This window comes from Rothia aerolata (assembly GCF_014635585.1).
Lineage (GTDB): Bacteria > Actinomycetota > Actinomycetes > Actinomycetales > Micrococcaceae > Rothia > Rothia aerolata.
Map to the genome: position 1 here is coordinate 287,292 of NZ_BMDC01000002.1, position 100,214 is coordinate 387,505.

General features: G+C 58.9%; 94 protein-coding genes (1 of these 94 only partly in view). 71 read left to right on the forward strand and 23 right to left on the reverse strand.

Going from position 1 to position 100,214, the window contains the following annotated elements; genetic code table 11:
* Positions 1–697: the 3' portion of a TSUP family transporter gene (locus tag IEV00_RS07490; protein WP_188359728.1), read on the forward strand. Its footprint begins 83 nt before the window's first position; only the last 697 of its 780 coding nucleotides appear in the window; its start codon lies beyond the left edge, outside the window; the stop codon is at positions 695–697.
* A 7-nt stretch (positions 698–704) separates the two neighbouring features.
* Here the strand turns inward: IEV00_RS07490 and IEV00_RS07495 are convergent, their stop codons facing one another.
* Positions 705–1,586, reverse strand: coding sequence for a hypothetical protein (locus tag IEV00_RS07495; protein ID WP_188359729.1), 882 nt, complete (start codon positions 1,584–1,586; stop codon positions 705–707).
* Between the two features lie 126 nt (positions 1,587–1,712).
* Between IEV00_RS07495 and rimP the strand changes: the two genes are divergently transcribed.
* The 9 genes from rimP (at position 1,713) to IEV00_RS07540 (ending at position 10,579) form a co-directional block, all read left to right on the forward strand.
* Positions 1,713–2,291, forward strand: a complete 579-nt coding sequence (rimP, locus tag IEV00_RS07500) for a ribosome maturation factor RimP (RefSeq protein WP_229723132.1) — start codon at positions 1,713–1,715, stop codon at positions 2,289–2,291.
* Between the two features lie 125 nt (positions 2,292–2,416).
* A complete protein-coding gene (nusA, locus tag IEV00_RS07505) occupies positions 2,417–3,442 on the forward strand; it encodes a transcription termination factor NusA (protein WP_188359731.1) in 1,026 nt (341 codons plus the stop codon).
* 141 nt (positions 3,443–3,583) lie between these two features.
* On the forward strand, positions 3,584–3,829 hold the full coding sequence (locus tag IEV00_RS07510) for a YlxR family protein (protein ID WP_268234172.1): 246 nt from the start codon (positions 3,584–3,586) through the stop codon (positions 3,827–3,829).
* Between the two features lie 256 nt (positions 3,830–4,085).
* Positions 4,086–6,962 carry a translation initiation factor IF-2 gene (infB, locus tag IEV00_RS07515; protein ID WP_188359732.1) on the forward strand — a complete coding sequence of 959 codons (2,877 nt, stop codon included), beginning with the start codon at positions 4,086–4,088 and terminating at the stop codon, positions 6,960–6,962.
* A gap of 254 nt (positions 6,963–7,216) precedes the next feature.
* A complete protein-coding gene (gene rbfA / locus IEV00_RS07520; RefSeq protein ID WP_188359733.1) occupies positions 7,217–7,657 on the forward strand; it encodes a 30S ribosome-binding factor RbfA in 441 nt (146 codons plus the stop codon).
* Positions 7,657–8,652, forward strand: coding sequence for a tRNA pseudouridine(55) synthase TruB (gene truB, locus IEV00_RS07525; protein ID WP_188359734.1), 996 nt, complete (start codon positions 7,657–7,659; stop codon positions 8,650–8,652). The genes rbfA and truB overlap by 1 nt, the downstream gene beginning before the upstream one ends.
* Entirely contained in the window at positions 8,649–9,023 is a 375-nt protein-coding gene (locus tag IEV00_RS07530) for a hypothetical protein (RefSeq protein ID WP_188359735.1), read from the forward strand. The genes truB and IEV00_RS07530 overlap by 4 nt, the downstream gene beginning before the upstream one ends.
* A 12-nt stretch (positions 9,024–9,035) precedes the next feature.
* Positions 9,036–9,449: a hypothetical protein gene (locus IEV00_RS07535; RefSeq protein ID WP_188359736.1), complete on the forward strand. Its 414-nt coding sequence runs from the start codon at positions 9,036–9,038 to the stop codon at positions 9,447–9,449.
* Positions 9,450–9,616: 167 nt separating this feature from the next.
* A complete protein-coding gene (locus IEV00_RS07540; protein WP_188359737.1) occupies positions 9,617–10,579 on the forward strand; it encodes a bifunctional riboflavin kinase/FAD synthetase in 963 nt (320 codons plus the stop codon).
* A 374-nt stretch (positions 10,580–10,953) separates the two neighbouring features.
* Here the strand turns inward: IEV00_RS07540 and IEV00_RS07545 are convergent, their stop codons facing one another.
* Genes IEV00_RS07545 through IEV00_RS07555 form a run of 3 tightly spaced genes read right to left on the reverse strand, consistent with a single transcriptional unit; the run spans position 10,954 to position 12,996 of the window.
* Positions 10,954–11,781 (reverse strand): aldo/keto reductase, encoded by an 828-nt coding sequence (locus IEV00_RS07545; protein WP_188359738.1) that lies wholly within the window; start codon positions 11,779–11,781, stop codon positions 10,954–10,956.
* A gap of 10 nt (positions 11,782–11,791) precedes the next feature.
* Complete coding sequence (gene mtnN / locus IEV00_RS07550; protein WP_229723133.1) at positions 11,792–12,529, reverse strand: 5'-methylthioadenosine/S-adenosylhomocysteine nucleosidase; 738 nt, start codon at positions 12,527–12,529, stop codon at positions 11,792–11,794.
* A complete protein-coding gene (locus tag IEV00_RS07555) occupies positions 12,529–12,996 on the reverse strand; it encodes an S-ribosylhomocysteine lyase (protein ID WP_188359739.1) in 468 nt (155 codons plus the stop codon). The genes mtnN and IEV00_RS07555 overlap by 1 nt, the downstream gene beginning before the upstream one ends.
* Positions 12,997–13,124: 128 nt before the next feature.
* Here IEV00_RS07555 and IEV00_RS07560 point away from each other — a divergent pair, with 128 nt between their 5' ends.
* The 5 genes from IEV00_RS07560 (at position 13,125) to IEV00_RS07580 (ending at position 19,350) form a co-directional block, all read left to right on the forward strand.
* The gene (locus IEV00_RS07560) at positions 13,125–13,427 is read left to right on the forward strand and encodes a hypothetical protein (protein ID WP_188359740.1); all 303 of its coding nucleotides are present in this window, start codon (positions 13,125–13,127) and stop codon (positions 13,425–13,427) included.
* 202 nt (positions 13,428–13,629) lie between these two features.
* Positions 13,630–15,009: an amino acid permease gene (locus tag IEV00_RS07565; protein WP_188359832.1), complete on the forward strand. Its 1,380-nt coding sequence runs from the start codon at positions 13,630–13,632 to the stop codon at positions 15,007–15,009.
* Between the two features lie 164 nt (positions 15,010–15,173).
* The gene (gene rpsO / locus IEV00_RS07570; protein ID WP_188359741.1) at positions 15,174–15,443 is read left to right on the forward strand and encodes a 30S ribosomal protein S15; all 270 of its coding nucleotides are present in this window, start codon (positions 15,174–15,176) and stop codon (positions 15,441–15,443) included.
* Between the two features lie 251 nt (positions 15,444–15,694).
* Positions 15,695–17,935, forward strand: coding sequence for a polyribonucleotide nucleotidyltransferase (locus IEV00_RS07575; RefSeq protein WP_188359742.1), 2,241 nt, complete (start codon positions 15,695–15,697; stop codon positions 17,933–17,935).
* An 83-nt stretch (positions 17,936–18,018) separates the two neighbouring features.
* Entirely contained in the window at positions 18,019–19,350 is a 1,332-nt protein-coding gene (locus IEV00_RS07580; RefSeq protein WP_188359743.1) for a M16 family metallopeptidase, read from the forward strand.
* Between the two features lie 194 nt (positions 19,351–19,544).
* Here the strand turns inward: IEV00_RS07580 and IEV00_RS07585 are convergent, their stop codons facing one another.
* Positions 19,545–21,590: an acyltransferase family protein gene (locus tag IEV00_RS07585; RefSeq protein WP_188359744.1), complete on the reverse strand. Its 2,046-nt coding sequence runs from the start codon at positions 21,588–21,590 to the stop codon at positions 19,545–19,547.
* Positions 21,591–21,757: 167 nt separating this feature from the next.
* Here IEV00_RS07585 and dapB point away from each other — a divergent pair, with 167 nt between their 5' ends.
* The 12 genes from dapB to IEV00_RS07645 all read left to right on the forward strand — a co-directional run bounded on the left by dapB (position 21,758) and on the right by IEV00_RS07645 (position 35,046).
* Positions 21,758–22,510, forward strand: a complete 753-nt coding sequence (gene dapB / locus IEV00_RS07590; protein WP_188359745.1) for a 4-hydroxy-tetrahydrodipicolinate reductase — start codon at positions 21,758–21,760, stop codon at positions 22,508–22,510.
* Between the two features lie 3 nt (positions 22,511–22,513).
* Positions 22,514–23,119: a hypothetical protein gene (locus tag IEV00_RS07595; protein ID WP_229723134.1), complete on the forward strand. Its 606-nt coding sequence runs from the start codon at positions 22,514–22,516 to the stop codon at positions 23,117–23,119.
* 64 nt (positions 23,120–23,183) lie between these two features.
* A complete protein-coding gene (gene dapA, locus IEV00_RS07600) occupies positions 23,184–24,119 on the forward strand; it encodes a 4-hydroxy-tetrahydrodipicolinate synthase (RefSeq protein ID WP_188359746.1) in 936 nt (311 codons plus the stop codon).
* A gap of 87 nt (positions 24,120–24,206) precedes the next feature.
* On the forward strand, positions 24,207–25,919 hold the full coding sequence (locus tag IEV00_RS07605) for a ribonuclease J (protein WP_188359747.1): 1,713 nt from the start codon (positions 24,207–24,209) through the stop codon (positions 25,917–25,919).
* A gap of 107 nt (positions 25,920–26,026) precedes the next feature.
* Positions 26,027–29,188: an FtsK/SpoIIIE family DNA translocase gene (locus tag IEV00_RS07610; protein ID WP_188359748.1), complete on the forward strand. Its 3,162-nt coding sequence runs from the start codon at positions 26,027–26,029 to the stop codon at positions 29,186–29,188.
* 29 nt (positions 29,189–29,217) lie between these two features.
* Positions 29,218–29,817 (forward strand): CDP-diacylglycerol--glycerol-3-phosphate 3-phosphatidyltransferase, encoded by a 600-nt coding sequence (gene pgsA / locus IEV00_RS07615; protein WP_188359749.1) that lies wholly within the window; start codon positions 29,218–29,220, stop codon positions 29,815–29,817.
* 91 nt (positions 29,818–29,908) lie between these two features.
* Positions 29,909–30,430, forward strand: a complete 522-nt coding sequence (locus tag IEV00_RS07620; RefSeq protein ID WP_188359750.1) for a CinA family protein — start codon at positions 29,909–29,911, stop codon at positions 30,428–30,430.
* Between the two features lie 250 nt (positions 30,431–30,680).
* Complete coding sequence (locus IEV00_RS07625) at positions 30,681–31,130, forward strand: helix-turn-helix domain-containing protein (RefSeq protein ID WP_188359751.1); 450 nt, start codon at positions 30,681–30,683, stop codon at positions 31,128–31,130.
* A gap of 83 nt (positions 31,131–31,213) precedes the next feature.
* Positions 31,214–31,435, forward strand: a complete 222-nt coding sequence (locus IEV00_RS07630; RefSeq protein ID WP_188359752.1) for a DUF3046 domain-containing protein — start codon at positions 31,214–31,216, stop codon at positions 31,433–31,435.
* A gap of 215 nt (positions 31,436–31,650) precedes the next feature.
* On the forward strand, positions 31,651–32,778 hold the full coding sequence (recA, locus tag IEV00_RS07635) for a recombinase RecA (RefSeq protein ID WP_188359753.1): 1,128 nt from the start codon (positions 31,651–31,653) through the stop codon (positions 32,776–32,778).
* Positions 32,779–33,009: 231 nt separating this feature from the next.
* Entirely contained in the window at positions 33,010–34,020 is a 1,011-nt protein-coding gene (locus tag IEV00_RS11150; RefSeq protein WP_229723135.1) for a regulatory protein RecX, read from the forward strand.
* A 9-nt stretch (positions 34,021–34,029) separates the two neighbouring features.
* Positions 34,030–35,046: a DNA glycosylase AlkZ-like family protein gene (locus tag IEV00_RS07645; protein WP_188359754.1), complete on the forward strand. Its 1,017-nt coding sequence runs from the start codon at positions 34,030–34,032 to the stop codon at positions 35,044–35,046.
* A gap of 105 nt (positions 35,047–35,151) precedes the next feature.
* Here IEV00_RS07645 and IEV00_RS07650 read toward each other — a convergent pair whose 3' ends face one another.
* The gene (locus tag IEV00_RS07650) at positions 35,152–36,228 is read right to left on the reverse strand and encodes a hypothetical protein (RefSeq protein ID WP_188359755.1); all 1,077 of its coding nucleotides are present in this window, start codon (positions 36,226–36,228) and stop codon (positions 35,152–35,154) included.
* Positions 36,229–36,268: 40 nt separating this feature from the next.
* Between IEV00_RS07650 and miaB the strand changes: the two genes are divergently transcribed.
* From miaB to dapF, 4 genes are all read left to right on the forward strand, one after another.
* The gene (miaB, locus tag IEV00_RS07655) at positions 36,269–37,774 is read left to right on the forward strand and encodes a tRNA (N6-isopentenyl adenosine(37)-C2)-methylthiotransferase MiaB (RefSeq protein ID WP_188359756.1); all 1,506 of its coding nucleotides are present in this window, start codon (positions 36,269–36,271) and stop codon (positions 37,772–37,774) included.
* Positions 37,771–38,727 carry a tRNA (adenosine(37)-N6)-dimethylallyltransferase MiaA gene (gene miaA, locus IEV00_RS07660; RefSeq protein ID WP_188359757.1) on the forward strand — a complete coding sequence of 319 codons (957 nt, stop codon included), beginning with the start codon at positions 37,771–37,773 and terminating at the stop codon, positions 38,725–38,727. Before miaB ends, miaA begins: the two co-directional genes overlap by 4 nt.
* On the forward strand, positions 38,717–39,319 hold the full coding sequence (gene fic, locus IEV00_RS07665; protein WP_188359758.1) for a protein adenylyltransferase Fic: 603 nt from the start codon (positions 38,717–38,719) through the stop codon (positions 39,317–39,319). Before miaA ends, fic begins: the two co-directional genes overlap by 11 nt.
* A gap of 112 nt (positions 39,320–39,431) precedes the next feature.
* A complete protein-coding gene (gene dapF, locus IEV00_RS07670) occupies positions 39,432–40,367 on the forward strand; it encodes a diaminopimelate epimerase (RefSeq protein WP_188359759.1) in 936 nt (311 codons plus the stop codon).
* Between the two features lie 5 nt (positions 40,368–40,372).
* Here dapF and IEV00_RS07675 read toward each other — a convergent pair whose 3' ends face one another.
* A complete protein-coding gene (locus IEV00_RS07675; RefSeq protein ID WP_188359760.1) occupies positions 40,373–40,990 on the reverse strand; it encodes a class I SAM-dependent methyltransferase in 618 nt (205 codons plus the stop codon).
* A 123-nt stretch (positions 40,991–41,113) separates the two neighbouring features.
* Between IEV00_RS07675 and hflX the strand changes: the two genes are divergently transcribed.
* A complete protein-coding gene (hflX, locus tag IEV00_RS07680; RefSeq protein ID WP_188359761.1) occupies positions 41,114–42,727 on the forward strand; it encodes a GTPase HflX in 1,614 nt (537 codons plus the stop codon).
* Positions 42,724–44,778, forward strand: a complete 2,055-nt coding sequence (locus tag IEV00_RS07685; RefSeq protein ID WP_188359762.1) for an ATP-dependent DNA helicase — start codon at positions 42,724–42,726, stop codon at positions 44,776–44,778. The genes hflX and IEV00_RS07685 overlap by 4 nt, the downstream gene beginning before the upstream one ends.
* Positions 44,779–44,834: 56 nt before the next feature.
* Here the strand turns inward: IEV00_RS07685 and lexA are convergent, their stop codons facing one another.
* A complete protein-coding gene (gene lexA, locus IEV00_RS07690) occupies positions 44,835–45,548 on the reverse strand; it encodes a transcriptional repressor LexA (protein WP_188359763.1) in 714 nt (237 codons plus the stop codon).
* A 266-nt stretch (positions 45,549–45,814) separates the two neighbouring features.
* Here lexA and IEV00_RS07695 point away from each other — a divergent pair, with 266 nt between their 5' ends.
* Genes IEV00_RS07695 through IEV00_RS07725 form a run of 7 tightly spaced genes read left to right on the forward strand, consistent with a single transcriptional unit; the run spans position 45,815 to position 50,605 of the window.
* Positions 45,815–46,228: a LysM peptidoglycan-binding domain-containing protein gene (locus IEV00_RS07695; protein ID WP_188359764.1), complete on the forward strand. Its 414-nt coding sequence runs from the start codon at positions 45,815–45,817 to the stop codon at positions 46,226–46,228.
* A 34-nt stretch (positions 46,229–46,262) separates the two neighbouring features.
* On the forward strand, positions 46,263–47,387 hold the full coding sequence (locus IEV00_RS07700) for a histidinol-phosphate transaminase (RefSeq protein ID WP_188359765.1): 1,125 nt from the start codon (positions 46,263–46,265) through the stop codon (positions 47,385–47,387).
* A gap of 2 nt (positions 47,388–47,389) precedes the next feature.
* Positions 47,390–48,040 (forward strand): imidazoleglycerol-phosphate dehydratase HisB, encoded by a 651-nt coding sequence (hisB, locus tag IEV00_RS07705; RefSeq protein WP_188359766.1) that lies wholly within the window; start codon positions 47,390–47,392, stop codon positions 48,038–48,040.
* Positions 48,041–48,757: an imidazole glycerol phosphate synthase subunit HisH gene (hisH, locus tag IEV00_RS07710; protein ID WP_188359767.1), complete on the forward strand. Its 717-nt coding sequence runs from the start codon at positions 48,041–48,043 to the stop codon at positions 48,755–48,757. It abuts the gene before it with no gap.
* A complete protein-coding gene (locus IEV00_RS07715) occupies positions 48,757–48,927 on the forward strand; it encodes a CG2302 family histidine operon protein (protein ID WP_188359768.1) in 171 nt (56 codons plus the stop codon). The genes hisH and IEV00_RS07715 overlap by 1 nt, the downstream gene beginning before the upstream one ends.
* Positions 48,928–48,950: 23 nt before the next feature.
* A complete protein-coding gene (gene priA / locus IEV00_RS07720; protein ID WP_188359769.1) occupies positions 48,951–49,685 on the forward strand; it encodes a bifunctional 1-(5-phosphoribosyl)-5-((5-phosphoribosylamino)methylideneamino)imidazole-4-carboxamide isomerase/phosphoribosylanthranilate isomerase PriA in 735 nt (244 codons plus the stop codon).
* Between the two features lie 14 nt (positions 49,686–49,699).
* Positions 49,700–50,605, forward strand: coding sequence for an SseB family protein (locus IEV00_RS07725; RefSeq protein WP_373868235.1), 906 nt, complete (start codon positions 49,700–49,702; stop codon positions 50,603–50,605).
* Positions 50,606–50,637: 32 nt separating this feature from the next.
* Here the strand turns inward: IEV00_RS07725 and IEV00_RS07730 are convergent, their stop codons facing one another.
* The gene (locus IEV00_RS07730) at positions 50,638–51,072 is read right to left on the reverse strand and encodes a DUF1844 domain-containing protein (protein ID WP_188359771.1); all 435 of its coding nucleotides are present in this window, start codon (positions 51,070–51,072) and stop codon (positions 50,638–50,640) included.
* A 361-nt stretch (positions 51,073–51,433) separates the two neighbouring features.
* On the opposite strand from IEV00_RS07730, the gene infC reads away from it, so the two are divergent.
* From infC to rplT, 3 genes are all read left to right on the forward strand, one after another.
* The gene (infC, locus tag IEV00_RS07735) at positions 51,434–52,048 is read left to right on the forward strand and encodes a translation initiation factor IF-3 (protein ID WP_229723147.1); all 615 of its coding nucleotides are present in this window, start codon (positions 51,434–51,436) and stop codon (positions 52,046–52,048) included.
* A 193-nt stretch (positions 52,049–52,241) separates the two neighbouring features.
* Positions 52,242–52,436, forward strand: a complete 195-nt coding sequence (rpmI, locus tag IEV00_RS07740) for a 50S ribosomal protein L35 (protein WP_168615440.1) — start codon at positions 52,242–52,244, stop codon at positions 52,434–52,436.
* 110 nt (positions 52,437–52,546) lie between these two features.
* On the forward strand, positions 52,547–52,930 hold the full coding sequence (rplT, locus tag IEV00_RS07745) for a 50S ribosomal protein L20 (RefSeq protein ID WP_135011424.1): 384 nt from the start codon (positions 52,547–52,549) through the stop codon (positions 52,928–52,930).
* Positions 52,931–53,086: 156 nt separating this feature from the next.
* Here rplT and IEV00_RS07750 read toward each other — a convergent pair whose 3' ends face one another.
* The 3 genes from IEV00_RS07750 to IEV00_RS07760 all read right to left on the reverse strand — a co-directional run bounded on the left by IEV00_RS07750 (position 53,087) and on the right by IEV00_RS07760 (position 54,695).
* Complete coding sequence (locus IEV00_RS07750) at positions 53,087–53,572, reverse strand: GNAT family N-acetyltransferase (RefSeq protein WP_188359772.1); 486 nt, start codon at positions 53,570–53,572, stop codon at positions 53,087–53,089.
* Between the two features lie 89 nt (positions 53,573–53,661).
* Positions 53,662–53,883, reverse strand: coding sequence for a type II toxin-antitoxin system prevent-host-death family antitoxin (locus IEV00_RS07755; RefSeq protein WP_188359773.1), 222 nt, complete (start codon positions 53,881–53,883; stop codon positions 53,662–53,664).
* A 146-nt stretch (positions 53,884–54,029) separates the two neighbouring features.
* The gene (locus tag IEV00_RS07760; protein ID WP_188359774.1) at positions 54,030–54,695 is read right to left on the reverse strand and encodes an NAD(P)H-dependent oxidoreductase; all 666 of its coding nucleotides are present in this window, start codon (positions 54,693–54,695) and stop codon (positions 54,030–54,032) included.
* Positions 54,696–54,877: 182 nt separating this feature from the next.
* Here IEV00_RS07760 and IEV00_RS07765 point away from each other — a divergent pair, with 182 nt between their 5' ends.
* From IEV00_RS07765 to IEV00_RS07775, 3 genes are all read left to right on the forward strand, one after another.
* Complete coding sequence (locus IEV00_RS07765; protein ID WP_188359775.1) at positions 54,878–56,455, forward strand: type I restriction-modification system subunit M; 1,578 nt, start codon at positions 54,878–54,880, stop codon at positions 56,453–56,455.
* The gene (locus IEV00_RS07770; RefSeq protein ID WP_188359776.1) at positions 56,448–57,677 is read left to right on the forward strand and encodes a restriction endonuclease subunit S; all 1,230 of its coding nucleotides are present in this window, start codon (positions 56,448–56,450) and stop codon (positions 57,675–57,677) included. Before IEV00_RS07765 ends, IEV00_RS07770 begins: the two co-directional genes overlap by 8 nt.
* Positions 57,678–57,786: 109 nt before the next feature.
* Positions 57,787–60,843, forward strand: a complete 3,057-nt coding sequence (locus IEV00_RS07775; RefSeq protein ID WP_188359777.1) for a type I restriction endonuclease subunit R — start codon at positions 57,787–57,789, stop codon at positions 60,841–60,843.
* A 146-nt stretch (positions 60,844–60,989) separates the two neighbouring features.
* On the opposite strand, the gene IEV00_RS07780 is transcribed toward IEV00_RS07775, so the two are convergent.
* The gene (locus IEV00_RS07780; RefSeq protein ID WP_188359778.1) at positions 60,990–61,475 is read right to left on the reverse strand and encodes a hypothetical protein; all 486 of its coding nucleotides are present in this window, start codon (positions 61,473–61,475) and stop codon (positions 60,990–60,992) included.
* A 39-nt stretch (positions 61,476–61,514) separates the two neighbouring features.
* Complete coding sequence (locus IEV00_RS07785) at positions 61,515–62,108, reverse strand: Panacea domain-containing protein (protein ID WP_188359779.1); 594 nt, start codon at positions 62,106–62,108, stop codon at positions 61,515–61,517.
* Between the two features lie 208 nt (positions 62,109–62,316).
* Between IEV00_RS07785 and IEV00_RS07790 the strand changes: the two genes are divergently transcribed.
* From IEV00_RS07790 to IEV00_RS07840, 11 genes are all read left to right on the forward strand, one after another.
* On the forward strand, positions 62,317–63,255 hold the full coding sequence (locus tag IEV00_RS07790) for a TrmH family RNA methyltransferase (protein WP_188359780.1): 939 nt from the start codon (positions 62,317–62,319) through the stop codon (positions 63,253–63,255).
* A 1-nt stretch (position 63,256) separates the two neighbouring features.
* Positions 63,257–63,700, forward strand: coding sequence for a (deoxy)nucleoside triphosphate pyrophosphohydrolase (locus tag IEV00_RS07795; RefSeq protein ID WP_188359781.1), 444 nt, complete (start codon positions 63,257–63,259; stop codon positions 63,698–63,700).
* Positions 63,701–63,816: 116 nt separating this feature from the next.
* Positions 63,817–64,683 carry an iron uptake transporter permease EfeU gene (gene efeU / locus IEV00_RS07800; protein WP_229723136.1) on the forward strand — a complete coding sequence of 289 codons (867 nt, stop codon included), beginning with the start codon at positions 63,817–63,819 and terminating at the stop codon, positions 64,681–64,683.
* Between the two features lie 24 nt (positions 64,684–64,707).
* The gene (gene efeO / locus IEV00_RS07805) at positions 64,708–65,886 is read left to right on the forward strand and encodes an iron uptake system protein EfeO (RefSeq protein ID WP_188359782.1); all 1,179 of its coding nucleotides are present in this window, start codon (positions 64,708–64,710) and stop codon (positions 65,884–65,886) included.
* Positions 65,887–65,888: 2 nt separating this feature from the next.
* The gene (gene efeB, locus IEV00_RS07810; RefSeq protein ID WP_188359783.1) at positions 65,889–67,172 is read left to right on the forward strand and encodes an iron uptake transporter deferrochelatase/peroxidase subunit; all 1,284 of its coding nucleotides are present in this window, start codon (positions 65,889–65,891) and stop codon (positions 67,170–67,172) included.
* Positions 67,173–67,298: 126 nt separating this feature from the next.
* A complete protein-coding gene (locus IEV00_RS07815) occupies positions 67,299–67,832 on the forward strand; it encodes a hypothetical protein (protein ID WP_188359784.1) in 534 nt (177 codons plus the stop codon).
* A 43-nt stretch (positions 67,833–67,875) separates the two neighbouring features.
* Positions 67,876–68,451 (forward strand): hypothetical protein, encoded by a 576-nt coding sequence (locus IEV00_RS07820; RefSeq protein WP_188359785.1) that lies wholly within the window; start codon positions 67,876–67,878, stop codon positions 68,449–68,451.
* Positions 68,452–68,544: 93 nt separating this feature from the next.
* Positions 68,545–68,778 carry a hypothetical protein gene (locus IEV00_RS07825; protein ID WP_188359786.1) on the forward strand — a complete coding sequence of 78 codons (234 nt, stop codon included), beginning with the start codon at positions 68,545–68,547 and terminating at the stop codon, positions 68,776–68,778.
* A gap of 136 nt (positions 68,779–68,914) precedes the next feature.
* Positions 68,915–70,042 carry a phenylalanine--tRNA ligase subunit alpha gene (gene pheS / locus IEV00_RS07830; RefSeq protein WP_188359787.1) on the forward strand — a complete coding sequence of 376 codons (1,128 nt, stop codon included), beginning with the start codon at positions 68,915–68,917 and terminating at the stop codon, positions 70,040–70,042.
* Positions 70,043–70,044: 2 nt separating this feature from the next.
* Entirely contained in the window at positions 70,045–72,597 is a 2,553-nt protein-coding gene (gene pheT, locus IEV00_RS07835) for a phenylalanine--tRNA ligase subunit beta (protein WP_188359788.1), read from the forward strand.
* Positions 72,598–72,727: 130 nt separating this feature from the next.
* On the forward strand, positions 72,728–73,381 hold the full coding sequence (locus IEV00_RS07840) for a hypothetical protein (protein ID WP_188359789.1): 654 nt from the start codon (positions 72,728–72,730) through the stop codon (positions 73,379–73,381).
* Between the two features lie 8 nt (positions 73,382–73,389).
* Here the strand turns inward: IEV00_RS07840 and dld are convergent, their stop codons facing one another.
* Complete coding sequence (gene dld, locus IEV00_RS07845; RefSeq protein WP_188359790.1) at positions 73,390–75,108, reverse strand: D-lactate dehydrogenase; 1,719 nt, start codon at positions 75,106–75,108, stop codon at positions 73,390–73,392.
* Positions 75,109–75,151: 43 nt separating this feature from the next.
* Positions 75,152–76,141 carry a quinone oxidoreductase family protein gene (locus IEV00_RS07850; RefSeq protein ID WP_188359791.1) on the reverse strand — a complete coding sequence of 330 codons (990 nt, stop codon included), beginning with the start codon at positions 76,139–76,141 and terminating at the stop codon, positions 75,152–75,154.
* Between the two features lie 154 nt (positions 76,142–76,295).
* Here IEV00_RS07850 and argC point away from each other — a divergent pair, with 154 nt between their 5' ends.
* The 6 genes from argC (at position 76,296) to IEV00_RS07880 (ending at position 82,408) form a co-directional block, all read left to right on the forward strand.
* A complete protein-coding gene (gene argC / locus IEV00_RS07855; protein ID WP_188359792.1) occupies positions 76,296–77,339 on the forward strand; it encodes an N-acetyl-gamma-glutamyl-phosphate reductase in 1,044 nt (347 codons plus the stop codon).
* A complete protein-coding gene (gene argJ, locus IEV00_RS07860; protein ID WP_188359793.1) occupies positions 77,339–78,550 on the forward strand; it encodes a bifunctional glutamate N-acetyltransferase/amino-acid acetyltransferase ArgJ in 1,212 nt (403 codons plus the stop codon). Before argC ends, argJ begins: the two co-directional genes overlap by 1 nt.
* A gap of 13 nt (positions 78,551–78,563) precedes the next feature.
* Entirely contained in the window at positions 78,564–79,607 is a 1,044-nt protein-coding gene (argB, locus tag IEV00_RS07865; protein WP_229723137.1) for an acetylglutamate kinase, read from the forward strand.
* On the forward strand, positions 79,558–80,856 hold the full coding sequence (locus IEV00_RS07870) for an acetylornithine transaminase (RefSeq protein ID WP_188359795.1): 1,299 nt from the start codon (positions 79,558–79,560) through the stop codon (positions 80,854–80,856). The genes argB and IEV00_RS07870 overlap by 50 nt, the downstream gene beginning before the upstream one ends.
* A gap of 107 nt (positions 80,857–80,963) precedes the next feature.
* Positions 80,964–81,926, forward strand: a complete 963-nt coding sequence (argF, locus tag IEV00_RS07875; RefSeq protein WP_188359796.1) for an ornithine carbamoyltransferase — start codon at positions 80,964–80,966, stop codon at positions 81,924–81,926.
* A gap of 2 nt (positions 81,927–81,928) precedes the next feature.
* Positions 81,929–82,408, forward strand: coding sequence for an arginine repressor (locus tag IEV00_RS07880; RefSeq protein ID WP_188359797.1), 480 nt, complete (start codon positions 81,929–81,931; stop codon positions 82,406–82,408).
* A 12-nt stretch (positions 82,409–82,420) separates the two neighbouring features.
* On the opposite strand, the gene IEV00_RS07885 is transcribed toward IEV00_RS07880, so the two are convergent.
* Positions 82,421–82,813, reverse strand: coding sequence for an ankyrin repeat domain-containing protein (locus IEV00_RS07885; protein ID WP_188359798.1), 393 nt, complete (start codon positions 82,811–82,813; stop codon positions 82,421–82,423).
* Between the two features lie 142 nt (positions 82,814–82,955).
* Here IEV00_RS07885 and IEV00_RS07890 point away from each other — a divergent pair, with 142 nt between their 5' ends.
* A complete protein-coding gene (locus IEV00_RS07890) occupies positions 82,956–84,452 on the forward strand; it encodes a long-chain-fatty-acid--CoA ligase (RefSeq protein ID WP_229723139.1) in 1,497 nt (498 codons plus the stop codon).
* A gap of 117 nt (positions 84,453–84,569) precedes the next feature.
* Here the strand turns inward: IEV00_RS07890 and IEV00_RS07895 are convergent, their stop codons facing one another.
* The 6 genes from IEV00_RS07895 to IEV00_RS07920 form a co-directional block, all read right to left on the reverse strand.
* Entirely contained in the window at positions 84,570–85,181 is a 612-nt protein-coding gene (locus IEV00_RS07895) for a hypothetical protein (RefSeq protein WP_188359799.1), read from the reverse strand.
* A gap of 367 nt (positions 85,182–85,548) precedes the next feature.
* Positions 85,549–86,796 (reverse strand): glycerate kinase family protein, encoded by a 1,248-nt coding sequence (locus tag IEV00_RS07900; RefSeq protein WP_188359800.1) that lies wholly within the window; start codon positions 86,794–86,796, stop codon positions 85,549–85,551.
* 97 nt (positions 86,797–86,893) lie between these two features.
* Complete coding sequence (locus IEV00_RS07905; RefSeq protein WP_188359801.1) at positions 86,894–88,384, reverse strand: SLC13 family permease; 1,491 nt, start codon at positions 88,382–88,384, stop codon at positions 86,894–86,896.
* Complete coding sequence (locus tag IEV00_RS07910) at positions 88,381–89,046, reverse strand: response regulator transcription factor (RefSeq protein WP_188359802.1); 666 nt, start codon at positions 89,044–89,046, stop codon at positions 88,381–88,383. Before IEV00_RS07910 ends, IEV00_RS07905 begins: the two co-directional genes overlap by 4 nt.
* Complete coding sequence (locus IEV00_RS07915; protein WP_188359803.1) at positions 89,043–90,551, reverse strand: sensor histidine kinase; 1,509 nt, start codon at positions 90,549–90,551, stop codon at positions 89,043–89,045. Before IEV00_RS07915 ends, IEV00_RS07910 begins: the two co-directional genes overlap by 4 nt.
* A complete protein-coding gene (locus IEV00_RS07920) occupies positions 90,544–90,960 on the reverse strand; it encodes a hypothetical protein (RefSeq protein ID WP_188359804.1) in 417 nt (138 codons plus the stop codon). Before IEV00_RS07920 ends, IEV00_RS07915 begins: the two co-directional genes overlap by 8 nt.
* A 174-nt stretch (positions 90,961–91,134) precedes the next feature.
* Between IEV00_RS07920 and IEV00_RS07925 the strand changes: the two genes are divergently transcribed.
* The 7 genes from IEV00_RS07925 (at position 91,135) to tyrS (ending at position 99,763) form a co-directional block, all read left to right on the forward strand.
* Complete coding sequence (locus IEV00_RS07925; protein WP_188359805.1) at positions 91,135–92,340, forward strand: argininosuccinate synthase; 1,206 nt, start codon at positions 91,135–91,137, stop codon at positions 92,338–92,340.
* 285 nt (positions 92,341–92,625) lie between these two features.
* Entirely contained in the window at positions 92,626–94,071 is a 1,446-nt protein-coding gene (gene argH / locus IEV00_RS07930) for an argininosuccinate lyase (protein WP_188359806.1), read from the forward strand.
* A gap of 107 nt (positions 94,072–94,178) precedes the next feature.
* On the forward strand, positions 94,179–94,733 hold the full coding sequence (locus IEV00_RS07935; RefSeq protein WP_188359807.1) for an adenine phosphoribosyltransferase: 555 nt from the start codon (positions 94,179–94,181) through the stop codon (positions 94,731–94,733).
* A 65-nt stretch (positions 94,734–94,798) separates the two neighbouring features.
* A complete protein-coding gene (gene ypfJ / locus IEV00_RS07940) occupies positions 94,799–95,737 on the forward strand; it encodes a KPN_02809 family neutral zinc metallopeptidase (protein WP_229723140.1) in 939 nt (312 codons plus the stop codon).
* A gap of 97 nt (positions 95,738–95,834) precedes the next feature.
* Positions 95,835–95,936, forward strand: coding sequence for a type II toxin-antitoxin system YoeB family toxin (locus tag IEV00_RS07945; protein WP_308936403.1), 102 nt, complete (start codon positions 95,835–95,837; stop codon positions 95,934–95,936).
* Between the two features lie 68 nt (positions 95,937–96,004).
* Entirely contained in the window at positions 96,005–98,311 is a 2,307-nt protein-coding gene (locus tag IEV00_RS07950; RefSeq protein WP_188359809.1) for a HelD family protein, read from the forward strand.
* Positions 98,312–98,458: 147 nt separating this feature from the next.
* Positions 98,459–99,763 (forward strand): tyrosine--tRNA ligase, encoded by a 1,305-nt coding sequence (gene tyrS, locus IEV00_RS07955; RefSeq protein ID WP_188359810.1) that lies wholly within the window; start codon positions 98,459–98,461, stop codon positions 99,761–99,763.
* The last annotated feature ends 451 nt before the right edge of the window (positions 99,764–100,214 follow it).

Below are 100,214 nucleotides of genomic sequence, written 5' to 3' on the forward strand. Positions count from 1 at the left end.
CGGCGGTGGCGGTCTCGTGCAGCTCCCCGCCGTCCTCATGATTCCCGGCCTCACCCCGGTTCAAGCCCTGGCGGTGAACAAGCTGGGTTCCTCCTGCGGCACCGCCGCCAGCGCCCTCACCTACTACCGGCGCACCACCAGCGATATCCGCACGGCCCTGCCCACCGCGGCGGTTGCACTGTGCGCCAGCTTCTGCGGGGCAATCGTGGCAACCCTGATACCGGCCTCCGCTTTCAAACCCATTATTCTCTTTGCCCTCATCGCGGTGCTGGCCTTTACCGTTCTCAAACCCGGGGCCGGCGAGCTGACCCGCATGAAGCACACCGGGCGCAAGCACACCGCAATCGCCCTTGCCATTGGCCTGGTGATTGGCTTCTATGACGGCGTTTTGGGGCCCGGCACCGGCTCCTTCCTCATGATTTCCATGATTACCCTGCTGGGCTACAACTTTCTGCTAGCCACCGCCCAAACCAAAATCGTGAACCTGGCAACCAACATTGGAGCCCTGATTTTCTTTGCCGTCTCGGGCAACGTCATCTGGGCCATTGGCCTGCTACTTGGGGCAGCCAACCTGGTGGGTGGCTACCTGGGCGCCCGCACCGCCATAGCCCGCGGTAACGGCTTTATCCGCATCATGATGATCTGCGTGGTATCAGCCCTGATTCTCAAGCTGGGCTTTGATATTTTCTTCGCCTAAGCCGCGCCTAACCCGCCGGTTTCTGGGAGGAGATACTTTCTACCAGCAGCTCCTTGAAGAGTTTGCTATCGACCGGTACCTGAGGGTCAGCCAACACAACCGCCGCGTTGACGGTCAGAGCATCACGGGCCCCTTCCAGTACCTGGCTCGGCTGCTGGGAACGGTCAATGCCGAAGTTGGGGGAGTTGGCTGGTAGTTGCCAGGTGCAGGCGATGGCATCGTCAAGCTGCCGGTTAGTCTCCTGCGCATCGGCTAGGGCAGCACCGCTCGCTTTCTTTTCCTTCTCGTCCAAGGAATCGGTGCTGGAACGCGCGTCAAAGACCTGCGCCGTATAGAGGTAGTAGTCACCCGTCTGGGCAAGAACCTGTACGCTTTCGGGAGCTTCACCCGCTGAATCGCTGGGCAGGCAGGCCGCTGGCTCCTGCTCCTCCTCTAACCAGCTGGGTACTTTCACCTCGGTACCGCGCGTCTGCTGATCGTAGATAACCAGCGACTCAATTGTGCCCACGGCCGCAGCCCGCGCGTCGTCCTGCCCCGAAGTCAGCAAATCCCGATAGATTTTCTGCGCCGTTACATCAATATCGCTCATGCCGGCTTCAACCGAGTCTAGGTTTACGTCCTCGGCGTAGGGGGTGCCCTCTCGCCCTAGCTCTCGGGCAGATTCGGGGTAGTCCTCAAGCAGGGAATCCACCAGACCTTCCAAGCCGCTATCGGGCCGGGCTCCATACTCAGCCGTGGCCTTGAGTAGGTAGAGCTCGTGGGTGACCCGCGCGGGGAAAGCCAGCTCTTCCCGCGTTTGCTGTTCTTGGGTCTGGGAATAAAAACCCAGTGCACCGAGACCGATAATCCCTACAGCCGCCACTGACGAAACCAGGCTAGAAGTTTTCATGAGCCCCTACTCCCCACCACGAATGAAAGACCAAAACAACGGCTCCCATTCTTTCACACAGACTCCCGCCCTGCCTGTAGGCTTAGAAGCAGAAGACCCGCTAACTTTGAGCCCAGAAAGATGAAAATGCCCAAAGAAGAAATGAACGCCCGCGAGCGTCGCGCGGCCGAGCGCCTGGCCCAAGGCGTAACCGCACCCAGCGAAAAGAAGAGCTTTCTCTCGGTTGAGGCTCTCAAGGCAGAACTGATTCCGGTGATTGAAGAGTTCGGTTGCGTGCTGGAATCCATAGCGGCCAAGGGCGCCGGAAACAACCGAACCCTCGAAATCGTGGTGGACTACCGCGAGGGAACCGACTTTCTGCCCCTGGATACCGTCGCCGAGATTTCTCAGGCGCTCTCGGCGAGGCTCGATGCGATTGATGACGGCGATGCGCCCTACATGCTGGAGGTGTCATCTCCCGGGGCAACCCGCCCTCTCGAAGAGGAGCGGCACTGGCACCGGTCGGTGGGCCGCCTGCTTAACATTGCTCCTGCAGACGGGGGAGAGAAGTACCTGGCCCGGTTGGTTTCTGTCACCGACGAGGGCCCGGAGCTAGCCCGGAAAAAGAATACCAAGAAGGGGCAGAAAGTCTCCTACCATCCGGCAGAGATTCTTGCCTGGAACTCAATTTCTAGTGCAAAAGTTGAAATCGAATTCAACCACTAGGCACACCATTCGTTAGAATGGTGGCTAAGAACAAGAATTTGTGCGGGAAAGCTCGCGTGAATTGACCAAGCACGGTGCCGGGATACGTTAGTGTCCCGGCCCTGTTCTACTGAGAAAGGCCTGCCATGGATATCGACCTGAGCAACCTGCGACTGCTTGAAAAAGAACGCGACATTTCAATTGACGAACTTATCCCCATGATTGAGGGTGCCCTGCTGCTGGCCTACCAGAAGCAGCCCGGCGCTATCAAGGGTTCCCGCGCAGAGATTGATCGGAAAACCGGTGTGGTGACCATCTGGGCACCCGAGCTCGATGAGAACGATGAGAAGATTGGCGAGTTCGATGACACTCCCAACAACTTCGGCCGTATCGCAGCCTCCACCGCCCGCCAGATTATTTTCCAGCGCCTGCGCGATGCTGAAGACTCCCACCTGCTGGGTGAATTCCGCGACCGTGAAGGCCAGCTGGTCTCCGGCGTTATTCAGCAGGGCCCCAACCCCCGCATGGTGCACGTAGATTTGGGCACCGTAGAGGCTGTGCTTCCCCAGTCAGAGCAGGTACCCGGTGAGCGCTACCCGCATGCCTCCCGCCTGCGTGCCTACATCCTGGAGGCCCGCCGCGGCCCCAAGGGTCCCTCCATCGTGCTCTCTCGCTCGCACCCCAACCTGGTGCGCCGTCTTTTTGAGCACGAGGTGCCCGAAATTCAGGATGGTTCGGTAGAAATCATGGCAATTGCCCGCGAGGCAGGCCACCGCACCAAGATTGCTGTCAAGGCGAACAAGCCTGGTATCAACCCCAAGGGATCCTGCATCGGTGAGATGGGCTCTCGCGTGCGCGCTGTGATGGGTGAGCTCAACAACGAGAAAATCGACATTGTTGACTACTCCGACGACCCCACCGAGTTTATTGCCGCCGCCCTTTCACCGGCCAAGATCAAGTCGGTGAGCGTGCTCGACCCCAAGACCTTCTCGGCCCGCGCCATTGTTCCCGATGACCAGCTTTCCCTGGCCATCGGTAAGGAAGGTCAGAACGCGCGTCTGGCCGCCAAACTGACTGGCTGGCGCATCGACATCCTCTCGGAGTCCCGCTATAACCAGGCAACCGCCGAACTTCAAGCGGCTGCTGAAGAGTCCGAACAGGGTGCGAACTAAGTCACTTACTTGCGCTAGCCACCCTGAAAAAGGATAGACTGGAGGGTAGGCTTCACAGACAGTCGATACCTCTGTGGCACTACTGTGCCCTGAAACAGCAGAAAAGGAGGGGCAACCCTGAACGTTCCCCAACGCACCTGCATCGGCTGTAAAGAAGTAACCGACCAAAGAAAACTTGTCAGAATAGCGTGCGAAACTACCGAAGCGGGGCAGACCCGAGCGGTGGTTGACCACCTACGAGACCGACCCGGTCGAGGAGCCTGGATTCACAACGATTCCACCTGCCTGGAAAACGCCCTCAAGAAGGGTGCTTTCAACAGGGCCTTCCGAACCCGGGTCAACGCCACCGAACTCACACTCGATTCACTCCCGGTGATCAAAGCATAGGGTCAATCGAGGTGGTTCCCGTCTGCCCCAGGGCAGAAGGCCAGGCGAACCCATGTAAGTCAACTAGTTTGACGACTTTGTATTTTCGAAAGCGAGTCAGAAAACTGATGGAAACCCAATGAGTGCCGCACGATGAGTACCAACCTGTGCTCACACACCGGCAAAAAATTAGGTAGAACCGTGCCCCGGTACCTGCCTATTCATCTCAAGTACTGAAGGTTCGCACCGTCCTGGTGCGAGCCAGGACAGGAGAAATGTGGCAAAGCCCCGCGTACACGAGATTGCGAAAGATCTCGGAATTACGTCTAAAGAAGCGCTCGCAAAGCTGAAAGACCTTGGCGAGTTCGTCAAGGGCGCTTCTTCAACCGTTGAGCCGCCCGTAGAAAAGAAACTGCGAGCAGCTTTCCCCAAGGCCGAATCAGCAGCTGCTGAGTCAGCTCCGGCCCAGGCTGAATCTAAGCCTGCTCCCAAGCCAGCGGCTAAGCCCGCTGCCCCCAAGCCCGGCGCGAACGCTCCTAAGCCCGGTGCAGCCGCCGCTGCGCCCAAGCCCGCCCCCGCGGCGTCCGGCTCGGCTGAAAAGCCCGCAGCACCTAAGCCTGCCCCCAAGAGCGGCCCCCGCCCCGGCAACAATCCTTTCTCCACCGGCGATGCAGCTAAGCCTGCGCCCAAGCCCGGTGCAGCAGCGCCCAAGCCCGTGGCTCCTAAGCCCGGCGCAGCTGCTCCCAAGCCGGCAGCACCCAAGCCCGGTGCTAAGCCCGGCCCCCGCCCCGGTAATAACCCCTTTGCAACCTCCCAGGGCATGGGTAAGCGCAATGACGGCGGCAACCGTAACGAGCGCTCCGGCGGCCCCCGCCCCGGTGGTCGTAACCAGCGCGGTGGCCAGGGTGGTCCCCGCCCCGGTGGCAACAACGGCGCGCCCCGCCCCGCAGGCGGTCGCAACCAGCGCCCCGCTAACGCTTCGCAGGGCGGCCCCCGCCCCGGTGGTAACAGCGGCGAGCGTAACAACGCGCCCCGTCCCGCAGGTGGCGGCAACCGCCCCTCACCCAACATGATGCCCAAGATGAGCGCCAACGTAGGTGGCGGCGCACCTTCGGGTGGTCGCGGTGGCAACGGCGGCGGCAACGGTCCGCGCCGTGGTGGCCCCGGTGGTGGCTTCAACCGTGGCCCCGGTCGTGGTGGCCCCGGTGGCGGTCGCGGCAATGCCCAGGGCGCTTTCGGCCGCGGTGGCGGCAAGCGAGGCAAGAAGTCCAAGGCAGCTAAGCGCCGCGAGCAGGAGCAGCTGCAGGCACCTTCAGTAGGTGGCGTAGTTGTTCCCCGCGGCGACGGCGAGACCCAGATTCGCATGCGCCGCGGTGCATCGATCATGGACTTTGCAGAGAAGATCAATGCAAACCCCGCATCGCTGATTACCGTGCTCTTCCACCTGGGTGAAATGGCTACCCAGACCCAGTCGCTGGACGAAGAAACCTTCGAGCTTCTCGGTGCTGAGCTGGGCTACAAGGTGGTTATTGTCTCTCCCGAGGACGAGGAGCGCGAGCTGCTCGAATCCTTCGACATTGACCTTGAGGCCGAGGCCGAGAACGAAGACGACGACGTTCTGGAATTCCGCCCGCCGGTAGTGACCGTGATGGGTCACGTTGACCACGGTAAGACCCGCCTGCTCGATGCAATCCGTAACACCAACGTGATTGAGGGCGAAGCCGGTGGCATTACCCAGCACATCGGTGCTTACCAGATTCACACCACCGTTGAGGGTGAAGACCGCAAGATTACCTTCATCGATACCCCCGGTCACGAGGCCTTCACCGCCATGCGTGCCCGCGGTGCCAAGGTCACCGATATTGCGGTGCTCGTGGTTGCTGCGGACGACGGCGTGATGCCCCAGACCGTCGAAGCGCTCAACCACGCCCAGGCAGCAGACGTGCCGATTGTGGTTGCGGTGAACAAGATCGATAAGGAAGGCGCATCGCCCGATAAGATTCGCGGCCAGCTGACCGAATACGGTCTGGTTCCCGAAGAGTACGGTGGCGACACCATGTTCATTGACGTTTCAGCTCGTCAGGGCCTGAATATCGACGAACTGCTCGAGGCAATCTGCCTGACCGCAGACGGTGCCCTGGAGTTGAAGGCTAACCCCAATAAGGAAGCCCGCGGTGTTGCAATCGAAGCCAACCTCGATAAGGGCCGCGGCGCCGTCTCCACCGTTCTGGTGCAGTCCGGTACCTTGCACGTTGGCGACGCTATCGTTGCCGGTGTGGCCCACGGCCGCGTGCGTGCAATGTTCGACGAGAACGGCCAGGCAGTCGAGTCTGCTGGCCCCTCCCGCCCCGTTCAGGTGCTGGGTCTCTCCACCGTGCCCCGCGCAGGCGACACCTTCCTCTCCACCGAAGAAGAGCGCACTGCCCGCCAGATCGCTGAAAAGCGTGAGGCAGCAGACCGCAACGCCCAGCTGGCCAAGCGCCGCAAGCGCGTGACCCTGGAATCCTTCGATGCCGCCGTGGCTGAGGGCAACATGGACACCCTCAACCTGATCATCAAGGGCGACGCCTCCGGTGCTGTGGAAGCTTTGGAAGAGTCCATCATGAAGATCGACGCCGGTGGCGACGAAGTTCAGATCCGCGTTATCCACCGCGGCGTTGGCGCTATCACCCAGAACGACGTGAACCTGGCAACCGTTGATAACGCCGTCATCATCGGCTTCAACGTTCGCCCGGCCGAGCGCGTGGCTGAGGTCGCTGAGCGCGAGGGAGTAGAAATGAAGTTCTACTCCGTGATCTACCGCGCCATCGAAGAGGTCGAGGCAGCTGTCAAGGGTATGCTCAAGCCCGAATACGAAGAGGTTGACCTTGGTTCCGCCGAGATCCGCGAAGTATTCCGCTCCTCCAAGTGGGGTAACATCGCCGGTTCGATCGTTCGCTCGGGCATCATCAAGCGCAACGCCAAGGCCCGCCTGGTACGCGACGGCAACGTGGTTCAGGACAACCTGACCATCGAGTCCCTGCGCCGCTTCAAGGACGACGCCACTGAGGTTCGCGAAGGCTACGAGTGCGGTATCGGCCTCGGTTCCTTCAACGACATCAAGGAAGGCGACATCATCGAGACCTGGGAGCTTCGCGAGAAGCCCCGCGTCTAGGCTAATGAGCTAACGCGTTTGAGGGCGGGCTGGCGTGTGCTAGCCCGCCCTCTGACGTGTGGGCTACTGAGAAAGCTGTTGTAGTTCATGCTTTCGCGGGCGGCGGTCGCTCGACCTCCCTTAAACGCCAGCCCCGATGCCAGTCGACCGCCCGCCGCCCACTCAAGCTACCGCCCGTCGTCCGCCCTCGCATACCTTCACCGGTTGGTAGACTGGTGACCAAGTACGTTTTCAATCAATCTCAAGGAGAAACCATGGCCGATCCGGCTCGCGCAGCCCGCCTCGCCGACCGCATCAAAGTAATTGTTGCCCAGGCACTCGAACGCCGCGTCAAAGATCCCCGTTTGGGTTTCATCACCGTCACCGACGCCCGCGTCACCAACGACCTCCAGCACGCCACCGTCTATTACACGGTCTACGGCACCGCCGAGGAACAGACCTCCACCAAGGCCGCCCTCGAATCCGCCAAGGGCATTCTGCGCTCTGAGGTGGGCAAAAACATCACCACCCGCCTGACCCCCACCCTGACCTTCGTTCCCGATGAGGTGCCCGTCAACGCCGCCCACATCGAGGACCTCCTGCGCAAGACCAAGGCCCGCGACGAAGAACTGGCCGAGGCCTCTGCCGGCGCCACCTACGCCGGTGAGGCTGACCCCTATAAGAAGCCCTCTGAAGACGAGGCCGACGAAGCGTAGTGGCTAAGAAAGCACATTCAGGCCCCTCGGGGCTGGTGGTGGTCGATAAACCAGCGGGTATCACCAGCCACGACGTCGTCTCTCAGCTCCGTCGCCTGGCGCAGACCCGCAAGGTCGGCCACGCCGGTACCCTCGATCCCATGGCAACCGGTGTGCTGATTCTGGGGATTGGCAAAGCAACCAAGCTGCTGACCTACATTGTGGGGGAGTCCAAGACCTACACGGCAACCATGCGCCTGGGCCAGGCTACGGTCACCGACGACGCCGAGGGCGAGTTCACCGCGCTAGCCTCCGCCGATGCCGTAGCGGCTGTGACCGAGAGCCAGATTGCTGAGCACGTTGCCGAACTGACCGGCGACATCATGCAGGTTCCCTCGTCGGTCTCAGCCATTAAGGTCAACGGTGTGCGCTCCTACGCCAAAGTGCGCGGCGGTGAAGAGGTCAAACTTGAGCCCCGCCCCGTGACTATCTCAGAGTTCAGCGTGCACTCTATCGACCGGGTGGAGACACCGCAGGGAGCCGCTATTGACTGTCGCGTGACCGTCTCCTGCTCCTCGGGCACCTACATCCGCGCCCTGGCCCGCGATTTGGGAGAGAAACTGGGCATTGGCGGTCACCTGACCGCCCTGCGCCGTACCCGAATCGGTGAAATCACCGAAGAGAAAGCGCTGACCCTCGAGGCTCTCGAAGCGCTGAAGGGCGAGCTGGGGGAGCTGCCGATGCTTTCGCTGGAGGACGCCGCTACCCGGCTCTTCGCCGTGCGGCAGCTGACTGCCGCCGAGGCAACCGACCTCTCCAACGGCCGTCGTATCACCCACAACCCAACCGGCGCTCAGTCGCCGGAGGCAGATCAGCCCAGCGACGCCGTCCACGCCGCCTACGCTCCGGACGGCAGACTGGTTGCCCTGACCAAGAACACGACCTTCCGCGGTAGCTACCTCGCCGCGCCCGAGCTCGTTTTTGAAGCCGGACAGACCTTTGGAGAGACAGAATGATTGCTGGTTACGACCTCTGGTTCTGGCTAACCTGCCTGCTGGGCGGGTTAGCTTTCCTTGCCAGTTTCTGGCAGTTTCTGCGGGGCCGGGCGCCCAACGATATCTCCCAGGGCTCGGCCATTGTTCTGCAGACATGGCTGTTTATCTACTTCATCGGCTCCATCGTGATGCAAATTCTCACCGATGGCCCCAGTGGTGACTGGCTTGAATACTACGGCTACCTGCTGACCGCCATGGTGATTCCAGCCGGAGCCGTTACCTGGTCGCTGAGCGAAAAATCCTGCTGGGGCACCCTGATTCTCGCCCTGGTGGGACCGGTGCTGATTGTAATGGTTCAGCGCATGAACGTGATTTGGTACTACTACAACTAGAAAGAGACTGCTATGGCGCCCTCCGCGCAGCGCAAGAACACCGGCTTTGGCCGCCTGCTCATTGTTATCTACTGGATTTTCTCCCTCTCCGCAGGAGCCCGGGCCGCCTACCAGTTGCTCCGCCGCTTTGACGAAGCACCGGTATCGATTACCCTCTCAGCTATTTCAGCGGTGATCTATATTGTGGCAACGGTCTTTCTCGCCAAGAAAGACGCCGTTTCTTGGAAAATCGCAACGGCAGCGCTCTCGGTTGAGCTGGTGGGCGTGATTGGTGTGGGAATTTTCTCTTTCATCAGGCCAGAGCTCTTTCCGCTGGCATCTGTCTGGTCTCACTTCGGCCAGGGCTACGGCTATGTGCCGCTGGTGCTGCCCATTGTGGGCCTGTGGTGGCTCTTCCATACCCGCAAAGCCTCGTTGGCTCAGTGAGAGTTTTTCATGGGGCATCGCATCAATCAACCTCCCTTAAACGCCAGCCCCGATGCCAGTTGATTGATGCGATGCCCCATTATCCGCTACACATTATCCACCACATAAATTCTGCGCCGAGGCAGTTTAGTGCGTAATATGGGAGCGAACCCTGAATAAGGAGAAACGTGGAACTGTACCGAGAACTCAGTGAGGTGCCCGCCGATTTTGGGCCCTCGGTGGTGACCATAGGTAACTTTGACGGCGTGCACACCGGCCACGCCGAGGTTTTGGGTACCGTGGTGCGGCTGGCCCGCGAGAACAAGCTGGTCTCGGCAGCTATCTCCTTTGACCCCCACCCCTCGCAGGTGCACCGGCCAGAATCAGCCCACATCGAGATTATGGGCCAGCAAGACCGCCAGCGCTTCTTTCGGGAACTCGGCCTCGACTGCTACCTGCTCATCCACTACACCCTCGAATTTTCCCGGCAGAGCCCCGAAGAGTTCGTGCGCTCTGTTCTGGTAGAAACCCTGAACGCCCGCTACGTGGTTATCGGCGACGACGTCCGCTTCGGCCACAAGAACTCCGGCGACCTCTCCACCATGCAGCAGCTGGGAGAAAAGTACGGCTTTACCGTGGTAGCCATTGCAGACCTCATGGCAGATGAAACCCACCGCACCTCATCCACCCGCATCCGCGAGCTACTCGAAGCCGGAAACGTAGAAGAGGCAGGCCGCCTACTGGGCCGGCCCCACCTGATGACCGGCGAAATCATCCACGGCGAAGCCCGCGGCAGAGAACTGGGCTTTCCCACCGCCAACATGGCTTTCGACTCCAGCGGCTACGTACCGGCGGACGGCGTCTACGCGGGCTGGCTCATTGACGAAAACGGCACCCGCCACCCGGTAGCCACCTCGGTAGGCACCAACCCCACCTTTGAGGGCGTCAACCGCCGCACGGTAGAAGCCCACGTGATTGGCCGCCCCGAAGAGCCGGTAGAAAACTTCAACCTCTACGGGCAGAAAGTCTCCCTGGAATTCACACACCACCTTCGCCCCATGGTTGCCTACACCGGGGTGGAGGCGCTGATTGAACAGATGAACCAGGACGTGGACGACGCTAAGCGCCTGCTCGGCCTCGACTCCGAATAGTTCGCTTTGTGCGGGAAAAGCTCGGTGCCTGCTTCCGATTAGGTTTGCGCAGGTCGCGAGAAGCTCCTAGCGCCTGATTCCCTCACCCCGCCCGCGATCGCAGAGCGATCGTAGGCGGGGTTCAGTCCATACGGCGCGTCGGAGCTCCCCGTGCCCTTCCGCCAGCGGCTCTCCGCGGGGAGCGGGGAAACGCGGCAGCGCCGTCTGGACTGAGCTCTACCCGAGGGCGCTCAGCGCCCTCCAGTGGAGCGAGGGAAGCAGGCGCCGAGCGTTTTCCCGTGACCCAACGTTGTCCTCTGAAAATCAGGCGCTAGGAGCTCCCCGAGCCTGACGCAACAGATGGAATCAGACACCGAGCTGCCACCGCGGCGTCCTTAGAACTCCTCGTGGTCGCGCGGGTCAAACCCGAAGCCCGAATTCCCGGTGTTGAGCATTCGGATTTGCTCCATGTGATCGTCCGAGAGTTCCCAGTCAAAGACCTCCAGGTTGGCGCGCAGCCGGTCAATGTTCGATGACTTGGGAATGGGCAACAGGTTGTTCTGAACCTCCCAGCGCAGGATAACCTGGGCGATGGTCTTGCCGGTTTCCTTGGCGATGTCTGCCAGAGTCTGACTCTGTAGCAGGTCGGTCTTGCGGCCCAGGGGAGCCCAGCACTCGGTGAGAATGGCCTTCTGGTAGTTGTAGTCGCGCAGGGTCTCCTGCTGGAAGTAGGGGTTGAGTTCCACCTGGTTGACTACCGGGGTCTCACCGGTTTCTTCGATGAGGCGGTCAAGGTGCTCGGGCAGAAAGTTGGAGACGCCGATGGACTTGACCAGGCCCTCGTCGCGGGCAGAGATAAGACCGCGCCAGGTATCAACGTACTTATTCTGCGAGGGGTTGGGCCAGTGGATTAGTACCAGGTCAAGGTAGTCCAGCTTCATGCGTTCCAGCGAGCCGCGCACCGATTCAATGGCGGCGTCAAAACCGTGGTCGGCGCCGGGAACCTTAGTGGCCACGAAGAGTTCCTCGCGGTCAACGCCCGAGCGATTTACCGCGTTACCCACGGTTTCTTCATTCTCGTAGCGCACGGCGGTATCAATCAGGCGGTAGCCGGCGCGGATTGCCTCGCCGATGACTACTTCGCCCTCTGAGCCCTTGAGCCCGTAGGTTCCCAGACCGATGGGCGGAATGCTCTTGCCGTCGCGCAGGGTATGGTTCTGCATGATTTTTCCTTTACTTTTGAGTGACTTCTTCAATAATTCGCAGGGCTGCCCGGGCTGAACGCGGGCCCACGATATCGACTCCCAGGTGGAAGTCTTGGTCCGCCGCGGGGCCGCACAAGTCCGAGATACCGCGGGCTGCGATAAAGGGAATACCCACCGACTCGCAGACCTGAGCAATTGCGGTGGTTTCCATGTCGGTGGAGACTGCCTGCGGGAAAACCTCCCGGGTATCTGCCACATTGTGGGCTGTCACAAAGGAGCCGCCGGCCAGCATGGTGCCCCGGTGGGCGGCACCTTCTGTATAGTCGGCGGCAACCGCCGCGGCGACGTCCTGCAGAAAAGCCGGGGTCGAGAAGCGCTCGGGCATACCGGGCACCTGCCCGCGCGCGTAGCCAAAGGCGGTGGCGTCGGCGTCGGTGTAGGTGTAGTCAGTGCCCAGGGCGATGTCGCCCACGTTGACGTCGGCGCGCAGCCCGCCCGCGGTACCGGCAGAGACGACGACGGCGGGTGCCGGGGCTACCTGCAGGGCGGCGGTGATCGCGGCGGCGGCATTGACCAGGCCGATCTTCGAGCGAACCAGCAGAATCTTCAGTTCCCGCTCGCCGCTTGTGTACAGGCGTGGGTAGAACTGGGCCAGGCCAAAGGTGAAGGTTTCTCCGGCGGAATCGGTGAGGTCGAAGAAGGGGGCGGCCTCTTCGTCCATAGCTACCTGAACAATAGCCTCAGCATTGAAAGTGGGCAGGGACACTAGGCCATCACCTTCTCCCAGCTATCACGCTGAGCAAGGAAGTCCCGCACGGCAGTCTGGGCTTCTTCCAGAGAGTGGTTGGCACCCCAGCCGCACTGAACCTCATTAGCAGCGGGAACCTCGTCAGCGTCGAGAAGATCCTGCATGGTTTTCTCTAGGATGGGGAAGAATTCTTCGGGCTCGAGCCCCTGGGTGAGCGCGTAGAAGCCGGTCTGGCAGCCCATGGGCGAAAAATCGATGAGGGCATCGGTGTGGTTGCGCATGTGGTGGGCGGTCATGTGCTCAATAGAATGGATTGCCTTCATGCCCAGGTGAGCCTTGTTGGGCTGGGTAAAGCGCACATCGTATTTCACCAGCTCCACACCGGGGGCAACCTCTTTGCGGCCGGCCACGCGAACGTAGGGGGCTGCAACCGCGGTGTGGTCAAGATCGAACGATTCAACGTTGGTTTTCTGTGTATCAGTCATACTTACTATTCTTTCGCACATTTGCCCTGCCGGGCTAGCCACGTTACTGTGTCGTAATTTTGTTGAATTTTCAGCTTTCTTTCGGAGAGCGGGTCTAAGGTGAGAGCGGTTAACTAGAAAGGATGATCATGAACGCTCTTGTTCCTACCGCTTCAGCAACCGCAGGTTTGATTGGTGGCTATTCTCTGGCCCGTATCACCGGTGTTCGCGCTGTGGGTGGCATTGGCCTGGCTGCCGGAGGCGCCGCAGCATTTTGCGGCTGGAAGGCCAACCGCGGTGCCGGTGTAGCCGCCGCTCTGACCGGCGTTTACCTGGGTGCCTTTGGCTACTCCCACGCGCTGGCTAAGAAAATTGGCGCTTGGCCCTCGGTGCTGACCGTCACCGGAGCAACCGCGGCTGCTTCGCTGGCTTTTGGCGGCCCGAAGAAGTAACCTGCCCGCCCCTCTCCGTCAGGAGCCGGCTTCTGAGCAGGGGGAGGGGCCCGTTTCGCCCTGCCCGCTGTCAGCAGGTAATCTTTGACCTAGACAGCAATTCAACAGATGGTGGTAGACAATGGCAGAAAAGTCACGCTTGACCGGCGACCGGCCGGCTCAGAGACAGGGTTCATCCCTCGCACAGACTGAAGCCCAGCATATGGCCGAGCACCGAGCCCTCAAGCGTGGCCTCACCCTCCGGCACGTACTCTTTATCGCACTGGGCTCAGCCATTGGCACCGGCCTCTTCTACGGTTCAGCTTCGGCTATTCAGCTGGCGGGGCCCTCCGTTTTGCTGGCCTACGTGATCGGCGGTGCCGCCGTCTTTATGGTGATGCGGGCGATGGGTGAGATGGCTCTGGCCCACCCGGTGGCGGGCTCTTTTTCCGAGTACGCCACCCTCTATTTGGGCAGGGGAGCCGGTTTCGTTACAGGCTGGACTTTCGCGCTGGAAATGGCCTTTGTTGCCATTGCAGACGTGACCGCCTTTGCCACCTACATGAAACTGTGGTTTCCCACCACTCCCAGCTGGGTCTGGATTTCCAGCCTGATTTTGGTGATTCTTGCCATTAACCTCTCCAAGGTCAAGGCCTTTGGTGAGACTGAATTCTGGATGACCCTCATTAAGGTCGCCGCCATCATCGCCATGATCGCCGGCGGCGTCATCCTACTCATCTTTGGCGCCACCATGACCGGCGGCGACATTCAGCCCTCGGTCACCAACCTCTGGGACGAAGGCGGCTTCTTCCCCCACGGCATCACCGGCTTCCTCGCCTGCTTTACCGTGGTCATGTTTGCTTTCGGCGGCGTGGAAACCGTGGGCATCGCCGCGGGGGAGACAGAAAATCCCAAGGTCTCTATTCCTAAGGCAATCAACACCCTGCCGGTACGTATTCTGCTCTTCTATATTCTGACCCTGGCAGTCATTATGTCCCTCTACCCCTGGCACGAGATTTCGGGGGAGACCTCGCCTTTCGTGCAAATTTTTGAGGGCCTGGGTATTCCCGCGGCAGCCCACATTCTCAACGTCGTGGTGGTTACCGCCGCCGTCTCGGCCATGAACGCTGACTTCTACGCCGCCGGCCGTATGCTCTACGGCCTGGCCCAGCGAGGCATGGCCCCCAAATCTTTCAATAAGGTGGCTAAGAACGGCACCCCCTTCATGACTGTCATCTGCATGGGCGTGGTCATGGTGGTGGGCGTGCTGGTCAATATCTTCTTTGAAAACGCCTTCATGCTGGTTGCGGCCGTTGCCACCTTCGCCACCGTGATGGTCTGGGTAATGATTCTGCTGGCCCACATCGCTTTCAAGAAGAAAACCAGTCACCCCACCGACTTTCCCGTGCCCGGCTGGCCCTTTGCCTCCTACCTGGCGCTGGCCTTTATGGTTTTTGCGGTGGTGCTCTTCGCCTTCTTTGAAGATACCCAGCTGGCGCTGATTGCAGGCCTGGTCTGGTGCCTGCTGCTTGCCGTGGTGTACGCGGTGTTTTTGAGGGGGAAGAAGGACGACGCCGCCGGCGCCGAAGCGGCGCGCCCTTAAGTGGCGTTCGTCCTGCTGAACATCACTAAACATCATGTATAGTGGAGACCGCATGTGACTGCAGTCCGTGGTTGTCACCTGCAGCGGCCGACTTTTAGGCCCTCACCCCGGCACCAAAAATGGTGATCGGGCCGTAACACGGCACTAACTCTAGGAGTTATACAGTGGCACTTGATCCCGCCATCAAGCAGGAAATTATGAAGGAATACGCAACTCACGAAGGTGACACCGGTTCACCCGAGGTGCAGATTGCAGTTCTGTCTCGTCGTATCACCGACCTGACCGAGCACCTGAAGTTCCACAAGCACGACCACCACTCACGTCGTGGTCTGATGATCCTCGTTGGTCGTCGCCGTAACATGCTCGGTTACCTCAAGCGTGTTGACATCGAACGCTACCGTGCTCTGATTGAGCGCCTGGGTCTGCGTCGATAAGTAGAGTTTGCGAGGGCGGTTCCGCTGGTTTTTCTGGCGGTTCCGCCCTCTCGCTCATTCATTTGAAGAGTTTTAGCCGGTAAAATTACCGGTGGTCCTATAAATATTCTGCCCGGCGCGGGTGATCGGTTGGCGGTCCTCGGTTGCGGTTTACGGAGCTAGCCCTGAGTGTACGGGGCAGTGCCGTGTGCTCCAATCGATGATCGATTGCCGAACTCGCGCGGGTAGAAATGAGATGAAATGGAGGAACCTTGGAAGGTCCCGAAATTCAGTTTGCAGAAGCAATCATTGACAACGGCAAGTTCGGCAAGCGCACCGTGCGCTTTGAGACCGGCCGTTTGGCGAAGCAGGCCGCTGGCTCAGCGCTGGTGACCATTGACGACGAAACCACCCTGCTCTCGGCTACCGCTATCGGTAAGTCCCCCCGCGACGGTTTCGACTTCTTCCCCCTGACCGTGGATGTTGAAGAGCGTATGTACGCTGCCGGTAAGATTCCCGGCTCCTTCTTCCGCCGTGAGGGTCGCCCCACCACCGAGGCTATTTTGGCAGCCCGCCTGATTGACCGCCCCCTGCGCCCGGCCTTCAAGAAGGGTCTGCGCAATGAGGTTCAGGTAGTTGTCTCGGTGCTGACCATTGAGCCCGATGAAATTTACAACACCGTGGCTATCAACGCGGCTTCGGCTTCGACCACCCTTTCGGGTGCGCCCTTCTCGGGCCCCATCGGTGGTGTGCGTGTTGCCCTGATTGAGGGCCAGTGGGTAGCTTTCCCCAAGTTCTCCCAGCTCGAAAAGGCAACCTTTGACATGGCGGTTGCCGGTCGTCTGGTAACCCGCGCTGACGGTAGCGAAGACGTTGCCATCATGATGGTTGAGGCTGAGGCTACCGATAACTCTTGGAAGCTCATTAAGGAAGAGGGCGGCACCGCCCCCACCGAGGAGATCGTTGCTGAGGGTCTGGAAGCAGCTAAGCCCTTCATCAAGGCTCTCTGCGATGCTCAGAACGCACTGAAGGAGCAGGCTGGCAAGCCCGCCCTGGATCTGCCCACCTTCGGCTCCCACGGTGAAGACGTGGACGCCGCTGTGCGCGAGTACGCCGAGCAGAAGGTAGTGGAGGTTTACTCCATTGCCGGTAAGCAGGAGCGTGAAGAAGCCTCTGCTGATCTACAGCAGGAAATCGTTGAAGCCCTGGGCGGTGAAGGCAAGGAGTTCGAGGGTCGCGAGGATGAAATCAACGCGGCTTTCAACGCCCTGACCAAGCACATTGTGCGCCAGCGGATTCTGACCGAGCAGGTTCGTATCGACGGCCGTGGCCTGACCGATATCCGCCAGCTCACCGCTGAGGTTGAGGTTCTGCCCCGAGTTCACGGTTCCGCTATCTTCGAGCGTGGCGAGACCCAGATTATGGGCGTAACCACCCTGAACATGCTCAAGATGGAGCAGCAGCTGGATTCGCTCTACCCGGTCAAGTCCAAGCGCTACATCCACCACTACAACTTCCCGCCCTACTCCACCGGTGAGACCGGCCGCGTGGGTTCACCCAAGCGCCGCGAAATCGGCCACGGTGCCCTGGCTGAGCGCGCTCTGACCCCGGTTCTGCCCTCCCGCGAGGAATTCCCCTACGCGATTCGCCAGGTATCTGAGGCTCTGGGCTCCAACGGCTCAACCTCCATGGGTTCGGTCTGTGCCTCCACCCTGTCCCTGCTCAACGCCGGTGTGCCCCTGCGTGCTCCCGTGGCAGGTATCGCTATGGGTCTGGTTTCTGATGAGGTGGACGGCGAAACCCGCTACGCTGCGCTGACCGATATTCTCGGTGCTGAGGACGCCCTGGGCGATATGGACTTCAAGGTGGCGGGTACCTCTGAGTTCGTCACCGCTATCCAGCTGGATACCAAGCTCGACGGCATTCCTGCCTCTGTGCTGGCCGGTGCGCTGACCCAGGCTCGCGAGGCCCGCCTGCACATTCTCGATGTGCTCACCGCTGCTATCGATGCTCCCGACGAGATGAGCGATTTCGCACCCCGTGTGATTTCCGTGAACGTGCCCGTCTCCAAGATTGGTGAGGTCATTGGCCCCAAGGGCAAGATGATCAACCAGATCCAGGAAGACACCGGTACCGATATCTCTATTGAGGACGACGGCACCGTCTACATCGGCGCAACCGACGGCCCCTCTGCCGAGGCAGCCCGCGCAGCAATCAACGCCATTGCTAACCCGCAGGTTCCCGAGGTGGGCGAGCGCTACCTGGGCACCGTCGTCAAGACCACCACCTTCGGCGCTTTCGTCTCCCTGACTCCGGGTAAGGACGGCCTGCTGCACATCTCCGAGCTGCGCAAGCTCAACGACGGCAAGCGCGTGAACGACGTTGAAGAGGTTGTCTCCGTGGGCCAGAAGGTTCAGGTGGAGATCACCAAGATTGATGACCGTGGCAAGCTCTCGCTGGCTCCGGTTGTTGCTGACGACGCTGCTGAGGAATCTGAGGAAGACTCCGAATAGTAGCTTCTTGAGCTAGATTCAAGGTGCGGGGCTCACTGAGGTGGGCCCCGCACCTTTCCCATGCAAAGTGTAAAGGAAGATACATGCCCACCACCCTGTCTCTATCGCTAGCTGACCTCGAGGGTGAGCTTGATTTCCGCACCGGGCGACTGCTTGAGGCCGGCCCCGGAGGAAACGAAATTCGCCGGTCGATCCTTCCCGGCGGCGTCCGCATTATCACCGAGCGGATGCCCTCTCTGCACTCTGTGGCTATTGGTTTTTGGGCGGGAGTGGGTTCCCGCGATGAGGCTCCGGGTATGCTGGGCTCCACCCACTTTCTAGAGCACCTGCTCTTCAAAGGAACCACCACCCGCTCGGCGCTGGATATTGCCCACGCCTTTGACGCGGTGGGTGGTGAGTCCAACGCCCTGACCGCCAAGGAGCACACCTGCTACTACGCTCGGGTGCTCAGCGAAGATACACCCATGGCGATTGACACCCTGGCCGATATGGTTTCTTCGGCGGTGCTTGACCCCGAGCTGCTAGAGCAGGAACGCGGGGTAATCCTCGAAGAGATTGCAATGGACCAGGATGACCCCACCGACGTTGCCTTCGAGAACTTTGTTCAGCAGCTGATGGGGGAGCACCCGCTGGGTCGGCCGATTGGTGGCACTCCCGAAGAGATCCAGGCGGTGCCCCGCGATAAGGTCTGGGAGCACTACCGAAAGTACTACACCCCCGACCGGCTGGTGATTTCCGCAGCCGGGGGCCTGGAGCACAGCCAGATTGTGGAGCTGGTGCTCACCGCGCTCGAAAAATACGGCTGGAACCTGCACGAGGGCATCATGCCCGCAGACCGCCGGGTGCGATCCCGGGTGCAGACCACGCCCCTAGCCCGCGAAAAGGTCATCGAAAAAGGCTTTGAACAGACCAACATCGTGATGGGCTGCCCCGGCCTGATTGCCGGGGACGACCGCCGCTACGCCATGAGCGTGCTCAACGCTGCCCTGGGCGGAGGAATGTCCTCTCGCCTCTTCCAGGAAATTCGCGAGAAGCGCGGTCTTGCCTACTCCACCTTCTCTTTCTCTGGCTCCTACTCCGACGCCGGCTACTTCGGCCTCTACGCCGGTTGCCTGCCCGCCAAGGTGGATCAGGTGATGGAGCTGATGCGCGGTGAGTTCGCCAAGGTAGCAGCCGAGGGACTAACCGAGGCAGAACTTGCCAAGGTGGTGGGCCAGCTGGGCGGCGCGACGATTATGGGCTCTGAGGACGCCGGCTCCCGCATGTCGCGCCTGGGCAGGGCAGAACTGGACTCGGGGCTCTATATCGGCCTGGACGAGCTGCTGGAGAGAATCCGTGCGGTGACCCTGGACGAGGTGCGCGATCTCGCAGCCTACCTGGCAAGCCAAGAGATGGTCACCACCATCGTGAAGTAAGCTCTGACACCTCATCAAAGGTTAAGTATCCAGCCCGAGCGCGCTGGCCAACCTCCCTTAAACGCACGCTTCGCGATTCCGCTCACTCCTGAGTGCTCGCAAGCTCGCACCCGTGTCGCTTCATCCCGATGCCAGTTGGCCAGCGCGCTCGGGATGTCTCTGTGACCTTTGAAGAAGCTATAAAGAGGCTGCGGCTACCAGGCCTTTCCGGTTGCCGGGGCCAGCGGCTCTCCGGGCTCCTCGCTCGGGGAGCTTTTTTCTGCTCCACCCTCGGCGGGGTCAGCCTGCTGGTCAGGCTGGTCGCCGGGTAGCTCGCCGTCCATAGTCTCAGCCGCCTTCTCTACCGCCTGCGCGATAGTCTGCGCGTAGACCTTCTGACCGGCAGCCTCGGGGTGCACGCCGTCGGAGACCATGTACTCGGGGTGGCCCTCAGACGCCTGCTTCCAGTCCGCCAGGAAGACAACCTCGGGGTGGTCAGCGGCTGCCTGCCTCAGCAGCACGTTAGATTCCTCTACCCAGCTGAGGTTAGCCGGAGCCTGGCCGGTCACGAAGACCAGGCGGCGCTCGCCGTGAGGGGAGAGGGCCTTAATGGTTTCGTCCACCTGCTGTTGGCTCATGGTGGAGTTGGTGGATAGCGAAATCACCACGATATCGCCGAGGGTGCCGTCTGCTGCCTGCTCTTCGAGGGCGGGTAGCTCGTTGACTAACATGCGCGATACCTGGGCGTCGATGACGGCGTGGGGTAGGGCCTGCTGTAGGGCATCGGCGGAGGCCAGGGTCACCGAATCGCCAATAATCGAGACCGCCAGGGTCTTCTTCTCAGGCTCGGTAGCTTGCTCAGATTCGGGGGAGTCGGCGGGCTCGCTGGGCTTGTCTGAGGGCTCAATGCGCACAGCTCCTTCGGGATTACCCGGGTGGGCAGCGGCAGCTCCATCTGCGACAACCCGCTCTGCCTCGGTCATGGTGGGGGCAGTGGCAACAGCCGCAGCGGTGGCGGCACCGGTCAGCACCAGGGCAGCTGCCGCAGCGATGGGAGCGCCCTTTTTCGCCCCGCGCATGGAGGTGGCCCAGGCGGCCAGTGCGCCACGGAAACCGAGCCTGCGCACCGGCTCTTCAACGTACATATAAGATAGGCCAGCGATAATCAGCGTCAAGAGCAGAACCAGCACGTGAACCCAGGCGCTGGCTTCGGCGCCAAAGATGTAGCGGGAGAGCACGTGCAGGGGCCAGTGCCAGAGATAGATGCCGTAGGAACGTTTACCCAGCCAGACAAAGACGGGGTTGTTCAGCACAGCCCGCAGTAGATTAGCTGCCGGGTTATGCACGTCGGCCAAAAGAGCCTGAATGACGCCGATTGCCAGCAGAGAGGCGAGAAAGAGCCCCCAGGGCATAAGGAAGCTCGAGCGCTCGTTGAGCACCAGCGCCAGAGGAAGAACGGCGAAGAGGCTCAGCCAGCCGGCGGCCGCGCGGAGAGCCCCCGCCCATCTTTCGCCATAGCCCACGATGGGGTAGAGGCGGGAGTCCGCCGGGGGATACATGCTCCAGGGAATAAGGAAGGCAAGGAGCACCCCGAGCATCAGGCCAAAGAGGTGGCTGTCGGTGCCGTAGTAGATTCGGCTGGGGTTGGTTCCCACCAGCGCCAGAGCCGCAGCCAGGCCCAGGGAAAGAAGAGCCAGTACAGCGGGCACCAGCACCCGCGAGCGCCACCGGCTGATCAACATAAAGACAAAAACCAGAATAACCGGCCAGAAGATATAGAACTGTTCTTCAACCGCCAGCGACCAGAAGTTGGTGAAGAGCTCCGGGGAAGTCTCGGCGAAGTAGTCGTTGCCCGAGGCGATGTAGAGCCAGTTAGAGGAGAAGGTGAAGGCACCGAGAATCTGCCGACCCAGGCCCACTTTGACGTCGCCGCCCACCAGCAAGGCCAGGGTTCCCACCATCGCCACCAGCACCACAATGGCGGGCAACAGACGGCGGGCACGGCGCACCCAGAACTGCACGATGTTCATCTTGCCGGTAAAGGCGCCCTCGCGCAGCAGCAGGGCGGTGATGAGAAAGCCGGAGATCACGAAGAAGATATCCACACCCATCATGCCGCCGGGCAGGGCCGTGGGCCAGAGGTGGTAGACCAAGACGAGGGCCACGGCAATCGCTCGCAGACCGTCTAGCCCCTTCAGGAAGAAGTGCTTTCTGCCCTCTGCAGGATCAACGCTGGAGTAGAACACGTGATCTTGATTCATGGAGCCTCTTTCACCCGGGTGTGGTACCTGCCAAAACAGATGTATGGCAACTGTATAAGTTTAGACCGTGGTTCTCAGATTACGGGCGGTTTCGCGCTCGGTTCCTTCCGGAGAGCCGGGCGGGTTAGAGTGGTGAACAAACAAGTAGACCTGAGAAGGAGTTTTAGATGGCAGACGTGGTGAAGGTCGCTATCGCTGGTGCCGCCGGCCGAATGGGTGCTGAGGCGGTTAAGGCGGTTGAGGGCGCTGACGATATGGAGCTGGTGGCCACCCTCACCCGTGAGGATTCCCTGGAGAAGCTGGTGACCTCCGGTGCCGAGGTACTGGTGGATCTGACTGTTCCCTCATCGACCGAAGCCAATGTTCACTTTGCGGTGGAGCACGGTATTCACGCGGTGGTCGGTACCACCGGCTGGAGTGAAGAGAAGCTCGAGACCCTGCGCAAGAAGCTAGAAGACCACCCCGAGGTGGGTGTTCTGATTGCTCCCAACTTTGCCATCGGCGCTATTCTGGCTACCGAGTTTGCTGCCAAGGCGGCCCGCTACTTCGAGTCGGTGGAGGTCATTGAGATGCACCACCCCAATAAGGTTGACGCTCCCTCGGGTACCGCCGCCCACACCGCCTCCAAGATTGCCGCCGCCCGCGCTGAAGCCGGCGTGGCGGCGTCCCCCGACGCTACCGAAACCGATCAGGGCGGCTCGCGCGGAGCCGATGTAGACGGCGTGCGCGTGCACGCGGTGCGCCTGCGCGGGCTGACTGCCTCCCAGGAGATTCTGCTGGGTGACCAGGGCCAGCAGCTGGTGATTCGCCACGACTCCTTCGACCGGGTTTCCTTTATGCCCGGTGTTCTGCTGGGTGTGCGTGAGGTGGCCAAGCACCCCGGTCTCACCCACGGCCTTGATCATTACCTGGGCCTGTAATCGATGGGGTCGCTGAAGGTTTTTACCGCAATCGCGGTGGTACTGGTAGCACTGACGGTTATCGTGCTACCGGTGCCGGCCTCGGTGAGGCTCTTTCTGCTGGTCTCGCTGGCTTTCTGTGCCGTCTTCGTTTTTGTTGAGGCCACGGGAAAGGGAAAGACCTTTGCCGCGCTGACGGTCGCTGCCCTGACCTTTTACCTGGTGGTGACCGTTCAGCGGGGTCTCTTTCTGCTGGAGGACCCCTCGCTGGCTTCGGTTCTGCTGGGGCTGGGCATGATTGTGCTTCCGCTCATCGGCGGCTGGGCCATGGTACGCGAGATTATTTTTGGTTCGAAAGTGCAGCAGATGGCCAAGGAGATGGACGCCGCCGGGGAACTGCCCGAGGACACCCTGCCCCGCTCTGCCTCGGGGCGTGTAGACCGGGCGGCAGCCGATGCTGAATTTGAGAAATTCCGCCTTCCCCTGGAGGAAGATCCTGGCAACTGGAAAAACTGGTTCAATATCTCCACCCTCTACGGAGCGGCGGGCGACCGCAAACGCGCCCGCAAGTCCATGCGCACCGCCATTGCCCTGCGGGCGGGAAAAACCGATGTTGACATGAGTGTTTGATTCAATAGGGTCAAACAAGGAAAAAATACGGCGAAACACTGATAAACCGGGTAGGCTTTTGAATATGTCTGAGTCATCACGAAACACTAAAGGTACTTTTGCAGACCCCATCTTTGGCCGTTTGCTCACCGCTATGGTTACTCCCTTCACATCAGACGGTGCTGTGGATGAGCAGAAGACCGCCGAGCTGGCAGAAGATTTGGTGGCTCGCGGCCATGACGGCCTGATTGTCTGCGGTACCACCGGTGAGTACTCCACCATGACCGATGAGGAAAACGAACAGGTTTTCCGCATCGTTAAAGAAGCGGTGGGTCAGAAGGCAAAGATTGTTGCCGGGGTTGGCTCCAACGATACCGCCCACACCCTGCACCTGACTAAGCTGGCAGAGGGCGTTGGCGTTGACGGTCTGCTGGTGGTGACTCCCTACTACAACAAGCCCACCCAGGCTGGCCTGAAGGCCCACTTCACTGCGGTGGCCGATGCCGCCGAGACCCCCGTGATGCTCTACGACATTCCCGGCCGTGCCGGTATTCCCATCCAGCCCGATACCTACAAGGCTCTGGCGGAACACAAGAATATTGTGGCGGTCAAAGACGCCAAGGCAGACTTTGGTGCGGCAACCGAGGTCATGGCAGCTACCGACCTGCAGTTCTACTCGGGGGACGACGGCTTGACCCTTCCCTGGCTGAGCATGGGAGCTGTTGGTCTGGTGGGTGTGACCACCCACGTGGCACCCGAGCTCTTCCGCCAGCTAATTGACGCTACTGTTGGCCAGGATTTGGCCCGCGCCCAGGAGCTTCACCTCAAGCTTGCCCCCGTGGTAGCCGCAACTATGACCCGCGTTCCCGGTTGCGTCTCCGCAAAGAAAATTCTTTCCTGGCAGGGAAAGCTGGACTCAGCTTTCGTTCGCCTGCCGCACGTGGAACCTACCACCGAAGAAGAGGCGCTCATTCGAGCAGACCTTGAAAACTCGGTGGTGGCAGACACCCTCATTCGATAGATAAGAAAAAGCTGGTGAAGCGGGCTCACGAACCATAGATATGGGAGGTTCGTGAGCTCGCTTTTACCGTGAAAAGAAAGGCCCTCGATGGCAATTATTGAATCTGAGCTACGGATGCCCAGAAAACTGAAAAAAGATACCCTGCGCGTGGTACCGCTGGGTGGTCTGGGCGAAGTCGGCCGTAACATGACCGTCTACGAAATCAACGGCAAGCTGCTGGTGGTTGACTGCGGCGTGCTCTTTCCCGAAGAATCTCAGCCCGGCGTTGACTTGATTCTGCCCGATCTGAACTACATCAAGGATCGCCTCAACGATATTGTTGCTGTGGTGCTGACCCACGGCCACGAAGACCATATCGGCGCCGTGCCCTACCTGCTCAAGCGTCGTCCTGACATTCCCCTGATCGGCTCCGAACTCACCCTGGCGTTGATCGAGGCTAAGCTGGCCGAGCACCGCATCAAACCCTACACCCTCACCGTCAAGGAAGGCCAGGTGGAGACCTTCGGCCCCTTCGAGTGCGAGTTCGTGGCGGTCAACCACTCCATTCCCGATGCGCTGGCAGTATTCCTGCGTACCCCCGCCGGTAAGGTGCTGCACACCGGCGACTTCAAGATGGACCAGCTGCCCCTCGACGGTCGCCTGACCGACCTGCGCCACTTTGCGCGCCTGGGGGAGGAGGGCATTGACCTCTTCCTACCCGATTCCACCAACGCTGAGGTTCCCGGTTTCACCCCCACCGAGAAGAACATCGGTAAGGTGCTCTCCAACGTCTTCCGCGACGCCAAGCAGCGCATTATCGTGGCCTCCTTCTCATCCCATGTGCACCGCGTTCAGCAGGTGCTGGACGCCGCCCACGAACGCGGCCGCAAGGTGGTGCTGGTGGGTCGCTCGATGGTGCGCAACATGACCATCGCCGAGAAGCTGGGCTACCTCGATGTCCCCGAGAACACCCTGGTGGATTTGAAGAAGATTGATAACTACCGCCCCGATGAAATCGTGATGATGTGCACCGGCTCCCAGGGCGAGCCCATGGCTGCGCTGTCGCGTATGGCATCTGGCGACCACAAGATTCAGGTGGAAGAGGGCGATACCATTGTTCTTGCTTCCTCGCTGATTCCCGGTAACGAAACATCGGTCTTCCGCGTGATCAACGCCCTGCTGAAGCTCGGTGCCGACGTGGTGCACAAGGGCAATGCCAAGGTGCACGTCTCCGGCCACGCTGCCGCGGGCGAGCTGCTCTACTGCTACAACATTCTCCAGCCTAAGAACGTGATGCCGGTGCACGGCGAGGTTCGCCACCTGCTGGCCAACGGTAACCTGGCTATGGAAACCGGAATTCCCGCTGAGAATGTGATTCTGGCGGAGGGCGGTACCGTGGTGGATCTGCGCGACGGTAAGGCAGAAATCGTGGGCCAGGTTAAGTGTGACTACGTCTATGTGGACGGCCGCTCGGTCGGCGAAATCACCGAGGACGACCTCAAGGATCGCCGCGTGCTGGGCGAGGAGGGCTTCGTATCGATTGTGACCGTGATTGACCGCGAAACCAAGCGGGTTGTCTCCGGCCCCGACATTCACGCCCGAGGTATTGCAGAAGCCGATTCGGTCTTCGACGACATTACCCCCAAGATTGCCGCAGCGCTCGAGGACGCCCTGCACCAGGCGCCGTCCAAGATTCACACCACCCACCAGCTTCAGCAGATCGTGCGCCGTACCATCGGCGCCTGGGTGGCCCGTCGCCTGCGCCGCAAGCCCATGATTATTCCGGTTGTGGTGGAAAACCCTACCGAAACTGAGAACTAAGGGCTAAGTTAAACATAAAGTTTAAACTTATAACGTTCACCTGATCACGCGGAGACCCTTCAAGTAAAACTTGAGGGTCTCCGCCTGACCTTGATATTACGGGAAGTATGGCACCACGAAGCTCATCTAACCGAGCCGGTACATCCAAGGCCGGTACCAAGAAGAAAACCACCTCGAAAGCGGCAGGAAACCGCAGCACCGGAACCCGTAAGAGGGCCGGTGCTACAGCTGTTAATGAGACTCAGCCCAACTGGTTCGCCCGCCTGATTGTGGGCACCTGGGTGAGCCTGGCCCACACCGTCGGTGCTGCTGTGCGCCGCATGGGTCACCTGCGCACCGACCTTGCCCCGGAAGACCGTAGGGACGGCGGCGCCCTGCTCGTGCTGGTCTTTGGGCTCATTACTGCCGGAGTGGAGTGGTGGGCCTGGCGCACCGCCGATACCTATTCCTGGATTGAGTGGCCCGTTCGTGCCTGGCACGTGGCGGTGGGTGGAACCTTCGGCCAGGCGGCCCTGGTAATTCCCATCTTCTGCCTGATTTTTTCGCTGAGAATTTTCCGGCATCCGCTGGCGGTACACGATAACAACCGCATTGCTTTAGGCCTGCTGGTGATGGTGATTGCCTTCTCTATGCTGGGCGCCAAGCTGGCCGGTTACCCCACTCTGGCGGGCGGTTTTGAAGCGGTCTGGTCTGGCGGTGGCATGGTGGGGCTGATTCTTGGTGCCCCCGCCCAGCGTCTGGTGGGCGGCATCAGCTTCTTTGAATGGTTGCTCATTGCCCTGGTGTTTTTGATTGGCCTGCTCATTGCCACCAAAACCCCCATCCGTCATATCTGGCCCAAGACCGTGCACATTATGGGTATCTTGCTGGGAGAGTCCCCTGCCCGGCCGCAGGCTGATTCCTCTTCCTCCCGCGATTTTGATCGGATTTCTGATTCCGAACACCACGACCGTAGCTACCTCTACGATGACGAGTTGCCTGCCGAACCCAAGCAGCGCGGCGGCCTGCTGGCCTGGCTGGGTTTTGGTCGTTCTCAGAAGGACGATCGTCGCCTCGACCGCTATGACGGCGACGAGGCCTTTGAGACCGCCCTGCTCTCTGAGGATTATGAGATTTACGAGGAGCACCTGCCCGCTGAATCTGGCTCTGCCGGTTCCGTTGTTGCCGGTTCCCGGAGGAAGAACCGGCGGGAGAAGACCGACACCCAGGCCTTTGATGTGATGGCCCCGGCCCGGGGCAAGAAGTCGCGCACCGAGAAGAAGCGCAAACGCGGTGAGCTCTTTGACCAGGGCCAGTACGAGCAGACCGCGGCAGAAGATAGTGCAGCTGACTCGACTTTCTACGCTGAGAGTGATGCTCCGGCCCAGCGACTGGCCCAGGCGCAGAACGCCGCCGCCCAGTACGGCCGCCTGCCCGAGCCCGAGGCTATTCCTGACGGTGCAGAGACTGAGGATGACGCCGTGGTGGCTGATTCTTCCACCGCCGCCGAGACCTTCTTTCCGGCACCGGCAGCCCCTGCTGCCCCGCCCCCGAGCTCGCCGGCGGCAAGCGAGCAGCCCCAGCGGCGTCCTGAATCTCAGCCTGCCCCGGCTGCGCCCCGAACCATCGCCAACAACACCGTGACCGCGCAGACCAATGATCCGCGCCCGGCGCAGGTAGTGGAATCCTCGACCGGCAGCTACGAGCTCCCCGAGGAATCCATGCTGGAGGCAGGCCCGCCCGCCAAGGAATCCTCCGAGGTCAACGAGCAGGTGGTCGAGGCTCTGACCAACGTGCTGGAGCAGTTCAACGTAGACGCCGAAGTCACCGGCTTCTCCCGCGGACCCACCGTGACCCGCTACGAAATTGAGCTGGGCCCCGGTACCAAGGTGGAGCGAGTTACCGCCCTGTCAAAGAACATCTCCTACGCGGTGGCAAGCGCTGACGTGCGTATTCTCTCGCCCATTCCCGGTAAGTCGGCCATCGGCATTGAGATTCCCAATACCGACCGCGAGACCGTTTCGCTGGGCGATGTGCTGCGCTCGCCGCAAGCCCACCAGAATAGCCACCCCATGATTATGGGCGTGGGTAAGGACGTTGAGGGCGGCTTCGTGCTGGCCAACCTGGCCAAGATGCCTCACATGCTGGTGGCAGGTGCAACCGGTGCCGGTAAGTCCTCCTTCGTGAACTCGATGATTACCTCGATTCTCATGCGTTCCACCCCCGACCAGGTGCGCATGGTGATGGTGGACCCCAAGCGCGTGGAACTGACCGCCTACGAGGGCATTCCGCACCTGATTACCCCCATTATCACCAACCCCAAGAAGGCAGCCGAGGCGCTGCAGTGGGTGGTGCGGGAGATGGACGCCCGCTACGACGACCTAGCCCACTATGGCTACAAGCACATTGATGACTTCAACAAGGCGGTCAAGGCGGGCAAGATTCAGCCCGACCCCGGCTCCCAGCGCAAGATTAAGGCCTACCCCTACCTGCTGGTGATCGTGGACGAGCTGGCGGACCTCATGCTGGTGGCTCCCCGCGATGTTGAAGAGTCGATTGTTCGCATTACCCAGCTGGCGCGTGCTGCCGGTATCCACCTGGTGCTGGCAACCCAGCGCCCCTCGGTAGACGTGGTGACCGGTCTGATTAAGGCCAACGTGCCCTCCCGCCTTGCCTTCGCCACCTCATCTGTCACCGACTCCCGCGTGGTGCTCGACCAGCCCGGTGCTGAAAAGCTCATCGGCCAGGGCGATGCGCTCTTCCTGCCCATGGGTGCCTCCAAGCCCATGCGTGTTCAGGGCGCCTGGGTGGGTGAATCTGAGATTCACGAGATCGTGGAGCACGTGAAGACCCAGATGCCGGCGGTCTACAAGGAAGACGTTTTCCAGGCAGCTGAAAAGAAGAAGATTGACGAGGACATCGGAGACGATCTCGACGACCTGCTGCGCGCGGCTGAACTGGTGATTACCACCCAGTTCGGTTCCACCTCCATGCTGCAACGTAAGCTGCGCGTGGGCTTCGCCAAGGCGGGCCGCCTCATGGACCTGATGGAATCCCGCGAAATCGTGGGCCCCTCCGAGGGATCCAAGGCCCGCGACGTGCTGGTGACCCCCGAAGACCTGCCCGCTGCCCTGGCCCGGATTCGCGGCGAAGAGCCGCCGGCACCGGCGGCAGCCGCCGCAGCGCCGTCCTCAGATCCGCTAGCCGAGAGCGGCGAAGTAGCCGTTGACTACTACGATTCCGCCGACACCGAGGAGTCAGAAGATGCCTGGAACCTCACCGGGCGATAGGGTAGAGATAAGAGAAGAAAGGCACGATCATGAGTGAAACTCAGACTGCTTCAAACTGGAACCTACCCAACGTTTTGACCAGCATCCGTATTCTGATGGTGCCGGTTTTCATCTGGCTCATGTGGGTGGGCGGGCCCCTGGGCGATGACTCGCTGGCCGCCCGCTGGTGGGCTCTGGCGGTCTTCATTCTGGCGATGATCACCGACTGGCTCGACGGTTCCATCGCGCGATCGCGCAACCTGATTACCAGCTTCGGTAAGATTGCTGACCCGATTGCAGACAAGCTGCTCACCGGCGCTGCCTTTGTGTTGCTCTCAATGCTGGGGGAGCTGTGGTGGTGGGTCACCATCGTGATTCTGGTGCGCGAGTGGGGCATTACCATCATGCGTTTCTTTGTGATTCGCTACGGGGTAATGGCTGCCGGTAAGGGTGGCAAACTCAAGACCGTGCTTCAGACCGTGGCCCTGGTGCTGCTGGTGGCGCCCCTGGGGCAGCTGGGTAGCTGGGCGCTGGTTCCCGGCTACGTGGTGATGGCGGCGGTGGTGGTAATTACCGTGCTGACCGGCCTGGACTACGTGAAGAAGGCTGCTGAACTGCGCCGGGACTACCTGGCGAAAAACGGCTCCTAGACCTTTACTTGAGGCTCCCTCCCATAGTTGAATGGGAGGGAGCTTTTGTTTTCTAAGCTCCGCCTATAGCCGAACTCGATGAGGAGTAACCATGGCCGAGTCAACCGAAACCAACCCGATTGTTGTAGTGGAGCAGGATCCCGTGCGCGCCGCTGCACCGCTGGTGGCGCTGGCTACCCGGCAGGGGGCAACTATCGCTTCAGCAGAGTCGCTGACCGGCGGAATGCTGGGGGAGGCGATCTGCTCGATTGCCGGTGCCTCGGCGGTTTACCTGGGCGGGGTGATCTCCTATGCCTCCTCGGTGAAAGAGTCGGTGCTGGGGGTTTCGGGCGAGCTCCTGGCTGAGCGGGGTTCTGTTGACCCGGACGTCGCTTCTGCTATGGCCGAGCGCACCGCGGTTATCTGCGGGGCTGACTTTGGAATCGCAACCACCGGAGCCGCGGGACCGGAACCCCACGACGGTAAGCCGGTGGGCAGGGTCTACATCGGCGTGTATGGCCCCGCCGGGGCTCGGGTCGTGGAGAAAAACTATGAGGGAGACCGGCAGGATATTCGCCAGCAGGCCACTTTCGATGCCCTACAGATTCTTTACCGCGAGATTGCAGACGCCTAAGCTGTTTACCAAGTTCCCAGCAAATGTTCAGAAATAATTGGGGAAAAAGGGGAATGAAAACACAGGTTCCTGCTGTTATATAGTATGCAAGCCTTGAGTTACCGGTTGAGACGGCCACGGGTGTGGTGGTACGTCACAGAGTGACACAAGATAAAAGAAAGCTTGCGTATCAACCGAAATAGGTTAGGCTAATGAAAACCGCTCTCGGCAGATAGCCGGGGCGACTGAATACCAGGAGTTAGGTATAAAAATGACTAAGCAGCCCGTATCCGTGAACGGTGTCGTCCGTTGGAAGGATGTGGGTCAGTCCGCAAAAACTGCGCCTGCACCCCATGAGCAGAAGGAAATCCTTCTTCGCCATGCTATTGGTGAGGTGCTCCGTGATGTCCGCCAGCGCCAGGGTCGCACTCTGCGCGAGGTCTCTCACTCCGCCCGCGTTTCGCTGGGCTACCTGAGTGAGGTCGAGCGTGGTCAGAAGGAGGCTTCATCGGAGCTTCTGGCATCTATCTGCGAGGCACTGGATATTTCACTCTCTAAGATGCTCCGCGAGGTCTCAGACCGCATGGCAGTTGAAGAGGGCATCAATGTTCCCGACACTGTTCCTACCGAATTTTCTGAGCAGTTCAAGCGTGAATACGGTATCGCCGCAACCTCCTCTAAGGATATTCCCGGCGCTGAGCCCCTGGCCCAGTCACGCTAGTCCCGTAAAGATTTAGAGGGTTGCGCACCGGCTCTGAGCCGGTGCGCAATTTTTGTTTGTGCTTGAATATGTGAGGAGGGTGCATGAAACTGAGTGAATTCTGGTATGCCATGGAGTATGAGTTTGGTGAAGCGTATTCGCGGGTTCTGGCACGGGATTTGGTGCTGGGCCAGTGTGACAATATGACGGTGCTCCAGGCGCTGGAGAGCGGAGTGCCGGTACGTGATGTCTGGTGGGCAGTTTGTGATACTCAGGAACTTCCTGAGTCTCGCCGTTTTGGCCCGGATATTGCCCCCAAATCCTAGGCGTGTTCTACCGGTGTTCTAAAAAATCTGCGAAACTGTGGATTAAACTAGAAAACATGTTCGAATACCGGTAAGCTCTGTACACAGAGACCAATAATCGAAGAAATTTGGCGAATTTATCCACAGATTCGAAAAATCGCCTTATTTTGTCAGTCGCTACCCCTACTGTGGTTGTGAAAGTTCTTTCCACTTGGGTTTAGAGTGAGGTAAAAACAATGGCAGCTAAAGCTCGTAACAACCAGCAGGTTGGCCGCGTATCTGAAGAGGGCCGCGAAAAAGCGCTCGAAGCAGTAATGGCGCAGATCGATAAAAACTACGGTAAGGGTGCAGTGATGCGCCTGGGCGATAAAGAGGCCGTGAAGGTTGAGACCATCTCAACCGGCGCCCTGTCTCTTGATGCCGCCCTGGGTATTGGTGGTCTGCCCCGTGGCCGCGTGATTGAGGTCTACGGCCCTGAGTCTTCCGGTAAAACCACCGTTGCCCTGCACGCGGTAGCTAACGTGCAGAAGGCGGGCGGTATTGCTGCCTTCATCGATGCTGAACACGCCCTGGATCCCGTCTATGCTGCCAAGCTGGGCGTTGATACCGATGCCCTGCTGGTTTCCCAGCCCGATACCGGTGAGCAGGCGCTGGAAATCATGGACATGCTGGTGGGCTCCGGCTCCGTTGACATTGTGGTGGTTGACTCGGTGGCTGCGCTGGTACCCCGCGCTGAAATCGAGGGTGAGATGGGGGATTCCCACGTGGGTCTACAGGCTCGCCTCATGTCCCAGGCCCTGCGTAAGATTACCGGCCGCCTTTCTCAGACCGGCACCACCGCAATCTTCATTAACCAGCTGCGCGAGAAAATCGGCGTCTTCTTCGGCTCGCCCGAAACCACCACCGGTGGTAAGGCGCTGAAGTTCTACGCTTCGGTCCGCATCGACATTCGCCGCATTGAGACCCTCAAAGACGGCGCTAACCCCATCGGCAACCGCACCCGCGCCAAGATCGTCAAAAACAAGATGGCTCCGCCCTTCAAGCAGGCAGAGTTCGATATTCTCTACGGCGAGGGAATCTCGGTTGAGGGCGGCATCATTGACATGGGCGTTGAAAACGGAATTGTGAAGAAGTCCGGCGCCTGGTTTACCTACGAGGGCGACCAGCTGGGGCAGGGCAAGGAAAACGTACGCCGCTTCCTCAAAGACAACCCCGAGCTGGCCGAGGAAATCAAGTACAAGACCCTGGTCAAGCTGGGCATTATTGAAGATGAAGATGCAGACAAGCCCGATTCCGCAGAAGATATTGCTGATGAGTTCAGCGAGGAGATCGATCCGCTGGATGCTGTCAGCGAGAACTTCTAAGTTCTAGCCTGTTGGTAGCAGTTTATTCAAAAGGTGGTGTATCCAGCACGAGAGTGCTGGCCAACCTCCCTTAGACACCAGCCCCGATTCCAGTTGGCCAGGCACTCTCGTGCTGTCTTTGAGACCTTTGAATAAACTTCACGGTTTGAAACGGATATGAGTACCCCGAAACTCATATCCGTTTCTGCGTATTCAGCACGTAGACTTTGAGGAATAGGGAAAGGAAAGAAGATGGAAGACAAGGAAGAATTCCCGGCCTGGCACCCCGCTGCCCTGGGCGAGACCGAGGACTTTCCCGGAGTTACTGTCTCTTCTGCACTTTCTCAGCAGACTGGCACACCCTATACGGGCAGGGCTAAGCCAGCAGCCGATGCGGGGGCAGAAGCCGATACTTCCTCCACCAAAGCCTCAGACAGGGCTGATTCCCGCGGCAGGGCTCGCAGGTCTAGGGCCCAGCGGGGCTATAAAAAAGGGTTTCGCAAACCAAGCGCCCAAGCACTCGCCAAGTCGCCTTTTGCACCCGCCCTGGGCGGCGTCCAGGCAGAAGAGGGGCGGGAGTCGCACAGGCGGCAGAAACCCGCAAAAGACCTCATGTTCTCTGAGGGCAGCCGCCTGGCCGAGACAGGAGCCAGCGACGAGTTCGAAGCTGCCCTGATTCAGGGGCTGGGAACCCGGCCGGAATCTGGCAGGGGTGGCAGGCGAGCGCCCAAGGAGCCCGAGTCTGAATTTAGTCGGGCAAAGAACATTGTGCTCAACCAGCTGGCTGCCTCGGCGAAGTCCCGTGCCCAGCTAGAGAAAAAGCTGGCGGAGAAAGAAATTAGCGAGGAAACCGCCGCCGATATTCTCGATCGCTTTGAGGCCGCCAAGCTCGTCAACGATGAGGAATTTGCGCAGATGTATGTGCGGCAGCGGGCAGATTTTAAGAAGCTCTCCAAGTCGGCGATTCGCAGGGAATTGGCGCAAAAAGGTGTGACCGGGGAACTGGCCGAGACCGCCCTGGAACAGCGAAGCGATGAAGACGAGCGTTCTGATGCCCACGAGCTGGTGCGGAAAAAATTGCGGTTGAGTATGAACTTTTCAGACCGTAAAGAACGCGACAAAATTATGCGCCGGCTGGTGGGAACGTTGGGTCGCAAGGGTTTTCCCCCGTCGATGGCTTTTTCCGTGGTCAAAGAAGAAATCGACCGTTTTATCGAGGAGAATAATCTAGAGTCATCTGAGCAGGGCTTTGACTATTTTTAGGGGATTCATATGGTCGCATCTTTTACCGCGCGGCAAGAACTTCAGGCACGTAGGCTCATTGCTCAGGGGCTAGCGCAGTCTGCTGCCAGGCCAGAGCTTGAGAGCCCGAAAAGCGTGATTGAGCATCTTCTGGCCCTGCAAGGCCAAACCTATAAGGCGGGCATTCGTGCTATCGCGCAGCGAATCAATAACGGTAGCGACTTCGCCGAAAATCCTGAACAGACCGTTGCCGAGGTACTTAAATCTGTAGAAAACCATGAGATTGTGCGGGCCTGGCCCATGCGGGGTACCTTGCACTTTCTTGCGGCAACAGAAGCGCGCTGGCTCATGCGCCTGTGCTCACCCAGGGTGGAGAATGCGGCGGCGAAACGCCGAGCCGGTTTGGGAATTGACCCTGAGAGTCTAGTCTCGGCAACCAGCTCTTTAGAAGAGTATTTGCTGAACCTGCCGGTGGGCGAAGTCTTACCTCGAGCCCAGGCCTATGAGCTGTTTGCCGAGGCTGGGCTCAATCCGAAAGAGGGCCGCGGGCCCCATCTTCTGCGTGCTGTGGGTGGCTTTGGCGATATTGTTCAGTCTGTGCCGGCGGGCCGTTATGAGACCTTTGTGCATGTCGACCGTCTGCGGGTAGAACAGCGTTACGTAGCTGAGAACGATGCGCTGGCTGAACTTGCTACCCGCTACCTCAACGGCCACGGCCCCGTTCTGGTGGAAGACCTATCCTGGTGGGCCTACTTGACAAAACGCGATTGCAAGAAGGCGCTGGAAACAGCGAGGAATTCTCAGAAAATGAAGATTGGCGAGACAGAGTATTTTGTACCGGCTTGGCAGCTTGATGTCACCGAGGCGGAACTGACAGATGCTCTAGACCGTAGCTACGAACTGCCTGCCTTTGACGAGTATCTGTTGGGGTACGCCGATAAGTCTTTTACAATGCCCGATGAAATCCGCCATGAGGTACTCACCAAGAACGGTATCTCCTGGGACTTTACGGTGCAGGCCGGCGAGGTAGTCGGGCGCACCCACTAGGGGTGAATGGTGCAGAAATGCTGTTTTAGGCTTCAAATTTGCCGCCGGAAACAGCTTTTCTGCACCAGTGACTCTCGCGGCCAAGTAGCTTCGGACAGCAGTAACCTAGCGGCCGGTCTGTTCCGCCAGAATTGCGCGAACTGTGAGGACGGCGGCGGCCACCTGAGGATCGTTCAGCAGGTTGGAGAACGGGGTGGGGGAGATCCGTTCGTAGAAATCCTGTGCCCAAGCTAGCCACTCTTTTTCTGAAAAATGAGAGGTATAGGTGGGATAAAGGGGAGCCGAAGGGAATCCCAGAAGAAACTCGGCAAGGGGCAGAAAACGGTGGTGGAGCGAGGTACCCTCAGCATCAAAGCCTCGTACCCTGTCGTGGTAGATGAGCAGGTTGTGGGGCGAGAAATCACCAGAGGTGAGTACCAGAGAAGCTGGCGGCGGAGAAATAACAGACTCCACCTGTGCTACCCAGTGGGCAAACTCAGCAGAATCTTCTGCTACACCTTCATCGGCTGCTAGACGGTGGAGCCCTTTCAGGGCCAGCGCCGGGGAGGTCAGCGAGCCCGGAGAATGAGCCCGCGGATCTGCGGCAGCAATCCGCGCTGAAAAATCAGCCAGAACCGGGCTGGAAACGCCCTGTCTATCAGAAGACAGCAGCCCCGCCCAAAAGTAAATCCAGGCGGAGACAGCAGAAGCCGTCAGGGCGCCGTCCTGCCCCTCAAAGCGAACAGAGTCGAAAACAACCAGGGGAGTGCCCGTCACGTCTTCGAGGCAGAGAAGGCGGGCGGAATCGTCGGAGAAAAGCAAAGAAGAGTAAGAACCCGGCACCAAAGAGTTGAGGGCAACCAGCCCGTGTTTTTCTCGCAGATAGCCAAAACCACCCGAGTTAGTGGCGGAGTCGCGGCGGCGGAAGTACTTGAGAATCACCGAAGAATCGGGGGAGGAAACCCGAAGTACCACCGACCTCATTCCCGCTGAGAGGAGGCAGAGGGACACCGGGGTAAAAGAGGGCAGGTGCTGCGATAAAGAAGAGAGCATTCCGGCGAGCAGCGAGCGGAACTTGACCGTATCTACCGGCGAATCTGCGGGGCGAACCGTATAGGAAGAAATTGCCGAATCAACTAATTCTCCCGGGGAAAAAGACGCAGAACGTGAGGAAAAACCAGCGGCTGAGCGGGAATCAGGCATAGTGCCATTATCGCCTATCTAGTACCCTGAATAGGTGACTTTGAATCTTTCTGAACATGAGACCGAGACTGCAACCGAAGCCCGTACCTACGAGGTTCGCACTTTTGGTTGTCAGATGAACGTGCACGATTCCGAGCGTATGTCTGGCCTGTTGGAGGCTTCCGGCTATGTGCCCGTCGAAGAGGGCGAAACCGCCGACCTGGTGGTCTTTAACACCTGCGCGGTGCGCGAGAACGCCGACAATAAGCTCTACGGTAACCTGGGCATGCTGGCCCCCATTAAGCGCGAGCGCGAGGGTATGCAGATTGCCGTGGGTGGCTGCCTGGCGCAGAAAGATCAGGACACCATTCTGAAAAAGGCCCCCTGGGTTGATGTGGTCTTTGGTACCCACAACATCGGCTCCCTACCCACCCTGCTAGAGCGGGCTCGCCATAACCATGAGGCCCAGGCTGAGCTGCTGGAGTCTTTGGAGGTCTTTCCCTCCACCCTGCCCACCAAGCGCGATCACGTCTACTCGGGCTGGGTCTCGATTTCGGTGGGCTGCAACAATACCTGCACCTTCTGCATTGTGCCCTCTCTGCGCGGTAAAGAGAAAGACCGCCGTCCCGGCGATATTCTGGCTGAGGTTCAGGCGCTGGTGGACGACGGCGCGGTGGAGGTCACGCTGCTGGGCCAGAACGTGAACTCCTACGGTGTGGAGTTTGGCGACCGCCAGGCTTTCTCCAAGCTGCTGCGCGCCTGCGGTGAGATTGAGGGCCTGGAGCGGGTGCGCTTTACCTCGCCCCACCCCGCCATGTTCACCGACGACGTCATTGATGCCATGGCAGAGACCCCCAACGTGATGCCCGTGCTGCATATGCCCCTGCAGTCTGGCTCCGATAAGGTGCTCAAAGACATGAAGCGCTCCTACCGCTCCAAGAAGTTCCTTGGAATCTTGGAGAAGGTGCGCGAGAAGATGCCCGATGCGGCGATTACCACCGATATTATTGTGGGCTTTCCCGGCGAAACTGAAGAGGACTTCCAAGAGACCATGCGGGTGGTCGAAGAGTCCCGCTTCTCCTCGGCCTTTACCTTCCAGTACTCAATCCGCCCCGGCACTCCGGCGGCAACCATGGAGAACCAGGTTCCCAAGGAGGTTGTGCAGGAGCGCTACGAGCGTTTGATTGCCCTGCAAGATCGCATTGCTGGTGAGGAGAATCGCAAGCAGCTGGGTAAGACCGTTGAGCTCATGGTGGTGGCGGAATCAGGTCGTAAGGCCGAGCAGACCCACCGCTTGGCGGGCCGTACCCAGGACATGCGCTTGGTGCATTTCTCGGTGCCCGAGGGCGCTGAGACTCCCCGGCCCGGTGATTTCGTGACCCTGCCCATTACCGAGGCCGGTTCCTTCCACCTGCTCTCAGACCCCACCGCCGAGCAGTACTCGGTGCGCCGGTCCCGCGCCGGTGATGCCTGGGACCGTTCCCAGGCTGATTCCTGCGGTACCGGCACCACCCAGGTCTCCGGTGGCACCGTGAACCTGGGCTTCCCGACCCTGCGCGCCAAATGACGCTTCCGATTATCTCGGTGGTCGGCCCCACCGGAACCGGCAAGTCTGATTTGGCGATAGACCTCGCCCTTGAACTGGGCGGGGAGTGCATTAACGCTGATTCCATGCAGTTTTATCGCGGCATGGATATCGGCACCGCTAAGATCACCGCGGAAGAAATGCGCGGGGTGCCCCACCACCTGCTCGACATCATGGACGTGCGCGACGAGGCATCTGTAGCTGTCTTTCAGCAGCAGGCCAGGGAGCTCTTCGACCAGGTGCGCGCTCGCGGCCACTATCCCATTCTGGTGGGCGGCTCTGGGCTCTACGTGCGGGCCGCCCTGGATCACCTGGAGTTTCCCGACACCGACCCCGCCGTACGCGCGCGGTTGGAGGCTGAGCTCGCAGAGCGGGGCCGCGGCGTCCTGCTGAATCGGCTAGCTGAGGTTGACCCTGACTCGGCCCAGCGGATTAAGGACGAGCGTCGTCTGGTGCGGGCGCTGGAGGTCTGGGAGGTCACGGGGCGGCCCTTTTCCTCCTTCATGCCCCAGCGCAACTATGTGCAGCCGGCCCTTCAGATTGGTCTCAACGGCTCCCGTGAGGTACTGCACGAGCGCCTGCATGCGCGGGTGGTGGCTATGGCGGAGGCAGGTTTGCTACAGGAGGTCGAAGCCCTGGAAAAGCAGGGGTTACGCGAGGGAAAAACCGCTTCTCGGGCGATTGGCTACCGGGAGTTTCTAAAGGTTTTGGATTCTCAACGCGGTGTGGGCGAAGAGGCTTATTCGATGGAGCAGGCCATCGAAGACACCACCGTGGCAACCCGCCAGTTTGCCCGCCGTCAGATTACCTGGTTTAGCGCCGATGAGCGCGTTCACTGGATTGATTTTGAGTCGCAGAACAAGCTACAGCAGACCCTGAAGATCATCTCAGCTTCAGAAGCTCAGCTCGAGGAAAGGGGCGAAGATGGTTCTTGACAACAAGCTGGGCCTGACCTCGGTGGCAGAACTTGCCCGCGAAGAAGAAAAGCTCACGAAAAAACGCGCCAAAGAACTGTTTGAAACCGGTAAACTTTTCCAGTTCGAAGTGGGGACCTATCAGGGGCTCGCTGGAATCCACGCCTATCTTTTTGAAGACATCTATGACTTTGCAGGAAAGATGCGGGAGGCCAATATAGCTAAAAATGATTTTCAGTTTGCCCCGCGTATCTTTCTAGAGCAGTCCCTCACCTACATCGACCAGCTACCCCACACCACCTTTGACCAAATCGTTGATAAGTATGCGGATATGAACGTTGCCCATCCCTTCCGCGAGGGTAACGGGAGGTCCATGAGACTGTGGCTGGACTGTATGTTCCACCACCAGCTGGGCAAGGTGGTGGATTGGAACTCGATCGACAAAGAGGAATACCTCAACGCCATGATGCGCAGCCACGTGGCAACAGGGGAACTTAAATACCTGCTTCAAAACCACCTCACAGAAGACGTGAGCGATTCCTCTTTCTTCAAGGGCATCGATGCCTCCTACTACTACGAGGGCTATACCCTCTATAGAACTGAAGACCTGTAGCTCGAATCAGAGTTTAGGACAGCTGAAACACAACTGAAGCTTGAAATTATTTCTTCTGCCCTCTTGTTATTCCGGTAGGCTAAAACCAAGACCCCAAAAGAACTGAGAGAACATGACAGAACAGCAGAATCGGTGGGGAGACCTCACCGGAGTATCCCTCACCAAAGGCCACGGCACCGGCAACGACTTCGTGTTCGTCACCGACCCCGATACCCAGCTCGACCTCACTCCCGAGCTGGTAGCCGCTGTCTGCGACCGTCATTTCGGCATTGGAGCAGACGGCTTTATTCGCGCGGCAAAGACCTCGGCAATCAACCCCGGCGTCGAGGGCGCCGATGACCAGTGGTTCATGGACTACCGCAATGCCGACGGCTCAATCTCTGAAATGTGCGGCAACGGCGTGCGCGCTTTCGTGGAATACCTGGTTACCGAAAAACTCATCGACCTCGCAGAGGGCGAGCGCGTACAAATCGGAACCCGCGCCGGAATCAAAACCGTGGGCAAAACCGAAACCGGCTACGCTATCGACATGGGCCCCTGGGGCTTTATTGACGGCGACGCCGCCCGCGAAAACGGATCCGACGCGACGGTGAGCGCTCGCGGCCTGCACACGCCCCGCCCGGCGCTATCTATCACCATGGGCAACCCCCACACCGTAGTTATGCTGGGCAGCGACGGCAAACTAGACGGGCTGGGTCTGGAAACCGCCCCCAAGGTGACCCCCACCCCGCCCGAGGGCACCAACGTAGAATTCGTTGTCACCGAAGAAATCGAAGACACCATCGCCGAGACCGGCGAAACCACCATCGGCGCAATCCGCATGAGGGTTCACGAACGTGGCGTGGGGGAGACCCTCTCTTGCGGAACCGGCGCCTGCGCCGCAGCAGCCGCCACCCGTTTCTGGGGCGGAGAAGATGCTCCCGACGAATGGTTGGTCTATGTGCCCGGTGGCACCCTAGCAGTGACCTTCGTGCTGGGCCCCGACGAGTTGGAGCACGTGGTTCTGGCAGGACCAGCCGAGATGGTTGGCAAAGTGGTGCTGGTCTAGGCAAGCTAGCCCCGCTTCACCTCCAGGATGCGGAAGCCCTTACTCGTGGCGTACCTGCCCACCTCGAATTCGCCCGGCTGCAACCGCTCCAGCTCCTGGCCCAGCCACTTCTGTAGGGAGTCAGAGCCCAGGTTCTTCTGAACTACCAGGTAGGCGCGCCCTCCCGAATTCAGGCGGGGAATCCAGGTGCGCAGAATCTCGTGCAGCACATCCTTGCCCACTCGAATCGGCGGGTTAGACCAGATGGTATCGAACCTCAGCTCGGCATCCACCTGATCGGGGGCAGAAACCTCCACATTGGTCAGGCCCAGGGCTTGAGCGTTGAGCCTGGTCAGTTGCGCAGACCGCTCGTTGACCTCAACGCCCACCACCCGCGCGTCCGGTAGCTTCATCGCCAGCGTCAGGGTAATCGGCCCCCAGCCGGTGCCAATATCCAGCACGGTCTGGCCCTCCGGCTCCGGCGCCTCATCGAGTAGGATTGCTGTGCCCTTGTCGATTCCCGCGGGGCTGAAGATTCCCGACGCCGTCTGCACGGTCACCTTCCGCCCGGCGAGTTCTACCTGCACCGGCTTGGGCTTGAATTCAGTATCGGGGGTTGAAGAAAAATAATGCTCTTGCGCCATGAAAAACAAGTCTACCGAAGATGAGCCCGGCTGCTTCACCCAAAGCTGAGAGAAAAGGCGCCCCTGTACGGTGGCAGACCGGTAGACTGGAATGAATCGACCAGCAGGCAAAGAAAGGCCCTTTTGAGCACTAAGGATCACAGCATCGGCGAAGGCAAGACTCCCAGCGATGAACTGCTCCGCGAAACCGTAGACCGCGTTCTGGGGCGTGCCGCTGCAGCGCCGTCCTCCCACAGCGTCTTGGACGAGCGCGCCCGTGAGCTCTCCGACAACCCCCAGGAACATTCTGTCTTCGACGGCGAGCAGGAAGACCTGGCCGACCGTCGAGCCCTGCGCCGTGTTGCGGGGCTCTCTACCGAGCTTGAAGACGTGACCGAAGTCGAGTACCGCCAGCTTCGTCTGGAACGGGTGGTTCTGGCGGGACTGTGGACCGAAGGCACCGTTGAAGAGGCAGAAAACTCCCTGCGCGAGCTGGCAGCCCTGGCAGAAACTGCCGGTTCCGAGGTGCTCGACGGCATTGTTCAGCGCCGCCTCAAACCCGACCCCGGCACTTTCTTAGGCTCCGGCAAGGCTCTGGAACTCAAGGATATTGTCTCCGCTTCCGGAGCCGACACCGTGATTGTTGACTCCGAACTAGCCCCCTCCCAGCGCCGCGCCCTCGAAGATATTGTGAAGGTCAAGGTCATTGACCGCACCGCCCTGATTCTCGATATTTTCGCCCAGCACGCCAAGTCCCGCGAGGGTAAGGCCCAGGTTGAGCTGGCCCAGCTCGAATACATGCTGCCGCGTCTGCGCGGTTGGGGTGAGTCCCTGTCTCGCCAGGCAGGTGGCCGGGCAGCCGGTGGTGAGGGTATCGGTTCCCGCGGCCCCGGTGAAACCAAGATTGAGCTTGACCGCCGCCGTCTGCGCGCCCGCATGGCTAAGCTGCGTCGCGAGATTGCCCAGATGGCACCGGCGCGAGAAACCAAGCGCCTCAACCGCAAGCGCAACCGGGTTCCCTCGGTGGCTATTGCCGGCTACACTAACGCGGGAAAGTCCTCCCTGCTCAACCGACTTACCGACGCCGGCGTCCTGGTAGAAAACGCCCTCTTCGCAACCCTCGACCCCACCGTGCGCAAGGCCGAGACCCCCGACGGCGTGGGTTACACTCTCTCCGACACCGTGGGGTTTGTGCGTTCGCTACCCACCCAGCTGGTGGAGGCTTTCCGCTCCACCCTGGAAGAGGTGGCAGATGCAGACCTGATTGTTCACGTGGTCGATGGCTCCCACCCCGACCCTGAGGGCCAGATTAAGGCGGTGCGCGAGGTGCTGGCTGAGGTTGATGCCGCTAACATCCCCGAGATTATTGCCCTGAATAAGGCCGATGCCGCTGACTCCTTTGTGATTGAGCGGGTGCGCCAGCGGGAGCAGAATACCGTGGTGGTTTCTGCCCGTACCGGTGAGGGGATCGACGATCTGAAACAGATGATTTCGGATATGATTCCGCGGCCCTCCATTGAGCTGAACCTGCTTATTCCCTACTCCCACGGCGAGGTGGTCTCCCGCCTGCACCAGTGGGACGCCGAGATTCTTTCCACCGCCTTTGTCTCCGACGGCACCTATGTGCACGCCCTGGTGCGCGATGAGGTGGCTTCGGAGCTGAGCGAGTTCAACCTCAGCGAAGAGCTACTTAAGATTCTCCAGCCCGAAATCGACGCCGCGGTTGAGGCGGGTGCCGTTGAAACGAGCCGCTCATGAGTCAGCCGGTACCGGGAGACAGACCGCAGGGCGCCGCCGCTGTACTGACCGGCGATGAGCCGGAGACCCTGTCGGGGGCCCAGCCGGTACTGAAGCTGTTGGATTCGGTGGTGGAAGAGTCGGGAGGCCAGCGGCGTCCCGGTCAGCGAGCCATGGCCGCCCACGTGGCCCAGGCTCTCGAACTTGACCGCCACCTGCTGGTACAGGCGGGAACGGGCACCGGTAAGTCGCTGGGCTACCTGGTTCCTGCCCTGCACTATGCCCAGACCAGCGAGAAGCCCATTATTGTAGCGACGGCGACCCTGGCCCTGCAGTCTCAGATTGTGAATCGAGATATACCTCGCTTGCTGGACTCTCTGGGGGAAGCCCCCGAGGCTGAGACCGAGGTTGCTATTCTCAAGGGCCGCAACAACTATGTCTGCCTGCACAAGATTGAGGGAGGCTACCCCGAAGACGAGCAGGAGACTCTTTTCAACGTGGCGCCCGGCGGCGAAACAGGCCGCCTGGGTGAGGAGATCATCCGCCTGAGAAAGTGGGCGGAGACCACCGATACCGGCGACCGCGATGAGCTGATGCCCGGTGTTTCTGACCGTGCCTGGCGGCAGGTGTCGGTCTCGGCCTCAGAGTGCCTGGGCAAGAAATGCCCCCTGGTGGAGTCTTGCTTTTCGGAGCTGGCCCGGGAACGGGCGGCAGAATCTGACATCGTGATTACCAATCACGCCCTGCTGGCTATTAATGCCTTTGAAGGAATCGGGGTTTTGCCCCAGCACGATATTGCCATTATCGACGAGGCCCACGAGCTCGCCGACCGCGTGACCGGGGCTGTTACCGGTGCCCTCTCACCCGTTATGATCACCGCGGCAGCCCGCTCGGTGCGTAAGCATACCAAGGCTAACCATGAGCCCCTGGAACAGGCTGGGCGCGCCCTGGATAATGCCCTCGACGGCGTTCCCTCAGAGCTTTTACCGCGGGGTCTGCCTGAGAAGGTTGCCGTGGCTATGGATTCTGTTCGCGACGCCGCCCGAGCGGCTCTCTCTGACACCAAGTCGGATTCTAAGGACGCCGACGCCGGTCGTCAGATGGCTCGAGCCCGGCTGACCGAGATTCTTGAACTGGCGGAGAGAATGCTGGCCGCCGATGAAAAATACGAGGTCGTGTGGGTCTCCCGTGCCGGTTCCTGGGAGCCGGGTAAGGGCTATGTGGCTGCCGCTGATACAGACCCGGCAACCCTGCACGTCGCCCCGCTGTCCGTTGCCTCCCGCCTGCGGGAGGGACTGTTTGAAGACCGCACGGTGGTGCTGACTTCCGCGACTCTGACGGTGGGAGAGTCCTTTGACGCCGCCGCCGGAGCCCTTGGTCTGGTGGGTTCAGGTGCTCCGCGCTGGGAGGGCATTGACGTTGGCTCACCCTTCGACTATCCCAAGCAGGGGGTGCTCTACCTGGCTGCCGATTTGCCCAAGCCGGGGCGCGGTATCTCTGAGCAGCAGCTTGACCGGGTGGTAGAACTGGTCACTGCCTCCAACGGGGGCGCCCTGGGCCTGTTTTCCTCGCGTCGAGCTGCGGAGCTGGCCGCCGAATACGTCCGGGAGAAAACAGACTTCAACATCCTGGTACAGGGGGAGTCCTCCCTCCGCGCCCTGGTCAAGGAGTTCAGCGAAGACACCAATTCCTGCCTCTTTGGCACCATGAGCCTCTGGCAGGGAGTAGACGTGCCCGGTGACTCCTGCCGGCTGGTGATGATGGATAGAATTCCCTTTCCCCGCCCCGATGATCCGCTTTCAGCAGCCCGCACCCGGGCCGTGGCCCAGAACGGCGGTAACGGCTTTATGGCGGTCTCTGCCTACCACGCTGCCATTCGTATGGCCCAGGGAGCAGGGCGTTTGATTCGGTCGGTGGGAGACCGGGGCGTGGTGGCAATTCTGGATTCCCGTATCGCAACCCAGCGCTACGGCAACTATATTGTCAAAGCCATGCCGCCCTTCTGGACGACCCAGCGCACCGACGTCGTACTGGGCGCTCTTCAACGCCTGGCTCAGAGCGTTGAGGCATAGAAAAATCCCGGTTCCTTGAGGAGGAACCGGGATTTTTCTTTTGAGGTAGCAGAACTTTAGAGGGAGCGCAGAACAGAGACCACCTTGCCCATGATGGTGGCGTGGTCGCCCAGAATCGGTTCATACTGGGTGTTCTGCGGAAGCAACCAGGTGTGCCCGTCGCGTTGGCGGAAGGTCTTGACGGTAGCTTCATCGTCGAGCAGGGCTGCCACGATATCTCCGTTATTGGCGGTGTGCTGGGTGCGAACCACCACCCAGTCGCCGTCGCAAATTGCAGCATCGACCATTGAGTCGCCCTTGACCCGCAGCATAAAGAGTTCACCCTGACCCACGATCTGGCGGGGCAGGGTCATAACGTCTTCCACCGACTGCTCGGCGGTAATGGGGCCACCGGCAGCAATGCGGCCCACCAGGGGAACCACCGCAAAATCATCGGAGGTCTGCTCGAACTGGGGCAGCTGAATTACTTCTGCTGTTTTGGGCGAACTCGCCTGCGAATCTTCCGGCTCGTCTGAGAGCACCTCAATGGCGCGAGGCCGCTTGGGATCCTTACGGATGTAGCCCATTTCCTCCAGCCGACAGAGCTGATGGGTAACCGAAGAGAGGGAGGCTAAGCCCACTATATCGCCGATTTCACGCATGGAAGGTGGGTAGCCGCGGGTCTCAATCGCTTCTGAAATAGCAGTGAGAATTTTTTCCTGACGCGCGGTCAGTGGGCGCCGCTTAGCTGATTTCGCGCCCTCGCTGGCGTGGTCTGTTGCTCGGTTCACGGGTACCCCTGTCAAAAATCGGCTTATTTTGTCATACCCCCGGTGCAGACTGATATTCGAAGGAAATATTCGAACATTGCTTTCCGCCCTATAAGAGGTCTTAGACACAAGATTAAGGGACTTGCGGTGAAAAACCAAACATTTGTTCTAATTTTTATCGACTATGTTCGAATTTTCTGATAGAACATATATACGAACTTAGAACAGCTGTTCTAATTCAACTTCGACTCGATCGAAGGTCATCAATACGTGTTAGGAGAGAACTCATGAGCGCTGTGGCACTCGCACCTCGTCGTGGACTACCTACCAACTCTCGTACCGCCCCGTCAGTAAAGGGGCAAAAAGCCGCCGGGCGGCAGCAGAAGATGAAGCTGACCCGTCGCGGCCGCTTTATCCTGCGGGGTCTGCCTCTTTTGACCCTGCTGGCTCTGATCGTTCTGGGGGCTATCTCGGTTCTTACAGCCGGTCCCGTTCAGGCGGGCGATGCTGACTTAGAATCTGAGGGAACCGCTCTGGTACAGGTAAAGGCAGGGGAGTCCCTCTGGGATATTGCTGCGGCGACTGCCCCTGAGCAAGACACCCGCGATGTAGTCAACGAGATTATGAAAATCAACGACCTTGACTCGGTAGCTATTCAGGGCGGCCAGCAGCTGGAAGTTCCTGTATATACTGCAAAATAAGGTAACACGGCTGGCTTATCGATAAACTTAAACGGTGTCTGCATCTCAAAATAGCTCAGAAAATGCCGCCCTACAGCAGCTAAACCGCTTGCCCATCCGCGAGGATTTGCGCGGTCGCTCGCCTTACGGTGCGCCCATGATTGATGTTCCGGTGACCATTAACGTCAACGAGAACACCCACCCCATGCCCCGCGAGGTCGTCGAAGCTATTGGTAGAGAGGTTCACCAGGTTGCCCTGAACCTCAACCGCTACCCAGACCGTGAATTCGTTACCCTGCGCGAAGAGCTGGCCGCCTATCTGGGCCACGGCCTCAGTAAGGAAAATCTCTGGGCCGCTAACGGCTCCAACGAGATTCTTCAGCAGCTCTTTCAGGTATTCGGCGGCCCCGGTCGAAGCGTGATGAGCTTCGTACCCACCTACTCCATGTATCCGCTCTTAGCTGATGGCACCAATACCGAGTTCATTGCCGGTCAGCGAGCGGAAGATTTCTCCCTCTCGGTCGAGTCGGCGGTGGAACAGATTAGGGAACACCGCCCCAATATTGTGGTGCTTTGCTCGCCCAATAACCCCACCGGCACCGGCCTTGAACTTGCAGTTGTAGAGGCAGTCTATGAGGCTGTCGCTACCTACAACGGCATCACCATCGTTGATGAAGCCTACGCAGAATTTGCCCAGGATCCTTCGCAGACAGCTCTCACCCTGCTAGAGGGTCGAGACAATCTCGTGGTAACCCGCACCATGAGCAAGGCCTTTGCACTCGCCGGTGCCCGAGTTGGCTACTTTGCAGCGGCCCCCGCGATTGCAGATGCCGTGCGGCTGGTTCGTTTGCCCTACCACCTTTCAGCGGTCACCCAGGCCACCGCACTTGCAGCCCTGCGCCACCGGGGCCAGCTTTTGGCTAATGTTGAAGATATCCGAGCCCAGCGAGATCGCATTGTTGAGAAGCTCACCGAGCTCGGTCTCAAACCCGCGCAGTCTGACTCTAACTTCGTCTTTTTCGGTGGTTTGGAGAATGAAAAAGAGGCCTGGCAGGCTCTTCTCGATGACGGCGTGCTAGTGCGGGACAACGGCATCGCCGGCCATCTGCGCGTCACCGCCGGTACAGAAGAAGAAACTACCGCCTTTCTCACCAGCCTGGAAAAGTACCTGAAGGGATAACCATGACAGCTACCTCTGAGACAGAAGAAAAGTACCTCTCCAGCACCGGCCTGGGCCCCCGGGTGGCCCGGTTAGAGCGAACCACCAGTGAGTCCTCGGTCAGCGTTGAAATTAACCTAGACGGTACCGGTAAGTCAGAGATTGACACCTCGGTTCCTTTTTACGATCATATGCTCACCGCCCTGGCCAAGCACTCGCTGATTGACATGAAGATCAAGTGCAGCGGCGATACCCACATTGACGTTCACCATACCGTTGAAGATACCGGTATTGTGATTGGCGAGGTGCTACGCCAGGCCCTGGGGGATAAGGCGGGCATCCGCCGGTTTGGAACGGCGACCGTTCCCCTGGACGAGGCCATTGCTAACTGCGTGGTTGATATTTCGGGCCGCCCCTACCTGGTGCACTCGGGCGAGCCCGAGGGCTTTGAGTTCCACCTCATCGGCGGGCACTTTACAGGTTCAATGGTGCGCCACGTGCTCGAAGCTATCGCCTACCACGCGGGAATCTGCCTGCATATGACCGTGCTGGGTGGGCGCGATCCCCACCATATCGCAGAGGCCCAGTTCAAGGCGCTGGCCCGGGCCCTGCGCGAAGCCGTGGAACCTGACCCGCGGCACCGTGGAATTCCATCGACCAAGGGAGCCCTCTAAATGGCAGATACCGCCGTCTCCGACCAGACCAAGCCCAGCGTCGTCGTCCTCGATTACGGCGCGGGTAACGTGCGCTCTGCCGTTCGCGCGCTCGAGGAGGCCGGCGCCAGGGTCTTGCTTTCTAACAAAGAATCCGATGTTCTCAATGCCGACGGCCTGGTGGTGCCCGGCGTGGGCGCCTTCAAAGCTGTGATGGACGGTCTGAGAGAAGTTCAGGCCCTGCGGATGATAGGACGTCGCGTGGCCGGCGGCCGCCCGGTTTTGGGTATCTGCGTGGGTTTGCAGGTTCTCTTTGAAAAGGGCCTGGAGCACGGCGTAGAGACCCAGGGCATGGGGGAGTGGCCTGGAACCGTTGAGAAGCTTAAGGCAGACGTGGTGCCCCATATGGGCTGGAATACCGTTGAGGTTCCCGAATCTACCGTGCTCTTTAAGGGTATTGAGAAGGAACGCTTTTACTTTGTGCACTCTTACGGGGTGCAGGAGTGGAACTTTGACCAGAACAACGAGGCCATGTTTCCCCCGCAGGTCACCTGGTCTCACCACGGTGGCCCCTTCATTGCGGCGGTGGAAAACGGTCCTCTCTCGGCGACCCAGTTCCACCCTGAAAAATCTGCTGAGGCCGGTATTCAGCTGCTGCGAAACTGGATTGGTTCGCTGAAGGTAACGGGGCGTCTTGACTCGGCGCTGGCTGCTGAAAACCAGGAGGTAGGCGAATAATGACACCCACGGTCTCGGGGCTGCTACTCATGGTTTTCGGCGCTTTCTTCGTGGGCGGCGCTTGGTCCTTTCGCCAGCAGAAACTACCCCTGGCAGTTCAAATCATCATGGCGTTGGTGGGCCTGGCTATTTTCGGCTACGGCGCCTACGTGATGTTTGCCTATAACTAAGACTTACAAAGAATGGAGTAAACGTGGCAGAAAATCGTTTGGAGCTCTTGCCCGCAGTTGATGTCGCAAACGGCCAGGCTGTTCGCCTGGTGCAGGGTGAAGCCGGCTCGGAGACCGGCTACGGTGATCCGCTTGAAGCCGCTCTGGCCTGGCAGAACGCCGGTGCCGAGTGGATTCACCTGGTTGACCTCGACGCCGCCTTTGGCAGGGGCGATAACATCGAGGTTCTCACCAGCGTTGCCCAGCAGCTCAACCTGAAAATTGAGATGTCCGGAGGTATCCGCGACGATGAATCCCTGAAACGGGCACTGTCGCTGAATCCCGAGCGCGTGAACCTGGGAACCGCCGCCCTGGAAAATCCCGAGTGGACCGAGAAGGTCATTGCCCGCTACGGCGAGAAGATTGCCGTGGGCCTCGACGTTCGTGGCACCACCCTGGCTGCCCGGGGCTGGACCAAGGAGGGCGGTGACCTCTGGGAGGTTCTCGACCGTCTCGAAGCGAACGGTTGTTCCCGCTATGTGGTGACCGACGTGACCAAAGACGGCACCCTGACCGGCCCTAACCTGGACCTGCTCAAGGAGGTAGCCCGCCGCACCGATAAGCCGGTGGTAGCTTCGGGCGGTATCTCTAACCTCGACGATATTAGGGCTCTGACCGAGCTGGTGCCCTTCGGCATTGAGGGGGCAATTATGGGTAAGGCTCTCTACGCGGGTAAATTTACCCTCGAGGAGGCGCTCGAGGTAGCGGGTCGCCCGTAGTTTCAAGGGTCTAGGTGAGTCATTTGACTGAAAATTCGAAGGCAGGTTCCCGCCAGGAACATACTCACGCGCAAAAGCGGGAGCTTCCCGCCCATATACAGGCGCAGCTGGCAAGTGCCGGGCGGGCCACCGATACCGCTGGTCAGCCCTGGGCCGGGCGAAATCTGGGGGAGGGCACCAGCCACACCCATCAGTACCCCACCGATACGGGGCTGACCGAAGAATCGGTGCAGCGGGCCTTCGATAGCTTCAGCACCGGTGACCTGGCCGAAGAGGGCCTGGTTAATGCCCTGCGCTCCACACGAGTCTTTGCTCCGGTGCTGGCTGAGGTGACCCACGCGGAAATTACCGATGAGGGCCTGGTCTCCGATAAGGAGTCAGACATGGCGCTGATTTCGATTCAAGCTCCGGACGGTCGCCGGGCCCTGCCCGTCTTTACCTCCGTTGATGCCCTGACCTCCTGGCATGCCTCTGCCCGGCCGGTAGCCGCTGATATGCGGAAGACCTGTCTGGCAGCGGTAGAGGATGACAACCAGCTGATTGTGGTGAACCCCGGCAGCGAGCTGACCTTTGTGCTGCGCCGTCCCGCGGTGTGGGCTATCGCTAAAGCCGAAGAGTGGGTGCCCTCCTATAAGGACGCCGCTGTGGCGGCAGAACTTGCCCGGCTGGTTGAAGATTTCCCCGAGATTGTTGACGTGCGGGCCGAGGCGGGGCAGGGGGTTGCTTCGGTTACCGCTTCGGGGCGGACACTTTCAGGTGGTGGCCCTGGTCCAGAGCTCAAAATTACTCTGCTGCTGATTGCCGGTTTAACCCAGGAGCAACTGAATCGTACCGTGGCTAGCTTTCAGCAGCGCTTGGCGGCTTCTTCTGTGATTTCAGAAAAGGTGGATTCGGTGCAGCTTGCCCTGGCTGCGGCCTAGCTTTGTGCACCGATCCACCGTTCTGAAGAGGATTAGTAGACGGGGCCGGTGAACTTTTCGCCGGGACCCTGGCCGGGGGCATCGGGAATCATGGAGGCTTCGCGGAAGGCTAGCTGCAGAGTGCGCAGACCATCGCGCAGGGGAGCAGCGTGCTGGGAGCCAATTTCAGGGGCTGCGGCGGTGACGAAACCTGCCAGTGCGGTGATGAGCTTGCGGGCCTCATCGAGGTCTTTGAGTTCCTCTGCGTTGTCATCTTCGGCCAGGCCGCATTTAACAGCAGCGGCGCTCATGAGGTGCACGGCTGCGGTGGTGATCACTTCAATAGCCGGTACCTCGGCGATGTCACGAATCTGATCGTTGACCGCTTGAATCTGCTCGTCGGTGAGCTCGGTGCGGGATGAATGCTGGGTTGAATCTTCTGCGGCAGATGAATCTGCCTCAAAACGGAAAGTATTGTTTTCAGTCATGCTAAAAGAATCTCACACTCGAGCAGGGAACAAACAATTTATTTCTGGGTGTGAAATACTGCCCACCGTGGCAGAACCGTTGAAGGCTGGCAGGTTTTCCGGTAGTATTCTAAGAGTTTGCAAAGCGGAGATTACTCCCACCCGCATCGATACGCTCATCCAGCGACAATCGTCGGGTTATACGGTAGGTCACCTGCGAGTGGCTTATACCAGGGTAGCCTTCGTTTTGCGTGCGCAACGGAGGCATTTTTTATGCCTGCCAAGCGCTGAAATCAATTCACGGGGAAACCCACTGAGCTAACAGGAGCTACTCATTAGCGATCCACGCATCAATGAACGTATCCGCGTTCCGGAAGTCCGCCTGGTCGGCCCCGGTGGCGAACAGGTCGGTATCGTACGCCTAGAAGACGCTCTGCGCCTGGCGCAGGAGTCTGACCTTGACCTGGTAGAGGTTGCCCCCTCTGCTAAGCCTCCGGTATGCAAGCTCATGGACTTCGGCAAGTACAAGTACGAAGCCGCAGTTAAAGCACGTGAATCCCGCAAGAAGCAGGTTAATGCTTCTCTGAAGGAAATTCGTTTCCGCCTGAAAATCGATACCCATGACTACGAAACCAAGGTGGGTCACGCTCGTCGTTTCCTCACCGGCGGTGACAAGGTCAAGGCTATGATTCAGTTCCGTGGTCGTGAACAGCAGCGCCCCGAGATGGGTGTGCGCCTGCTAGAGCGTATGGCCGGCGATCTCGCAGAGGTTAGCACCATTGAGTCTAACCCCCGCGTTGACGGCCGTAACATGGTGATGGTTCTGGCTCCTCTGCGCGGTAAGGCAGAGGCTCGTAAGGAATCGCAGCAGCGTTCTGGCGGCCGCAAGGGTCGTGAGCGTGTTGACACCAAGAACGCTAAGCCCGTTTCGAACTCTTTGGCTGATGCAATGCCCGAAGAGCTCAAGGCTCAGGCTAGCGAAGCTGACTCAGAGTAAGACTGAGGCGGAACGCACACGGCGGAATATAGACACCCCTGTCTGAACTCTTCTAGAGTTATAGCTTTGGTGTCTGGTTGCATGGCTCCTTGTTTCCACGGAGCATGAATCCAACTCGCAATTGCGAATCCAATTCGCTCAAGTATTCTTTCGGGCGAAAGCTCGAAGGTAGAACGTAAGGAGAACGGCAGATATGCCGAAGCAGAAGACCCACTCTGGTGCTAAGAAGCGCTTCAAGCTCACCGGTACTGGCAAGGTTAAGCGCCAGCAGGCTAACCGCCGCCACTACCTGGAGCACAAGTCCTCCCGCCTGACTCGCCGTCTGGCATCAGATCAGATCGTAACCGGTGGCCAGGCTAAGGTCATCAAGAAGATGCTGAACAAGTAAGGTTTTTCTTACTTTTAGGCTTGTGCCCCGAGAGGGCTGAAAATTTTTAGACTCGCTCCTTGTCAGGGTTTGTTTGAACTGGCAAGGACATTAAGACGAAGGAGACACACGTGGCACGTGTGAAGCGCGCGGTTAACGCGCACAAGAAGCGCCGAGTAATTCTTGATCGAGCATCCGGCTACCGTGGACAGCGTTCACGCCTGTACCGCAAGGCTAAGGAACAGGTCACTCACTCACTGGTATACAGCTACGACCACCGTCGTAAGAAGAAGGGCGACTTCCGCCGCCTGTGGATTCAGCGTATCAACGCTGCTGCCCGCGCTGAGGGCCTGACCTACAACCGTTTCATCCAGGGCCTGAAGGCTGCTGAGGTTGAGGTTGACCGCCGTATGCTGGCTGAGCTGGCTGTTAACGAGCCTGCTGCTTTCTCTGCTCTGGTTGAGATTGCTAAGAACAACCTGCCTGAGGACACTTCAGCTCCCAAGGCTGCCTAAGTCTTTTTAGGTTTGTCTTTCCCCACCGAGCAGGTGGGGTGCGGACGCCGCCTCCCGCTTTCCTGCCTCTGAGCAGGGGAGTGAGGGGCGGCGTCCTTGTATTCTTGCGGTAAATGGTGGGGCTGGAGGGTCGGCAGCGGCACAAGGTTGCTGGCTTTATGACAGTTTTCGGAGCATTACCCCGTCCTTTTCGCGGCCTACTACAGGGGTGAAGCCCTCGGCTAGGTAGAGGTTGCGGGCGAAGTTGTCGGCTTCTACAGAGAGGCTAATCTGGTTCAAGTTCCTGGTGGTAGCTTCTGAAATGATGGCCTGTAGAAGCATTCGGCCAAGACCGAGGCCGCGGTGCTCTTCTGATACCCAGAGGCTGATTTCGGGGGTTGTTTCGTCGATGTAACCGTAACCGGGGTCATCCGCTGACAAGTAGAGGGCCCAGACGACCCCAGCTGGTTCTTCATCGTGGTATGCGGCGATGCCGAAATCGCCGCGTGCTGGTTGACAACGGGTGTAGTGGGAAAATTCAGGACGGGCGCGGACGTCCGTGAGCGTGAAACGCGGCCCACACCAGTTTATGGTTCCGAGGGTCGCTTGTTCGAGTAGGGGAGTGTCTTCGGGGCTGAGGGCACGATGAGTGTAGGTTGGCATGATTGATGTGTAGATATTTAGGGCTAGACCTTGCGCATGGGGTGAGAGAGTAGTTCCTTTTTCTTGGCTGGAAAGGAAATACTGGTACCTTACCTGTGGCTGATTCTTTCATTCTCTGAGCGTGCTTTTGCGGCGTCTGCGATATCGGCCTGGTCTTCGAGGGCTTGGATGGCGCGGTCAAAAAATTCAGGGGATACCACAACGGCCCGGCGTTTTGCTCCGCGTGAAGTGAGCTCTACTGGGGCTTTTTGTGCTGCCGCAATGTAATCGCTTTGATTGGCACGGAACTCTGAGAGGGTTGCTGTAGTCATGACTTAAAAGTACATCTTGTACAAGATGGTTTCAGGGAGGGGGTAGCTATTTCTGCATGGAAAAGCCACCCCGCTTTTGTCCGTGGGCGGACGGCGGCGGGGTGGGCTTCTGCGCTACCTGAAGTGTGCGGTGGGCTGGGATCTAGTTAATTGACCCAGGTAATGGCCTCTTCGGCGGGCTTGCGGGTCTGGGGCCAGGAGAGTTCTTCGGTGCGGTAGCCGAGGGCGAGCATAGAGACGATACCTTCGGTTTCAGGGTCGATGATGCCGTGTTCAGCCAGGAGGGCATTGGCCTTGTCTGCGTTAAAGCCTTCGATGGGGCAGGAGTCAACGCCGATGAGTGCGGCTGCGGTCATCATGTTGCCCAGGGCGATGTAGGTTTGCTTGGCGGCCCAGTCGAAGAGGGTGCGGTCGGTGGTGAGCCCCATGTCGTTGATCTGGAAGCTCTTGTATGTTTCGAGGGCCTTAGCGTGGTCTTCGGGGGAGAGATTGCGGGAGGTAAGCGATGCCTGCATGTGGGGGCCGTCATGCTGCATGTTGCGGTTAGCAAGGAGCAGGATGAAGTGGCTTGCGCCGCCGAGCTGGCGGGCTGCGCCCCAGCTGAAGGGCTTGAGGGCTTCACGGATTTCGGGGTTCTGAAGGACGACGAAACGCCAACCCTGAGCGCCGACGGAGCTGGGGGAGAGACGAGCGATTTCGAGGATGTAGTTGATGTCGTCGTTGCTGATTTTCTTCTCGGGGTCGAAGAACTTGATGGCGCGGCGGCGGTGGGCGGCGTCGAGGACGAGCTGTTTGATGTCTTGGTTCTGCACGGGGCATTCCTTGCGGTTTGGTTTATAGTGCCTACTGCTCAACACCTGGGGTATTGAGTTTATTCCGGGGGTGGGTTGATAGCAATGAAAAATACGTAGGGATTCACCTACTAGAATTTGAGTAGAAACCGGAACAGGTGTGTATGGCTGGTTCAGCCATACACACCGGAAAGAAAGACTAAATGAGTCAGGAACTTGAGCGGGCAGAGTTACACCGTGCCCTATGGAAAATTGCGAATGACCTGCGCGGTAGCGTTGATGGGTGGGACTTCAAACAGTATGTTTTGGGGTTTATGTTCTACCGTTTTATCTCGGAGAACCTCACGGCCTACCTTGATAGCGAGTTAGAAGAGGGCGAGCCAAGTTACGCGACCCTGACCAATGTCGAGATTGCTGAGAACCCGGAGGCTATCGAAGATACAGTTGAGGAAAAGGGCTTCTTTATCTTCCCCGAGGACCTTTTCGAGAATGTTCGTCAGCGCGCTAACCATAACAATGACAACCTGAACGAAGAATTACAGGACATTTTCAAGCGAATTGAATCCTCAGCTAGCGGGATTCTGAGCGAAGAAGATAACAAGATCCGTGGTCTCTTCGATGACCTGGATGTTAACAGTAATAAGCTGGGGTCTTCTATTCCTAAGCGGAATGACCTGTTGCGGAAGTTGCTCAACGAGGTTGGTAACTTCAAGCTGAGTAGCTTCGCGGATTCCCATAACGATACCTTTGGTGACGCTTATGAGTACCTGATGGGTATGTATGCTTCAAGTGCGGGTAAGTCGGGCGGTGAGTACTATACCCCGCAGGCTGTGTCTGAGCTGCTGGCGCATATTGCTGTGGCTGGTAAGGAGAAGGTCAACAAGGTCTATGACCCGGCCTGTGGCTCAGGTGGTCTACTCCTGAAGTTTGCCAAGGTTTTGGGTAAGGAAAACGTCAAGGAAGGTTTCTTTGGCCAGGAGATTAACCTGACCACCCGTAACCTGGCCGTGATTAATATGTTCCTGCATGACCTCAACTATGCGAACTTTGATATCGCCCATGGGGATACCTTGCTTGATCCGGCTCACCGCGATATTGCGCCTTTTGAAGCGATTGTGTCCAACCCGCCCTATTCTGTGAAGTGGGAGGGCGACGCTAACCCCCTGCTTATTAACGATGAGCGATTTGCCCCGGCTGGTGTGCTGGCTCCTAAGTCGAAGGCTGACCTGGCTTTTACCATGCATATTCTGCACTGGCTGGCAGAAAACGGGACAGCTGCCATTGTTGAGTTCCCCGGTGTGCTGTACCGCGGGGGAGCAGAGGGCAAGATTCGTAAGTACCTGATTGATGGTAACTATGTGGACGCCGTGATTCAGCTTCCGCCGGACCTCTTCTTTGGTACCACCATTGGTACCTGCATTATTGTGCTCAAGAAATCGAAGAAGGACAACAAGACTCTCTTTGTAGACGCCTCGGCCCTCTTTGAGCGTTCAGGTAATAAGAATACTCTGACTAAGGCCCACCGCCAGCAGATTTTGGACGCGCTCGCTGAGCGCCAGGATAGCGACTACTTCGCTAAGTTGGTTGATAACAGCGCTATTGCTGAGAATGACTATAACCTTTCGGTGTCCTCCTATGTTGAAGCTGAGGACACCCGCGAGGTCATCGATATTGTTGCTCTGAATGCTGAGATTGAGCAAATCGTTGCCCGCCAGTCTCAGCTGCGTATTGAGATTGACGCCATTGTGGCTGAACTCGAAGCAGGTGCAGATTATGAGTAGGATTGCTGAACTCATCGAAGAGTTATGTCCAAATGGGGTTATGCACCTGTCGATGGGGGCAACTGGAACCTTTACGCGAGGCAGCGGTATTCAAAAGAAAGATTTCCTTGAACAAGGGTTTCCCGCAATACACTACGGTCAAATATTTACTCGATACGGGTTGTGGGCTTCAGAAACTTACATTTTTGTTGACGAAGCAGTTGCTGGTAAATCTAAGCTAGCGCAACCTGGTGATGTTGTAATCGCTACTACAAGTGAAAACGATGAAGACCTTGCTAAAGCAGTTGCATGGATAGGTAATTCTCCAGTTGCTGTAAGCAGCGACGCTATGATTTACTCTCCAGAAAACCTTAATCCAAAATTTGTTTCTTACTTTCTAAACTCGGCAGATTTTCAGAAGCAAAAAGAAAAGTTTATTACCGGAACTAAAGTTAAAAGAATATCGTCACAAAATTTTTCTAAAATAAAAATCCCTGTGCCACCGCTGAAAATTCAGGAAGAAATTGTTAGAATATTAGATAGATTCACCTTGCTGGAGGCTGAGCTGGAGGCTGAGCTGGAGGCACGGAGAAAGCAGTATGCCTACCTTTCGGAGAACATCTTTTCTTCTATTGAAAACGGTAAAAACACCAGCTTGGGTAGCATTGTTAGTACTGTGAGCACTGGGGCAACGCCTCGAGCGGGTGAAAAAAAGTACTATGAAAATGGTGAGATTCCTTGGTTGAGGACTGGGGAAATTCAGTTCAGGGATATTTATTGTTCGAAAACAAAAATTACTCAGAATGCAGTCAATGACTACAGGCTGAAGATGGTTCCTGAAAATTCTGTGGTGGTTGCTATCTCTGGAGCAACAGCCGCTCGGTCAGCTGTATTGAAATCTAAAATGGTTACGAATCAACACTGCTGTTGCTTGCAGGTGAATCCCAGTATTGCATATTATAAGTATGTATTTTATTGGTTGAAAAAAGATTACTTAGTTTTGAAGTCTAAAGGTCGTGGTGCACGTTCTGATCTGAATACAAAAATCATTAAAGAACATCCAATATTGCTTCCACCGTTGGATGAGCAGAAAAGAATCGCAGATTTATTGGATAAATTTGACGCCCTTGTCAATGACATCAGCTCTGGTTTACCCGCTGAAATCGCTGCCCGTCGCAAACAGTACGAGTACTACCGCGACCAGCTCCTCACCTTCAAAGAACTCCAACCAGAAGCCGCCTAACCCCCTCTAACACCGTCGCCTCGGCAAACCACACCCCACAGGCTAGCCGGGGCGACAACGTCCTCACCACACAGCCACACGCCTCTGAACCAGCCACGAAAGAACAACCATGGCCATCAAGCACAACCCAGCCCACACCATCACCCCCATCCTGCTCACCGAAGAGCACACCGTCGCCAGCGAAATCCCCGTCACCGCCGACCAAGAACACACCTACCAAACCGAAGCCCAACTCGAAGCCGAATTCATCGCAACCCTCCAAGGCCAGGCCTACGACTACCTCCCCCTCCGCACCGCAGAAGACCTCAAAAACAACCTGCGCACCCAGCTCCAAAAACTCAACAACTACCAGCTCACAGACACCGAATGGGAACGCTTCTACACCACCGTCGTAGCAAACCCCACCGCCAGCCACACCGACAAAACCCAAATCATCCAACGTGAGCCCATCCAACCCTGCACCCTCGACGACGGCACCATCAAAAACTTCAAACTCATCGACCGCCGCGACATCCACAACAACACCCTGCAAGTCATCAACCAGTACGTCACCGACGGAGGAGCAGCCTCAAACCGCTACGACGTGACCATCCTGGTCAACGGCCTACCCCTCGTCCACGTAGAACTCAAACGCCGCGGTGTCGAAATTCAAGAAGCCTTCAACCAGATACGCCGCTACCAAAAAGACTCCTTCTGGGCAGACACCGGCCTCTACGACTACATCCAAATCTTCGTTATCTCCAACGGCACCAGGACCAAGTACTACTCCAACACCGTCCGCTACAAACACGTAGACTCCCAACGATCACAGCGTCGCCGTCGCCAAGCAAGCGCCGACTCCTTCGAATTCACCAGCTGGTGGGCCACCGACAACAACAAACGAATCAGCGACCTCATCCCCTTCGCAAAAACCTTCTTCGCCCGGCACACCCTGCTCAACATCCTCACCCGCTACTGCGTCTTCACCGTCGACAAAGACCTCCTAGTCATGCGGCCCTACCAAATCGTGGCCACCGAAAAAATCCTGCGAAAAATCCTCATCGCCACCAACTACAAAAAACAGGGAACCATCGACGCAGGCGGCTACATCTGGCACACCACAGGGTCAGGTAAAACCCTTACCAGCTTCAAAACCGCCCAGCTCGCCAAGGACCTCGATACCGTACACAAGGTCATCTTCGTCGTCGACCGCAAAGACCTGGACTACCAGACCATGAAGGAATACGACGCCTTCCAAAAGGGCGCCGCGAATTCCAATACCTCAACGAAGATCCTTAAAGGTCAGCTCGAAGACCCCAACGCCCAAATCATCATCACCACCATCCAAAAACTCGACCAGTTCATCAAGAAGAACCCCGGCCACCCCATCTTTGCTGAACCCATCGTCCTCATCTTCGACGAATGCCACCGCTCCCAGTTCGGCGACATGCACACAGCAATCACCCGCAACTTCAAAAAATACTTCATGTTCGGGTTCACCGGCACCCCCATCTTCGATGCCAACGCAAAAAGCGGCGGGAACGTCAAACTCCGTACCACCCAGGATGCCTTCGGCGAAAAACTGCACACCTACACCATCGTCGATGCTATCGGTGACAAGAACGTGCTGCCCTTCCGCGTCGAATACCACAACAGCGTCAAACTGGCAGACAAGGTTGACGACGCAGAGGTATACAGCATCGCAACAGAAGCCGCTATGCGCTCACCCGAACGCATCAAACCCATCGTGCGCTACATCCTCGACCACTATGACCAAAAAACAAAGCGCAACGAAACTTATCAGCTCAAAGACAAGCGCCTTGAAGGGTTTAACTCAATCCTGGCCACAGCCTCCATCGACGCGGCAAAGGTCTATTACAACGCCTTCCAAACAGAGCAACAGCAACGGCTAGAAGAGCACGGCATAGAACCCCTCAAAGTCGCAATCATCTACTCTGCCGCACCACACAACGACGACACTGATGACTTCCTAGCAGAGGAATCGCTGAACCCCAGTGAGCTCGATATGGGCTCATTCATGTTCCTGCAAGACGCCGTATCTGACTACAACCAGATGTTTGACAGGTCCTTCGACCTTACTGGTGAAGGCTTCGACAGGTACTACAAAGACGTCTCAAAGAAAATGAAGAACCGAGAACTAGACCTGCTTATCGTGGTCAATATGTTCCTCACTGGTTTTGACTCCAAGACCGTCAATACCCTTTGGGTCGATAAAAACATGAAGTCCCACGGCCTGATTCAGGCCTTTAGCCGCACTAACCGCATTCTCAACTCAGTCAAAACATACGGCAACATCGTCTGCTTCCGAAACCTCGAGACCGAAACCGATGAAGCACTCGCCCTCTTCGGCAACAAAGATGCCCGTGCCACCGTCCTGCTCAAACCCTACGCAGAGTACCTCGAAACCTACCGCGAAAACCTTGAAGCCCTGCAGAAAGGCTTCTCCCTCGACGTGCTGGGCTCAGGAGGGCTCGGCGAACAAGCACAGAAAAAGTTCGTCAAGCTTTTCGGTGAGGTACTGAAGCTCCGGAATATCCTGTCAGCCTTTGACGAATTTGAAGCTGACGACACTCTTGCTCCACGCGACGTGCAAGACTACCAATCGCACTACCTCGATATCTACCGCAGTATGCGGGAACGCAGCGAGAACAACCCTGTAGACATTACTGAAGACCTCATTTTCGAAATTGAACTCATCAAACAGGTTTCGGTCGGTGTCGACCATATTCTCATGCTGGTCGAACAGTACCGGCGAAGTAACGGAACCGATGAGGAAGTGCGCTCACAGATTACACGTGCCGTTGATTCAAGCCCCACCCTGCACAACAAAAAGGACCTCATCGAAGACTTCCTCGACAAGGTCTCCTTCGACGAGGACGACGTGCAGGGCGAATGGAAGAAGCACGTTCAGGAGCAGTCATCAGCTGAACTCAACAAGATTATTGAAGAGGAAAAACTGAACCCTGAACCTACACGAGCGCTGATAGCTGATGCATGGTTGGCCGGGGGAGTACCTACCCATGGGGAACGCATTGGTCGACTGATGAAGGCCACCGGCTCCCGCTTTGCTCGACCCGTAAACGGCGAAAGTCGTGCTGCACGTAAGGAACGCCTTATCAACCGTCTACAGCGGTTCTACGAGCGATTCAGCGAAATCATCAGCTAGGTATACCTTCAGCTTTAAAGAGATCCAGCCCGCTACTAACTCCAAGAGGTGGTGCGGGCTGAACGGTTAAGGAAAGACTACCACTTAGCTAGCAGAGCAAACAGACCTATCTCCTTGAACCTCAACAGATTTATTTGCTTCTCGGGCTAGTTCTCATCAAGAAGGTCTTTAGCTTTTCTCTTTGCTCTCTCGCTGACCTGGGGGCTAGCAACCACAGCCCTTAAAATCTGAAACAAGAATCTCAGGTTGCTCTCGTCCAGATAACTTGGGCTGACCATCTCAAATTCTCCCCTCTTCAAATCTTCAAGCGATAAAGAATGAACCGCATTGCAGTTCACCATCGTCTCACGAGGGAAGTACGGGGTCTGACCACCAGGAATAACCACATAGGTGTCTTCCGGGCGAACACCAGGAAATGCCTCTAAAGTTCTATGAATATTCGCCTTCCAACGTGACACCTTAGAACTACCATTTACCACGTAGTACAACTGCTGGCGTTTCTCATCAACACCTACAACAATGAAATGATGGCCCACCTCGCGGTTGGCAGGAAAGGGCTTTTCGCCACGGAACTTAAAGACGGCGCCTACACGAACAGACAACGCCCATAAATTAAGATTCTTCTCAAGCACAGCAAGCTCCCACTAAACGACTACTTACGCGGTTGCTAGCTAAGAATGATCTAAAACAAAAATATCGTGGGCAGCTTCTAGAGTCTGTTCATCCTGTGCAAAAAAAGAGTCGCTCTCAGGGTTCAAAAAGAAATCCTCAAGAGACATTGCCCGGCGGCTCTTAGGCTGAAGCTCGAAAAAACTTTCAAACTTCGACCACTCCGGGTACTGATGGGTAATCGAATTCGCCAAATAGAAGGGGTCAAAGCCCTTAAAAGTCTCCCACGACTTCTGAATCATCATCTTCTCAGAGGGCGACAACAAATCGTCACCGCATGAAGACTTCAGCGAAACCTCATGATTCGTGAAGTCAATAAATTCTTCAACAAACTGACGCTGATCCGGGGAAAGCAACGAATACCCGGTGCCAGATTCACGAATAACATCAAGCCCCTCAGAAGCCACAGGGCCATTCTTCATCGCAACATAGGTATCGCCAGTAACAGTCCGGCCAAACTGACGCAGATGAAAACGGTCAGCAGCCCACACAAGCTTCATCAACTTTAAATGATTCACAGAAGACAAACCCTCATTGTGGGCATGACAAAGGAACTGCTCAAAAATCTGAACATACTTTTCAAGATCAGTTTTCAAGATAACTCCTTACCATCAACCTGATAGCTGGGCGACGTTGACCAGAAAGGGCGCGAAAAATACAGATTTCGTGTCTACTACCTTACCAAGCACAGCTAACTCTGTCTGTGTCCCCGCACCCACATTTCTCACAAGAGTAAACCCAGCCCACCGCGTCCTTCCCCACAATCTGACTGGCCAGCAAACTAGCCGTGAGACAATAGACCCTATGAACTTCAAAGAACGCCTCAGCACCCCCGTCGTCATGGAAAACCCCCAGGCAGACCGCGTCAAAGACATCGCCAAACTTGCCACCCGGGCAGCCCGCACCAAGACCGGGCACTTCCTGGTCGAGGGGCCGCAGGCCGTCCGCGAAGCCCTCAAAGCCCACCAGACCAAGCCCCTGCTCGATGCCGTCTACATCACCGAGCGCGCCTTCGACCGTCACCCCGACATCGTTGACCTGCTCGAAGACGTCCACGGCACCCCCACCCCCGAGCCCGGCCGCAAGGTCTTCATGCGCATGGTGACCGAGCCCGTCCTCGCCGCCATGGCCGAATCCGTCAGCCCCCAGGGCATCATCGCTGTTGCCTTCCAGAATGACATTGCCCCCTCCGACATCTGGGGCGAGGGCGCCATCAACCCCAAGCTCATCGCCGTCCTTGCCCGCGTTCAGGACCCCGGCAACGCCGGCACCATCCTGCGCGCCGCCGACGCCGCCGGTGCCTCGCTGGTGATTACCACCAAGGGCTCGGTAGATTTGTACAATCCCAAGACCGTCCGCTCTACCGCCGGCTCTATCTTTCACGTGCCTATTCTGCAGGGTATTGAGCTGGAGGAGTTTGCCGAAGATGCCAAGGCGCAGGGTATTGGCGTTCTAGCGGCAGACGGCTACGGTAACGTGAATCTTGATGACCTGGTGGACGCCGCCGCGGCAGCTCGCCTGGGCGTTGAGGCTTCCGAGCGCCCCGCCTACGATTTAGCTCGACCCACCATGTGGCTCTTTGGAAATGAGGCCCAGGGACTGACGCGGGCTGAGAAGGCGGTGGCTAACGCTAAGGTATCGGTGCCGGTTCACGGTTCAGCAGAATCTTTGAATGTTTCAACCGCGGCGGCTGTGTGTCTTTATTCATCGGCGCGGGCTATTTTTTCAGCGAAGGAGAAATAAAATGAGCGATTATCCTACAGTGCACAGCAAGTATTCGGTACAGGTAGTAGGCGGAGCTATCGTTGATTCCCTGGAGAAGCCCACCAAGCTTCTGGTGGGGCAGCGCTCTGCACCCGAGGAATTCGCCGGTCGCTGGGAGTTCCCCGGTGGCAAGGTGGAAGAAGTTGAGTCGGCCCACGATGCCCTGGTGCGGGAGCTGCACGAAGAGCTGGGTGTTGCGGTGCGTCTGGGTTCTGAGATTGCCGGACCCCACGACCAGGGCTGGGAGCTGAACGAGAAAGCTGCTATGCGGGTTTTCTTTGCCGAAATTGTTGACGGCGAGCCTGAGGCTTTGCAGGATCACGCTCAGGTGCGCTGGGTGAAGCTGGACCGCGACATTCTTGAGCTTGACTGGATTGATGCAGATGAACCCATTGTTCGGGAACTGCTGAATATTGCTCTCTAGCTTGAAAGCACAATCAAGTGGGCACCATCGGGTGCCCACTTTTTCTATACAGGGAGCGTAATATAGTAAGCGATTTCTACAGAGGGGTATATATTAACAGGGTTAGGTCTGCCTAAATGGCAGCTCAGGCTATCCTTGAGGAAGCTAAAACTGTGATTGCTAATCTGTTGATAGGTCTGCGCGAAGGCCTCGAGGCCGCCCTGGTGGTGGGAATCCTTATCGCCTATGTGCGCAAAACCAACCGCACCCATTTGCTCCCTAAAATTTGGGCCGGTATCGCCTGCGCCGTCATTATTTCTCTAGCCTTTGGCGCCTTTCTTACCTTTGGGCCTAACGGGCTAACCTTTGAGGCGCAGGAGGCAATCGGCGGTGGCCTATCAATCATCGCCGTGGGTTTCGTGACCTGGATGATTTTCTGGATGGCAGCTAACTCCCGTAGCCTCTCTAAGGACTTGAGCTCCCGCCTCGACACCGTTCAAGAAAGCACCTGGGGCGTGGTTCTTCTTGCTGCTCTCTCGGTCGGTAGGGAGGGCCTTGAGACCGCCCTCTTTATCTGGGCAGCTTCCCAGGCAGCCGGCAGCGGTTCCCATGCCCTTCTTGGTGCCCTGACCGGTATTCTCATTGCCATTGTGCTCGCCTGGTTGCTGATGCGGGGAGCGCTAAAGCTCAACCTCTCAAAGTTCTTTACCTGGACGGGCGCTTTCCTGATTTTTGTTGCCGCCGGTGTACTGGCCTACGGCGTGCACGACCTGCAAGAAGCCGCTATTCTGCCCGGTCTCAATTCACTTGCTTTCGACGTCTCGGAAACTATCCCGCCGTCGTCCTTTATCGGAACGCTGCTGAAGGGGGTCTTCAATTTCTCCCCGGCAACCACCTGGCTCGAAGCCCTGGTGTGGCTACTCTACGTGGCCATTGTGCTGACCTTCTTTATTCGTTCCTACCGGGTGCGCAACCGCCGCAGCGTAGCGGTAGCCACTGCCTAATTCAGTCTCTAAGGAAAATACTTGATGAAAAAGAACCTCTGGGCTGCCTCGGCCCTGCTCTCCGTCGCGGCGATTTCCCTGACCGCCTGCACTCCCAATGACCAGTCTTCGGGTAGTGAGGACGGCAAGATTGCTGTTTCATCTACCGCTGATACCTGTGATGTGTCCACCACCGAAACCAAGGCGGGAACCACCACCTTCACCGTGACCAATGACGGTAGCGAGGTCACCGAATTCTACGTGCTGGCAGAAGATGGGATCCGCATTATCTCCGAGGTTGAAAATATCGGCCCCGGTATTTCCCGCGATTTGACCGTGGAGCTGGCGGAGGGAAACTACAAGACCTCCTGCAAGCCGGGCATGGTGGGCGACGGCATTGTCGGTGACTTTACCGTTACCGCCAACCCCGATGCCCAGCCGGTCTCAGACGATGAGCAGGCGCTACGGGATACCGCGATTTCTCAGTACACCTCCTACGTCAAAGACCAGGTGGAGCAACTCAAGACCAAGACCGATGCCTTCGCCGATGCCTATGCTTCCGGCGACGACGAGACCGCCCGCAGTATGTACGCCGATGCCCGCCTGCACTATGAGCGGATTGAGCCGGTCGCCGAATCCTTTGGCGACCTTGACCCCAAACTGGACTCCCGCGAGGCAGACCTTGAAGAGGGCCAGGACTGGACAGGCTGGCACGCCATTGAAAAGGACCTCTGGCAACCGAGTGCAGCTGCCAACGGCGGTGAAGACTACCAGCCGCTGAGCCCCTCCGAGCGTCAGAAGATGGCTGAGACGCTCAAGGAAGATACCCAGTCCCTCTACGACCAAACCCGTGAGCTGGACCTAACAGTAGACCAGATTGCCAACGGCTCCAAGTCGCTACTGGATGAGGTCACCGCCTCCAAGGTTACCGGCGAAGAGGAGATTTGGTCTCACACCGACCTCTCGGACTTCCAGGGAAATGTGGACGGCGCTCGCGTGGCCTTTGAGGACCTGCGGCCCATCGTGGAGTCCAAGGACGCTGACCTTGCCACCGAGATTGACGAGAAGTTCACCGACGTTCAGAACCTGCTAGATCAGCATAAGCAGGGTGAGGGCTTCAAGAATTACCAGGATCTCTCCGAAGACCAGGTGAGGGAACTCTCCGACTCCATCGATGCGCTCAGCGAGCCCCTGAGCCAGCTGACCGGCGTGGTTGTGGGCTAGTCATGGCAGAGAAGAAGCAAACCGGCCCCAAGACCGGCCTGAGCCGTCGCGCCGCCCTGGGCTCAGCGGCGTCCCTGGTTGCGGTGGCAGGAGCCGCCAGCGCCGGCTACGCCTGGGGCGCCCACAGTGAAGAGGGCGAGCAGCAAAACGCCAGCGACTCCTACGACTTTCACGGCGACCACCAGACCGGTATCGAGACCCCGGCCCAGGACCGCATGCACTTCGCCTCGCTCAATGTGAAGGTCAAAGACCGTGATGAGCTTCAGGAACTCTTCGAAGACTGGACGACGGCGGCGCGGCAGCTCATGGCCGGCCAGCCGGTGGGTCGCGAGAAGCCCTACCAGGCACCGCCAGACGACACCGGCGAGGCAATGGATCTCTCGGCGGCCCACCTGACCCTGACCTTCGGGCTGGGGCGCTCGCTCTTTGTCGATGCTGACGGCAATGATCGGCTCGGGCTAAAGGATAAGATGCCGCCTGCCCTGATTGAGATTCCCAAGATGAGCGGGGACATGCTGGAGGAAAACCGCAGCGGGGGAGACCTCTGCATTCAGGCCTGTGCCGATGACCCGCAGGTAGCGGTGCACGCGGTGAGAAACCTGGTGCGCATTGCCCGCGGCCGGGCAGTGATTGCCTGGAGCCAGTTGGGCTTTGGCCGCACGTCATCCACCTCGACCTCCCAAGTGACCCCGCGCAACCTCTTCGGTTTTAAAGACGGCACCGCCAACCTGAAAACCGAGGACCCTGAGCTTCTGGACCAGCACGTGTGGGCGTCGTCCTCAAATTCAGAGGGCAGCCCCGACTGGATGACCGGCGGCAGCTACTGCGCTACCCGCCGTATTGCCATGATGATTGAGCCCTGGGACAGGGCGCCCCTGCAGGAGCAGGAGGAGATTGTGGGCCGCACCAAGAAAGAGGGGGCGCCCCTGTCTGGTGGCGGCGAATTTGATGAGCCGGATTTCTCCATGCAGGGTAAAACGGGGCCGATTATTCCCGCCGACTCGCACGTGAGGCTCATGCACCCCGACCAAAATAAGGGGGTGCAGATGCTGCGCCGCGGCTATAACTACACCGACGGTACCGACGGTCTGGGGCACCTGGATGCCGGTCTCTTCTTCATTGCCTACGTCTGCGACCCCCGCACCCACTTTGTGCCGCTGTTACAGACCATGATGAAATCTGACGCTATGAGCGAGTACCTGCGCCACACAGGCAGCGCCCTCTTTGCGGTGCCGCCCGGAGTGAAAGACGAGAATGACTTTCTCGCTTCGGGACTCTTCGCCTGATATATAACCGCCAGGGGCACTGTTCGGCCAAAAAATTTAGCGATTTTGGGCCAAAGAGTGCCCCTGAACGTCTTAAACCTGAAAGAATGCTGGGTGACCCCCTTAATATCAACCGAGGAGCTATCAATGTCGATTCCTTCCTACAACCCCGACCACGGTGACAACTATTCTCAGGTTCCCAACGACACCCAGGCGATTTCGATGGGCCAGCAGCTTCAGAAAAACCTGAAGAACCATCCCTCTATCAAGAAGCTACACGGGGTGATGTGGGCGTCTGCGGCAGCCTATACACTCAGCTACGTGGCCAATATGTTCACTGACCAGGACGTCACAGCCGACCTTGATGCTCAGACGAACGGCCTCTTTACCGCCTCTACCGTTATTGTCAGCATCATCCTGATTGTGGTGGGCCTGGGCCTTTACTTCCTGGTCTACTCCCTCATTAATAAGGGCAGCAACGCCGGCCGAATTACCGGTACCGTTTTTGCAGCCCTGTCGGTGGCCTTTGGCCTCTTTGGAGCCCTGGGACTCTTCATGGGAGATGTGATTGAGCCTCTGCTCAGCCTCATTTGGGGCGTGCTGGGTATCGTGTGGCTGGTCTTTGCCTGGAAGAAAGATGTGACCGCGGCTCTGACTCCCCGCTACCCCTCCATGCACTAAACTGGTAAGCAATACTCCAAATTAGCGACCAGAGGAGACAGCAATGGCCAAGAAGCAGGAACTGCTAGAGAAAAGCGGCTATGGAACCAGCACCGGCTACGGTGCCTACAACACCTACGGCGGTGAAAGCTACGAGGCTCACCAGCAGGAGAAGGCCCACCCTTTTGCCACCTCCGCTGGCTATGCCTACAGCCCCGAGCAGCTCAAGCCCAATCAGGCTATTCAAAAGTCTCAGGTGGTGCTGGCCGCTTCTGCCCTCTTCTTTCTTCTGGCGCTGGCGCTGAGCTTTACCGCCAACGTGCAAACCGCCCAGGAGTTTGGCCACTTTGAGCCCGGCGCTGCGGTCTCGGCCGGAATCTGCTCGGGTCTGGTGGCCCTGCTTCTCTACGGCACGGTGGGCTACCTGATGGGCAAGCGCTCCAACACTGGCCGCATGATCGGGATGGTTTTTGCCCTGGTGGGAATCATCATGGGTATTGTTAGCGCCATTGTCTGCCTGGTGAATGGCGGTACTCTTTTGCTGATTGCTGCCGTCTGCTACCTGCTGGTGGTTCTTTTGAACGTCGTGTGGCTGGTGCAGACTAATAAGCCGGCCCTTTACAACGGTCTGCGTAAGTAGGTCGCAGAGGGTTTAGGTTATATCTAGGACGCCGCCGCCCCACCGGAACCCGCGAGGTTCAGTGGGGCGGCGGCGTCCTGATAGGTTAAAAGCATGAGCGAAAACCAGCAGGCTATTCCCAGCGAACTTGAGCAGCAGATTCAGATGGTGACCAACCATGCCATCAACTCGGTGGTGGAGAAGGCGCAGGGCAAAGACAAGAAGCAGATTTTTGAAGAGCTGAAGACGGCCCTGAATAAGGTGGGCGTGCAGCCGGCCGATGAGTCAGTGAGAAAGCTGGCGCGCCAGATCTGGCGAGACCTGAACCCGGATAAGCTGAAGAAGTAAGAGCTTCTCAGAACCTCACACCCGTAAAAATCGCGTTGAACCCGGTGAGCCACTAGACTGGTGGGTGACTATCAAGGGGTTTACTGTGCCCGCGGCGCGGTGCCCGCACGAGACGACGTCAAGAGATGAGTAATCCATGAGCGAATCTTTGCCTGAAGAAGCAAAGGCTCCAGAATCGTACAGAGTTCTGGCGAACATTAAAGACATTCTTGAGGCCGACCCCGCCGGTGGCCTGGAGACCGTAAAGAAGGCATTTGCTGATGAATTTGACCGTGCTCAGAAGGCGATTGAGCAGGAGTCAGATGATTTTGATCAGCTGAAGGCTACCCGCCTGGCATTCCTGGGGGATAAGGGTGCTTTTACCCTGGCCAACAAGCAGATGAAGTCTTTGAGCAAGGAGCACAAGGCTGAGGTCGGCAAGCTCATGGGCCAGGCCCGCGGTCGCCTGACCAAGGCTCTGGAGGCGAAGAACGCTCAGCTTGAAGAGGAGCGCGATACACGAATTCTCATTGAAGAGGCGGTAGATGTTACTGCTGCCTCTCCTCGCCGTGGCCTGGGCGGCCGTCACCCGCTGAATATTTTGCAGGATAAGCTCACCGATATTTTTGTGGGCATGGGTTGGGAAGTTGCCGACGGCCCCGAGGTTGAATCGGAGTGGTTCAACTTTGACTCGCTGAACTTCAAGCCTGACCACCCGGCGCGTGAGCTGCAGGATACTTTCTTCGTTGAACCTGCTAGCGCCCACCTGCTGATGCGTACCCACACCTCGCCGGTGCAGATGCGCTCGCTGCTTTCTCGTGAGCTGCCGGTGTACGTGGTCTGCCCCGGCCAGGTCTACCGTACCGATGAGCTTGATGCTACCCATACCCCGGTCTTCCACCAGATTGAGGGCCTGGCGGTGGATAAGAACCTGACCATGGCTGATTTGAAGGGCACCCTGGAGCACATGGCGCGCGAGATGTTTGGCCCCGAGGCTAAGATTCGCCTGCGTCCCAACTACTTCCCCTTCACCGAGCCCTCTGCCGAGCTGGACCTCTGGCACCCCGGTGCCAAGGGTGGCCCCGCCTGGATTGAGTGGGGTGGCTGCGGCATGGTCAACCCCAATGTGTTGCGGGCAGCCGGTATCGACCCCGAAGTTTACTCGGGTTTCGCCTTTGGTATGGGCCTGGAACGCACCCTCATGTTCCGTAACGGTGTAGCAGACATGCACGACATGATTGAGGGCGATATCCGCTTCAGCCAGCAGTTCGGAATGGAGATCTAAGAATGCGTATCCCACTTTCTTGGTTGCGTGAATACGCACCGGTACCGGCAGACGCGACTGCCGAAGATGTGATGGCCACCCTGGTGAAGGTTGGCCTGGAAGAAGAAGATGTTCACCGCCCCACCGACGAGCTCTCGGGCCCCATTGTGGTGGGCCAGGTGCTGACCCGTGAAGAGGAGACCCACTCCAACGGCAAGACCGTGAACTGGTGCTCGGTGCGGGTTGTACCCGAGGGCCAGAAGCAGACCCTAACCGGTAAGGGTATTGAAGAGGATGGCGTGCAGGGAATTATCTGCGGCGCCCACAACTTCGAGGTGGGCGACAAGGTGGTAGTGACCCTACCCGGCGCCGTCCTGCCCGGTAACTTCCAGATTTCTGCGCGCAAGACCTACGGCCATAAGTCAGCGGGTATGCTGGCTTCTGCCAAGGAGCTGGGCCTGGGCGATGACCACAACGGCATTATTGTGCTCTCTGACCTGGGGCTTGACCCTGAGATTGGCACCGATGCCCTGGAGGTGCTGGGTCTCTACGACGAGGCTGCGGAAGTCAACGTAACCCCCGATCGTGGTTACGCTTTCTCTCTTCGCGGTATTGCCCGCGAGTACTGCCACGCCACCGGCACCGACTTTGACGACTTTGTGCTGAAGCTGGCAGAGCGCACCCCGGCGGCTAATAACTCTGGTCTCTCGGTGGAGCTGACCGACGATGCCCCCATTCACGGCAAGCCCGGTGCCACCCGCTTTGTGGTGCGCTCGGTCTCCGGCGTGAACTCTGCGGCACCGACCCCGGTGTGGATGGCATCCCGCCTGCGCCTGGCAGGGCTCCGCTCGATCTCCCTGCCGGTGGACATTTCTAACTACGTGATGCTGGAAACCGGCCAGCCCCTGCACTTCTACGATGCCGATAAGCTGGACGGCGGCCTGACGGTTCGCCGCGCACAGGCGGGGGAGAAGCTGACCACCCTGGACGAGAAGGAGCGCAGCCTTCACGTTGAAGATCTGCTGATCTGCGATAACTCGGGTCCTATCGGCCTGGCCGGCGTAATGGGCGGTGCCTCCACCGAGTGCTCGACCGAAACTAGCCGGGTGATGATTGAGGCCGCCCGCTTCGACGAGGTATCGGTTGCCCGCACCTCCCGCCGTCATAAGCTCTCATCCGATGCCTCCAAGCGGTTTGAGCGCGGCGTCGACCCCCAGCTTCAGGCAGCGGCCGCCCAGCGCGCGGTAGACCTGCTGGTGGAGCTGGGCGGCGGTTCCGCTGATGAGGGCGTGACCGACGTCAATAACACCGTGGCAGCCGAGCCAATTGAGCTCCCTGCTGGCTACACCGCCGGCCGAATCGGCGTGGACTACAGCGAAGAGCAGATTGTCTCCCTGCTTGAGGCAATTGGCGCCACCGTTGAAACCGGCTCCGAGGGATTCACCGTCACCGCGCCGTCCTGGCGAACTGACCTAGCCAACAAGGAAGACCTGACCGAAGAGGTCGCGCGTCTCGACGGCTACGATAAGATTCCCTCCACTCTGCCTGTGGCGCCTCCCGGCCGCGGCTATACCGCCGAGCAGGTGGCTCGCCGGGCAGCCCTGAATGCTCTGGCTGCGGCGGGAATGACAGAGGTCTTTGCCTACCCCTTTGTTTCCGAAGAAGACAATAACCTCTGGGCAGCAGCGACCGAGGGCGAGAAGCTGGCTTCGGTTAAGCTGACCAACCCCATCTCTGAGGCGGAGGGCTGGTTGCGCCGCTCCCTGCTGCCCGGTCTGGTGGGCGTTCTCAAGCGTAACCTCTCCCGCGGTTTTAAGAACCTAGCTATCTATGAGCAGGGTCATGTCTTTATTCCCGGCAAGCAGCTGGGTTCTAAGGAAATCCCCGGCCTGGGTGTTCGCCCCTCAGACGAGGTTCTGGCCGATCTCAACGCCGGTATTCCAGACCAGCCCCGCCTGATTGCGGGTCTGTTTGCGGGCAAGGAACACGAGGATATGCCCGGGGCTACCGCCCGCGCCTACGACTGGCGTGATGCGCTGGACGCCTCCCGTCTGGTGGCAGATTCTACCGGCATTGACCTGGGTGTTGCCCAGGGCCAGCACCAGGCCTTCCACCCCGGTCGCACCGCTGCCCTGCTGGCAAGCGATGGCACCGTGATCGGTTATGCCGGTGAACTGCATCCCAAGCTGCTGAAGAGCCTGGATCTGCCCGAGCGCACCTGTGCTTTCGAGCTGAACTTCACCGCCCTGCTGGAAGACGCAAGCGGCCCTGTTGGGGCCTACGGTATCTACGGCTACCCCGCCACCAACCAGGACGTCGCGCTGATTGTGGACGCCGCCGTTCCGGCTTCTGAGATTGCCGACGCTCTGGCGGAGGGCGCGGGGGAGCTTTTGGAAGACATTCGGGTCTTTGACGACTACCGGGGCACCGGTATCGAAGAGGGCAAGAAGTCTGTGGCCTTTGCCCTGCGCTTCCGCGCCAATGACCGCACCCTGACCGCCGAAGAAGCCTCTGAGTCGCGTGAGGCAGCAGTTGCCCTAGCCGCAGAGCGGTTCGGCGCTGTCATGCGCGGCTAAGTATAAGATCTGAGGTTTCCTCAATCTTCCCCGGTTTCGGGGAGAAAAGATTTAGATAGAGCGCGTAGAATGATGACCCTACGCGCTCTATCTGTATCGAAAGACTAACCACCAACTTTGGGAGAGAACAGTGACTCAGGATTCAAGCCGGGAACCCAACGATGAGTTCTTTGAACTCGTTGACGAAGACGAAGAGCTGAACGAGCCCTCTGATTCTCGCTCCCGCTGGCTCTCTGCTGGCCTGGTTTTGCTCTCTGTTCTTCTGGCGATTCTGCTCTGCGTGCTCGGTATTCGGGCGCTCAACGGCGCACGCGAAGACGAGGGTTTTGAAGATAAGACCTGGGTGATGAGCGGTCGCTTTGTTGATCTCACTCCTGACCTTCAGACCAAGTCCAACGTTGCTAAGTATTCGGGGTCTCTGCCCGCCGACCAGGCACTGAACGGGGTTACCTTCAAGTCGGATTTGGCCGATGCCAAGCAGGTCAACGGTGGCCAGATGGTGGAATTCCGCGGTTCTCAAACCGGTGAGACTCGCAACGATTTCCCCCAGGAGGTTGATGCCCTGCTGGCAGAAACCGGCGATCAGCAGGTTGAGGTGGTACGCACCGGTGAGCCCGGTTCAATCAACGAGGTCACCAGCGCCTCTGTACGCAATGCCAAGATTGGCGGCTGGGCCTCTCTGCTGGGTGCCGTGGTGGTTTTTGCTGCCGGTGTAACGGGCGCTGTGATGCTCAACCGCCGAGCTCGCAACGCCCACTACGATGACTTCGATTTCGAAGACTAACTAACCGACTAGGCCCAATTCTTTCGGGGAGAAGTGCCACCGATACCGGCGTTGAAGGTGTTGGTGGGGTCTAGCTCCTTGAAGTGATCCACCATCTCCTCCGGCATACGGTAGAGGCGACCGTAGTTGTGCTCAGCCGGGAGCTTGGCGCCGCGAGCCTCGAGAAGCTCCTGGATGTCATCGTGTAGCTTGTGTGGGTCCACGCCCTTCTTCGCCACGTAGTCCTGGTGCATCACATGGCAGAAGAAATGACCGTAGTAGGCAGCCACATCTAGCTGGTCCGCAATCTCAGCGGGCAGGGTCTCAAGCCAGTCCCAATCATCACGTCGCAGGGCAACGTCGATGGGAATGAGTTCGCCCAGTTTTTTGCGCTTGATACCTGCGTAGCGGGTGGCAGCACTGGCTGCACCAAAGCGGTTGAGGTTGGCGCTCTTCTCTTCATCAGCGGTGCAGACGAAGAAATCCCCCAGATTCTTCTCGCTGGCAAAGAACTCCTGGAGTAGGGCCTTACTCTGATCTCGCTGCTCGGCGCTGACCGTCAGAATGAGGTGGTGCTCGAAGCGGTTGCGGTAGTCCATAAGACGCTGGGGAATCTGAGCGGGTACCCGGTCAAAGATAAACTGCGACACCGTATCTGCAAAGGTGGGGCCAATACCCGGTACTTTGCTAAAGACTCCGTTCGCCCAGGTCTTGAAAGCAAACATGCGGGTTTGGACGCCGGGGCTGAGGTACTTGAGGAAGACGAAGGTGTCCTTGCCGTACTTCTCCGCCAGATCAAAAGCGCTGCGCCCCATATATTCAGCGGCGATGGGTAGCGGCATATCGGCGCTCAAGAAGCGACGGCGAATCTCTTCTAGCGCGCGGGGTGTGTGGGTTCCGATATAGAAAGTGGTGGGGTTCTTCTCCAGCGGGAAGGTACGGGTTCGCACCGCAAAAACCATGATTTTGCCTGCTGAGCCCGATGCTTCAAAGAGGTACTTGGGGTTGGAATTAAAACGGGCCGGGCTAGGCTCAATCTGGCGCAGGTGCTCGGCGTACTCGGTCTCCCGGCTGTCTTCTGGAGGGGCAGTGACATCGGCAGGTGACCAATCACCGCGTTGCAGGCGGTCAAGGGCCACCTCGGGATCATCACCCAAGGAGATACCCAGATGGTTGACGAGCTCGAGCGAACCTTCCTCGTTCACCCGGGCATAAATTGCCTCGCGGGTGAAAGCCGGCCCCTTACGAATCTGGCTGCCGCCAGAATTATTGGAGATACCACCGATCACGGATGCGCCAATGGAGGTCGAACCAATTACAGAATGCGGTTCACGCTGGTGCGGTGTGAGCGCATCGGTGAGCTGGATGAGCGTAGTACCGGCTAGGGAGATAGCTTCCTGCGCGTTGTTAATCAGGTGTACCTGATTAATGAGGTGGGTTGAAATCAGAACAATCGGGCGGTCGTAGTCCTGAAAGCCTGGGCCCGAACCACCGGTCAGGCCGGTGTTTGAGGCCTGGGGAATCACTATAAAATCGTGGGAAAGGCAGACCTGCAGAGCCTTCCATACTTCTACCAGGCTGGTGGGGCGTAGTACCGCAAAGAGTGCGCCGCCGCCAAAACGATAGCCCTTGCTAAAAGGGCGGGTAGCGTGTTCTGCGTGCAGTACCTTGTCTGCGCCCATGATGTCTTTAAACTCATGGAGAGCCTCCTGCTGGGAGGCGGTGAGGGTGGGCTGGGAAGAAGGCATATTCTTTCTCTCTATCGTGTTTTCAGAGGTTTGCAACCGGGAATTAGGGCACCAGGATTACCTTACCGCGGGTCTTGCGGTCCTCGAGGTAGGCGTGGGCTTCGGCGGCCTTCTCGAGCGGGAACTTCTGGTCGATAGTGACCTTGAGATCTCCCGCTAGAACCGACTTGAAGAGTTCTTCGAGGCGCCAGGTAAGTTCTTCTTCGGTGGCGATATAGGCCCAGAGGGAGGGGCGGGTGACGTAGAGGGAGCCCAGTTTATTGAGGGTTTGCAGGTCAAAGGGCGGTACCTGGCCTGAGGCTCCGCCAAAGAGCACCGCCATGCCCCGGCGCTTGAGGGTTTTCAGGGAAGAATCAAAAGTTGCCAGGCCCACTGAGTCGTAGACGACGTCAACCCCTTCTCCGCCGGTAATTTCTCGAACCTCGGTCTCAAAGTTTTCGTAGCGGAGCACGTGGTCGGCACCGTGGGCGCGGGCGATTGCTTCTTTTTCATCGGTGGAGACAGTCGTGATGACGGTGGCTCCAACAGCCTTCATGAGCTGAATGGCCAGCCCGCCGACTCCACCGGCACCGGCGTGGAAGAGCACGGTGTGTTCGGGCTTGACCTCAAAGGTGGAGCGGGTCAGATAGTGGGCTGTCATACCCTGCAGGGGCAGAGCTGCCGCCACCTCGTCTGAGATGCCGTCGGGAACGGCCACAGCCTGCTGGGCGTCTACCAGAAAATATTCCTGGTAGGTGGACTGGGCGGCTGCTGTAGCTAGCCGGTCGCCGACCTTAAATTTTGTGACGCCGCTGCCGACTGCCACCACGGTTCCGGCGGCTTCATCGCCGGGAGTGTAGGGCAGGTCCATGGGGTAGACCCCGCTGCGCTGGTAGGTTTCGATAAAGTTCACGCCGGAGGCTGCGGTTTTGACCAAAACCTGGTTCTCGCCCGGCTGCTCTACGGGAGCCTCGGCGATTTTGAGGACGTCGGGGGCGCCGGTTTCGTGCACGAGGATTGCTTGCTGGTGGGTGGGAATGTTCTGTGTAGTCATGGTTTAAACTCTACTCTTTCACGCTCTTTTTGTGCGCCGTATTACTTGAAGATGCCCGTCTAAACGAGTCTTTCGTATAGAAATATCCTCAAAATGTGCCCACTATGTGAATAATTATTGAAACCTATGCATATTTCTGCGTTATAGTGTTTTCATGAGTTTTTCAGTAGTTGTTTCAGGAGCAACCGGGTACGCCGGGGGAGAGGTGCTGCGCCTGCTCGCCACCCACCCCGAAGTAGAAGTCAAAACCGTCGCCGCCCATTCCTCGGCGGGCCAGCGACTCGGCGACCTTGCCCCGCACCTGCGAAAATACGCTAATCTGACCGTACAAGACACCACGGTGGAGAACCTAGCGGGGCACGACGTCGTCTTTCTCGCCCTGCCCCACGGCGCCTCGGCCGAGGTTGCCGCTCAGCTGCCCGAGGGCACCCTGGTGATAGATGCCGGTGCTGACCACCGCCTGGAATCAGCGAGCGCCTGGGAGAAGTTTTATCAGTCAGAGCACGCAGGTTTTTGGCCCTACGGCCTGCCCGAACTGCTGACCTCAGAAGGCAAGCAGCGAGAGGCCCTCAGGGGAGCTAGCAGAATTGCCGTGCCCGGCTGCTATCCGACCGCCTCCATTCTGGCGCTGAACCCCGGCTTTGCTGCCGGTCTTCTGCAGCCGCGCGACGTCGTCATTATTGCTGCCTCGGGCACCTCGGGGGCGGGTAAATCGCTCAAGCCCCACCTGCTCGGCTCCGAAATCATGGGAGGAATGCTGCCCTACGGCGTGGGAGGGGGCCACCGTCACACCCCCGAAATCGAAGAAAAACTCTCGGCCACCGCCGGTGAGCCCGTGCAGATCTCCTTCACCCCCACCCTGGCTCCCATGCCGCGCGGAATCCTGGCGACCGCCACCGCCAAGGTCAAGGACGGCGTGGGCGAGGCCGACCTGCGTGCCGCCTGGGAGTCTGCCTACACAGACGAGCCCTTTGTGCACCTGCTCCCCGAGGGGCAGTGGCCCCACACCAAGAGCGTGCAGGGTAGCAACCACGCGGTCATGCAGCTGGCCTTTGACGAACACGCCGGGCGCGTGATTGTCACCTCTGCGATTGACAACCTTGCCAAGGGCACCGCCGGGGGCGCTATTCAGTCGATGAATATTGCCCTCGGACTAGAAGAAAATCTCGGACTGGCTCAGGAAGGTCTGGTTCCCTAATGACCACCACCCATCACATTGAAGGCGTAGAGACCCACGGCGTGAGCTTTGCCGCCGGTTTCCGTACCGCAGGCCTTGCCGCCGGAATCTCGGCGCAGGCTGGCAAGAAAGACCTAGCACTCGTGGTCAACGACGGTCCCCAGCACCGGGCTGCGGCGGTCTTTACCATCAACCGCTTTGCCGCAGCTCCGGTGCAGTGGAGCCAGCAGGTGGTGACCGACGGCAGGGTAGACGCGGTGATACTGAACTCCGGCGGGGCCAACGCCTGCACCGGCTTTGAGGGCTTTCAAGATACCCACCGCACCGCAGAAGAGGTGGCCGAGCTACTGAACGTTTCAGCGGGAGATGTGGCGGTCTGCTCCACGGGCCTGATTGGCGAGCGGCTGCCCCTGGAGAAACTGCTGGCCGGTGCCGGTGAAGCAGCGGCTAACCTGGGCGATTCCGAAGCCCATGCCAGCGATGCCGCCGAGGCAATCATGACCACCGATACCGTTTCCAAGCAGGCGGGGCTAACCGTGCAGGGAGCAGGCGGCTCCTATCGAATCGGCGGTATGGCAAAGGGCGCGGGAATGCTGGCGCCGGGCCTGGCCACCATGCTGGTGGTCGTGACTACTGACGCGGCGGCGTCCTCAGAAATGCTTGACCGCGCACTGCGCGAAGCGGTGCGGGTGAGCTTCAACAGGGCTGACTCCGACGGCTGCATGTCAACCAACGACACCGTTTTGCTCATGGCATCGGGTGCCAGCGGTGTAGAGGCTGGCGAGGCAGAATTGACCGAGGCTCTGACCAAGGTCTGCCAGGATCTCGCCCTGCAGCTCATGGCCGATGCCGAGGGCGCCAGCCACGATATTCACGTGCGTACCTTCAACGCAGCGTCCGAAGCAGACGCCGAAGAGGTCTCCCGCGCGGTGGCCCGCTCCAACCTCTTCAAAACCGCTATCTACGGCAATGATCCCAACTGGGGCAGAATCCTCTCCGAGGTCGGCACCACCGAAGCGGTGTTTGAGCCCGAAAAGGTTAACGTCAGCATCAACGGGGTGGAGATTTGTCGCGGTGGCGGAATTGGCGAAGACCGTTCCCTGGTAGACATTGCAGCCCAGCGGAAGGTCACCGTTGATATTGACCTGGGCGCCGGAACTCAGGAGGCAACCATCGTCACTAACGACCTTACCCATGACTACGTGGAAGAAAACTCCGCCTACTCCAGCTAAGAAGGAAACCCGCATGGTAGAAAACCAGAACGCCCAGCAGCGCTTTGAAACGGCTCAAGCCAAGGCCAGCACCCTCATGGAGGCCCTGCCCTGGATTCAGCGATTCGCCGGTAAGATTATGGTCTTCAAATACGGCGGCAACGCCATGATTTCAGAGGAACTGCGCGCCGCCTTTGCCGCCGACATGGTTTTCCTGCGCACCGTGGGTATCAAGCCGATTGTGGTGCACGGTGGGGGCCCGCAGATTTCTGCCATGCTCGAGAAAATGGGGATTGAGAGCGAGTTCCGCGGGGGTCTGCGCTACACCACGCCAGAGGCTATGGAGGTGGTGCGCATGGTGCTGACCGGCCAGGTGGCCCGCGAGCTGGTCTCCCACATCAACTCCCACGGCCCCTACGCGGTGGCGATGAGCGGTGAGGACGGCGGTCTGCTACGGGCTCGCCGCTTTACCACTGAGGTGGACGGCGTGGAGACCGACCTGGGCCTGGTGGGCGAGGTGGTGGGGGTCAATACCACCGCCATTATGTCTATGATCGATGCCGGCAAAATTCCGGTGATTTCCTCGGTGGCCCCGGAAATTCACGACCCGGCTTCGGGGGAGGACGCCGCGGGCAGGGCCGGTCTAACCGGGGAGATTCTCAACGTCAACGCCGATACCGCTGCGGCGGCGGTGGCGGCGGCCCTGGGGGCTGAGAAGCTGGTGGTGCTCACCGATGTTGAGGGCCTCTACGGAAACTGGCCTGATAAGTCTTCGCTGATTTCTTCGCTGACGGTCAGCGAACTGCGCCAGATGCTGCCGGGCTTGGTCTCGGGCATGATTCCCAAGATGAGCGCCTGCCTGCTGGCGGTAGAGCAGGGGGTTGCCCGTGCCTCCATCGTCGATGGTCGCCTCAAGCACTCGCCCCTGCTGGAAATCTTTACCGACACCGGTATCGGTACCCAGGTGACCAGGGACGACGACACCGGCTGGCAGGTGCCCGCCCCCGACTACCTGGTGCGCCCCATCTATGAGGAACCGCAAGAAGTCAAAAACGTCAACGCAGCAATGCAGAAGTAGGGGAGAGGCCGTGGCTGAACAGACAGAAAAGAAACAGCAGGATTTGCTCAAGGACTACCGGCGGGACCTCCTGGGGGTCTTTGGCGACCCCTCCCTGGTGCTGGTTTCCGGTAGCGGCGCTACGGTCACCGATGCCAATGGCAAAGAGTACCTAGACTTATTGGCGGGTATCGCGGTGAACTCGCTGGGCCACGGCCACCCTGCCTGGAGTCGGGCGGTCAGTGAGCAGGCGGGCAAGCTAGCTCATATCTCAAACTTCTTTACCTCGCCGTCGCAGCTGGTCCTGGCCCATAAGCTCCTCGACCTCTTTGACTCCGCCGATGAGGCCAAGGTCTTTTTCTGCAACTCGGGTACCGAGGCTAATGAGGCGGCCTATAAGCTGGCCCGCCGTCACGGCAACCTCACGGGCAAGAAGACCATTCTCGCCCTGGAACAGGGCTTTCACGGGCGAACCATCGGTGCCCTGAGCCTCACCCACAAACCCGCCTACCGGCAGCCCTTCGAACCCCTGCCGAGCGGCGTCGTCCATATTCCCGCCACCCTTGAGGCGCTCGAGACCCACCTGACCGATGACGTGGCGGCGATCATCGTCGAACCTATCCAGGGTGAGGCAGGCGTGCTGCCCCTGCCCCAGGGCTACCTGACTCGTGCCCGTGAGCTCACCCGCCAGCACAATGCCCTGCTGATTGTTGACGAGGTGCAGACCGGCATGGGCCGCACCGGCCGCTACTTTGAGCACACCCGGGAGCTGGACGGGCAGAACCTGCCCGATGCCGTAACCCTGGCTAAGGGGCTGGGCGGGGGCTTTCCCATCGGCGCCATGATCACCAACGGGGCTCTGGCGAACGGCCTGCTGGAGGCAGGCATGCACGGCACCACCTTTGGCGGTAACCCGCTGGCCACCGCGGCGGCGCTGGCAACTCTGACCGTTCTTGACGAAGAAAACCTGCTGGAGGCCGCCGTAAGCCGCGGCGAGTCGGTGCGCGCCCAGCTCGAGGCATTGGACTGCGTTGCGGCAACCCGCGGGGCAGGTCTGCTGATCGGGGTGCAGCTTGCGGCGGAGACGACCGAGGACGGCGCTGCGCTGGCTCCCGCCGTGGTGGCGGCAGCCCGCGAGGCCGGCTTTATTATCAATGCCCCCAATGCCTCCACTATTAGGCTGGCTCCTCCGCTGGTAGTGACCGAGGAGCAGCTGGCCAGCTTTGTGCAGGCTCTGCCGAAGATTGTGGAAACTTCCCGGGTTAGCTAGCTGAATTCTTATCCGGCGTTTCTGCATAAACAATGGAATAATTTACATATAATCGTCAGGTCAGCCTAAATATTCACGGTTTGACTGAATAATTTTAGGAGATATACATGGTTCGTCACTTCCTCCGCGACACCGATCTCACCCCTGCCGAACAGGCTCGCGTGCTAGACCTGGCGGCCGAGATGAAGGAGAACCGCTTTGGGTTCAAACCCCTGGCGGGCCCGCAGACCGTAGCGGTTTTCTTCGATAAAACCTCTACCCGCACCCGCTTCTCTTTTGCCGCTGGTGTGGCTGATCTGGGCGGAACCCCCATGGTCATTAACCTCGGCGAATCGCAGCTGGGCCACAAGGAGTCCATCTCCGACACCGCTAAGGTGCTCTCCCGTATGGTCTCAGCGGTAGTCTGGCGCACCTTTGCCCAGGCGGGGCTTGAAGAGATGGCAGAGAACTCCACCGTGCCGGTCATCAACGCCCTCTCCGATGACTTCCACCCCTGCCAGATTCTCGCCGACCTGCTCACCATCCGTGAGCACCGGGGGCAGCTTGCGGGGCTGACCCTGGCCTACCTGGGCGATGCCGCCAACAATATGGCAAACTCCTACCTGCTGGGCGGAGCCACCGCCGGAATGCACGTGCGCCTTGCCGGCCCCGCCGGCTACCTGCCCACCGACGAGGTAGTTCAGCAGGCAGAACACCGAGCAGTCGAAACCGGCGGCTCCATCCTGGTGACCACCGACCCCGCAGAAGCGCTGACCGGCGCCGACGTCGTCATTACCGACACCTGGGTCTCCATGGGGCAGGAGAGCGAAAAAGAAGCCCGCAGCAAGCTTTTCCTCGACTACCAGGTCAATGCCGCAGCCATGGCTCGGGCAGCCGAGAACGCAATCTTCCTGCACTGCCTGCCCGCCTACCGCGACTTTGAAGTGACCTCAGACGTGATCGACGGCCCCCAATCCGTCGTCTGGGACGAAGCAGAAAACCGACTCCACGCCCAAAAGGCCCTCATGGCCTTCCTGCTCGCAGAATCGGGCCTGGCAGAATCAGTCACAACATCTGGAAAGGTAAAATAAAGGTGGCAATCCCCTCAACCAAAACCGCCCGTCAGGCGCGCATTATCGACCTGCTCTCCACCCACCGGGTGCGCTCGCAGGCAGAACTTGCCCAGCTTTTGACTGACGATGGAGTGAAGGTCACCCAGGCAACCCTTTCCCGTGACCTGGTGGAAATCGGTGCCGAGCGAGTGCGCGATGAAAAGTCCGGCCTGATCTACGCCGTGCCCAACCACCCGGTGCGCCGCTCTTCCACCGACGGCGTGGATGCCCGCATGATTAGCCTCTTCAAGGAGCTGCTGATTACCGCCGAATCCTCCGCCAACCTGGTGATTTTGCGAACCCCTCCGGGGGCTGCGCAGTTCCTGGCCTCTTCCATTGACCAGTCGGGGATTGACCCCATTCTTGGAACCATCGCCGGCGACGACACCGTTCTGGTGATTACCCGCGACCCCGAAGGCGGGGAGGAGCTGGCAGGGCGCTTTTTGGACTGGGCGGCCTAGAGCACTGATGTGCTAGGCGGTCAGTAGCTTCTCCATCTCGGGCAGCTGGAAGAACCGAGCTACCTCTAGCGGGCTCTGGTGGCCCAGGGTGGTGTCTGCCCCGGCCTGAAGCAGAAGCTGGGTTAGTTCCGCGTTGTTGCGGAAGACGGCGCAGAGCAGGGGAGTCTGCCCGCGATTGTTGAGCGCGTTGATGTTGGCACCGGCTTCCAGAAGCATCTCCACGACCTCGCGGTTCTCGTGGTAGGTTGCCAGAATTAGCAGGGTGTCACCCTTAGAGTCGGTGAGGTCAACCGGTACGCCCTGGTCAATCAGGGATTTGAGGGCAATGGGTTTGTTGTCTCGGGCGAGGTCAAAAACCGAATTGAGAAAGTCAATTTCCTCTGGGGTAAGAGTTTGGTCTGCCATGGTGCTTCCTTTCGCTGTGATTTATTTTGAGTAAATCATAATAAGGAGGAAGTGGCAATAAGTTCGGGCTATAAGCTCTTTAAAAGAAGCAAGACCTCTACCATGGAGAAGAAACAATCATCGAGCGCGAAGGAGCGTTGGGGTGCGGGAAAAACAGTCGGAAAACAATCTGGCAAGTCTGCTGGCGGTGGGGGAGCCGGGCAATCTGGCCCTCTGCGGCCAGAACCGCGAGATCACCTATGAGGAGCTGAACCAGCTGGTGGCAGCCGGGCGGGACTGGCTGACCGACCGCGGTGTTCAGCCGGGCGATAGGGTTGCCCTATCACTACCCAACGTTGCCCCCATGCCTGTCTTTTACTATGCCCTGCTGAGTCTGGGCGCTATCGTGGTACCGCTGAACCCTCTACTGTCTGCCCGCGAGGTGAGCTTTCACCTGAAGAACTCGGGCGCCCGTTTGCTGGTGGGCTGGCAGGGCACCCGGGCTGAGCAGGAAAAAGAAGCAATCGAGACTGAGGCAGAACTGGTGTTTATCGGCCCCGATTCCCGGCTTGAGCCGAGCCAGAAGAGCTGGGAGCCGGCTCCCGTCTACGCTGATGAACCCGCCGTCCTTCTCTATACTTCGGGCACCACCGGCAAGCCCAAGGGCGCGACCCTCACCCACCGCAACCTGCTCTCGAACGCCCGAACCGTTGCCGAGACCTTCATCTACATCCCGGAGGACGTTTTCTTCGGGGGGCTTCCGCTCTTTCACGCTTTCGGCCAGACCGTCTCGATGAACGCGGTGTTTGCCGCGGGGGCAACCATTGCGCTTTTGGCCCGCTTCACCCCCGCCGACGCCGCCGCCCTCTGTGAGTCTGCCGGGGTCAGCGTGCTGGCGGCGGTGCCCTCCATGTACGGGGCTCTGGCCAAGCACCTGGAAGACCGCGATGTCAGCGGCCTACACGGCTCTCTCCGTTTTGGAATTTCTGGTGGCTCGGCGCTACCCGCCTCAGTGCACGAGGATTTCAACCGCCTGCTGGACTGCCCAATCTATGAGGGCTACGGCCTCTCGGAAACCTCGCCGGTGGTCACCTTCAACCAGGCCCGCTTTGGCCTGGTGGTGGGCTCGGTGGGTAGGCCCCTGCCCGGAGTTGAGGTGGCCGTTCGCGCCGAATCGGGGGCAGAGCTGCCCAGCGGGGAGCCGGGCCAGCTGTGGGTGCGCGGTGAGAATGTGATGGCCGGCTACTGGCAGGACGACGCCGCCACGGCCGCCTCTTTTGACGGTGACTGGTTCGCCACCGGGGATATAGCCCGTATCGATGATGAGGGCAACGTATATATTGTTGACCGCATCAAAGACATGATTCTACGCAACGGCTACAGTATTTACCCCCGCGAAATTGAGGACGTTATCTATACCCACCCCGGCGTGCACCTGGTGGCGGTGGTGGGCAAGCCCAGCGACCGCGTGGGTGAGGAAGTCTGCGCCGTCCTCGTTCCGAAGAGCGAGCTCGACCTTCCCCAGCAGGAGCAGCTGGTGGCAGAGCTAGATGAGCTCTGCCGCACCAAGCTGGCCGCCTATAAGTACCCCCGGCAGTTTAAGATTGTCTCCGAACTACCGCTGGGCCCCACAGGAAAGATCCTGAAGAGAGAGCTGTAAGGCTCTTTCAAATTTGTTGGCCGTTTAGTGTAAGAGAAGTCCCCGGGTACAAGATTAATCTTGTACCCGGGGACTTCTCTTACACTTTGCCCTTGTGGTTTGGAGCTTTAAGAAAATCTACTGAATAGCGTACTCAACGCTAACATTTGCCAGTTGGTCCTCGTAAACAATTACGCCATCGAGGTTCGGGACATCCAGAATTACACTGCCAGCACTCTTTTGGGCAGGTCCCAGGCTATCAGGAAAATTCTCGGATGATGGGTTGCAGGAGAAGCTTGACCCCGTGCTGAGGTAACCACCGAAGGTTGTTCCGTTATTATCAATGTATTTGAAAGAACCGCTGCTAATGTGTACGCCCGATGAATAGTAACTGTTATCAAGAGCTTCTTTGCTACTAGTCTGTGCTTCAAGGTCGACTTTCACAAAGTTTCCGTTCTCTGCAGGCTGAGCATAGGGTTCAGTGCACTGAAAAGCCGGCTCAATTCCGGTGACCTTTAGTTTGTAGACTTCTTCGTCGCTGTCATATCCGGTAACACTAATCTCTTCGCCAACAGTTGCCTCAATATTTCCACGTTCATTTGTGCCATCATCAGGTTCTTCCTGAGGGGTTGAATTTTCAATGGGTGTGACTGACTCCATGGGTTCAGGAGCAGCCTCTTCAGTATTGCTACATGCGGTTAAGGCCAGAGGAAGAAGTGCGGCTGCAATGAGGAGTCTGGGAGCTTTCATGTGCGGGTCTCTTTTCGAATTGATGATGAGATGATATGCCTCACTATAAGCGAATGCTCTTCAATTGAACCTATATTTCAAAAATAGACTTTCCGTGTCAAGTAATTTTCGACTGAAATTTTCTAGCTGTCGTCTGCCCTTGCCACTTAGATGAATATGGTTCGCACATACTCGCCGAGTAGCCGCTTCAGTGACATATCGCCGGTATGTTGAGGGCGATATGTCACTGAAGCAGCTACTGGTTGAGATGAGGTAGCTTCAATAGGTGTCCAAATCATCGAGAGGCCACTTTTTAACCGAAAATTCAGGAAAAATGGTAAATAATTGGCCTCTCGGAGGAATGGCTGAGGGAACTTTCTCGCTCTTCCTAGGCCGCTACCGCAAATAACCCGCTGTTTTTCCGCTCGGCAATTGCCGCTCCCATCGAAGAGCCCAGCAGCAGCAGGCGGAAACAACGCTCGGCAGAATCTGCTAGCAGCTCTGCACCGTTGGTGAGGGCATCTTCGAGGTCCATGGGCAGGGGCATGATAGAGGCGTAGGCACCAATACCCGCCTCGTGCACCCGGTAGGCCTTCTCACCGATTGACCCCGCCAGGGCCAGCACGGGCACGCCCTGCTCCTGGGCCCGGCGGGCAATCTCAGCCGGAACCTTACCGCGCACGGTCTGGAAATCAATGGCGCCCTCGGCAGTGACCACCAGGTCGGCTGAGGATACTTCTTCGGCGATGTTCAGCCCGGCCAGGCCGGAATCGATCAGGGCTTCAAAGCGGGGAGTCAGCTCGGCGCCGAGCAGGGCAAGCCCGGCCCCCAGGCCACCGGATGCCCCGGTACCGGCACCGGTGAAGAAATCGGTGGTGTCTTCAGAAGACAGTTCGCGGCGGGCGGTGGTAAGCAGCCCGGCCCAGTGGGTCAGGGCAGCATCGAGCTGTTCCACCTGCTCGGGGGTGGCACCCTTCTGCGGGCCAAAGACTCGGGCAACGCCGTGGCAGCCGGTGAGAACATTGTGCTGGTTCAGCGCCAGAACAATGCGAACCTCATTGACCCGAGGGTGAAGCCCAGAGAGATCAATCCGGTGGGCGGCACCCAGGTGGGCTCCGCCCAGGGGCAGCTCGGCGCCGTCCTCGTCCACAATCTTCGCGCCCAGGGCGGCAAGCGCACCCGCGCCGCCGTCTGAGGTACCCGAGTCACCGCAGCCCACCAGAATGGTGTGAACCCCTTCGGTGTCCATGGCCTGTTTCATGAGCTCACCCACGCCAAAGGTGGTGGTCTGGGTGGGGTCACGCAGGTCGTTGGGTACCAGGGAGAGACCGGCGGCCGCCGCCATTTCTACCACGGCAACGCCCCGGTTTTCGCCACCGAGCAGGGCGAAGTGGGAGTCAACGGGCTTGCCCACGGGGCCGGTAACCCGGGTCTTTTTCAGGGAGCCGCCGGTTGCCTCTGCCAGGAGCTCTGCGGTGCCCTCGCCGCCGTCGGGAATGGGCATAGTCGCAACGCTCACCCCGGGGATTACCCGGCGGATACCCTGCGCGATGGACTGGGCCACCTCACCCGCTGAGAGGCTGCCCTTGAAACCTGAGGGAGCTACCAAAATACGTTGGGGAATAACCATTGCCATGGCGATCAACTGCTTTCTAAAGGTCGAGAAGATTGTTCTTCGTGGTGATCTTGGCTCTAGCCTATCCAGCGATTGTGAGGGGGTAATTAAAGCAAGATTAAAAGAATTTCATTCCCAACAATGGCCAGATGACTAGCGCAAATACCAGAATGAGCAGACCGTGGAGAGGCGCTAGCCAGGCGCTGAGTCGCAGTAGGTCTGCCGGGGCAAAGACTTCAAACCCCTCCACCTTGCTAAAGAGGGCAACCGGTTTAGCCGAGCTGGTCAGCGTGTGGCAAAAACCCGCCGCGGCGGTGGAGATAAAGGCGGCGGCAACGGGATTGACGCCCAGCGAAACTGCTGCCGGAATGATGAGAGGAATGAGAACCGCTGAGCGGGCTGAACGGGACTGGATAAGCAGGTGCGCCAGGGTAGAGATGGCAATCAGCAACACCAAAAAGAGGAACTGGGAGCCTGATCCCATCGCCGCCAGGGGAGAGAAAATCGAGTCGCCCAACCAGCCAGCAGCACCGGATTCCACCAGGGCATCACCCAACGCCAGGGTGGCCGCCATGAAAATGAGCAGGGGCCAGGGCGCTTTCTTCAGACCGCTCCCCAGGCTGATTCCGCTGACTCCCGGAGCGGTGATAGCCAGTGCCCCCAGCAGGGCAACTACCACGGTATCTAGCCCGTGCAAGGACTCGGTGCACCAGCCCAGAATAACCAGGGCAAGCACGGTAAGAACCTTCTTTTCGGTCAGGTCTAGCTGGGCCGAGACACCCAGGCTATCGCCGCTGATGTTTTCCATGTGGATTTTGCGCTCTGCCGACCCCAGGAAAAGGCGAAGAACCAGCTCGGTGCAGAGTAAGGAGGCGGTCAATCCCAAACCTGCTCCCAAGAGCATCCAGCGTACAAAGCCGATGCTGTCAAAACCGTAGGAATCCAAAATTTCATCGGTAATCAGGTGGGCGCCGGCACCGATATACGACGAGACTGCCGAGAGCAGAATAACCGAGGGAACCAGAATAGAGAGCGCCCGCACCACTTTCTTCTGTTCTGCTACTGCTGCCGCCACCGCGGTGAAAATTGGCAGTGCCAGCGCGGCCCTGCCGGAGGTGGAGGGAATCATAAAGGCGGTGACAAAGAGCGCTACCGCCAGCCAGTAAAAGAGGGAGCGGGTGGTTTTGGCTCGGGATACCATCCAGCCGGTCATGCGCGTGGCCAGACCCGAGGCTGAAATGGCCTGGGCAATCACCACCGCAGCCACCAGCAACCAGATGGTTTCGTTCCCCAACGAATCCGTGAGTTCATCGGTGGGTAAGACTCCGCAGAGCACCAGAAGCACCGCGGCCGCAAGCGCCACGTAGGTATCGGGCAGGGGAGAGAACACCCATGCCCAGACGGCCACCACAAAAATGCTGAGGGTCAGGGCGGCTTCGACGCTCAGCGTCGTCTGGCCAAAACCGGCAAGGGCAATGAGAATTACCAGCGCGGTGGCAGCCGCTGCTGAGACCACCAGCGCAGTGGGGATATCTGAAGGACGCCGCTGCCCGGCTTCTGCTTTCGCGGTGAGGGTTGAGCCGGCGGAAGAATTCTTAAGCTGATTCATGCGAATCGGTATCCTGCTCCTCGCACGGTGGAAATATGCTTGTCGCCAATCTTTTTGCGCAGGGCGCGAATGTAGACATCGACGATGTTTGAATTGGGGTCAAAGTCCATACCCCAGACCATGCCCAGAAGCTGTTCGCGGGAGAGCACCTGCTTGGGGTGGCGCATGAGGGTTTCGAGCAGGGCAAACTCGCGGCTGGTTAGCTCGGTTGCCCTGCCGTTGACTGAGACTTCGCGGGTGCGCACGTCCAGAGAGAGCTCATCAAAAACGAGAACCGAGGCGCTGCCATCACCGGCGGAATTTTGGTCGTTCAGGCGCAGCCGTACCCGTGCCAGCAGTTCGGCAAACTGAAAGGGTTTGGTCATGTAGTCGTTGGCGCCGTTTTCCAGGCCCTGCACGGTGTCGCTGACCGAATCTCTGGCGGTGAGCATAATGATGGGGGTGTTAATCCCCGCGGCCCGGAGCTTCTGCATGACGGTAAATCCGTCCATGCCCGGCAGCCCAATGTCGAGCACAATCAGATCGTAGTCGCCCACCTGGGCCATGGCATGAGCCACCTTGCCGTCTTCTTGCAGGGTGGTGGTGTAACCGGCTGATTTGAGGCCCTTGATGATGAAGGAGGAGATTCTCGGGTCGTCCTCAACTATCAAAATATGGCTCATGCTAGCTCCTCGGTGTGGGTGGGAAGGTGGTCTGTGTTTTCTGGGGCGGGTTCTTCTGCTGGGATGGTCAGCCCAAAGACGGCGCCGGGGCCGGTCTCAGGTTGCCTCACCCAGGCCGAGCCCCGGTGGGTTTCTGCGATGGTGCGAACAATAGCAAGACCCAGCCCCACGCCCACGCTGTGCTTCTGGGCGGTGGCTGGGTTCTTGGAGTTGTCCCGCCGAAAGCGGTCGAAGAGCCCTTCGGCATCTTCGGGAGCCACCCCCGGCCCCCGGTCGCGCACCCAGAACTGAAGAGCGCGCTGCCCCTGGTTCTCGACGTATTCGCTGCCGATACTGATGTGGGAGCCCGGTGGAGAATACTGGGCGGCGTTGGCGGCCAGCTGAATCATGGCCTGGGTGATGCGCTGGCCATCCAGGCTTACGGTGCCGTCTGCTACCGTGCTCATTACCCAGCGGTGTTCCGAGAAAGCCTGGACCTTGGACTCAAGGTTAATCATGAGTTCGGCAACATCGGTCTCGGTGGGTTGTACGAAGTCGGGCCGTTCCGACTTGGCAAGCAGCAGCAGGTCGGCAACAATCCTGCCCATGCGGTCTAGTTCGTCGTCCACCAGCGCCAGCGTTGCCTCCTGGTCAGGGGTAAAGCGCTCCATCAGCTCCAGGTGGCCGCGCACAATGGTGATGGGCGTGCGCAACTCGTGGGAGACGTCGTCCAAAAACTGCCGCTGAATTTTCGAGGACTCCTCCAAGCGGTCGAGCATCTGGTTGAAGGTGGCAGACATGGCGGCAACGTCGTCATGGCCAGTCACCGGCACCCGGCCGGTGATATCTTTTTCGGTAATCTCCTCAGCTACCCGGCGAAGGTCGCGCACCGGCTTGGTAATCTGGCCGGCCACCAGCCAGGAGATAGCAAAGGCGCCCAGTAGGGCGGCGGCGGAGATGCCCATCATGTAGTTGACCGTGTGCTGCACGTTGGCAAGTCCGGGCGCGGTGTACTCCACCACAATCAGGGTTGAATTTGCGGAGCTCTCCTGATCAACCTGAACATCAACCCGGCCCCAGTGAATCCTGCCCGCCGGGGTTTCTTCAATGCCGGAATTATGCTCGTCGGTATTGATTTTGTTCAGGAGGGCGCGGTCAGTATGCAGGCGGTAGCCCTCTTCGGTGGCAAAGTCATCCTGATCTTTGAGGTAGATAATCTGCCCGTTAGCCATGCCGATCAGCTGCTCAGAGCGCCCCGAGTACTGGCGGGAAATATAGGTCTGTAGCATGTCTGAGGCCGAGGTAAAGGGCTGGGCTGTTTCGGGGTTGACCCCGTTCTGGGCGAAGGTGCGGAATTCTTCGACCTCCTGGACCGTCTGCTCGTTGGCCTCGGCGCTGACGTCGTGGAGCAGGAACTGCCGCACCAAAAAGATCAGGGCGATCACCGTGATGGCGGTTGTGAGCATCACCCAGCCCACAATGCGCCACCGTGCCGAGCTCACCTTTTCCTCGGTGGGCTTAGTCATCGTCTACCTCGTAGGCGTCGTCATCGTATTCAAAATCATCGTCGTCATCGGTGGGGTAATAGGGCTGTTCCACCGGGGTCTGATAGACCACTTCAGGCGCCTGCTCGACTGGGATTTGCTGGGAGGACGCCGCGGGGGCGGGTTGGGCGGGAGCGGGCGGTGCCGGTTCAGACGCCGGCTCTTCAACCTTGGAGGGGCTGGGGGAGGCTGAAGGGGTGCTGGATTCCTTCTCGGCGGTGGGCGAGGGCTTGCTACTGGGGGAGGCAGAAGAGAACTGGCCGCCCTGCAGTACCACCGGTTCTTCGGCAACCTCGGGGGCGTCGTCCTGCCTGCCCATGCTCAGCGCTAAGGCCAGGATGGTCGCCACCACCGCAATCGACATAATCCCGAGAAGAAACTTTTTGAACATGGTATCCAGTCTTGCAAGTCCTCATAAATTTTTCATGAGGGCGGCATTAATGTTTTTTCATCTTTGGGGCGACTCTGCATGTTCGATTTGCATAATTATCAATACCAGTGAATAATTATGGATAAGTAATCAAACATTCAGCTAGAACCAGGCTGAATAGAGGAAAGGTTTCTGATGAGCAAAGAACGCATCGTACTTGCATACTCCGGTGGTCTTGACACCTCGGTTGCAATCGGCTGGATCGGTGAGGCAACCGGCGCCGAGGTTATCGCGGTGGCTGTTGACGTAGGGCAGGGCGGTGAAGACCTGGAGACCGTACGCCAGCGTGCTCTGGACTGCGGTGCGGTAGAGGCCTACGTTGCTGATGCTCGTGATGAATTCGCCAACGAATACTGCATGCCCGCCCTGAAGGCCAACGCCCTCTACATGGATGCCTACCCGCTGGTTTCTGCTGTATCACGCCCGGTGATTTCCAAGCACCTGGTAACCGCCGCCAAGCAGTTCGGTGCCACCACTGTGGCCCACGGCTGCACCGGTAAGGGTAACGACCAGGTGCGTTTCGAGGTGGGCATTCAGACCCTGGGCCCCGACCTCAAGTGCATCGCGCCCGTTCGCGACCTTGCCCTGACCCGCGAGAAGGCAATCGACTACGCAGAAAAGAACAATCTGCCCATTGCCACCACCAAGAAGAACCCCTTCTCCATCGACCAGAACGTCTGGGGCCGCGCTATTGAGACCGGCTTCCTGGAGGACATCTGGAACGGCCCCACCAAGGACGTCTACGACTACACCGACGACCCCACCTTCGCTCCCGCCCCCGATACCGTGACCATCACCTTCAAGGAGGGTATCCCGGTAGCGATTGACGGTCAGGCAGTAACCCCTCTGGAAGCTATCCAGATTCTCAACCGTCGTGCAGGTGCCCAGGGCGTGGGTCGAATCGATATCGTGGAAGACCGCCTGGTGGGTATCAAGTCCCGCGAAATTTACGAGGCTCCCGGCGCTATGGCCCTGATTGCCGCCCACAAGGAGCTGGAGAACGTCACCATCGAGCGCGAGCAGGCCCGCTTCAAGAAGACCGTGGGTCAGCGCTGGACCGAGCTGGTCTACGACGGCCAGTGGTTCTCACCCCTGAAGAAGTCCCTGGATGCCTTTATTGAAGACACCCAGAAGATGGTCAACGGTGAGATTCGTATGGACCTGCACGCGGGTAAGGCAACTGTGACCGGCCGCCGCTCGGAGACCTCTCTCTACGACTTCAACCTGGCAACCTACGACGAGGGCGACTCCTTCGACCAGTCCCAGGCCAAGGGCTTTATTGAGCTCTTTGGTATGTCGGCCAAGGTGGCTTCGGCGCGCGACCAGCGCCTGGGCCTGTAGGACGCCGCCGCTAGGTCAGCTAGATTGTGTTGCGACGCGAGGGAGTGCCCCCGCTTTCCGCAACACAATCTACTGTTCGCGGCGAGGAGCCGAATTGAGGGAGGGGCGGGCGGCGAGTTGCGAGGGCTCCGTCCGTTCAGCTCCGCTTCGATTGCTCAGCGATCGCGGCGGAGTGAACGGGGGCACTCCCGAGCAACCGTCGTCCGCCCCACCAGTACATCGTCGTCCAACCCACATAGAATAGAACTGCAACGAACCGCACCATCAACAGCAAAGGTTTTTCTCATGACTGCACACGAAAAGCACGGCACCAATTCAGGCGCCCTCTGGGGCGGCCGTTTTGCCGGTGGCCCTTCGCAGGCTCTGGCGGCTTTGTCGAAGTCAACCCAGTTTGATTGGCGTTTGGCTCCCTACGATATTGCCGGTTCCCGTGCTCATGCCCGTGTGCTGAACCAGGCGGGTTTGCTGACCGATGAGGAGCTGGAGGGCATGATTTCTGCCCTGGACCAGCTTGAGGAAGACGTTCGCTCGGGAGCTTATGTTCCGGCTGAGTCTGATGAAGATGTGCACGGTTCCTTGGAGAAGGGGCTGATTGAGCGGGCCGGTGCTGATTTGGGCGGTAAGCTTCGTGCTGGCCGGTCTCGTAATGACCAGATTGCGACCCTGGGGCGTATGTATCTGCGGGACCACGCTTCGATTATTGCAACCGGTGTAGTCGCCGTCATTGACGCGCTGATTGCTCAGTCCGAGAAGCACCCCTATGCGCCGATGCCCGGCCGCACCCACCTGCAGCATGCCCAGCCGGTTCTGCTGTCCCACCAGCTGCTGGCCCATGCCTGGTCTCTGTCTCGTGATCTCGACCGCCTGCTGGACTGGGATAAGCGCGCGGCTGTTTCCCCCTACGGATCGGGTGCTTTGGCTGGCTCTTCCCTGGGCCTGAACCCCCAGTCTGTTGCCGAGGATTTGGGTTTTGATTCTGCGGTGTGGAACTCGATTGACGGCACCGCCTCCCGCGATGTCTACGCCGAGTTCGCCTGGATTGCCGCCATGATTTCGGTGGATCTCTCTCGCCTGTCTGAAGAGGTTATTCTCTGGGCTACCAAGGAGTTCTCCTTCGTTAAGCTCCACGATTCGTTCTCGACCGGCTCTTCGATTATGCCGCAGAAGAAAAATCCCGATATTGCGGAGCTGGCACGCGGTAAGGCCGGCCGCTTGATTGGTGACCTCACCGGTCTGCTGGCTACCCTGAAGGCCCTGCCCCTTGCCTATAACCGCGACCTGCAGGAAGACAAGGAACCCGTTTTTGACGCTATTGACCAACTAGAGGTTCTTCTGCCCGCTGTTTCAGGAATGGTGGAGACCCTCGAGTTCAATACCGACCGCCTGGCAGAGCTGGCTCCCCAGGGCTTTGCTCTTGCCACGGACGTCGCCGAGTGGCTGGTGCGCCAGGGTGTGCCTTTCCGTGTGGCCCACGAACTTGCCGGTGACGCTGTGCGGGTCTGCGAAGAGAAGAACTGTGAGCTCTGGGATCTCACCGATGAAGACTTCGCAGCCATCGCGCCCGAGCTGACCCCCGCCGTCCGTGAAGTCCTCACCGTTGAGGGTTCCCTCAACTCCCGCTCCTCGCAGGGCGGCACCGCGCCGTCGGCGGTAGCGCAGCAGCTTGAAGCCCTCAAGACTGAACTGAAGCCCCAGCGCGAATTTGCGGCCCGCAAGCCGGTTATTTCCTAAAGTAGGGCGCACGGTAGGTGATTCACCTATCGTGCGCCTTGCTTCTGCGCGCAAGACGGGCGCGTATAATTGCAGACGCATTCTTTGTCTCTACCCAAAGGTTTTTGATGTCTCAGCCTGATTTTGCTGACATGCCCATCGAGGAGCTTGTTCCCGCCGCCTGCGCGAAGATTCAGGATTTTCCCAAAGAGGGAATCCTCTTCTACGATGTGACCACTCTCTTTGCCGATCCGGTGGCTTTCCGCCGCTGCGTCGATGAACTGACCGACCGTTTCGCCGGGCGGTTTGACATTGTGGCGGGTGTAGAGGCCCGCGGTTTTCTGATGGCTGCGGCTATGGCCTATAAGGCTGGTACCGGTGTGATGACCGTTCGCAAGGCGGGCAAGCTACCCCGCGATACCTTCACCAAGGAGTACCAGCTGGAATACGGTTCTGCCGCTATCGAGATTCATAAAGAGGATATTCCTGCCGGAACCGGCGTGCTGATTGTCGATGACCTGCTGGCAACCGGTGGCACCCTGGCTGCTGCCGTGCACCTAATGCACCAGGCAAAACTTGAGGTTGCCGGCGTGGGTGTTTTCCTTGAGCTAGAGGGGCTGGGCGGCCGCGAGGCCATCGGCTCAGGGCTTCGCGTTGAATCCTTGGCGGTAGCTTCCGAGTAATTTTTAAGCGCTGAGACCCGCTCTACTTACGCCCGAGATGGGCAATTAGCAAGTATGCTTGTGATGTGGGTTTTAACGATAATCTCAATTCAAACTATTCTTCGCGTGGATCATCCCAGGGCAGTGGAGGCCCCGGTGGCGCTGGCGGAATGAATCCGCTGTTTGCGATTTTGCTCAGCCGGGTAGGTCGCCGCTTTGGTATACCCGGTATTCTGGTGGCTGCCGGCATTATCTTTTTTGCATCCGGTGGCTTAGGTGGTCTCACCGGTGGCTCTTCATCGTCCATGTATGGCTCGGAAAGCCAGCAGAACCAGATTGAGGGCCAGGGCAACTTTGACCACTGCCAGACCAATGAAGACGCTAACCGCTACGACGACTGCCGTATTCTGGCTACAGCGGTCAGCCTCGATATGGTCTGGGAAGAAAAACTCCCGAACGAGTCTGGTGAAGCCTACCGCGCCCCCGATCTGGTGGTGGGCGAAGGGCAGGTGTCTACCGGTTGCGGCTCTGCCGATATTTCCAGAACCGGGCCCTTCTACTGCCCCGGCGATGAAACTGTCTACATGTCTGTTCCCTTCTTTGACCAGCTCAAGGCGATGGGCGGTTCTGACGGAGAGTTCTCGGTCATGTACGTGACAGCTCACGAGTTCGGCCACCATATTCAGCAGACCATGGGCACCCTGAAATACGCTGACTACAGCGATCCGGGTGAAGATTCGGGCGCCGTTCAGGCTGAGGTGCAGGCAGACTGCTATGCGGGCGTGTGGGCCTCTCAGGCAGATAAGGGCGAGAACGCTCTGCTGGATCCCCTCACCGACGAGCAAATTAGCCAGGCGATTGATACCGCCCGGGCCATTGGCGACGACGCAATTCAGCGCTCTGCCGGCCAGGAGGTTAATCCCGATGCCTGGACCCACGGTTCTTCAGAACAGCGCGTGAGCTGGTTTAAGAAGGGCTATGAGCAGGGCACCATGCAGGCCTGTGCTCAACTCTTCAACTCCTAACATCTCACATCTTGTCTATCTTCGATACTGCACTTGTGCGAAGAGGTCGTGATTACGCGGGCAGGGCATGAATCTGTTGTCAAGCGCTCACCCAAGAATGCTCAGCGAATGGTCCCGCCGCATCACCGATGAACACAGACTCATCTACGGTCTGACGGATGGTGCAATTCTGGTTGCCGCTTGCCGTTATCACTACTAGCCTGCGCATCGGCGTCCTTTCCCTTTCAGCTGGCGGCGGTATAGAATAGAAGGCTGAATTTTTGAGTGATGAAGGGTGCCCTCTTGACTGAGAACACAACCGCCAGTAGCCCCGAACAAACCGCAGCAGAAGCCGCCTATGCGCAGGCGCTGGCCGAAGAGCGAGCTTATGTTGCCAAGCTCTATACCCGCCTCGACGAAGCGCGCGCGGAGACCGAAGATAAGCTCAAGAAGGTGCGCAAGACTAAGAGCTCCGGTTCCCACCAGAACCGGTCTGAGCGCGATGCCTACGCCACCCACTACGAAGACCGCCTGGCTGCTCTCAACGCTGTTGACCACCGCCTGGTCTTCGGCCGTTTGGATAACGACGACGCCACCACCCGCTACATCGGCCGCATCGGCCTGGCCACGGCCGACCACGAGCGTCTGCTGATCGACTGGCGCGCTCCCGAGGCGGGAACCTTCTACCAGGCAACCGCCTTTGACCGCCAGGGCGTGCGGCGGCGTCGTCATCTGATGCTGGAACGTCGCACGGTCACCGGAATTGAAGACGACGTGCTGGACTCCAGCATGCTCGAAGAGGCCGGAACCCTGCACGGTGAAGGTGCCCTGCTAGCGGCACTGAACAGAAAGCGTACCGGCCGCATGGGCGATATTGTGGCGACGATCCAGGCGGAACAGGACAAAATCATCCGCGCGGATTTGCCGGGCGTGCGCGTCGTCCAGGGCGGGCCCGGCACCGGTAAAACCGCGGTGGCGCTGCACCGGGCCGCCTACCTGCTCTATTCCTTCCGAGAACGCCTCAACAACGCCGGTGTGCTGGTGGTGGGCCCCAGCGCCTCCTTCATGTGGTACATCGAGCGGGTGCTACCCTCCCTGGGCGAGACCGGCGTGGTGATGACCTCGCTGGCCACCCTCTATCCCGGCCTGCGCGCGGTGGCGGAGAAAGACCCAGAGGTTGCCCGCCTCAAGGGTGATCTGCGCATGGTCAAGGCCATTAATCGAGCCGTGCGCGACCGCCAGAAGCAGCTAGAGAAAACCAAAATCGTTACCGTCGATACCACCGATCTAGAACTGACCCCCCAGATGGTTCAGCGGGCCCGCGAGAAGGCCCGAGCCACCGGCAAGCCCCACAATGAGGCCCGCGAAACCTTCGTTAAGGTGCTGCTGAAAGAGCTGGGGGAGCAGCTGAACACCAAACTCGATGAAGCCGCCGGGCGTCAGGTAGACCGGCCCCACATTGAAGATGACGTGCGCGAGTCGATGGACGTGCGCCGCGCCCTCAACCTCGCCTGGATGCCGCTCTCACCCGAGACCCTGGTGCGCTCGCTCTTCTCCAAGCGCAACTACCTGGATTCTGCCTTGAAAGACTTTACAGCTCAGGAGCGAGATAGGCTCTTCCGCCCGGCAGACGCCCCCTTTACCGAGGCAGACGTTCCCCTGCTGGATGAGGCAGCTGAGCTTCTGGGCGATTTCGCTAAGGTAACCGGCGCCGCCGCTGCTGCCCGCGCCGCAGCCGAGCACAAGGCCAACCTGGAAAACGCCCGCAAGGCCCTGGAAAATGTGCACTATGAGCTGGAAGACCGCGGAGTAGAGGGCGTAGTCACCGCAGAGCAGATTGCCCTCTACAACGAGACGGGCGCGCAGAGAATGACGGCGGCGCAGGCGGCCCAGTCTGACCGCACCTGGGCCTACGGCCACGTCGTCGTCGATGAAGCCCAGGAGCTCTCGCCCATGCAGTGGCGCCTACTCTTCCGCCGCTGCCCGCTGAAGTCCTTCACTATCGTGGGTGATATCGCGCAGGCGTCCTCCGCGGCGGCGTCCAGCTCCTGGAAGGAGGCGCTGGGGCCCTTCGTGGGTGACCGCTTCAGCCTGGATACTCTGACCGTCAACTACCGCACTCCGGCGCAGATTTCGGACGCCGCTGTGGCGGTGGCGCGCGCTGCGGGCCAGGATATCTCGGCCCCGCGTGCGGTGCGCGAGGGCGACTGGGCACCCTTTATTACTCGGGTGCAGGAAGCCGAGCTACTGCCCAAGGTGGTCGAGGCCGTCACTGAGGAGGTCGAGCGCTCCGCCGGTGGACTCATCGGTGTGATTGCCGCTCCCAGTAACTATGCCGATGTTGCCCGCGCGGTAGCTCAGGCGCATAGGGGAAATACCGGTACTTCGCAGACGGCGCTAGAGAATCAGATTCTGGTGCTCACACCCTGGGAGGCGAAGGGGCTGGAGTTCGACGTCGTCATTATCGTCGAGCCCTCAGAACTGGTACAGGCCGCCAACGGATCTATCGGCGACCTCTACGTTTCGATGACCCGCCCCACCCAGCGCCTGCACCTCATCGGTGCGGGGGACTTCCCCGAGGGGCTAACCCTCTAGTCGCTAGCGTGGCCGGTCGGTAGAAGTCACACAAGCCCATATTCACCAATCAGCCCCCAGCACCTGCTGAGTCGCGGTGAATCCTGATAGTTTAGTTTTCGGTATCCCGGTAGATTGGGCCACCGAGTAACAGTGAATGGAGAAACAGTGTCTGTTAGCACTCTGACAGAGCAGCACAACGATGATTCTTTCGAGAACATCTGGCAAGAACTGAAATGGCGCGGTCTGGTGCACGTGAGCACCGATGAAGAAGCGCTGGAGAAAGCTCTTTCTGAGGAAACGGTAACCTTCTATACCGGTTACGATCCCACTGCCGCCTCCCTTCACCTGGGCCACCTGGTGCAGCTGCTGCTCATGCGCCGCTTGCAGCTGGCAGGCCACAAGCCCCTGGGCTTGGTCGGCGGTGCCACCGGTCTGATCGGCGACCCCCGCCAGACCTCTGAGCGCGTGCTGAACTCCCGCGACGTCGTCGAAGGGTGGGTAGACCGTCTGCGCGGGCAGATTGAGCGCTTCCTCGACTTCGAGGGCGAAAACGCAGCCCGCATGGTTAACAACCTCGACTGGACCTCCGAGCTCTCAGCCATCGACTTCCTGCGTGAAATTGGTAAGAACTTCCGCGTGGGCACCATGATTAAGAAAGAGATTGTGGCCAAGCGCCTGAACTCAGACGAGGGTATCTCCTACACCGAGTTCTCCTACCAGGTGCTACAGGGCAACGATTTCCGCGAGCTCAACCGCCGCTACGGTTGCACCCTGCAGACCGGTGGCTCTGACCAGTGGGGCAATCTGACCTCAGGAACTGAGCTCATCCGCAAGACCGAGGGCAAGCAGGTGCACGCCATCGGCACCCCGCTGATTACCAACTCAGACGGCACCAAGTTCGGCAAGTCCGAGGGCAACGCTATCTGGCTTGATCCCGAGATGTGCACCCCTTACGCCTTCTACCAGTTCTGGCTCAACACCGCTGATGCCGATGTCGCTGACCGGCTGAAGGTCTTTACCTTCAAGACCCGGGCAGAGATTGCCGAGCTTCAGAAGGCTGTGGAAGAAGAGCCTTTCAAGCGTCTCGCGCAGAAGACCCTCGCCTACGAGGTGACTTCTCTGGTGCACGGCGTTGAAGCAACTGAAAAGGTTATCGCTGCCTCTGAGGCCCTCTTCGGCAAGGGAGCTCTGGCCGATCTTGACGAAGACACCCTGGTGGCAGCAACCGCCGAGCTGCCCCACGCTGTGCTTACCGAAGACCAGCTGGACATGATTACCGTGCTCACCGAAACCGGCCTCTCCGATTCCAAGTCGGCTGCCCGCCGCACCCTGAAAGAGGGCGGAGCATCGGTGAACAACGTTAAGGTTCAGGGCGAGGACTCCAAGATTGCCTCCCCCGAGCTGCTCCACGGCAAGTACGCCGTGATCAAGCGCGGTAAGAAGAACATGGCCGTGATTGAGGTTAAGTAGAGCCTAGAGTTCTAAGCCTTGAGCTCAGCCCCGGGCATCCCTGGCACCTGCCGGCCCTGAAACTCAATGCTGCCGGCGCGAGGCCAGCGCCCGGGAAGCCCCTGGCGCCTGATTCCCTCAAAACGTCTGCAAGCCCCGAGGGGCTTGTAGGCGTTTTTCGGCCCATACGGCGCGGTGGAGCTTCCCGGGCACTGGCGGCCTCTGGGGTTTAGTTCACTTTGGTTGATTCTGTGCTAACTAGTCTGCACCTTTTCAACCAAAGTGAACTATCTTCGGGCAGGGGTTCTGCCTTGTGCTGGTCTGCCGAGGGTGTGGTGGGGTAGTCCGGGAAGTTTTTAGAAAAAATTCTGGGTGGGTAAACTTGCTCTGACCTGGGTAAACAGTTCCGGGTGTGGTCTGGGTTAACCCCCAGGTGGGGGTTTGTGATGCAGGTCTACAGAATCCAGGTTGC

Excerpts from the sequence above, each read along its gene's own strand:
- IEV00_RS07675 (WP_188359760.1), bottom strand. The coding sequence starts at position 40,990 with ATGGCGCAAGAGCATTATTTTTCTTCAACCCCCGATACTGAATTCAAG.
- pheS (WP_188359787.1), top strand. The coding sequence starts at position 68,915 with ATGAGCGAATCTTTGCCTGAAGAAGCAAAGGCTCCAGAATCGTACAGA.
- IEV00_RS07630 (WP_188359752.1), top strand. The coding sequence starts at position 31,214 with ATGAAACTGAGTGAATTCTGGTATGCCATGGAGTATGAGTTTGGTGAA.
- recA (WP_188359753.1), top strand. The coding sequence starts at position 31,651 with ATGGCAGCTAAAGCTCGTAACAACCAGCAGGTTGGCCGCGTATCTGAA.
- rimP (WP_229723132.1), top strand. The coding sequence starts at position 1,713 with ATGCCCAAAGAAGAAATGAACGCCCGCGAGCGTCGCGCGGCCGAGCGC.
- efeU (WP_229723136.1), top strand. The coding sequence starts at position 63,817 with ATGGCAGCTCAGGCTATCCTTGAGGAAGCTAAAACTGTGATTGCTAAT.
- IEV00_RS07605 (WP_188359747.1), top strand. The coding sequence starts at position 24,207 with ATGGCAATTATTGAATCTGAGCTACGGATGCCCAGAAAACTGAAAAAA.
- argC (WP_188359792.1), top strand. The coding sequence starts at position 76,296 with ATGAGTTTTTCAGTAGTTGTTTCAGGAGCAACCGGGTACGCCGGGGGA.
- IEV00_RS11150 (WP_229723135.1), top strand. The coding sequence starts at position 33,010 with ATGGAAGACAAGGAAGAATTCCCGGCCTGGCACCCCGCTGCCCTGGGC.
- dapF (WP_188359759.1), top strand. The coding sequence starts at position 39,432 with ATGACAGAACAGCAGAATCGGTGGGGAGACCTCACCGGAGTATCCCTC.
- IEV00_RS07595 (WP_229723134.1), top strand. The coding sequence starts at position 22,514 with ATGGGGTCGCTGAAGGTTTTTACCGCAATCGCGGTGGTACTGGTAGCA.
- IEV00_RS07850 (WP_188359791.1), bottom strand. The coding sequence starts at position 76,141 with ATGACTACACAGAACATTCCCACCCACCAGCAAGCAATCCTCGTGCAC.
- fic (WP_188359758.1), top strand. The coding sequence starts at position 38,717 with ATGGTTCTTGACAACAAGCTGGGCCTGACCTCGGTGGCAGAACTTGCC.
- IEV00_RS07625 (WP_188359751.1), top strand. The coding sequence starts at position 30,681 with ATGACTAAGCAGCCCGTATCCGTGAACGGTGTCGTCCGTTGGAAGGAT.
- IEV00_RS07815 (WP_188359784.1), top strand. The coding sequence starts at position 67,299 with ATGTCGATTCCTTCCTACAACCCCGACCACGGTGACAACTATTCTCAG.
- dapA (WP_188359746.1), top strand. The coding sequence starts at position 23,184 with ATGTCTGAGTCATCACGAAACACTAAAGGTACTTTTGCAGACCCCATC.
- IEV00_RS07685 (WP_188359762.1), top strand. The coding sequence starts at position 42,724 with ATGAGTCAGCCGGTACCGGGAGACAGACCGCAGGGCGCCGCCGCTGTA.
- IEV00_RS07535 (WP_188359736.1), top strand. The coding sequence starts at position 9,036 with ATGGCGCCCTCCGCGCAGCGCAAGAACACCGGCTTTGGCCGCCTGCTC.
- IEV00_RS07825 (WP_188359786.1), top strand. The coding sequence starts at position 68,545 with ATGAGCGAAAACCAGCAGGCTATTCCCAGCGAACTTGAGCAGCAGATT.
- IEV00_RS07770 (WP_188359776.1), top strand. The coding sequence starts at position 56,448 with ATGAGTAGGATTGCTGAACTCATCGAAGAGTTATGTCCAAATGGGGTT.
- IEV00_RS07715 (WP_188359768.1), top strand. The coding sequence starts at position 48,757 with ATGACACCCACGGTCTCGGGGCTGCTACTCATGGTTTTCGGCGCTTTC.
- argF (WP_188359796.1), top strand. The coding sequence starts at position 80,964 with ATGGTTCGTCACTTCCTCCGCGACACCGATCTCACCCCTGCCGAACAG.
- IEV00_RS07925 (WP_188359805.1), top strand. The coding sequence starts at position 91,135 with ATGAGCAAAGAACGCATCGTACTTGCATACTCCGGTGGTCTTGACACC.
- IEV00_RS07580 (WP_188359743.1), top strand. The coding sequence starts at position 18,019 with ATGCCCACCACCCTGTCTCTATCGCTAGCTGACCTCGAGGGTGAGCTT.
- argJ (WP_188359793.1), top strand. The coding sequence starts at position 77,339 with ATGACCACCACCCATCACATTGAAGGCGTAGAGACCCACGGCGTGAGC.
- dapB (WP_188359745.1), top strand. The coding sequence starts at position 21,758 with ATGGCAGACGTGGTGAAGGTCGCTATCGCTGGTGCCGCCGGCCGAATG.
- IEV00_RS07545 (WP_188359738.1), bottom strand. The coding sequence starts at position 11,781 with ATGCAGAACCATACCCTGCGCGACGGCAAGAGCATTCCGCCCATCGGT.
- IEV00_RS07650 (WP_188359755.1), bottom strand. The coding sequence starts at position 36,228 with ATGCCTGATTCCCGCTCAGCCGCTGGTTTTTCCTCACGTTCTGCGTCT.
- IEV00_RS07945 (WP_308936403.1), top strand. The coding sequence starts at position 95,835 with ATGCTCAGCGAATGGTCCCGCCGCATCACCGATGAACACAGACTCATC.
- pheT (WP_188359788.1), top strand. The coding sequence starts at position 70,045 with ATGCGTATCCCACTTTCTTGGTTGCGTGAATACGCACCGGTACCGGCA.
- IEV00_RS07495 (WP_188359729.1), bottom strand. The coding sequence starts at position 1,586 with ATGAAAACTTCTAGCCTGGTTTCGTCAGTGGCGGCTGTAGGGATTATC.
- IEV00_RS07560 (WP_188359740.1), top strand. The coding sequence starts at position 13,125 with ATGAACGCTCTTGTTCCTACCGCTTCAGCAACCGCAGGTTTGATTGGT.
- IEV00_RS07755 (WP_188359773.1), bottom strand. The coding sequence starts at position 53,883 with ATGACTACAGCAACCCTCTCAGAGTTCCGTGCCAATCAAAGCGATTAC.
- argB (WP_229723137.1), top strand. The coding sequence starts at position 78,564 with ATGGTAGAAAACCAGAACGCCCAGCAGCGCTTTGAAACGGCTCAAGCC.
- IEV00_RS07920 (WP_188359804.1), bottom strand. The coding sequence starts at position 90,960 with ATGTTCAAAAAGTTTCTTCTCGGGATTATGTCGATTGCGGTGGTGGCG.
- IEV00_RS07895 (WP_188359799.1), bottom strand. The coding sequence starts at position 85,181 with ATGAAAGCTCCCAGACTCCTCATTGCAGCCGCACTTCTTCCTCTGGCC.
- IEV00_RS07730 (WP_188359771.1), bottom strand. The coding sequence starts at position 51,072 with ATGACTGAAAACAATACTTTCCGTTTTGAGGCAGATTCATCTGCCGCA.
- IEV00_RS07775 (WP_188359777.1), top strand. The coding sequence starts at position 57,787 with ATGGCCATCAAGCACAACCCAGCCCACACCATCACCCCCATCCTGCTC.
- dld (WP_188359790.1), bottom strand. The coding sequence starts at position 75,108 with ATGCCTTCTTCCCAGCCCACCCTCACCGCCTCCCAGCAGGAGGCTCTC.
- efeB (WP_188359783.1), top strand. The coding sequence starts at position 65,889 with ATGGCAGAGAAGAAGCAAACCGGCCCCAAGACCGGCCTGAGCCGTCGC.
- IEV00_RS07870 (WP_188359795.1), top strand. The coding sequence starts at position 79,558 with ATGAGGAACCGCAAGAAGTCAAAAACGTCAACGCAGCAATGCAGAAGT.
- IEV00_RS07530 (WP_188359735.1), top strand. The coding sequence starts at position 8,649 with ATGATTGCTGGTTACGACCTCTGGTTCTGGCTAACCTGCCTGCTGGGC.
- nusA (WP_188359731.1), top strand. The coding sequence starts at position 2,417 with ATGGATATCGACCTGAGCAACCTGCGACTGCTTGAAAAAGAACGCGAC.
- IEV00_RS07695 (WP_188359764.1), top strand. The coding sequence starts at position 45,815 with ATGAGCGCTGTGGCACTCGCACCTCGTCGTGGACTACCTACCAACTCT.
- IEV00_RS07645 (WP_188359754.1), top strand. The coding sequence starts at position 34,030 with ATGGTCGCATCTTTTACCGCGCGGCAAGAACTTCAGGCACGTAGGCTC.
- IEV00_RS07885 (WP_188359798.1), bottom strand. The coding sequence starts at position 82,813 with ATGGCAGACCAAACTCTTACCCCAGAGGAAATTGACTTTCTCAATTCG.
- IEV00_RS07620 (WP_188359750.1), top strand. The coding sequence starts at position 29,909 with ATGGCCGAGTCAACCGAAACCAACCCGATTGTTGTAGTGGAGCAGGAT.
- IEV00_RS07820 (WP_188359785.1), top strand. The coding sequence starts at position 67,876 with ATGGCCAAGAAGCAGGAACTGCTAGAGAAAAGCGGCTATGGAACCAGC.
- IEV00_RS07765 (WP_188359775.1), top strand. The coding sequence starts at position 54,878 with ATGAGTCAGGAACTTGAGCGGGCAGAGTTACACCGTGCCCTATGGAAA.
- IEV00_RS07585 (WP_188359744.1), bottom strand. The coding sequence starts at position 21,590 with ATGAATCAAGATCACGTGTTCTACTCCAGCGTTGATCCTGCAGAGGGC.
- hisH (WP_188359767.1), top strand. The coding sequence starts at position 48,041 with ATGGCAGATACCGCCGTCTCCGACCAGACCAAGCCCAGCGTCGTCGTC.
- IEV00_RS07950 (WP_188359809.1), top strand. The coding sequence starts at position 96,005 with ATGAAGGGTGCCCTCTTGACTGAGAACACAACCGCCAGTAGCCCCGAA.
- IEV00_RS07610 (WP_188359748.1), top strand. The coding sequence starts at position 26,027 with ATGGCACCACGAAGCTCATCTAACCGAGCCGGTACATCCAAGGCCGGT.
- rbfA (WP_188359733.1), top strand. The coding sequence starts at position 7,217 with ATGGCCGATCCGGCTCGCGCAGCCCGCCTCGCCGACCGCATCAAAGTA.
- IEV00_RS07910 (WP_188359802.1), bottom strand. The coding sequence starts at position 89,046 with ATGAGCCATATTTTGATAGTTGAGGACGACCCGAGAATCTCCTCCTTC.
- IEV00_RS07900 (WP_188359800.1), bottom strand. The coding sequence starts at position 86,796 with ATGGCAATGGTTATTCCCCAACGTATTTTGGTAGCTCCCTCAGGTTTC.
- miaA (WP_188359757.1), top strand. The coding sequence starts at position 37,771 with ATGACGCTTCCGATTATCTCGGTGGTCGGCCCCACCGGAACCGGCAAG.
- IEV00_RS07555 (WP_188359739.1), bottom strand. The coding sequence starts at position 12,996 with ATGACTGATACACAGAAAACCAACGTTGAATCGTTCGATCTTGACCAC.
- IEV00_RS07935 (WP_188359807.1), top strand. The coding sequence starts at position 94,179 with ATGTCTCAGCCTGATTTTGCTGACATGCCCATCGAGGAGCTTGTTCCC.
- rpmI (WP_168615440.1), top strand. The coding sequence starts at position 52,242 with ATGCCGAAGCAGAAGACCCACTCTGGTGCTAAGAAGCGCTTCAAGCTC.
- pgsA (WP_188359749.1), top strand. The coding sequence starts at position 29,218 with ATGAGTGAAACTCAGACTGCTTCAAACTGGAACCTACCCAACGTTTTG.
- IEV00_RS07790 (WP_188359780.1), top strand. The coding sequence starts at position 62,317 with ATGAACTTCAAAGAACGCCTCAGCACCCCCGTCGTCATGGAAAACCCC.
- IEV00_RS07565 (WP_188359832.1), top strand. The coding sequence starts at position 13,630 with ATGGCCGAGCACCGAGCCCTCAAGCGTGGCCTCACCCTCCGGCACGTA.
- IEV00_RS07905 (WP_188359801.1), bottom strand. The coding sequence starts at position 88,384 with ATGAATCAGCTTAAGAATTCTTCCGCCGGCTCAACCCTCACCGCGAAA.
- hisB (WP_188359766.1), top strand. The coding sequence starts at position 47,390 with ATGACAGCTACCTCTGAGACAGAAGAAAAGTACCTCTCCAGCACCGGC.
- IEV00_RS07750 (WP_188359772.1), bottom strand. The coding sequence starts at position 53,572 with ATGCCAACCTACACTCATCGTGCCCTCAGCCCCGAAGACACTCCCCTA.
- IEV00_RS07915 (WP_188359803.1), bottom strand. The coding sequence starts at position 90,551 with ATGACTAAGCCCACCGAGGAAAAGGTGAGCTCGGCACGGTGGCGCATT.
- argH (WP_188359806.1), top strand. The coding sequence starts at position 92,626 with ATGACTGCACACGAAAAGCACGGCACCAATTCAGGCGCCCTCTGGGGC.
- IEV00_RS07795 (WP_188359781.1), top strand. The coding sequence starts at position 63,257 with ATGAGCGATTATCCTACAGTGCACAGCAAGTATTCGGTACAGGTAGTA.
- efeO (WP_188359782.1), top strand. The coding sequence starts at position 64,708 with ATGAAAAAGAACCTCTGGGCTGCCTCGGCCCTGCTCTCCGTCGCGGCG.